At 50.2% G+C, this 115,343-nt stretch carries 102 protein-coding genes (2 of these 102 only partly in view); 56 read left to right on the top strand and 46 right to left on the bottom strand.

What is annotated here, in order from left to right:
- Positions 1-194, top strand: the 3' portion of a protein-coding gene (locus EJN92_RS11295) for a nitrous oxide reductase accessory protein NosL (RefSeq protein ID WP_126127918.1). 478 nt of this gene lie to the left of the window's left edge; the window shows 194 of its 672 coding nt (coding positions 479-672); its start codon lies beyond the left edge, outside the window; the stop codon is at positions 192-194.
- Between the two features lie 56 nt (positions 195-250).
- Here the strand turns inward: EJN92_RS11295 and glpT are convergent, their stop codons facing one another.
- Together glpT and glpD are read right to left on the bottom strand one after the other, a co-directional pair.
- On the bottom strand, positions 251-1,582 hold the full coding sequence (gene glpT / locus EJN92_RS11290) for a glycerol-3-phosphate transporter (RefSeq protein WP_126127917.1): 1,332 nt from the start codon (positions 1,580-1,582) through the stop codon (positions 251-253).
- Between the two features lie 106 nt (positions 1,583-1,688).
- Complete coding sequence (gene glpD, locus EJN92_RS11285) at positions 1,689-3,215, bottom strand: glycerol-3-phosphate dehydrogenase (RefSeq protein ID WP_126127916.1); 1,527 nt, start codon at positions 3,213-3,215, stop codon at positions 1,689-1,691.
- A gap of 261 nt (positions 3,216-3,476) precedes the next feature.
- Between glpD and EJN92_RS11280 the strand changes: the two genes are divergently transcribed.
- The 8 genes from EJN92_RS11280 (at position 3,477) to EJN92_RS11245 (ending at position 11,674) form a co-directional block, all read left to right on the top strand.
- Positions 3,477-4,238, top strand: a complete 762-nt coding sequence (locus EJN92_RS11280; RefSeq protein ID WP_194074931.1) for a DeoR/GlpR family DNA-binding transcription regulator — start codon at positions 3,477-3,479, stop codon at positions 4,236-4,238.
- A 337-nt stretch (positions 4,239-4,575) separates the two neighbouring features.
- Positions 4,576-5,550, top strand: a complete 975-nt coding sequence (locus tag EJN92_RS11275; protein WP_170174937.1) for a sulfate ABC transporter substrate-binding protein — start codon at positions 4,576-4,578, stop codon at positions 5,548-5,550.
- A gap of 216 nt (positions 5,551-5,766) precedes the next feature.
- Positions 5,767-6,786, top strand: coding sequence for a sulfate ABC transporter substrate-binding protein (locus tag EJN92_RS11270; protein WP_126127914.1), 1,020 nt, complete (start codon positions 5,767-5,769; stop codon positions 6,784-6,786).
- 6 nt (positions 6,787-6,792) lie between these two features.
- Complete coding sequence (locus EJN92_RS11265; protein WP_126127913.1) at positions 6,793-7,674, top strand: EAL domain-containing protein; 882 nt, start codon at positions 6,793-6,795, stop codon at positions 7,672-7,674.
- Positions 7,675-7,829: 155 nt separating this feature from the next.
- A complete protein-coding gene (cysT, locus tag EJN92_RS11260; RefSeq protein WP_126127912.1) occupies positions 7,830-8,696 on the top strand; it encodes a sulfate ABC transporter permease subunit CysT in 867 nt (288 codons plus the stop codon).
- Positions 8,696-9,619, top strand: a complete 924-nt coding sequence (cysW, locus tag EJN92_RS11255) for a sulfate ABC transporter permease subunit CysW (protein WP_126127911.1) — start codon at positions 8,696-8,698, stop codon at positions 9,617-9,619. Before cysT ends, cysW begins: the two co-directional genes overlap by 1 nt.
- Positions 9,616-10,680 carry a sulfate/molybdate ABC transporter ATP-binding protein gene (locus EJN92_RS11250; RefSeq protein WP_126127910.1) on the top strand — a complete coding sequence of 355 codons (1,065 nt, stop codon included), beginning with the start codon at positions 9,616-9,618 and terminating at the stop codon, positions 10,678-10,680. The genes cysW and EJN92_RS11250 overlap by 4 nt, the downstream gene beginning before the upstream one ends.
- 31 nt (positions 10,681-10,711) lie before the next feature.
- Positions 10,712-11,674, top strand: a complete 963-nt coding sequence (locus tag EJN92_RS11245) for a CysB family HTH-type transcriptional regulator (RefSeq protein ID WP_126127909.1) — start codon at positions 10,712-10,714, stop codon at positions 11,672-11,674.
- A 679-nt stretch (positions 11,675-12,353) separates the two neighbouring features.
- Here the strand turns inward: EJN92_RS11245 and EJN92_RS11240 are convergent.
- A complete protein-coding gene (locus tag EJN92_RS11240; protein WP_126127908.1) occupies positions 12,354-12,746 on the bottom strand; it encodes a hypothetical protein in 393 nt (130 codons plus the stop codon).
- A gap of 551 nt (positions 12,747-13,297) precedes the next feature.
- Here EJN92_RS11240 and EJN92_RS11235 point away from each other — a divergent pair.
- From EJN92_RS11235 to EJN92_RS11190, 10 genes are all read left to right on the top strand, one after another.
- Positions 13,298-13,699: a DUF2946 domain-containing protein gene (locus tag EJN92_RS11235; protein ID WP_126127907.1), complete on the top strand. Its 402-nt coding sequence runs from the start codon at positions 13,298-13,300 to the stop codon at positions 13,697-13,699.
- 158 nt (positions 13,700-13,857) lie between these two features.
- A complete protein-coding gene (locus tag EJN92_RS11230) occupies positions 13,858-14,538 on the top strand; it encodes an energy transducer TonB (RefSeq protein WP_126127906.1) in 681 nt (226 codons plus the stop codon).
- Positions 14,539-14,750: 212 nt separating this feature from the next.
- Positions 14,751-16,871 (top strand): TonB-dependent receptor family protein, encoded by a 2,121-nt coding sequence (locus EJN92_RS11225; RefSeq protein WP_227869516.1) that lies wholly within the window; start codon positions 14,751-14,753, stop codon positions 16,869-16,871.
- 35 nt (positions 16,872-16,906) lie between these two features.
- Entirely contained in the window at positions 16,907-18,154 is a 1,248-nt protein-coding gene (locus EJN92_RS11220; protein WP_126127905.1) for a hypothetical protein, read from the top strand.
- Entirely contained in the window at positions 18,138-18,626 is a 489-nt protein-coding gene (locus EJN92_RS11215; RefSeq protein ID WP_126127904.1) for a hypothetical protein, read from the top strand. Before EJN92_RS11220 ends, EJN92_RS11215 begins: the two co-directional genes overlap by 17 nt.
- Positions 18,627-18,814: 188 nt before the next feature.
- Positions 18,815-19,270, top strand: a complete 456-nt coding sequence (locus tag EJN92_RS11210; protein ID WP_126127903.1) for a copper chaperone PCu(A)C — start codon at positions 18,815-18,817, stop codon at positions 19,268-19,270.
- Between the two features lie 236 nt (positions 19,271-19,506).
- On the top strand, positions 19,507-21,993 hold the full coding sequence (locus EJN92_RS11205; protein WP_170174896.1) for a PAS domain S-box protein: 2,487 nt from the start codon (positions 19,507-19,509) through the stop codon (positions 21,991-21,993).
- Between the two features lie 27 nt (positions 21,994-22,020).
- The gene (locus EJN92_RS11200) at positions 22,021-24,402 is read left to right on the top strand and encodes a response regulator (RefSeq protein WP_126127901.1); all 2,382 of its coding nucleotides are present in this window, start codon (positions 22,021-22,023) and stop codon (positions 24,400-24,402) included.
- Positions 24,403-24,582: 180 nt separating this feature from the next.
- Complete coding sequence (locus EJN92_RS11195; RefSeq protein ID WP_126127900.1) at positions 24,583-25,074, top strand: cache domain-containing protein; 492 nt, start codon at positions 24,583-24,585, stop codon at positions 25,072-25,074.
- Positions 25,075-25,252: 178 nt separating this feature from the next.
- The gene (locus tag EJN92_RS11190) at positions 25,253-27,520 is read left to right on the top strand and encodes an ATP-binding protein (protein WP_126127899.1); all 2,268 of its coding nucleotides are present in this window, start codon (positions 25,253-25,255) and stop codon (positions 27,518-27,520) included.
- A gap of 160 nt (positions 27,521-27,680) precedes the next feature.
- On the opposite strand, the gene EJN92_RS11185 is transcribed toward EJN92_RS11190, so the two are convergent.
- Positions 27,681-28,406, bottom strand: a complete 726-nt coding sequence (locus tag EJN92_RS11185; RefSeq protein WP_126127898.1) for a YceH family protein — start codon at positions 28,404-28,406, stop codon at positions 27,681-27,683.
- Between the two features lie 316 nt (positions 28,407-28,722).
- Between EJN92_RS11185 and EJN92_RS11180 the strand changes: the two genes are divergently transcribed.
- From EJN92_RS11180 to EJN92_RS11160, 5 genes are all read left to right on the top strand, one after another.
- Positions 28,723-29,193, top strand: a complete 471-nt coding sequence (locus EJN92_RS11180; protein ID WP_126127897.1) for a RidA family protein — start codon at positions 28,723-28,725, stop codon at positions 29,191-29,193.
- A 56-nt stretch (positions 29,194-29,249) separates the two neighbouring features.
- Entirely contained in the window at positions 29,250-30,197 is a 948-nt protein-coding gene (locus EJN92_RS11175; protein ID WP_126127896.1) for an amino acid ABC transporter substrate-binding protein, read from the top strand.
- 294 nt (positions 30,198-30,491) lie between these two features.
- Positions 30,492-31,478, top strand: coding sequence for an L-histidine N(alpha)-methyltransferase (egtD, locus tag EJN92_RS11170; protein WP_126127895.1), 987 nt, complete (start codon positions 30,492-30,494; stop codon positions 31,476-31,478).
- Between the two features lie 41 nt (positions 31,479-31,519).
- Complete coding sequence (gene egtB, locus EJN92_RS11165; RefSeq protein ID WP_227869515.1) at positions 31,520-32,785, top strand: ergothioneine biosynthesis protein EgtB; 1,266 nt, start codon at positions 31,520-31,522, stop codon at positions 32,783-32,785.
- A 27-nt stretch (positions 32,786-32,812) separates the two neighbouring features.
- Positions 32,813-33,103, top strand: a complete 291-nt coding sequence (locus EJN92_RS11160; RefSeq protein ID WP_126127894.1) for a DUF427 domain-containing protein — start codon at positions 32,813-32,815, stop codon at positions 33,101-33,103.
- 131 nt (positions 33,104-33,234) lie between these two features.
- Here EJN92_RS11160 and EJN92_RS11155 read toward each other — a convergent pair whose 3' ends face one another.
- The 3 genes from EJN92_RS11155 to EJN92_RS11145 form a co-directional block, all read right to left on the bottom strand.
- Positions 33,235-34,407 (bottom strand): MFS transporter, encoded by a 1,173-nt coding sequence (locus EJN92_RS11155; RefSeq protein WP_126127893.1) that lies wholly within the window; start codon positions 34,405-34,407, stop codon positions 33,235-33,237.
- A 79-nt stretch (positions 34,408-34,486) separates the two neighbouring features.
- Positions 34,487-34,864, bottom strand: a complete 378-nt coding sequence (locus EJN92_RS11150) for a hypothetical protein (protein WP_126127892.1) — start codon at positions 34,862-34,864, stop codon at positions 34,487-34,489.
- Between the two features lie 7 nt (positions 34,865-34,871).
- Positions 34,872-36,170, bottom strand: coding sequence for a voltage-gated chloride channel family protein (locus tag EJN92_RS11145; protein ID WP_126127891.1), 1,299 nt, complete (start codon positions 36,168-36,170; stop codon positions 34,872-34,874).
- A 373-nt stretch (positions 36,171-36,543) separates the two neighbouring features.
- Here EJN92_RS11145 and EJN92_RS11140 point away from each other — a divergent pair, with 373 nt between their 5' ends.
- Positions 36,544-38,577 (top strand): PAS-domain containing protein, encoded by a 2,034-nt coding sequence (locus tag EJN92_RS11140; RefSeq protein ID WP_126127890.1) that lies wholly within the window; start codon positions 36,544-36,546, stop codon positions 38,575-38,577.
- On the opposite strand, the gene EJN92_RS11135 is transcribed toward EJN92_RS11140, so the two are convergent.
- Both EJN92_RS11135 and EJN92_RS11130 read right to left on the bottom strand, forming a co-directional pair.
- Positions 38,574-39,062, bottom strand: coding sequence for an acyl-CoA thioesterase (locus EJN92_RS11135; RefSeq protein WP_126127889.1), 489 nt, complete (start codon positions 39,060-39,062; stop codon positions 38,574-38,576). The genes EJN92_RS11140 and EJN92_RS11135 overlap by 4 nt on opposite strands.
- 21 nt (positions 39,063-39,083) lie before the next feature.
- Positions 39,084-39,788 carry a molybdopterin-dependent oxidoreductase gene (locus EJN92_RS11130; protein WP_126127888.1) on the bottom strand — a complete coding sequence of 235 codons (705 nt, stop codon included), beginning with the start codon at positions 39,786-39,788 and terminating at the stop codon, positions 39,084-39,086.
- A 162-nt stretch (positions 39,789-39,950) separates the two neighbouring features.
- On the opposite strand from EJN92_RS11130, the gene EJN92_RS11125 reads away from it, so the two are divergent.
- From EJN92_RS11125 to EJN92_RS11115, 3 genes are all read left to right on the top strand, one after another.
- On the top strand, positions 39,951-40,451 hold the full coding sequence (locus tag EJN92_RS11125) for a MarR family winged helix-turn-helix transcriptional regulator (protein WP_126127887.1): 501 nt from the start codon (positions 39,951-39,953) through the stop codon (positions 40,449-40,451).
- A gap of 89 nt (positions 40,452-40,540) precedes the next feature.
- Entirely contained in the window at positions 40,541-41,275 is a 735-nt protein-coding gene (locus EJN92_RS11120; RefSeq protein ID WP_126127886.1) for an AzlC family ABC transporter permease, read from the top strand.
- Positions 41,272-41,601, top strand: a complete 330-nt coding sequence (locus tag EJN92_RS11115; RefSeq protein ID WP_126127885.1) for a branched-chain amino acid transporter permease — start codon at positions 41,272-41,274, stop codon at positions 41,599-41,601. Before EJN92_RS11120 ends, EJN92_RS11115 begins: the two co-directional genes overlap by 4 nt.
- 80 nt (positions 41,602-41,681) lie before the next feature.
- On the opposite strand, the gene EJN92_RS11110 is transcribed toward EJN92_RS11115, so the two are convergent.
- Entirely contained in the window at positions 41,682-42,863 is a 1,182-nt protein-coding gene (locus tag EJN92_RS11110) for an acetyl-CoA C-acyltransferase family protein (protein ID WP_126127884.1), read from the bottom strand.
- Positions 42,864-43,154: 291 nt separating this feature from the next.
- Here EJN92_RS11110 and EJN92_RS11105 point away from each other — a divergent pair, with 291 nt between their 5' ends.
- Entirely contained in the window at positions 43,155-44,441 is a 1,287-nt protein-coding gene (locus EJN92_RS11105; RefSeq protein WP_126127883.1) for an HD-GYP domain-containing protein, read from the top strand.
- 124 nt (positions 44,442-44,565) lie between these two features.
- Here EJN92_RS11105 and EJN92_RS11100 read toward each other — a convergent pair whose 3' ends face one another.
- Positions 44,566-45,411 carry a chitosanase gene (locus tag EJN92_RS11100; RefSeq protein WP_126129885.1) on the bottom strand — a complete coding sequence of 282 codons (846 nt, stop codon included), beginning with the start codon at positions 45,409-45,411 and terminating at the stop codon, positions 44,566-44,568.
- Between the two features lie 245 nt (positions 45,412-45,656).
- The gene (locus EJN92_RS11095) at positions 45,657-46,607 is read right to left on the bottom strand and encodes an IS30 family transposase (RefSeq protein ID WP_126127584.1); all 951 of its coding nucleotides are present in this window, start codon (positions 46,605-46,607) and stop codon (positions 45,657-45,659) included.
- Between the two features lie 498 nt (positions 46,608-47,105).
- Here EJN92_RS11095 and EJN92_RS11090 point away from each other — a divergent pair, with 498 nt between their 5' ends.
- Entirely contained in the window at positions 47,106-48,260 is a 1,155-nt protein-coding gene (locus EJN92_RS11090) for an MFS transporter (RefSeq protein ID WP_126127882.1), read from the top strand.
- A 9-nt stretch (positions 48,261-48,269) separates the two neighbouring features.
- Here EJN92_RS11090 and EJN92_RS11085 read toward each other — a convergent pair whose 3' ends face one another.
- Both EJN92_RS11085 and EJN92_RS11080 read right to left on the bottom strand, forming a co-directional pair.
- Positions 48,270-49,484 carry a DUF5009 domain-containing protein gene (locus EJN92_RS11085; RefSeq protein WP_126127881.1) on the bottom strand — a complete coding sequence of 405 codons (1,215 nt, stop codon included), beginning with the start codon at positions 49,482-49,484 and terminating at the stop codon, positions 48,270-48,272.
- 121 nt (positions 49,485-49,605) lie between these two features.
- Positions 49,606-52,221, bottom strand: a complete 2,616-nt coding sequence (locus tag EJN92_RS11080; RefSeq protein WP_126127880.1) for a TonB-dependent receptor — start codon at positions 52,219-52,221, stop codon at positions 49,606-49,608.
- 569 nt (positions 52,222-52,790) lie between these two features.
- Between EJN92_RS11080 and EJN92_RS11075 the strand changes: the two genes are divergently transcribed.
- From EJN92_RS11075 to EJN92_RS11035, 9 genes are all read left to right on the top strand, one after another.
- The gene (locus EJN92_RS11075; RefSeq protein ID WP_126127879.1) at positions 52,791-54,146 is read left to right on the top strand and encodes a sugar ABC transporter substrate-binding protein; all 1,356 of its coding nucleotides are present in this window, start codon (positions 52,791-52,793) and stop codon (positions 54,144-54,146) included.
- Between the two features lie 126 nt (positions 54,147-54,272).
- Positions 54,273-55,190 carry a carbohydrate ABC transporter permease gene (locus tag EJN92_RS11070; protein ID WP_227869514.1) on the top strand — a complete coding sequence of 306 codons (918 nt, stop codon included), beginning with the start codon at positions 54,273-54,275 and terminating at the stop codon, positions 55,188-55,190.
- Positions 55,183-56,028, top strand: coding sequence for a carbohydrate ABC transporter permease (locus EJN92_RS11065; RefSeq protein ID WP_126127878.1), 846 nt, complete (start codon positions 55,183-55,185; stop codon positions 56,026-56,028). The genes EJN92_RS11070 and EJN92_RS11065 overlap by 8 nt, the downstream gene beginning before the upstream one ends.
- Before the next feature lie 45 nt (positions 56,029-56,073).
- Positions 56,074-57,186: an ABC transporter ATP-binding protein gene (locus EJN92_RS11060; protein ID WP_126129883.1), complete on the top strand. Its 1,113-nt coding sequence runs from the start codon at positions 56,074-56,076 to the stop codon at positions 57,184-57,186.
- A complete protein-coding gene (locus tag EJN92_RS11055; protein WP_126127877.1) occupies positions 57,183-58,889 on the top strand; it encodes a glycoside hydrolase family 9 protein in 1,707 nt (568 codons plus the stop codon). Before EJN92_RS11060 ends, EJN92_RS11055 begins: the two co-directional genes overlap by 4 nt.
- A complete protein-coding gene (locus EJN92_RS11050) occupies positions 58,889-59,731 on the top strand; it encodes an ROK family protein (RefSeq protein ID WP_126127876.1) in 843 nt (280 codons plus the stop codon). Before EJN92_RS11055 ends, EJN92_RS11050 begins: the two co-directional genes overlap by 1 nt.
- 43 nt (positions 59,732-59,774) lie before the next feature.
- Positions 59,775-61,829 (top strand): sensor histidine kinase, encoded by a 2,055-nt coding sequence (locus EJN92_RS11045; RefSeq protein ID WP_170174895.1) that lies wholly within the window; start codon positions 59,775-59,777, stop codon positions 61,827-61,829.
- A 104-nt stretch (positions 61,830-61,933) separates the two neighbouring features.
- The gene (locus EJN92_RS11040) at positions 61,934-62,590 is read left to right on the top strand and encodes a response regulator transcription factor (protein ID WP_126127874.1); all 657 of its coding nucleotides are present in this window, start codon (positions 61,934-61,936) and stop codon (positions 62,588-62,590) included.
- Positions 62,591-62,771: 181 nt separating this feature from the next.
- On the top strand, positions 62,772-63,395 hold the full coding sequence (locus EJN92_RS11035) for a glutathione S-transferase family protein (RefSeq protein ID WP_126127873.1): 624 nt from the start codon (positions 62,772-62,774) through the stop codon (positions 63,393-63,395).
- A gap of 78 nt (positions 63,396-63,473) precedes the next feature.
- Here the strand turns inward: EJN92_RS11035 and EJN92_RS11030 are convergent, their stop codons facing one another.
- The 8 genes from EJN92_RS11030 to EJN92_RS10995 all read right to left on the bottom strand — a co-directional run bounded on the left by EJN92_RS11030 (position 63,474) and on the right by EJN92_RS10995 (position 69,646).
- Positions 63,474-64,397, bottom strand: a complete 924-nt coding sequence (locus EJN92_RS11030; protein WP_126127872.1) for an MBL fold metallo-hydrolase — start codon at positions 64,395-64,397, stop codon at positions 63,474-63,476.
- 6 nt (positions 64,398-64,403) lie between these two features.
- Positions 64,404-64,625 carry a DUF1289 domain-containing protein gene (locus tag EJN92_RS11025; protein ID WP_194074930.1) on the bottom strand — a complete coding sequence of 74 codons (222 nt, stop codon included), beginning with the start codon at positions 64,623-64,625 and terminating at the stop codon, positions 64,404-64,406.
- Entirely contained in the window at positions 64,622-65,143 is a 522-nt protein-coding gene (locus EJN92_RS11020; RefSeq protein WP_126127871.1) for a YbaK/EbsC family protein, read from the bottom strand. Before EJN92_RS11020 ends, EJN92_RS11025 begins: the two co-directional genes overlap by 4 nt.
- A 74-nt stretch (positions 65,144-65,217) precedes the next feature.
- Positions 65,218-65,562: a PilZ domain-containing protein gene (locus tag EJN92_RS11015; protein WP_126127870.1), complete on the bottom strand. Its 345-nt coding sequence runs from the start codon at positions 65,560-65,562 to the stop codon at positions 65,218-65,220.
- A 77-nt stretch (positions 65,563-65,639) separates the two neighbouring features.
- Positions 65,640-66,890, bottom strand: coding sequence for a TIGR03862 family flavoprotein (locus EJN92_RS11010; RefSeq protein WP_126127869.1), 1,251 nt, complete (start codon positions 66,888-66,890; stop codon positions 65,640-65,642).
- A gap of 115 nt (positions 66,891-67,005) precedes the next feature.
- The gene (locus EJN92_RS11005; protein ID WP_126127868.1) at positions 67,006-68,415 is read right to left on the bottom strand and encodes a heavy metal sensor histidine kinase; all 1,410 of its coding nucleotides are present in this window, start codon (positions 68,413-68,415) and stop codon (positions 67,006-67,008) included.
- A gap of 52 nt (positions 68,416-68,467) precedes the next feature.
- Entirely contained in the window at positions 68,468-68,896 is a 429-nt protein-coding gene (locus tag EJN92_RS11000) for a YybH family protein (RefSeq protein WP_126127867.1), read from the bottom strand.
- 69 nt (positions 68,897-68,965) lie between these two features.
- On the bottom strand, positions 68,966-69,646 hold the full coding sequence (locus EJN92_RS10995) for a heavy metal response regulator transcription factor (RefSeq protein ID WP_126127866.1): 681 nt from the start codon (positions 69,644-69,646) through the stop codon (positions 68,966-68,968).
- A 145-nt stretch (positions 69,647-69,791) separates the two neighbouring features.
- On the opposite strand from EJN92_RS10995, the gene EJN92_RS10990 reads away from it, so the two are divergent.
- The 6 genes from EJN92_RS10990 to EJN92_RS10965 all read left to right on the top strand — a co-directional run bounded on the left by EJN92_RS10990 (position 69,792) and on the right by EJN92_RS10965 (position 77,067).
- Entirely contained in the window at positions 69,792-71,063 is a 1,272-nt protein-coding gene (locus tag EJN92_RS10990; RefSeq protein WP_126127865.1) for a TolC family protein, read from the top strand.
- Positions 71,060-71,575 (top strand): hypothetical protein, encoded by a 516-nt coding sequence (locus EJN92_RS10985; protein ID WP_126127864.1) that lies wholly within the window; start codon positions 71,060-71,062, stop codon positions 71,573-71,575. Before EJN92_RS10990 ends, EJN92_RS10985 begins: the two co-directional genes overlap by 4 nt.
- Before the next feature lie 2 nt (positions 71,576-71,577).
- Positions 71,578-72,738 carry an efflux RND transporter periplasmic adaptor subunit gene (locus EJN92_RS10980; RefSeq protein ID WP_126127863.1) on the top strand — a complete coding sequence of 387 codons (1,161 nt, stop codon included), beginning with the start codon at positions 71,578-71,580 and terminating at the stop codon, positions 72,736-72,738.
- A gap of 1 nt (position 72,739) precedes the next feature.
- Complete coding sequence (locus tag EJN92_RS10975; RefSeq protein ID WP_126127862.1) at positions 72,740-75,844, top strand: efflux RND transporter permease subunit; 3,105 nt, start codon at positions 72,740-72,742, stop codon at positions 75,842-75,844.
- A 59-nt stretch (positions 75,845-75,903) separates the two neighbouring features.
- The gene (locus EJN92_RS10970) at positions 75,904-76,371 is read left to right on the top strand and encodes a hypothetical protein (protein ID WP_227869513.1); all 468 of its coding nucleotides are present in this window, start codon (positions 75,904-75,906) and stop codon (positions 76,369-76,371) included.
- A gap of 195 nt (positions 76,372-76,566) precedes the next feature.
- Positions 76,567-77,067, top strand: a complete 501-nt coding sequence (locus tag EJN92_RS10965; protein ID WP_126127861.1) for a hypothetical protein — start codon at positions 76,567-76,569, stop codon at positions 77,065-77,067.
- Between the two features lie 67 nt (positions 77,068-77,134).
- On the opposite strand, the gene EJN92_RS10960 is transcribed toward EJN92_RS10965, so the two are convergent.
- The 11 genes from EJN92_RS10960 to EJN92_RS10910 form a co-directional block, all read right to left on the bottom strand.
- On the bottom strand, positions 77,135-78,241 hold the full coding sequence (locus EJN92_RS10960) for a substrate-binding domain-containing protein (RefSeq protein WP_126127860.1): 1,107 nt from the start codon (positions 78,239-78,241) through the stop codon (positions 77,135-77,137).
- Between the two features lie 269 nt (positions 78,242-78,510).
- Positions 78,511-79,308, bottom strand: coding sequence for a GIN domain-containing protein (locus EJN92_RS10955; RefSeq protein ID WP_126127859.1), 798 nt, complete (start codon positions 79,306-79,308; stop codon positions 78,511-78,513).
- A 35-nt stretch (positions 79,309-79,343) separates the two neighbouring features.
- Positions 79,344-80,123 (bottom strand): DUF1700 domain-containing protein, encoded by a 780-nt coding sequence (locus EJN92_RS10950; RefSeq protein ID WP_126127858.1) that lies wholly within the window; start codon positions 80,121-80,123, stop codon positions 79,344-79,346.
- Positions 80,124-80,285: 162 nt separating this feature from the next.
- Positions 80,286-82,544, bottom strand: coding sequence for an ATP-binding protein (locus tag EJN92_RS10945; protein ID WP_126127857.1), 2,259 nt, complete (start codon positions 82,542-82,544; stop codon positions 80,286-80,288).
- 294 nt (positions 82,545-82,838) lie between these two features.
- A complete protein-coding gene (locus EJN92_RS10940; protein WP_227869826.1) occupies positions 82,839-84,500 on the bottom strand; it encodes an ABC transporter substrate-binding protein in 1,662 nt (553 codons plus the stop codon).
- Positions 84,501-84,709: 209 nt separating this feature from the next.
- Entirely contained in the window at positions 84,710-86,314 is a 1,605-nt protein-coding gene (locus tag EJN92_RS10935; RefSeq protein WP_126127855.1) for a GGDEF domain-containing protein, read from the bottom strand.
- Between the two features lie 45 nt (positions 86,315-86,359).
- A complete protein-coding gene (locus EJN92_RS10930; RefSeq protein ID WP_227869512.1) occupies positions 86,360-86,866 on the bottom strand; it encodes a 3'-5' exonuclease in 507 nt (168 codons plus the stop codon).
- Positions 86,867-87,090: 224 nt separating this feature from the next.
- A complete protein-coding gene (locus EJN92_RS10925) occupies positions 87,091-87,603 on the bottom strand; it encodes a DUF1269 domain-containing protein (protein WP_227869511.1) in 513 nt (170 codons plus the stop codon).
- 222 nt (positions 87,604-87,825) lie between these two features.
- On the bottom strand, positions 87,826-88,941 hold the full coding sequence (gene ald, locus EJN92_RS10920; RefSeq protein WP_126127854.1) for an alanine dehydrogenase: 1,116 nt from the start codon (positions 88,939-88,941) through the stop codon (positions 87,826-87,828).
- A gap of 172 nt (positions 88,942-89,113) precedes the next feature.
- Positions 89,114-89,497 (bottom strand): VOC family protein, encoded by a 384-nt coding sequence (locus tag EJN92_RS10915; protein ID WP_126127853.1) that lies wholly within the window; start codon positions 89,495-89,497, stop codon positions 89,114-89,116.
- 14 nt (positions 89,498-89,511) lie between these two features.
- On the bottom strand, positions 89,512-89,961 hold the full coding sequence (locus tag EJN92_RS10910; RefSeq protein WP_126127852.1) for a hypothetical protein: 450 nt from the start codon (positions 89,959-89,961) through the stop codon (positions 89,512-89,514).
- Between the two features lie 182 nt (positions 89,962-90,143).
- Here EJN92_RS10910 and EJN92_RS10905 point away from each other — a divergent pair, with 182 nt between their 5' ends.
- The 3 genes from EJN92_RS10905 (at position 90,144) to EJN92_RS10895 (ending at position 93,565) form a co-directional block, all read left to right on the top strand.
- The gene (locus EJN92_RS10905; protein ID WP_126127851.1) at positions 90,144-90,605 is read left to right on the top strand and encodes a cache domain-containing protein; all 462 of its coding nucleotides are present in this window, start codon (positions 90,144-90,146) and stop codon (positions 90,603-90,605) included.
- A gap of 368 nt (positions 90,606-90,973) precedes the next feature.
- The gene (locus tag EJN92_RS22085; protein ID WP_126127850.1) at positions 90,974-92,644 is read left to right on the top strand and encodes a methyl-accepting chemotaxis protein; all 1,671 of its coding nucleotides are present in this window, start codon (positions 90,974-90,976) and stop codon (positions 92,642-92,644) included.
- Positions 92,645-92,710: 66 nt separating this feature from the next.
- Positions 92,711-93,565: an HDOD domain-containing protein gene (locus tag EJN92_RS10895; protein WP_126127849.1), complete on the top strand. Its 855-nt coding sequence runs from the start codon at positions 92,711-92,713 to the stop codon at positions 93,563-93,565.
- Positions 93,566-93,586: 21 nt separating this feature from the next.
- Here EJN92_RS10895 and EJN92_RS10890 read toward each other — a convergent pair whose 3' ends face one another.
- From EJN92_RS10890 to EJN92_RS10860, 7 genes are all read right to left on the bottom strand, one after another.
- Positions 93,587-93,799: a SlyX family protein gene (locus EJN92_RS10890; protein ID WP_126127848.1), complete on the bottom strand. Its 213-nt coding sequence runs from the start codon at positions 93,797-93,799 to the stop codon at positions 93,587-93,589.
- A gap of 108 nt (positions 93,800-93,907) precedes the next feature.
- Positions 93,908-94,720, bottom strand: coding sequence for a PEP-CTERM/exosortase system-associated acyltransferase (locus tag EJN92_RS10885; RefSeq protein WP_126127847.1), 813 nt, complete (start codon positions 94,718-94,720; stop codon positions 93,908-93,910).
- Between the two features lie 67 nt (positions 94,721-94,787).
- On the bottom strand, positions 94,788-95,684 hold the full coding sequence (locus EJN92_RS10880) for a lytic transglycosylase domain-containing protein (RefSeq protein WP_126127846.1): 897 nt from the start codon (positions 95,682-95,684) through the stop codon (positions 94,788-94,790).
- 45 nt (positions 95,685-95,729) lie between these two features.
- On the bottom strand, positions 95,730-96,848 hold the full coding sequence (locus EJN92_RS10875) for a nucleotidyltransferase domain-containing protein (RefSeq protein ID WP_126127845.1): 1,119 nt from the start codon (positions 96,846-96,848) through the stop codon (positions 95,730-95,732).
- Between the two features lie 3 nt (positions 96,849-96,851).
- Entirely contained in the window at positions 96,852-97,760 is a 909-nt protein-coding gene (locus EJN92_RS10870; protein WP_126127844.1) for an HprK-related kinase A, read from the bottom strand.
- On the bottom strand, positions 97,757-98,038 hold the full coding sequence (locus EJN92_RS22130; RefSeq protein ID WP_170174894.1) for an HPr-rel-A system PqqD family peptide chaperone: 282 nt from the start codon (positions 98,036-98,038) through the stop codon (positions 97,757-97,759). Before EJN92_RS22130 ends, EJN92_RS10870 begins: the two co-directional genes overlap by 4 nt.
- A gap of 42 nt (positions 98,039-98,080) precedes the next feature.
- Entirely contained in the window at positions 98,081-98,788 is a 708-nt protein-coding gene (locus tag EJN92_RS10860; RefSeq protein WP_126127842.1) for a hypothetical protein, read from the bottom strand.
- Positions 98,789-99,202: 414 nt separating this feature from the next.
- On the opposite strand from EJN92_RS10860, the gene EJN92_RS10855 reads away from it, so the two are divergent.
- The 5 genes from EJN92_RS10855 (at position 99,203) to gshA (ending at position 104,426) form a co-directional block, all read left to right on the top strand.
- Positions 99,203-99,451, top strand: coding sequence for an acyl carrier protein (locus EJN92_RS10855; RefSeq protein WP_126127841.1), 249 nt, complete (start codon positions 99,203-99,205; stop codon positions 99,449-99,451).
- Positions 99,451-100,290 carry a hydrolase 2, exosortase A system-associated gene (locus tag EJN92_RS10850; protein ID WP_126127840.1) on the top strand — a complete coding sequence of 280 codons (840 nt, stop codon included), beginning with the start codon at positions 99,451-99,453 and terminating at the stop codon, positions 100,288-100,290. Before EJN92_RS10855 ends, EJN92_RS10850 begins: the two co-directional genes overlap by 1 nt.
- Positions 100,291-101,154, top strand: a complete 864-nt coding sequence (locus tag EJN92_RS10845) for a hydrolase 1, exosortase A system-associated (RefSeq protein WP_126127839.1) — start codon at positions 100,291-100,293, stop codon at positions 101,152-101,154. It abuts the gene before it with no gap.
- 199 nt (positions 101,155-101,353) lie between these two features.
- Positions 101,354-102,610: a tetratricopeptide repeat protein gene (locus EJN92_RS10840; protein ID WP_126127838.1), complete on the top strand. Its 1,257-nt coding sequence runs from the start codon at positions 101,354-101,356 to the stop codon at positions 102,608-102,610.
- Positions 102,611-102,821: 211 nt separating this feature from the next.
- The gene (gene gshA, locus EJN92_RS10835; RefSeq protein ID WP_126127837.1) at positions 102,822-104,426 is read left to right on the top strand and encodes a glutamate--cysteine ligase; all 1,605 of its coding nucleotides are present in this window, start codon (positions 102,822-102,824) and stop codon (positions 104,424-104,426) included.
- Positions 104,427-104,491: 65 nt separating this feature from the next.
- On the opposite strand, the gene EJN92_RS10830 is transcribed toward gshA, so the two are convergent.
- Complete coding sequence (locus EJN92_RS10830; RefSeq protein ID WP_157984356.1) at positions 104,492-105,118, bottom strand: DUF4124 domain-containing protein; 627 nt, start codon at positions 105,116-105,118, stop codon at positions 104,492-104,494.
- Positions 105,119-105,451: 333 nt separating this feature from the next.
- Between EJN92_RS10830 and EJN92_RS10825 the strand changes: the two genes are divergently transcribed.
- Both EJN92_RS10825 and EJN92_RS10820 read left to right on the top strand, forming a co-directional pair.
- On the top strand, positions 105,452-106,996 hold the full coding sequence (locus tag EJN92_RS10825; protein ID WP_157984355.1) for a serine/threonine protein kinase: 1,545 nt from the start codon (positions 105,452-105,454) through the stop codon (positions 106,994-106,996).
- A complete protein-coding gene (locus EJN92_RS10820; protein WP_126127834.1) occupies positions 106,980-107,381 on the top strand; it encodes a TssQ family T6SS-associated lipoprotein in 402 nt (133 codons plus the stop codon). Before EJN92_RS10825 ends, EJN92_RS10820 begins: the two co-directional genes overlap by 17 nt.
- Before the next feature lie 2 nt (positions 107,382-107,383).
- Here EJN92_RS10820 and EJN92_RS10815 read toward each other — a convergent pair whose 3' ends face one another.
- The 5 genes from EJN92_RS10815 to EJN92_RS10795 form a co-directional block, all read right to left on the bottom strand.
- Positions 107,384-108,013, bottom strand: a complete 630-nt coding sequence (locus EJN92_RS10815; protein ID WP_126127833.1) for a class I SAM-dependent methyltransferase — start codon at positions 108,011-108,013, stop codon at positions 107,384-107,386.
- 87 nt (positions 108,014-108,100) lie between these two features.
- On the bottom strand, positions 108,101-108,430 hold the full coding sequence (locus tag EJN92_RS10810; protein WP_126127832.1) for a DMT family transporter: 330 nt from the start codon (positions 108,428-108,430) through the stop codon (positions 108,101-108,103).
- Between the two features lie 431 nt (positions 108,431-108,861).
- Positions 108,862-110,133 carry a formate dehydrogenase accessory sulfurtransferase FdhD gene (fdhD, locus tag EJN92_RS10805; protein WP_227869510.1) on the bottom strand — a complete coding sequence of 424 codons (1,272 nt, stop codon included), beginning with the start codon at positions 110,131-110,133 and terminating at the stop codon, positions 108,862-108,864.
- A 2-nt stretch (positions 110,134-110,135) separates the two neighbouring features.
- Positions 110,136-112,448, bottom strand: coding sequence for an FdhF/YdeP family oxidoreductase (locus tag EJN92_RS10800; RefSeq protein ID WP_126127831.1), 2,313 nt, complete (start codon positions 112,446-112,448; stop codon positions 110,136-110,138).
- Positions 112,449-112,602: 154 nt separating this feature from the next.
- Positions 112,603-114,267 (bottom strand): OFA family MFS transporter, encoded by a 1,665-nt coding sequence (locus EJN92_RS10795; protein ID WP_227869509.1) that lies wholly within the window; start codon positions 114,265-114,267, stop codon positions 112,603-112,605.
- A gap of 445 nt (positions 114,268-114,712) precedes the next feature.
- On the opposite strand from EJN92_RS10795, the gene EJN92_RS10790 reads away from it, so the two are divergent.
- On the top strand, positions 114,713-115,343 hold the 5' portion of the coding sequence (locus EJN92_RS10790) for a substrate-binding periplasmic protein (protein WP_126127829.1). 212 nt of this gene lie beyond the right edge of the window; 631 of the gene's 843 nt are visible here — the first part of the coding sequence; its start codon is at positions 114,713-114,715; its stop codon lies off the right edge, out of view.

Raw genomic sequence — 115,343 nt, 5'->3', positions numbered from 1 at the left:
TCTATGTCAGCGGCTCGACTGCCATGGGACCGATGCGTGCCGGTAATCTACCAGCGTTTTCCAACAAGGCGGCGGCACTGGCTTTTGTCGCGCAACGAGGCGGAGAAATAATCAGCGCCAAAGAGATCAGCCCGCAGCTACTGCAAAGCCTGAACGGTGCACGCCATACGCAAACGCATGCGCATGCCGGATAAAATAAAAAAGCCGCAGTGAGCATCGCTCTCTGCGGCTTGATCTTAAGTCTTAAAAGTTAAGCTTGTGCGGCGCGCTCGCCCTTAAGGGTAAACGCCATAAACAAAATCGCTAACACGCATGATGCGACCAGAATGATGAAGCCGCCATTCCAGCCAAAGCGCTCTACCGTCCAACCCAATAATGCACTAGCCGCTACCGAACCACCGATGTAGCCGAAAAAGCCGGTAAAGCCTGCCGCTGTCCCCGCCGCTTTTTTAGGCGCAAGCTCTAAGGCATGCAAACCGATCAGCATCACCGGACCATAGATTAGGAAACCTATACTGATCAGTGCCGCGATATCAACCACTGGATTGCCGGCAGGATTTAACCAGTAGACCAACAGTGCCACGCCAACTAAGAGCATAAACAAGATGCCGGCCGGTGCACGACGTCCTTGGAATACTTTATCGGACACCCAGCCGCATAATAAAGTCCCTGGGATACCTGCCCACTCATAGAAAAAGTAGGCCCATGAGCTTTTATTGAGGCTGAAACCTTTGACTTCTTTTAAGTAAGTCGGTGCCCAATCGAGTACGCCATAACGTATCAGATACACAAAGACGTTAGCAAAGGCGATGTACCACAGCAGCTTATTATTGAAGACGTATTTGAAGAAAATTTCCTTGCCGCTCAGCTCTTGTTCTTTGCTCTGGTCATAGCCGGCTGGATAATCATTTTTATATTCTTCTATGCTCGGCAAACCGACCGACTGCGGTGTATCACGCATAGTGAAAAAGGCGAAACCTGCTATCAACAATGCGAAGGCCGCCGGTACATAAAAGGCGCTATGCCAGTCATTAAAGAGTGTCATACCCAATAAGAATAAAGGCGCGACCAAACCGCCACCGACGTTGTGCGCGGTATTCCACAAGGCGACGACTTTACCGCGCTCCTTATGCGACCACCAATGCACCATGGTACGCCCGGCTGGCGGCCAACCCATACCTTGCACCCAACCATTAATAAACAATAAGGCGAACATTACGCCAACTGAAGACAGAGCCCAGGAGCTAGTGCCGATGAAAATAGTGAGCAAGGCCGACAACACTAAACCTAGCGCTAGAAACACTCTAGGATTGGAACGATCAGAGATGTTCCCCATCAAAAATTTAGACAGACCGTAGGCAATCGAGACACCCGATAAAGCAAAACCCAATTGAGTTTTGCTGTAACCCATTTCTATCAAGCCTGGCATGGCCAGAGTAAAATTTTTCCTTACCAGGTAATAACCGGCATAGCCGAAAAATATCCCCAGAAAAATCTGCAAACGCATACGTTTATAAGTTGCGTCTATTTTATCCTTCGGTAGTGCCGCTATATGCGGCGAAGGTTTTAACCAATCAAACATTGTTGTCTCCATTAAAAATCATGCCTTTAGCCCTAAAGCATAAGGTCGAAAGTTTTACTATTGTTATCAACTGAAGCACTAATACCAACTGTTAGTGCTTAGCCACTCAGGGATTTTCTGCGATCCAGATTGCGAGTTTTTTCTCTGTGCCCGGCGGTAGATGCAAGCCTAGCTTGCTACGCCGCCACAAAATATCGGTGGCCGTACGCGCCCATTCATATTGCATCAGATAGCGCACTTCGCGTACATACAAGCCGGGCGCGATAGCCTCGCCCATCTCATCGAGGCAAGTGCAAGCATCCAGTAACTGATGAATTTTTGTGCCATAGGCATGCGCATACCTTGCCACCAAGCTGGCTGGCAACCAGGCGTATTGCTGCTGCATGGCGCGTTCAAATTCACCAAATTCGAGCACCGCGCGATTGTCTGGTCCGGTGCCAAAAATATCGCCGCCCGGCAGGCAGGCGTTGGCAGTCCAGGACTTACTGTGATTACCCAGTAAAGGTGCCAGCATATCGACTGCCTCTTCCGCCAACTTGCGGAAGGTGGTGATTTTCCCACCAAACACCGTCAGCATAAGCGCTGCAGACTGATCCAACTCTAAACGATAATCGCGGGTAATTGCCTTGGCATCGGCGGCGCCATCATCGACTAACGGACGCACTCCGGAGTAAGACCAAACCACGTCAGCAGGCAAAATCGGCTGTTTGAAATACAGGCTAGTCAATTCACACAGGTAGTCGATTTCTTCCTGTTGTATCGCCACTTGGTTGATATCGCCGCGATAATCGAGGTCGGTGGTACCGATCAGCGTGAAGTCTTTTTCATACGGAATGGCAAACACGATACGGCCATCCGGATGTTGGAAAATATAGGCATTGTCGTGATCAAACAGACGCTTGACCACGATGTGACTGCCCTTGATCAGACGCAGGGTTTTGCCGGTGGCCTGCGGTACGCAATCTTGCTGGAACTGCGCCGACCAGGAGCCTGTCGCATTCACCAGACTACGCGCTTGGACAACCATCGTATCGCCTGCCGCATTGCGTAATTGGGCCTGCCACTTTCCGTCTTGCTGTATCACCGATACGCAGGTGGTCCGTGTCATTACCGTCGCGCCTTTTTCGACCGCATGCATGGCATTCAAGACCACCAGACGCGCATCATCGACCCAGCCGTCGGAATACATGAAGCCGCGCACCAGACTAGGTTTGAGCGCAACGCCCGCCACATGCTTGCGCAAATCGATGGCATTCGAACCAGGTAATAATTCACGTCTGGCCAGATGGTCATATAAAAACAGGCCGGCGCGCAACATCCAGACTGGTCGCAAGCCTTTCATATGCGGCATCACAAAGCGCAAAGGAGAAATGATGTGCGGTGCCGAGCGCATCAAGACCTCGCGCTCTATCAGGGCTTTTCTGACCAGATTAAATTCGTAATATTCCAAATAACGCAGGCCGCCATGTATCAGCTTGGAAGATGCAGATGAAGTATGCGAGGCCAAATCATCTTTTTCGCACAGAATCACGGACAAGCCGCGTCCGGCCGCATCACGTGCTATGCCAACGCCATTGATGCCGCCACCGACTACCAGCACATCGCATTCCTTTTTTTCTTGAGGAAAATTCATTTTGGCCTTTCTCGCTACTTTCTTATGAGCACTATCGTGTGGTAAATACGCTACTAAGTCTCTAGCTTAGTACAGAGATCCATCTCTGAATGTCGCTGAATACGGTTAAGATGACAGGCGTCTAAGATACGCCAAAAGTCGAAGCATAAGCAACAAATTTATGATTATTTCGATTCGAAAATGTTCGATAATGTTCTTTTTTATTCAAAACAATTCGAATTGCTAACAATTTCTGTGTAATTTCATCATGTTTGAACATTTATGATACTCAATCCCCGTCAACGACAATTACTCGATGTCATCCGTGTATCCGTCACCATTTCGGTCGAAGAACTGGCGCAACAACTGGCAGTCACGCCGCAAACGGTGCGCCGGGATGTCAAGCAAATGGAAGAAGCCAACTTGCTGACTCGCTACCACGGCGGGGTAGCGCTAGCTTCCTCAGTTGAAAATATCGATTACAGCCAGCGCCAGCTCTTGCACAACGAAGCCAAGCGTGGCATCGCGGCGACGGTGGCAGAGCAAGTTCCGGCGGGTTGTTCCTTGATGATTAATATCGGCACCACCACCGAAGAAGTAGCACGCGCGCTCTTGCACCATCAGGGCTTGCATGTGGTGACAAATAACCTGAATGTGGCAGCGATACTGGCCGACAATCCTCAGTGCGAAGTGATCGTGGCCGGTGGCGTGGTGCGCGGGCGTGATCGCGGCATCGTCGGCGAAGCCACGATCGACTTCATCCGTCAGTTCAAGGTCGATATCGGCATCATCGGCATTTCCAGCATCGATGAAGATGGCAGCCTGCGCGACTTTGATATCCGCGAAGTAAAAGTGGCGCAGACCATCATAGAACAATCACGCGAGGTCTGGCTGGTGGCAGATCAGGGAAAATTCGGCCGCAAGGCGCTGGTGCGCATGGCGCATTTATCGCAAATCGATATTTTATTTACCGATGCACCGCCCTCTGCGCTATTCGCCCAAGTACTGGAAGAGGCGCAGGTCAAGGTAGTGCTGACTTCATAGTTTAGCAATCCATACAAAGCACGCGCTGATCGCATAGTGCAAAAATAAAATACCATCCCCGCCAGCGCCCATATTCCATGCGGCTTAGCGGGCAGATGCCTTGTAAACCCGCATGGAATATGCGCACTGGCGCTGCCATTGGTGAGATTGTTTATCATCAAAACCACGCTACATGCGTTCTCCTTCTAAACTTAGAAGAAAATGATCCTTTGCTTTGCTGGCTTTCCTCTTCAAGATGGCGCACTCATTACTTTTCGGAAGAATTCTCATGTCTGATCATCTATCAAAGCAATCCCACTTCAGTAAGACGCCAGCCCGTCGTCGTATCTTGTGGACTATGCTGGTTGCGACTAGCTTGAGCCTGTGCGTATCAGCGCATGCGGCTGGTGATATTCTCAATGCTTCCTACGACGTGACGCGTGAATTATTCAAGGAAATCAATCCCGCTTTCGTGGCCGACTGGAAAAAGAAAAGCGGCGAAAGCATCAGCATCAACCAGTCGCACGGCGGCTCAAGCAAGCAAGCGCGCTCGGTGATCGACGGTATGGAAGCGTCGGTGGTAACCATGAACCAGGCCAATGACATCGATATTCTTGCCGAAAAAGGCCTGGTGCCGGCGGATTGGAATAAAGCGTTTCCTAACGGTGCGGCACCGTTTTATTCCACCATGGTGTTTTTGACGCGCAAGGGTAATCCCAAAAAGCTCACTAGCTGGGAAGACCTCGGCAAGCCCGGCTTAAAAGTCATCGTACCGAATCCCAAAACCTCAGGCAACGGACGCTACACCTATCTGGCAGCATGGGGATCGGTGATCAAGAGCGGCGGCACCGAGGCGCAAGCACGTCTGTTGGTGGATCGCTTGTTTAAAAATGTGCCGGTACTGGACGGCGGCGGGCGCGGTGCCACCACCACCTTTACCCAGCGCGAGATCGGCGACGTTTTGGTGACGTTTGAAAACGAAGTGCAATTGGTGCGTCAGGAATTTGGCGACAACTTTGAAGTGGTGTATCCAAAAATATCGATACTGGCCGAGTCGCCGGTAGCCGTGGTGGATCGCGTGGTGAATAAGCTGGGCAACCGCAAACAGGCGACTGCCTATCTGCAATTTTTGTATTCTGAAGCGGGACAAGAGATAGTCGCAAAACATTTTTTCCGCCCACGTTCGGAACTGGCAGCAAAAAAATATGCGGCTAACTTTAAACCGATTAGCCTGTTCACGGTAGAAGACGTATTCGGCGGCTGGAAGCAAGCGCAAAAACGGCACTTTGATGATGGCGGCGAGTTCGACAAAATCTATCAGAGTAAAAAATAAGGGCTAAATTCAGCGCTTACTTTGCTGCATCAATAGGCTAAGCCTCCGGATTTTTCCGGGGGCTTTTTTTTGCCTCAATCTTTCTTAAGGCTAGCGCGTATAGAAGAAAAACACATATCCAATCCTGAAATGATACCTTCTGTTTTTTTTGCCTGCGACTTATTCTGTCTTCCTGTTATTTAGCTTTTTTACTGAATTTTCACTCAAGGATTACAGATGGATCTCAAAAAATTTACCGCGGTAATTTCTGGTACGGTCGCCACCATAGCGCTGCTGAACCCTATCGCCTATGCCGCCGACATCAGCCTGCTCAATGTCTCGTATGACCCGACCCGCGAGCTGTATCAAGACGTGAATGAGGCTTTTGCCAAACAATGGAAAGCCAAATCCGGCGACACGCTCAAGATCCGGCAATCGCACGGCGGCTCTGGCAAACAGGCGCGAGCGGTGATTGACGGTCTCGATGCCGATGTGGTGACGCTGGCTCTGGCCTACGATACCGATGCAATCGCCGGCCATGGCTTGTTAGACAAGGGATGGCAAAAACGCTTGCCGCACAATGCCTCGCCGTATTCGTCCACCATCGTTTTTCTGGTGCGCAAAGGTAATCCTAAAGCGATCAAGGATTGGAACGACATCGTCAAACCTGGCCTGGCCGTGATTACCCCTAACCCGAAAACTTCAGGCGGTGCGCGCTGGAATCATCTGGCGGCCTGGGGTTATGCCTTAAAACAGCCAGGCGGCAGCGAAGCGAGTGCCAGAGAATTTCTCTCTAAACTGTATAAGAACGTGCCGGTACTCGATTCTGGTGCGCGCGGTGCCACCACCACCTTTGTCGAGCGCGGCATTGGTGATGTCTTGCTGGCCTGGGAGAACGAAGCGCAACTGGCGATCAAAGAGTTAGGCCCCGACAAGGTGGAAATCGTAGTGCCGTCGAGCAGCATTCTGGCCGAGCCTTCGATTGCGCTAGTCGACAAAGTCGTCGATAAGCGCGGCACCCGTAAAGTGGCCGAGGCCTATTTGAATTTCTTGTACACCGATGAGGGCCAGGAAATCATCGCGAAAAACTACTACCGCCCGACCACCGAAAAGGCATCCAAAAAGTACGCGACACAATTCCCCAAGCTCAAGCTATTTACCATAGACGATAGCTTTGGCGGCTGGACCAAGGCACAAAAAGATCACTTTGCCGATGGCGGCGTGTTTGACCAGATTTACCAACCAGGCAAGAGGTAAAACATCATGCAGCACCAAGCTCTGCAAACTTATTTAAATCAGCTGCAACATCATACTCAGACTGAGGGCGCCAGCAATTTTTGGCTCGATGAACAAGGGCGGGCTCGCGGCCGCTACGTCAATGCCTCGCTGACCAGCGCATTTCAAGCGATACGCAGTGGCGACGATAACCAGATCATTGCCTACGAAGCCTATGCCCGCAGCTACTCGGCCGACGAACTCGGCCTGAACGTCTGGAAGCTACTGGACTACGCTGCCAGCGATGATGAATCGGTGGCCCTCGATAGGCTGTGCCGCCTGCTGCATGCGATCAATTTTTTCCGCCAGCCCGAGTCGCAACAGCTAGATCTGTATCTCAGTGTGCATAGCCGTTTGCTGGCGGCTGTTACTGGCAACCATGGAATGGCGTTCCGGCGCGTGCTTGATGCACTGGAACTGCCGCATCAGTCTATAGTGTTGCAATTGCCCTTGATTACGCCTAGCCAGCGCTGGGTGCTAACGCACGTGGCAGAAAACTACAAACGCAACGGTTTTCGGGTTGGTGCCAATGCAGCCAATCTGGCGCAGGCGCTCGATGTGCTGGCGCGCATACGGCCCACCTCCATCAAGCTCGATATCGAGCAAGCCGGTACTGATACTCACCGCTTATCACAATTATTGGAGCAAGCCGAGGCGCAGGACTGCCGCATCATCTTTAAGCGCATAGCGACTGAGAGGGAATTTTCGCAACTACAAAATACCTTGTCGGGCAGTGCCAAACCCTATCAGGTACAGGGATTTCTATTTGATCGCCCCAAAGCCAGCCTGGGGCCGCAGCGCTACGCACGCGCCTATGCGTTTGCCCATGAACAGCTGCTAGCAACTAGCGAGGCACAGGTCGGCGGATAAAGCTTGAGCAATAAGCTCGAAATTCGAGAAAAAATGCGCGAATTGAAGGCTATAGACGAAATTCATCTATCACTATGCCAAAAAATTCGTTTTCCATATAAGCAAACCCTGCGATGATCCGCCATTCATAGTTACATACGTAATAAAGGCTGAGCATGGCATCATTTTTTAACCCGAGTTCGGGAAGCAGACGGCCAGTGCGGCGCGTGATCCCCGGCTTTCATCTGTCGCTGGGCTTCACCCTGTTTTATCTGGGGCTGATCGTCTTAATTCCCTTGTCGGCGGTGTTTCTGAAAACCTTCAGCATGACTTGGGAGGCGTTCTGGACTACCGTCACCTCGGAGCGGGTGATGGCATCGTACCGGCTGACCTTTGGCGCTTCGCTGTTAGCCGCGCTGATCAATGTGGTGTTTGGCGGCATCGTGGCCTGGGTACTGGTGCGCTATAAATTTCCCGGTAAGCGCGTGATTGATGCGCTGGTCGATTTGCCGTTCGCCCTACCCACCGCAGTGGCCGGTATTACGCTGGCGACACTGTATGCGCCGAACGGCTGGCTCGGGCAGTTACTGGCACCGCTGGGTATCAAGGTGGCCTACACCCCGCTAGGTATTTTGGTGGCGCTGATTTTTATCGGCTTGCCGTTTGTGGTGCGTACCGTGCAACCGGTGCTGGAAGAAGCCGAAAAAGAACTGGAAGAAGCGGCCGTTAGCTTAGGTGCCAGCCACTGGCAGACTTTTCGACGGGTCACCCTGCCGACGATACTGCCAGCCCTGATGACCGGTTTTGCACTAGCCTTCGCGCGCGCCACCGGTGAATACGGTTCGGTGATTTTTATCGCCGGCAATATGCCTATGGTGTCCGAGATCACCCCGCTATTCATGATTACCAAACTAGAACAATACGATTACGCCGGAGCGACCGCGATTGCGGTGGTTATGCTGCTGCTGTCGTTTTGCCTGCTTCTGAGCATCAACGCTCTGCAAGCCTGGACCCGCAGCAAGCAAAATGCAGGGAGAGAATAATGACGACGCAAAATTTACCTGCCAAGCCGGGCCGTATCGAGCCGCCCATCACGCCGGCGGCCACGCTAGAACCGCTCTGGGTCAGAGTAATTCTAGTGACGGCGGCACTGGCATTTTTGACGCTATTTTTGTTTGTGCCGCTGGTGGCAGTATTTGCCGAGGCTTTCAAGAAAGGCTGGCAGCTGTATCTGCAAGCCATCATCGAGCCTGACGCCTTGTCGGCGATACGCCTGACCCTGATTACGGCTGCCATTGCTGTGCCACTCAATCTGGTGTTTGGGGTAGCTGCGGCCTGGACCATTGCCAAGTTTGAGTTCCGTGGCAAGAGCATCTTGCTGACACTGATCGATTTGCCGTTTTCGGTTTCGCCAGTGATTTCAGGTTTGATCTATGTGCTGCTGTTTGGGGCGCAGGGCTGGTTTGGCGAATGGCTGCGTGAGCACGATATCAAGATCCTGTTTGCGGTACCCGGCATCGTTCTGGCCACGGTGTTTGTCACGTTCCCGTTTGTTGCCAGAGAACTGATACCGCTGATGCAGGCGCAGGGCAGCGAAGAGGAAGAAGCCGCGTTGGTGCTCGGTGCCAGCGGCTGGCAAACCTTCTGGCATGTGACCTTACCGAACATTAAATGGGGTCTGCTGTATGGCGTGATCTTGTGTAATGCGCGCGCCATGGGTGAGTTTGGTGCGGTCTCGGTGGTGTCCGGACATATCCGCGGCGAGACCAATACCATGCCTTTGCAGGTAGAAATTTTATATAACGAGTACAACTTCACTGCCGCCTTTGCGGTCGCCTCGCTGCTGACGCTCCTGGCCTTATTGACCCTGGTACTCAAATCCATCGTCGAATGGAAAACCAATGAATCACGTCATGAAGCTACGTCTAAGCAGCTTTCCCAAGACATCGCAGGAGAAAAATTATGAGCATCGCAGTCCATCAATTACACAAAAAATTTGGCAACTTTACCGCGCTCGACAATGTCTCGCTCGATTTTGCCGATGGCGAACTGACCGCCTTGCTGGGGCCATCCGGCTGCGGTAAAACTACACTGTTGCGCATCATCGCCGGGCTGGAATTTGCCGACAGCGGTCAGGTCTTGCTTGATGGCGAAGACGCCTCAGCTACCCATGTGCGCGAACGTCAGGTCGGTTTTGTGTTTCAGCACTACGCCTTATTCAAGCACATGACGATTTTTGAAAACATCGCCTTTGGCTTGCGCGTCAAGCCGCGCCATTTGCGCCCGTCCGAAGCACAGATCAAAGAGAAGGTCACACAATTACTCGAACTGGTACAGCTCGATTGGTTGGCTGACCGCTATCCTCCGCAGTTATCCGGCGGCCAGCGCCAGCGTATCGCACTAGCGCGGGCACTAGCGGTAGAGCCGCGCGTGTTGCTGCTGGACGAGCCCTTCGGCGCGCTCGATGCCAAGGTTCGCAAAGAGTTACGCCGCTGGTTACGCCGCTTGCATGACGAATTGCATGTGACCAGTATTTTTGTCACGCACGATCAGGAAGAAGCGCTGGAAGTGGCCGACAAGATCGTGGTCATGAATCATGGCAGGGTAGAGCAGATCGGTGCGCCGGATCAGGTGTACCAGCATCCTGCCACGCCTTTCGTGTACGGCTTTCTGGGCAACGTTAATTTATTCCATGGCCGCGTGCATGAAGGCGTGCTTGATGCCGGCGGCGTGGCGTTCGACGCACCCGGCCATCAAGACACCCGCGACGCCACTGGCACTGGCTATGTCAGACCGCATGAACTGGACGTGGCACGCTACACGCCCGGTGCCGACGGTTTGGCGGTACGTTTGGGACGGGTCCACAGCATCGGTCCGCTGGCGCAACTGGAACTGGTACGCGATGACAACGGTGCGCTGGTCGAAGCGCTGATCTCTAGCGAGCGTTTTGCCCAGCTCGGGCTAAAAGTGGGTGAGAACTTACTGGTCACGCCGAAACGCCTGCACGTATTTGTCGATCAACTTTAAATTCGTCCATCAGAAAACGATACGGAATGCTATGAACTTTCAACAATTACGCTCGATACGGGAAGCCACGCGCCGCCAGTTTAATCTGACCGAAGTAGCCAACGTACTGTTCACCTCGCAACCCGGAGTCAGCCGCCAGATCCGCGAAGTCGAGGAAGAATTGGGCGTCGATATCTTCGAGCGCAACGGTAAGCGTCTGACCGGTCTGACCGAGCCGGGCAAAGGCATCATGCACATCATAGAAAGACTATTGCTAGAAGCAGAAAATCTGAAGCAAGCTGGCGATGAATACTCTGACCAGAACCGGGGCACGCTGACCATCGCCACCACCCATACCCAGGCACGCTATGTGCTGCCCAAGGTGGTGCAACAGTTTCGTCTGGCCTTTCCCAATGTGCGTATCGCCTTGCAGCAAAGTGCGCCCGAACACATCGCCGAGTGGGTCTTGTCCGGCAAGGCCGATATAGGCATCGCGACCGAAGGTTTGTCGCAATTTAAGGATCTGGTGTCCTTTCCCTGCTATGAATGGCATCATGTGATCGTGGTACCCGAGGGCCATCCGCTGCTAGAAAAAGCAGGCCCGCTGAGCCTGCAGGATTTATCTGACTATCCTTTGATTACCTATGATGTCGGGTTTACCGGTCGCGGACATATTGACGACGCCTTCCGTCAGGCTGGCTTGAGCACCGACATCGTTCTCACCGCCATGGATTCTGACGTGATACAACAATATGTGGCCTTAGGTTTAGGGGTCGGCATCGTCGCCTCTATGGCGATAGAAAGCCAGCGCATGCAGGGTTTGGCCACGCTACAGGCCAGCCATTTATTCGCCGCCAATGTGACCAGGCTGGCAGTCAGGCGCGGCACCTATTTGCGCGCCTATAGCCGTGCATTCATCCAAAAATTCGCCCCTGCCCTGAGCACAGAACAAATCCGTCAGGCGCTGTCGGAACTGGAAACAAGCACTGAAAGCACAACTAAAACCGCAGGCTGAGATTGCTGTTCAAGATAAAGCGGTGTGTGCGATAAGCGAGCCGTTTGCGCGCTACCAGAGAATTTTAAGGCATGCCACCAGCGCGCATCGCTTTTACGTAACAGCGATGCGGCTTGCAGGCCATGCAGGCTGAAAATCCGCATGGAATATGCGCAACAGGACTATGTCATTTTAAATTTACGCGACTAAGGCCAAAAAAATTGATTTGGATTTATGCCTGGCGGTGTCATGAAGTGCATAGCCAAATAAAATGCCGCGCCCAGAAGAAGACCTGAAAAAAATATTCAAACCCGTAGGAGTATTTCTTAAAATTGGCTCATTGAATAACTCATATTTTTTGCGAATTCATAAAAGAACTAGCGCTGCTTTTTTATGCCGATCAGGCTAAAAAAATCGTTAGGATCTTTGTCTTGTATATAAAACCTGGCGCCTATTACCCCCACCAGCCACGATATACCAAACACCATGAGTGCAAAGTTACTCGGCGAAAAAATAGTATCGTCCGACCCCAAGGCGAAATCGTCGCGATTTATATAAGCGACTATTAATAGTGAGATTCCATAAGTAAAACTCGTAATTGCCCAGCCTATGTACTGTTGTCGATTCAATTTTTTTAAATGCATACTTTTCCAATTTTCAAACTGACGGCAAAAGAATCACTTGCTTGCGATGACATAGTTCAGTTAATTTTCGTTTGAAAAGTTTGGTATGCAATCGGTCCAAACCAAACGTATTGATCGACCACGCCCCCTTGCAAGAGTACGATTGCATTATTTTTTGCACAGTTTATAAAGATTTTCTGATGCATTCCATTTGGCAATAATCCAAGATCAATCACTTTGTCATGAGGCGGCTCAGAAAATACGTTTTCCGGCATACCGTACAACCATATATCGCGAGTCTCCCGATCAAGAATAGAAATACCATTGACTATAAGATATCCGCCGTCTTCGGTGATCTTGTTTAGAATTTTTCTCTCCAACATTTCACACGTGACTTGTTCGCTTGCTTTTGAAGGAAGAGCCAAAATATTGAAAAAAATAAAAACAAAATTTACTAAGATTTTTTGCATGTATACGCCAATTTTTTAAAAAAATCAGTAGCCGAAACTATAGAATGAGGAAGCGGGTATGTCGCACTTACACCAACATTATGCCCATCGGAAATTAATAACATATTTGGACGCCGTGTAAAAAATCGAAATGGACTGCTCATTATTTATTGAATCCGCCCATTATTAAAACATAAATAATTTTCATTATTGTTATTTGATATGAAAATTTATTAGTCAACATTCTCTAAAAGAAACATTGTGAAATCCCGCGGGAATTACTTCTGTGACAAGCGGGGTTCCACAATTAAGGTCGCGATCAACCAGCGCTTAGGAAATTTTTAGGCATGCCGCCAGCGCATCGCTATGACGTAACAGCGGTGCGGCTTGCAGGCCATGCAGGCTGGAAACCCGCATGGAATATGCGCCACAGGCCTATGTTATTTTGAGATTTTACGAAACGTCTGCGGGCGCAAAAATATTGCCATCACCTTGATAATTCTTGACCCCGCGCAAATCGCAGGCGCATTGCTGCTGGGCTTTAACGCCTGGCTCGCGCTATAATTCGCCTTATGAAACGTTTTTGGAAAAATAAGCTCATCACGATCTGGATCGCCTGTCTGGCGATCTTGGCGAATGCGCTTGTGCCTTCCATTGCCAGTGCCTTGGTAGCGCGGGACGGTAATGCGCCGTCCTGGGCCGAGATTTGCAGTACGCCGATTGCCGGGCTTGCTGCTAAAAAAGTAGGCACTAGTGTCGCATTAAAACTGCCTGGCAAGATCGATACGCATACTGCCAAGCACTGTCCGTTTTGTCTGCCGCACGCCGGCAACTTTGCCTTACCGCCTGCGGCCTTGCCTTGCTGCGCCGTGGCTGCCGGCCATGACGCCTTCCCGCCTCTGTATTATCAAGCGCCGTCCCTGCTGTATTCCTGGGTAACGGCCAATCCGCGTGGCCCGCCACAGTTTTCCTAAGACTCCCTGCAATACTGCCCATAGTTAAGGGCAGAGCGCTCTGCGTGCGATCTGCTCTAGCCTAAGTGCTGAGCTGATCTGCCAGGGGCTGTCGTCACAGGAAAAGTCTTGGCTCACGGCTCTGATGCCGCTACGCTAAGGCGACAAGGCGCAATCATATGGATAAGCTTTATCTCAGCATGCCCGAGCGGGACGATCTGTCCCTGCCTAAGTCCATGCTCAAATCTTCACTGGTAATCGGTGCTCATCTGGCTTTTTTGCTGTGGGCTTTACAGGCTGGTGGTGTGATCAGCCACCAGGCTATGCCCCTGCCGATGAGTGTTATGACGGTGCTGATTGCAGCCCCTAGCCAGGTAGTTGCGCCAGAAAACTTGCCAAAACCGACTGCTCCTGCCTTGCATCAAGCTGCCATCGCCCTGCCTTTGCAGCCTGCCAGCGAGCAGCAAGCGATGCCGGCAGCGCCAGCCTTGATCGCAGCAACCGCCTCTGGAACTACGCCAGCAAGCACGATACCAACCGCCACAGCGGCAGCAGCGGCACAGCCAGCGGAGCAACGTACTGAAGCCAGCTTTGATGCCGCTTACCTGAATAATCCGGCACCTGCCTATCCGCTGATTTCACGCCGTCAGGGTGAATTTGGCAAGGTCTTGTTGCTGGTGCAGGTGACGCCACACGGCACCGCTGCGCAGGTAGAGATCAAGCAAAGCTGCGGTTTTCCGCGACTCGATGAGGCGGCATTGGAAGCGGTACGCAAATGGCATTTTGTGCCAGCACGACTTGGCGACGTCGCCGTCGCGGCCAGCGTGGTGGTGCCGCTGAGCTTCAAGCTCAATAGCTGAATCAACTAAATCAACAAAAACCTTAACTATTCAGTGAATGTAAACACATCAAAACCTCTCAACACAGAGACACGGAGACACAGAGAAGGACTAGGAATTTTTCCGTTTTTCCTCTGTGTCTCTGTGCCTCCTGTGAGAGGTTTTTGGATTTTTTTGATGTTCACCGCCGCTGAGTAGTTCGCAAAATACATAGCCACAATAGGAATCAATTCATGAACTTTAAACACACTCCGCTAGCTTTCGCATTGCTTGCCGCTTTCACTCAAATGGCCTACGCCGCCGAACCGCAAGTCTTGGAAGAAATGGTGGTGTCGGGCTCGCGCAGCGCCACTAAACTATCGGAAACCCCGGTCGCGATTGGTGTGGTCAAGGAAGAAATTTTGAAGCGCGATAAGCCTAAAACTATGGGCGAGGTCATCAACAGGGTCGCCGGGGTGTACTGGAACGATCTCGGCAATGAGCAGCACAGCATGAGCATACGCCAGCCTATCAGCACCAACGCGGTGTATCAGTATCTGGAAGACGGCATTCCTATCCGCCCTTTGGGCGTGTTCAACCATAATTCTTTAAACGAGATGAATCTGGCTGGCAGCGAAAGCGTGGAAGTGGTCAAGGGTGCGGCCTCATCGCTGTACGGCAGCAATGCGGTCGGCGGCGCAGTCAATTTTATGACGGCGCGCCCTTCGGCCACGCCTTACGCCAGCATCAGTGCGCGCTATGACGACACTGCCGGATACAAGCGCGTCGACAGCATCGCCAGCAATACCTGGGGCGATCTTGGCCTGCGTTTTTCCCAATACAGCTCACGCCGCACTGCTGACAACTGGCAGCAATACAGCAAGGGCGATAAAGACTCAGTTTCGCTGCGCGGCGACTTTGCCTTGAGCGACTCGGCGATCTTGCGCGCCACCCTAGTGCATACCGATCTGGATGCGGCCATGACCGGCGGTCTGAATGAAACCGACTACCAAAATACACCGGGAAAAAGCATCAATAGTTTTACCTATCGCAAGGACAAAACTACGCGTGCCAATCTGGCCTGGGAAGCGGAAACCGTCAAGAACGGTCTGACTACCGTCACCCTGTTTTCGCGTAAAAATGACCATGGCCAGATCCCTAGCTACACCCTGGTCGGCTGCAGCGCCAAGGCCAAACTTTGCCAGGGTACAGAAAATAATAGCCATGTCGATTCGTTAGGCCTGGACGCCAAACATCAGCAAGAGTTTGACTGGCTCGCTTCGCGCCTGATCGCCGGTGTGTATCTGGACAAGAGCGACAATCCTTACTACAGCAATAATCTGAGCGTGCTGCGCGACCCCGTCACCGGCATGAATCTGAGCTATAGCAACGCCAATGCCAGTAACCCAAAGGGCGTGCGTAACTACCAGGCCGACATCAACAACACCGCTTTTTTTACTCAATGGGAATTTAGCCCGTTGCCAAAAGCCCGGGTAGTAGTCGGTGCCCGCGCCGACGCCATCAGTTACGATTACACGAATAATCTGTCACCGGCAGGCAGTGCCAATTTTGGCGCGGCGAATGAATCGCGCAGCTTTTCGCATGTCAGCCCTAAGCTAGGCGCCACCTATGCGCTAGGCAAAGACAGCAGCGTCTACAGCAATCTGAGCCAGGGTTTTACCCCGCCCGAAGTGAGCCAGCTGTACGGCAAGACCGGCGTTCCGGATCTGAGCCCTGCGACCTATAACAACTATGAGCTGGGCTTGCGCATGGCGTTTCTGGACGGTGCCTTAAAGCTCGATACAGCGGTTTACCGACTGGACGGACGCGACACCATCGTCAGCTACACCATCGCCCAGGGCAATAGCGAAAACCGCAATGCCGGCCGCACCCGCAGCCAGGGTTTAGAGCTGGGTCTGAACTACGATGCAGGCATGTTCGATGCGCGCCTGGCGACCACGCTGGCTAGCCATAAGTACGAAAAATATCAGGTCTCCGGCAGTATCGATTACAGCGGCAAGCAAATGCCGCAAGCGCCTAGCGATATCACGAGCGCAGAGCTAGGCTACAAACCTGTCAGCGGTGCGCGCATCGCGTTGGAAGTCGTGCATCAAGGTGAGTACTGGATGAACAACGCGAATACCGTGCGTTATGCCGGCCATACCTTGCTCAATTTGCGCGGTAGCTATCTGCTCGCCAAAGGCTGGGAAGTATGGCTGCAAGCGCGCAATCTGGCTGACACGCGCTACGCCGACTCGGCATCCAGCTCATACTCCGGCACCGGTGCTTATGTGCCCGATACGCAGAACTCCTACACGCCAGGCGCACCGCGTAGCGTGATGCTGGGCGTGACGTATGCGTATGGCGGTAAATAATTTTGAAGAAAAATATAAACACTAACGACTCGCTTATGAAAACTTATCTGAGCAACTTAGCACGCTTAACAGGCTGCATGGCAATCGCCGGCTTGATGTTAACGACACTGCCGGCGCTGGCCCATCACAACGCGCCGGCGGTTGCCGACAAAGCCGCCGCCCCCTACTCCGGCAGCGCTTTTGCCCCTGACGGCGCACTGTGGAGTGTGCAACTGAACGCACAGGGCCATCTGGCCCTGCACATCAGTGGGGACAACGGCCGCAGCTGGCTGCCGGAACGCGTACTCGACACTGGTGACGATCACATCAAGACCAGCGGCGAGAGTCCGCCTAAAATCGCCTTCGGTCCGAATGGCATCGTCATCATCATCTATGCGCAACCGCTGGCGAAAAAATTTACCGGCGAGATCCGCATGCTGCGCTCCACCGATGGTGGTGCCCACTTCGCCGCGCCGGTGACCTTGCATCAAGACCGACAGGTGATCAGCCACAGTTATGCCGTGATCGCCTTTGACGCCAAAGGTGCTTTGCATACGGTCTGGATAGATTCGCGCGACAAGGCAGCTGTCACAAACGCCAATGAAGCGGCAGAAAAAACCGGACTAGCCAAGACTGATTACCGCGGCGTATCGCTATATCGCAATGTCTCGTTCGATGGCGGTGCCAGCTTTGGCCCGGATACCAAGCTGTCCGACTATAGTTGCGAATGCTGCCGTATCGCCTTTGCACCGACTGCCAACGGCCAGATCGCGGCGCTGTGGCGGCATCTGACGCTACCGAATATCCGCGATCACGCCTTCACCATTCTGAGCACAGAAACGCCAGCGGCCACGGCTACGCCCTTAGCCGAACCGGTACGTGCCAGCTACGATAACTGGGCGATAGACGGCTGCCCGCACCATGGCCCGGCCCTGACGACTTCCGCTGCCGGTGGCTATCATGCGGTGTGGTTTGGCGACCGGGCTGGCGTGGCGCAGGTGCGCTACGGCAAGCTCGATCAGGCTGGCAATCCAGTCGGCGCTGTGCAGGTACTGCCCGACGCCAAGGCCGAACACGCCGATATTCTCAGTAGCGGCAGCAAGCTGGCCATCGTCTGGCGCAGCTACGATGGCACAAAGATGAACCTGAAAGCCTGGATCTCGGACGACGACGGCCAGCATTTTAAGCTCAGTGAAATCGCCAGCAGCAAACTCGAGAGCGATTATCCGCAACTACTCAGCAAGGGCGGAAAAATCTACGTGATCTGGAACACCACAGGGAAACGCCATGTTGAAATCCTTTAAGTTCTGCGCAGCCTTGCTGCTGCTCGCCAGCACAGTGATTAACGCTCCGGCGCTGGCTGCCGCCAAACAGATAGAAAATTTTGACGCGCACAGTTGGCACCGTTTTCAGAAAGACTTACCGCGCCCGGCGGCAGTAGTGTTTTCCACCACCGATTGCAGCCATTGCCCGGCCATCATCGCCGCGCTTGGCGAGCAACTCAAAAACCGAAAACCTCAGGTGCCTTTAGTGGTGGTGGTAATGGATGGCGAAGACCAGCCGGGCTTGCTGCAAGAACCGCACTACAGCCCGGCCAGCCGCCTGTTCGTGTTCAAAGGCCAGAGCGCAGCACTGCAATATTCTATCAACCCGAGCTGGCGCGGCATCACACCCTACGTCGCTCTGCTGCCGAAAAACGGCGAGACTAAATTAGTGTTGGGCAAGCCATCCGCAGCGGAGCTGGAAAGCTGGCTGAGCAGCGGCCAAAAACACTAAAGTGTAAGGTTTTAGAATGGCATAGCCCCAAGGCGCATATTCCATGCGGGCTGCAGGCCAGGCAGGCTGGAAACCCGCATGGAATATGTGCGAGCGGCCTGCTGTGTGGTAAATTTACCTGAAATTAGCTGACAAGCTAAACAACGAGCGCAGCACCCATCCGCATCAACAATGAAAACGAAAACATCATGAAAAAATTACTCGTCACACCGCTACTAGCCCTCTGTTTCAGCACTGCCGCGCAGGCACAGGTGAGCGTCAAAGACGCCTGGGTCAGAGCCACCGTACCGCAGCAAAAAGTCACAGGTGCCTTCTTGCAAATCACCTCTGTCAAAGAGATGCGCCTGGTAGCGATCAGTTCGCCAGTGGCCGCCAGCGCGGAATTGCACAAGATGGAAATGGACGGCGATGTCATGAAAATGCGCGCCATCGATGAGCTGGCTCTACCTGCCGGAAAAATGCAGGAACTTAAACCAGGCAGCTATCACATCATGCTGATGAATTTGAAAGCGCCAGTCAAAGAAGGCGAGCTGGTGCCACTCACTCTGGTGGTAGAAGGCAAGGACAGAAAACGTGAAAGCATACAAGTACAAGCCATCGCGAAATCCATCAATCAGGCTGCAGCACCAGCCATGCATCACTGATCGCGGGTATTGAGCTTAGTCACTCAGACCTAGCGCTGCTGCTAAAAGCCATGGCTGATGGCCTGGTTCGGCGATCGGCAGCGCACTATTTTTAGTGCGGCAGTCGGCCTTTGTTGAGTTAGAATTACCGCTCGAAGCGGCAAAAAATGTGCTTTTCGCCCCTTCTGCCGCGGCGGCTTTTGTCAGCTCAGCTGAGTCAGCTTAGTTTCGCAAACCAAGTAAAGGGAGTAGGCGAGATGGCGAGATCACTAGTCTCAGACTCCATTCGAACCCGCATTGTGCTCTTGGTTCTGGCGATCGCATTGCCGATTTTAACCATGCTGATTTGGTTTTTTATTTTAGATCTCAGGCACACCCGGGAGCATGCGGATGCAAAAGTCAAACTACTAGCCGACAACACTGCGCAAATTCTGAATGACTATCTGCTAGAACGCGAACGGGTTTTGCTCAGTTTGGCTGCGCGCCCTATGCTCAGAAGTATGGATGCTAAACACTGTGACCCCATCATCTCGGATTACCTCGCACTCAACCCAAGCTACTCCACTTTAGTCGTGCTCGATCTGAACGCACATCCCATCTGTTCGGTCTCGCAGTATCAGCCCAAGACCGACAGCTTAGCGCTTAGCCAGTTTTTTTCGGCTGCGCTGCGCCAGGAAGTTTTCTCCGCCTCAGCTGCGATTTTTGAGCGCGGCAGCGGACGTTGGATAAGCGCCCTGGCGCAACCTATACGCAATCAATCTGGCAGCAAGATAGGCTTACTCAGGCTGGCGCTCGACTTACAAAAACTCAGTGATGATGTGTTCAGATCGGTTCCAAACGAGGCCCTAGTAACGGTCACCGATCAAGACAGACTGATTTTACTGCGTTCGCAGCAAGCCAGCTCCTTCATAGGCAAACCATCAGCAACGTCCGCTGGGCTATCAGTCGATATGCGTGAGGGTTTTGTGTCGATTAAAGGTCTCGATGGTATCAATCGCAGAACGGCATTTGTGACGCTCGCCGGGCTCAACTGGCGGGTCAGCGCGGGGCTGCCAGAACATGAATTATTGGCCGATTTTCGCCGCACTCTTTGGCGCAGCCTTGCGGTCGGCATTGCCACTCTAGGAGTGGCGATCGCTTTGGCCTGGCGTATCGGGATTGCCATCATTCGCCCAATTAGCGAACTGGCCACGACCGTCAACCGAATCAGCAATGGCGACCGCAGCGCGCGCACCAAGCTAGCGGGATCGAGCGAGGTTGCCATGGTCGGACGAGAATTTAATCGCATGTTAGATATCTTTGAACAACAGGCAGTCGCTCTCAAGAGTGGCGAACAAAATCTGGCGATCACTCTGCAATCTATCGGTGACGCCGTGATTGCCACCGACGCCGCGGGCCAGATCACGCGCATGAATCCAACCGCAGAGCGCTTGACCGGCTGGCCGCTGAGTGAAGCGCTAGGACTACCCTTGTCGGAAGTATTTCAAATCATTGATGCGCATACTCGTTTGCCTGGTTTGCCTCCGGTAACTAGAGTCATGCATAGCGGTGCCACCATAGAAATGCCGGAGGATACCGTACTGCTGGCGCGCGATGGGCGGGAATATCACATCGCAGACAGTGCCGCACCGATACGAGACCGCAGCGAGCAAATTGTCGGCGTGGTCTTGGTATTTAGCGATATAACCGAAAGGCATAGGATAGCCGCCGAAAAAATGCTGAGTGTCGCGCAAATGGAACAAGCTTTTGATGCTTCGCCTATAGGCATGGCACTGATCTCATTAGATGGCCATTTCCTTAGAGTCAATCCCGAGCTATGCCAGATGCTGGGCTGGACTGTGGCTGATTTACTGCACTGCAGCATCCAGAGCATCGCCAGTCCGGCAGACCTGGCCACCGACCTGCAATTCATGGCTGACATGGTCGAGGGAAAACGTTCTTCTTTCCAGTTGGAAAAACGCTATTTGCACAAGGACGGGCATGAGGTCTGGGCGCAATTGAATGTCTCCCTGGTGCGAGAGATAAACAGAACGCCTATCCATTTCGTCGCGCAGATACAAAACATCAGCGAACGCAAACAGACCCAGGACGCGCTGCAGGCTTCTTTGGCGGAAAAAGTTGGCTTACTCCATGAAGTGCATCACAGAGTTAAAAATAATTTACAAGTCATCACTAGCCTGTTGCGTCTTGAAAGGGCACGTTGCACTGAAGCTGAAACCCAGACCGTACTCAATGACATCATAGGACGGGTGCGCGCGATGTCCTTGCTGCATGAGTCCCTGTATCGTTCTGGAATTTTCGCCTCGGTCGATCTACGAAATTACCTCAAAGAGTTGTGTAATCAGGCGTTTCGTGCGCTGGCGCCAAAAAATGCAGTAATTCACCTTGAATTAGACTTAGACAGTGTCAAAGTAAGCATGGATCAGGCTAGTCCCTGTGGTTTGCTGGTGAATGAATTACTCTCAAATAGTCTGAAACATGGCTTTCCAGATGGGCGCAATGGTCTAATCAGGATCCGATTGCAGCATCTATCAGGCAGCCAAGAAATTTTGTTGCAAGTGAGCGACAACGGCGTCGGGCTGCCAGCCGATTTCGATATCAAAATGAACTCATCGTTGGGCTTGCAACTGGTAAGTGATTTAACCCGGCAAATTAAAGGCCGTTTAGAGATAGGTCATTCCCAAGAAAACAGGCAAACTGCCTTATTTAGTATAAGCTTTACTGCAGATCTGCCCAATTCTTGAGTTTCCCTTTTTTTCTAAAAACAGACCATGTTGACTGCGGCCATTAAACCCAAAATACTAGTCGTGGAGGACGAAAATATTGTTGCGCGTGACATTGCGCAGCAATTATCAGAACTAGGCTACGATCCCGTAGGCATCACGGATCTCGGTGAACAGGCAATCATATTAACAAAACAACTGCGTCCGGATCTGATCTTAATGGACATACAGTTAGCCGGAGAAATAGACGGCATCAGTGCCGCCCAGGTGATCCGTACTCAATATGGCACGCCCGTGGTGTTTTTAACCGCATTCTCGGCCGATGACACGCTGGCGCGCGCCAAGCTCGTAGAACCATTTGGCTATATCCTCAAGCCCTTTTCTGAGCGTGAACTGCGCACGGTTCTGGAAATGGCGCTGTATCGGTATCAGGCAGAACATCAATTACGCATCAGTACCGCGCTTAACCGCAGTATCCTCGATTCGGTAAAAGCAGAAATTGCAGTGCTCGACAGCGAAGGCGTGATCATCGATGTCAATCAGGCATGGCGCCGATTTAGTCTGAAGAATCGCCCCCCTCATAGTGAACATCTGCAAGACATAGGCTGTCGTTACGAATGCCTAAGCTCGGCCGACTCGAATATGCGCTTTGCAGAAGAAACTGTAAGCCAGGCGCGGGCGGGCATACAGGCGGTATTGGATGGGCGCTTGCCTAGCTTTGAGCTGGAATACGCGGGTGTAGCGGAGCATAGACAATCGTGGTTTAGCCTGAGTGTCACGCCACTAGGCGGACATCGACAAGGCGCCGTCGTTTCACATACCGATGTCAGTGAACGCGTGCTCGCCGAGCTAGAGTTGCGCAAGCTTTCGCAAGTCGTTGAGCAAAGCCCGGAAGCCATCATTATCACCGACATCGAGGGGAAGATCGAATACGTCAACTCTACATTTTTACGCAATTCAGGATATAGTCGCGCCGAAACCCTAGGTAAAAAACCCTGGATGCAAGCACAGCTGTATGCCAGTATGCAGGCCGCAATAGCACGTGGTGCCTCGTGGACCGGCGAATTGCACAACCGCCGTAAGGACGGTAGCAAGTATATCGAACATGCCATAGTAACGCCCTTGCGCCAAGCCGATGGCAGCATCACACATCTGGTTTCCCTACAAGAGGATATTACCTCCAAAAAAAGGTTGGCCGATGAGCTTGAACGACATCGTTTTCATCTGGAAGAACTGGTAGAAAGTCGCACCCGTGAATTGGCAATCGCGCGCCAGCAAGCCGATAGTGCGAATCGCGCCAAGAGCCGCTTTCTAGCAAATATGAGCCACGAAATCCGTACCCCTATGAATGCCATCATAGGCATGAATTTTTTACTCAGGCAGAGTACGCTCACCCCGGATCAAGCTGCCAGACTGGACAAGATCAGTTCGGCCAGTGAGCATTTGATGGCGATCATCGACGACATACTCGATTTGTCCAAAATCGAGGCTGGCCAACTGCAACTTGAGCACACCGATTTTGATCTGCTGGCTGTTATCGATAACGTCCACAGCATCATAGGACAAGCAGCGCGCAACAAGGGCGTCACTATCGTCATAGAAAGCGACATGGTTCCGCGTTTCCTCAAGGGTGACCCGACTCGCCTGCGTCAGTGTCTACTCAACTATGCGAGTAATGCAGTGAAATTTACTGAGCGCGGATCGATTTGCATACAGACCGCATTACTACAAGAAAACGACGACGATCTATTGCTGCGTTTTAGCGTCAAAGATGGCGGTATTGGTATTGCGCCAGACAAAATAGCTAAACTATTTCAACCTTTCGAGCAGGCCGATGCATCGACCACGCGCAAATACGGTGGTACCGGCTTAGGGCTCGCTATCACTAGCCGTCTGGCACAATTGATGGGGGGCTCGGTAGGGGTAGAGAGTAGCCCTGATATCGGCAGCCATTTTTGGTTTACGGCACGTCTGCAACGTAGCCAAAACATCGTTGCGCAAAACTATGTGAATGATCATCTGACCGATGCGCAAACATTGATAACGCAGTTGTATAGCGGACGTCCCATTTTGCTCGTCGAAGACGATATGTTTAACCGCGAAATTGCATTGGAGCTTTTATCCGATACCGGTTTGCTAGTCACCAGCGCCGAAAATGGCTTGGAAGCATTGCAAACCGCGCAGGCGGCTCAGTATGCATTGATTTTGATGGATATGCAGATGCCGGTGATGGATGGTTTGGATGCGACCCGCGCCATTCGTCAACTAGCGGGCTACGCCAATACCCCCATCATCGCGATGACCGCCAATGCATTCAACGAAGATAAAATCGCCTGCACAGAGGCCGGCATGAACGATTTCCTATCCAAACCGGTAGACCCGCCACTCTTGTATTCGGTCATACTAAAATGGCTAAAGCTTAAAAACTAAGCCTATAAAAAAACCAGATACACGCTAGTCTGTGGCAGCACTATTAGTCTATTTTTTCTGCATAAATCGGGCTACACTAACAGTGTAATTTTGGTATTTAAAAATGCGTGCAGAGTACTTTCCCAAATTAGCCGCTATTCGCCACGATGAAATGCAAAACATCCAATTCTAGGAGTCGCCATGAAACCTATAATTCCCCGTTTTCTGATTACTCTCATCTCCGCAAGCATGTTTAATTATGCCTATGCGCTAGAAAAAAGCACAGAAGCCGAAGCCATCGCTTTGATCCAAAAAGCCCAGGAATATCTGAAAAAAAATGGCATGGAAAAATCCATACAAGAATTTAATCGTCTCGACAGTCCGTTTAATAGCCTCAGTGAGATGAACAAAAAAGGCGACCTGTATCTGTTTTCGGTGGACTCCAAAGGCTATCAGGCTATCCATGGAAAAAACCCTAAAATTCCAGGCAAGGTGATGCTCGATATGCGCGACAGCGACGGTGTTTACATCATCAAAGATTTAATCAAAGCCTGCATGGAAAGCAAGGATGGCAAAGGCTGGACCCAGTATCGCTGGCCTAATCCTGTGAGCAAAGAAGTAGAAGTAAAACGCGGCTACATAGAGAAAGTAGCAGGCGTGGATATGTGTCTGGGTACTGGGATTTATAAATAGTTGCTTAAGCACACACCGCATTAGTCAGCAATTTTAAGCACATTAGTTTAGGATTTACACAAAATTGTTCCAGCCAGGCGTAGCGCCGAAGACAGTACTTTTGTATGGCAAGGCGGATACAAGGACGCTGGGGCGGTTTTGCGTAAGTCCTAATTAGAGAAAATCGAAAGATCCCTGCATGCAGCCAGCGGCCACACCTATCCGACCTCGCCTAGTCGGCCAGACTTTTTTACTGCTGGCCAGCATCGCGATTGCCGCCATCATCGCCCAAGCCTGGTGGGCCATCCAGCAAGACCGCCGCATCACGCTAGAATCAGAACACGAAAACGCTTTGATTGCAGTGCGCTTATTAGAAGAGCACGCCACCCTTACCTTGCACGAGGCAGAGCGTAGCCTCGATATACTACTCAATGCCATCCATGAAGAAGCTAGACAAAAACCCATAGACGACGCCCTGATACGTACGGTATTGACCAAGGCTCAGCCGTTTAATCAAGTCATGAAGGCACTGCAATACGTTAACCCGCAAGGAATAGCCTCGGTCAGCACTATCGATTACCCGGCCTATCAGACAGATGCCGATGACAGAACCTATATCCCGTATTTGCTGGCACATCGAGAGGACAGAAAGATCATGCTAGGCCGACCATTTCAGCGTTTTTATGACGCTGAAATGGTGGTGCCTATCGCCCGTAACATTTTCGCGCAAGACGGGCGCTATCTGGGCATCATCAGCACCGACATCAGTGTTGCCTATTTTAGTAGCGTATATGCCAGAGTCGCGAAAGATAGCAAGGCGATGGTGGCCTTGTTTTCTGAGCAGGGTAATGTGATCGTGCGCTTCCCTTTCGAGCTCAAAGCAGCTGGAAAAAACCTCGCTGCCGCTGCAAGCATCAAACCATTCCAACCGCAAGCGCTAGAAGGGCATTTCGAAGATAAGCACTTTCTGGGCGAGGAAAGCGACGCGACTAGGTTCTACACCTTTAGAAAAATTGCTGATTACGGCATCGTCGCTGTGTTCGCACGTGAACGCGACCTGAGCTTGGCCGCATGGCGTCAGCGCAGCGCGGAACGCATGGTGTTTTCGGTGGTCGCAATCTTATTTCTCAGTTTAAGCTTGTTTTTCCTGTGGAAGCATATACGCCGACTCAATCACACCGAAGAATCGCTACGCCTGTCCGAGGCATCCTTACGCGCCAGCGAAAAAAAATTCGTCGATTTATTTGAACAGTCGCCGGTACCTTTGGCCTTAGTCAAATTAAGTGACGGCATCATCGTAGAAATGAACGATAGCTTACTCACTCAATGGGGTTTTAGCAGGCAAGAAGTGATAGGAAAAACCGCCCTGCAATTGAAGGTCTGGGAAACCCCGTCCGAACGCATAGGCTATATCAATAGCTTGCACGCACAAGGTCATGTGCATGAATTAGAAGTGCGTCTCTGCAATAAACGGGGCGAAGTGGCGACTTGTCTTTTGTCCTCCCGAGTGTTTAACTCCGATGGCGTAGCGATGATCATTTTCACGCCGATAGACATCTCGCGCATGCGTGCCATCGAAGATCAAATCCGCCATCTCAATGCCGATCTGGAGGCGAGGGTCAGTGAAAGAACCGAAAGTTTGGAACACGCCAACCAAGATTTAGAGATCGCCCTAAAATCCATGAAGAACATGCAAGCCGAGATGTTTCGCTCAGAAAAAATGGCGGCGCTCGGTTATCTGGTAGCTGGTATCTCGCACGAACTCAATACCCCTATCGGCAATAGCCTGATGGTGGCTAGTACTCTTAAAGAGCATGCCGAAAATCTGGCCAGCGAATTGGGCAGTGGCAAACCGCGTCGCACGATCTTAAATGAGCTGATCGCAGAAACAAAAAAGGGCGCCGATATTTTAGTGCGTAGTCTGGAGCGCGCCGCACAACTGATCATCAGTTTCAAACAAGTCTCAGTCGACCAGTCCAGCAACCACCGACGCGGTTTTGACTTAGGCAAATCATTGGAAGAAGTTTTGCTGACCTTAGAACCTATGTACCGTCGCAGCGCGCACAAGCTCACACGCGATCTGCAAGCGGGCATACAGATGGAAAGCTACCCAGGCGCGCTGGCACAAATTGTGACCAATGCCATCAGCAATGCGCTTAACCATGCCTTTGAAAACCAAGAGCAAGGGCTGATGCAACTGAGTACTTGCCTCATCGATCAGGGTCAAGTCGAAATCATCTTCAGCGATAACGGCTGTGGCATCTCTCCAGAAAATCTGAAGCGCGTCTTCGATCCCTTCTTCACCACCAAACTAGGACAAGGCGGATCGGGACTAGGGATGAACATCGTCTACAACCTGATCACCGAAGTGTTAGGCGGAACAGTTGAATTACACAGCGAACCTGGTAAGGGCACCAGTCTGATCATGCGCCTACCTTTGATTGCCCCGCAACACGAGGACGAATAAGCATCTCTGGTCAGAGTTGCCGGTTTTTTAAAGACCAGCCTGCCAAGGCCCATATTCCATGCGCCTTAGCGAGCAACATGGCCTGTAGCCCGCATGGAATATGCGTCCTGGGCTAGGCACTATTTGAAATCACGCGCTGCGCTTGTTCTGCGCCAGAAGCTTACTCGAACTGTTTTTGAAACTGCTCGAATTGCAGTGTCAGACTGTCTAACTGGCTGCGCAGGCTTTGTACTTCCTGCTCTAAAGCACCGATTCTGTCGCGCTGCGGCGTTGCTCCCGCGCTGGCATTAAAGCTGGCGGCACTCTCGGCTTGCTCTAAGGCTTCTGCTCCGGACAGCAGATGGGCGTAGCGTGCTTCTTTATTGCCAGGCGCGCGCGCCAGTCGGGCGACGAAAGGCGGATACTTATCCATCAAAAAATCCAGACTCGCTTCCAGTGCTTGCACTGTCGCAAATTCGTGCAGGCGACCGGCGCGGCTGCGGATCTCGCCAGCCGTTTGCGGGCCGCGCAGCATCAAGATGGTGAGTGCGGCCAAGCGGTCTTGTTCCAACATCCATTTGATACGCATGCGATGTTCATACTTGACCACACGCGCACCGGCCTGGTTGATGACGCCAACCAGTTTTTTTTGTGCCAGACGATCGAGCACTTCTAGCACTGCGCTTTCTGACAGCGACATCACAGGATCGCGGCTAGTTAGCTGATTACAGCCATTCACCAAGGCATTGAGTGACATAGGATAATTGTCGGGCGTGGTGGCTTCTTTCTCTGCCAGCACAGCCAACACTCTAATTTCGAAGGCATCGAGCAAATTGGCCTGATCACTAGCGCTGAGTGCAACAGCTGTATTTTCCAGTGCTTTTTCAGCGGTATTTTCTGTGTTCATATTGATTCCATAGGAGACGAATGCTGACGGTGACGGCGAGAGCCGGGCGCAGCATAACAGTGAACATAGTGGCATTCTACCCATTTTAGCCCTTGCCCATGCGAATTCCTCAGCGCCGCACACTGGTAGCGCTGCCAAGAATTTATACAGACATATTGGTTCACGACCAGACTAAGCTGATCAATTACTCAAATAAACATAATGTCATAAAATGACAGCTTGTCACAACAAGGATTTTGCGGATACAATTGCAGCAGCCTGTAGCGCTACAAATTTCGCTGAGGTGTATTTTTAAAATTAGACTAGAGAATCAGTTATGACAGCCGACAAAAGATACCAGGAAGCCGCGCTTGCGCTTGCTTACAACCTGGATGATGCAATCAAAATCGGTGGTAATTACACGCCCTTGCTACAAGATGGAAATCACCTGTATGTCAGTGGCCAAGTCCCTAGAGTGGGTGAGGTGGTTTTGATCACAGGCGCAGTGGGCGCTGGCACCTCTTTGGCGCAAGCGCAATTGGGCGCCAAGATTTGTACCCTGCGTGCTTTAACGCTATTGCAACGTACGCTGGGAAGCCTGGAGCGTATCAAGACCATTCCACGCATCACCGTGTATGTGCAGTCGGCAGCAGATTTCACCCAGCAAAGTGAAGTGGCCGATGCGGCTTCTGAGCTCTTGCATTCGATCTTGGGAACGGCAGGCAGGCATAGCCGCAGCGCGGTCGGGGTTTTGCAATTGCCCAAAAATGCCTCGGTTGAAATCGATCTTATCGCCAGTATCGCCTAGTGTTTTAGCTTTTAGCCCTAAGCAAAAAAACCATCAAACTACATCTTGGAGTCAACATGAAATCATTAAAATTCGTATCCGTTCTCGTCAGCCTCGCCCTCATGGCAACCACAGTGCAGGCGCAAGAGAGCGGGACACTGAAGAAGATCAAGGACACAGGAACGATCACCTTGGGAGTCAGGGATTCATCCATCCCCTTTTCATTTCTCGATGACAAGCAAAACTACCAGGGATATTCCATCGATTTATGCCTCAAAGCAGTCACTTCGATACAAAAGCATCTGGGACTAACAAGCTTAAACGTTAAATTAAATCCAGTCACATCGGCCACCCGTATCCCGCTGATGGCGAACGGCACCATCGATTTAGAATGTGGTTCCACCAGCAATAATATGGAGCGGCAAAAGCAGGTGTCCTTTGCACCGACCACCTTCGTCACCGCGACCCGTATCGTGTCGAAAAAAACCTCCCACATCAAGGGCTTGGCAGATTTAAAGGGCAAGACCGTGGTGTGCACTGCGGGCGGCGCAGCGCACAAACAATTAAGCAGCCTAAATCTGGAGCAAGGCTTGGGTATCACGATAGTGGCGGGCAAAGATATTTCTGAGTCCTTCCTGATGGTGGAGACCGGTCGCGCGGTTGCTTTTTTAATGGATGATATTTTATTAGCCTCACTGGTAGCCAATACCAAGTCTCCCGCCGATTATGAGATCAGCAAAGAGGCCTTGTCAGTAGAGCCTTACGGCATCATGATGCGCAAAGACGATCCTGCATTCAAAGCGGTCGTAGATAAAGCCATCAGTACAGTTCTAAGCTCGGGTGATATCAATCGCATTTATAACAAATGGTTCTTGCAAGCGATTCCGCCTAAAGGTATTTCTCTCAATTGGCCTATGTCAGAGCAATTTAAGGCGGTGCTGGCCAAACCCACAGATTCTGGCGAACCTTCGACTTACGCGGCGGTACCAGAAGCGCAAAAAATACTTTTAAAGAAGAAAATATAGACGACATTTTTCGTAAAAAGAATGACTCCACAAAAGGAGTAAAGCAGATTCTCTGGCGGACCTAACTGCACAGCAGGTCCGCCAGCCAGTAGCGCTCACCAGTAGCACTCACAGCTCGGTACTGGCAATTACCTTTATGCGCTTTTTTACAAAGTGCAACATCCCCCCTTAGTCTTAGCGCTTCAGCATTTTATTCGCTGTTTCAAGCAATAATCTCCGGCGCATGCGACACTCTGGTTTGTGAACAAAAAATCATCAGCGCCGTTTGTGTATTGTCTTTTCGAGGATAAACTAATGACCAGCTTTTCAGGGACTTCAGCTCTCAGTATTTTTCCGCCGTCTAATCCTGTTGCACTAGCGTCTATCACAGCCGCGCAAGACGAAATAGCGACCGGTTTACAGGCGCGCAATGCGAGTATTTCACCCAAATATTTTTATGATGGCATAGGCTCACTGCTGTTTGAGGCCATTTGCGAACTGCCTGAGTACTATCCTAGCCGCACTGAAGCCGGTATATTTTCGCGACATATCTCGGAAATGGCGCAGGTTATAGGCAGCGCTAGCACTTTGATCGACCTGGGTGCCGGCAATTGCGCCAAAGCTGCCCGCCTATTTTCTCAACTGCATCCACAACAGTATGTGCCTGTGGATATTTCCGCCGGGCATTTAGAGGATGCGGTGCTGCGCTTGCAACAGCGCTTTCCCCACATAGAAATGACCGCCGTCGCTTTGGATTTTTCTGTACCCTGGCAATTGCCAGATGAGGTACGCGCCGATAAGCGCCTGTTTTTCTATCCTGGTTCATCGATAGGCAATTTTGATACCGAACATGCGCTACATTTTTTACGCCAGTTGCGTGCTGCTTGCAATGCGGATGGCGGCATCTTGATTGGCGTCGATCTGATCAAAGACAGTGCCTTGCTCGATGCGGCCTACGATGATGCACTGGGTGTCACCGCTGCATTTAATCTCAATGCCTTACGCCATATCAATCGGCTACTTGGCAGTGATTTTGAGGTGCGCGATTGGCAGCATCTAGGCTTTTTTAATCCCCAGTTATCACGCGTAGAAATGCACTTGCAGGCCAGACAGGATATCTGCGTGCGCTGGCCCGGCGGCGAGCGCCAGTTTGCCAAGGGCGAGCGAATACACACCGAAAATAGCTACAAATACACAGTCCCAAGCTTTCTGGCATTACTAGAACAGGCCGGTTTTGGCCAAGCCCGTCATTGGTCTGATCCTGCCAACTGGTTTTCTGTGATCCATGCGCGCGCACTCTAAGCGAACGCCTCATTTACCGGTTTAACTCGGAGGAATTTAAATTGGAAATCGCACGCGACATTGAAGTAAGCAAGATACCCGCAGAGACTAGTTTAATTGAGCGCTGGCGGCAGGTAAGAGCGCATTCCATCGCCATTGCCCAGACCTTGTCGGCCGAAGACTGCATGGCGCAATCTATGCCCGATGCCAGCCCGATTAAATGGCATCTGGCGCACACTAGCTGGTTTTTTGAAACCTTTGTGTTAGAAAAGTTAGAAGAATTCGAAAGCGAATTCATCGCTTTTGATCCTGCGTTTCGGGTCTTGTTTAACTCTTACTATAACGGCGTTGGAGAAAAACATCCGAGGCCACAACGCGGTTTACTAACGCGCCCGACTTTGGAGCAAGTACTCGCTTACCGAAAAAACGTCGATCAGCGTATCGCCAGACTATGGCAACAAGTTGTCGCGGCAAACGATACGGCGCAATTACAGCAACTCCAAACGCTGTTAGAACTCGGGCTGCAGCACGAGCAGCAGCACCAGGAATTGATGCTAACTGACATAAAACATTTATTCTGGTGCAATCCGCTGGCACCGGCGATGTTCAGTACGCCGATAGACGAGGCATACAGCAATCCGTCCCTCAGCTCTCACAGCAAGGCACTGCAATGGCAAACTTTCGATGCCCGCTTACTGGAAATTGGTCATCAAGGCGCTGGGTTTTTCTTCGATAATGAAGCCCCACGCCATCGTCAGTTTATCGAGGCTTTTGAGTTAGGCGACAGGCTAGTCAGTAATGGCGAGTACCTGGCCTTTATCGAAGCCGGTGGCTATCAAAATCCGGCACTATGGTTGTCCGAGGGCTGGGATTGGCGACAAAATCAGGCTTTGCAGCACCCACTCTACTGGCAGTTGCAGCAGCAACATTGGCGCGTGTTTACGCTACACGGTTGGCAAGCTTTAGATCTGGCGCAGCCGGTTTGTCATCTATCTTACTTCGAAGCCAGCGCCTTTGCCGTATGGGCGGGGGCGCGCCTTCCCACAGAATTTGAATGGGAATATGCGGCACAGCAGAGACCAGATATTGCAGACTGGTTTGCCCATTGCTGGCAATGGACCAGTAGCAGTTACGCTGCCTATCCTGGCTTTGCGATAGCACCCGGTGCGATAGGCGAATACAACGGCAAGTTCATGGCGAACCAGTACGTACTACGCGGCTCGTCTTGCTTTACGCCCGCAGGGCATAGCCGTCTGACTTACCGCAATTTTTTTCCCGCCACAGCACGCTGGCAAATGAGCGGACTACGTTTGGCCCGTTCGCTTTAATGACACAATTAATTTAGGAGAAAGCACATGCCGACAGCCACTTGGATGGGCAAGCTGATTGCAACAGCTCATGAAAATGAAGTGCAGATAGTGGAAAACAATGTGTATTTCCCTGCGCATTGCGTTAATTTTGAATATCTGCAAGCGAGCCCAACCCATAGCGACTGCGCCTGGAAAGGTCGGGCCAGTTATTACAGTTTGCTGGTGGATGGCCAGCGCAATGAAGATGCCGCCTGGTTTTATCCGGCCCCCAAGGAGGCAGCGAAACAAATCACGGGTTTCATCGCGTTTTGGCGCGGGGTAAAGATCGCACCCTAATTTTAGCCAAAATACAGCGTATCCCTCTGGAGAAATTTTGGGGCTAGGCCTAACAAGAATGCGCCTCACAGCCCGATATTGGTCTGCGAGGCGCATGGAATATGCGCAGACGGTTTTTAGAAGTTCCCTTTTTACGTTTGTGCCAAATCCACCCAGCGCCACATTAACAGCGCAGCAAGCGCGGCACAGCACGCCGAAAAACTAAAAGCAGCGAACGGCGAGACCGTCTGATACAGGTGACCAAACAGGATAGATGCAGGCAGCAGCATGATGCCTGTCGTCATATTGAACCAGCCAAACGCCGCACCTTGCAATCCCTCCGGCGCTAAGTCCGCGACCAGGGCTTTTTCCACGCCCTCGGTAGCGGCTAAAAATAGGCCATAAAAACCAAACAAGGCGTACAGCATGATCCCATGCGAACTCAATGAGCCCATCGCCAAATAAAACAGTGCGTACGCCAGGTAGCCAGCCAACAATAAGCGCAAGCGTCCGTAACGATCTGAGAGCGCCGACAAAGGCGCGGAAAACAGCATGGCGACCAAAGACACCGCGGCCCACAGCAAAGGAATCTGCGCCTGCGCAAGCCCGAGTTCTCTGGCACGCAAGAGCAAGAACATATTCGAGGAATTCCCCAGCGTAAACAGCGCCACCACGATCAGGTAGCGTTTAAACCGCGGCGGCATATTTTTTAGACGGCTATCAAATTTTTTCACCGTGATAGGTTTTTTTTCGGCAGGCTCATCTATCAACAGCGCAAATACCACGCAGAGTAAGGCCGGAACCAGGGTCCACAAAAAAATATCCCGGATTGCCATACCAGCCCCCAACAACAGGGCGGCCAGCAAAGGGCCGATCACCGCGCCGGCATTATCCATGGCGCGGTGCACGCCAAACGCCAGACCTCGACGTTCTGCCGCGACACTATTTGCCAGCAAGGCGTCCCGTGGAGAACTGCGCAAGCCCTTGCCCACCCTATCGGCAAAGCGGATCAGGAGTAAGCCATGCCAGCTCGTCACCAGCACCATCATCGGTCGGGCAAAGGCCGCCAGACTATAACCAAAAAGTATCCATGGTTTAGCGCGCCGGGTCTGGTCCACCACAATGCCCGAGAACAGTTTCAACAAACTGGCAGTGGCCTCGGCGATCCCCTCGATAATCCCCAGCGCGCGCGGGCCCGCCATCAAGACCGAGCTCAGATACAGGGGAATCAATGGATAGACCATTTCCGAAGCGGAGTCATTGACCAGACTAATCAGGCCGATGAGCCAGACCGTGCGCGGTAATTTTTTAAGGGCTGCCAGCATCCGAGTTCCCATTGTTGTAGAACCTACCGCCGAAATGACTGGCCCGTAGCGTCCGCGTCGATTGTCGAGTTAAATTTCATCAGAAGACGTGCAGAATTAATAGATATGAAACGAAAATTGTGACTGGAATGAGTACGCGATATTTTTCGGCAGCGTCACGTAAAACACGGTCATTCGTTTCACCTGTTCGCCAAATCAGGTTAAAAATATCTAGGACACCAAAAAAACCATACCGAAACCCCGCAGATAAAGCGTATATAACGACTATAAGTATCCATACATAAAACATGGGCATTACAAGCACACTCGTAAGTGGAAAAAATATGAAGAATTTAATTGGATATTTCCACGCTAATATCCAAGGAGCTGCTATCGCAGTACCCCCGGCGAATGCAGAAGCCATTACGGCTCCAAATATTCGTTCAATCGTTGATGGTGTTTCGTCGATACGCTTCATTTGAAATTTACCGCAAGGTATTTTGTGGCGGCTCTTTACGATAGGCGTCAAGCTCGCTCAGTTTAACGCCCTCGGGCGCATCGCTGTGCTTGGCATGGCCGATGCGTTGTGATCGGTAGATGCCGGTATGCCCGGAAAACAGGTAGCTCACGATGCAGGCTATCGCTGCAAACATGCCGACCTCCGCACCGAATAATTCCATCGCCATCAGCGTCGAGGCGATAGGCGTATTCGCTGCGCCGGAGAAAACCGCGACGAAGCCTATGCCCGCAAGTAAAGGGAATGGCAGATGGAGTAAAGGTGCCAACACATTGCCCAGAGTCGCACCGATGAAGAACAAGGGTGTTACCTCACCCCCTTTGAAGCCCGAGCCTAAGGACAGCACGGTAAACACTAGCTTGCCCAGAAAATCATAGCCCGCCAGTGGTTGCTGAAAGGCCTCGACGATAGTCGGAATCCCGAGACCAATATAGCGATCCGCACCCAGCAGCCATACCGCGCCGGCGATCACTATACCGCCCAGACAAGGGCGTAGCGGCGCGTAACTGATACGTTTTTTCATCCAGGCGCTGAGCGCATGGGTCGCCTCGGCAAATACCCTGCCAGTAAGACCAAAGATGGCGCCGGCGATCAGCGTGGCGGTCATTGCCCACGCCGTTAGATGGGGCACCAGCGGTATCGCATAATGGGTGTGCTGCACCCCCAGCAACTGGCCAATTTGTTCAGCGACGATGGCCGCCACCATACACGGCAGCAAGGCATCGTAGCGCATGCGTCCTATCGCCAACACTTCCAGCCCAAATATCGCGCCAGCCAAGGGGGTGCCAAATACCGAGGCAAATCCGGCACTGATCCCTGCCATCAAAATAATCCGTCTATCTTCATGTTTTAATTTGAAGATATGGGTAAGTTGGTCGGCCAGCGCCGCCCCCATTTGTACCGCAGTGCCTTCACGCCCGACCGACGCGCCAAATAAATGAGAAATAACGGTACCACCCAATACCAGCGGTGCCATACGTAGTGGGATCACTTTTTTGGGATCATGAATTTCGTCTATGAGCAGATTATTCCCTGCTTCTACTTGCGTGCCAAAACGCAGATAGAGCCAACCCACCACAAAACCAGCTATCGGTAGCAGCCAGATCAATTGTCTATGCGCAGTTCTGGTATTGGTCGCCCAATCCAGGCTAAACAGGAAAAAAGCCGAGGCAGAGCCGGCCAGAACGGCAATCAGGCTCGCCAGAAAAAGCCATCGCGCCAAGTAAAAAAATAAATTGAATAACTCAGTGCGAGTAGAATTTTTCATGCTTCTGTAAGGGAGATATGAACACAAAGCCAGAGGGACATAGTCGGAATCTACAGCCTAGCGCCTGCATAGAACGCAGGCATCATCAAACCAGAAGGCTGTAAAAAAGAAGTGTCTTATTTCTATGAAATTGTAACAGAGAACATTGCATATAAATACAGGACAATAAGCCTTAGCGAGTGCGCCTAACTTCTGAGGACTTAGCACAAACCGCTGCTTCTTCCCCCCGCAATCCAAGCTCATCAATGAGGAAGTTTCGCGCGTGAACTGCTGCTTCTGGCCAACAAACGGTGTAAGATTCAAATAAGCTTTGCGCGCATCTAGTCTTTTTTCATCCTTTTAATATCCACCTGGCTTTGATTTAGGAGTGAGCATGCTCGGCAATACCGACGTCTCTAAAGAAGCACTGTATCGCGCCATGGTGGAGTTGGCGCTCGATGCGCTGCTGGTATTGGAAGGCGCGGTCTTTGTGGACTGTAATTCTAGTGCTGAAAAATTATTTGGCGTCAGCCGCACGCAATTACTGGCCAGTACGCCTCTCGATTTTTCTGCCCCCCAACAGATAGATGGGCGAGACTCAAAAATTGCGGCAAATGAATACATCGCACTGGCGATGCAAGGCCAGACACAGCGGTTTGAATGGCTATCCCGCAAAGCCGACGGCAGTCTATTTATCTCTGAGGTCGGCATCAGTCGCCTCAATGATGATGGCACCGCGGAAACCCGCCGAGTGATACTGGTGGTGCGCGACATCTCCGAGCGTAAACGCATAGAAAACACAACTCGCATACAGAGTGAGCAATTGCAAATTTTGCTGGATAATTTTCCTGGCGGAGTGTCTTTGCTGGATGATAATTTGCGTATCGTCGCCTGGAATAATGCCTTACTCCACATGTTAGATTTACCGGCTGAATTGTTTAGCGCCGGACCGCCGCTAATTCAAGACGTCTTCATAGCCAACATCGCGCGCGGAGAATATACCGAATTCGGCGGCCAAACAGAAGCAGAAACTCTGGCGATTTTGATGGCAGTGGTACAGCGCATGCAGCCCTATCTTTACGAAAGGACCCGCCAGGATGGCACAGTTATCGAGGTACGCGGTGCGCCAATTGCCGGCGGCGGCTTTGTCACTATCTGTACCGATGTCACAGCCAAACGAAAAATAGAAAAAGAATATCAGCGACAATCGGTTTTTTTAAAGGCGGTATTGGCCAATATGCCGCAAGGCTTAAGCGTGTTCGACGAAGAGTTGCGGCTGCAAGTGTGGAACCAGGGCTTTCTCGATGTCTTGAATTATGAATCCTCAGCTATCTATCGCGGCGTTCCCTTCCGTGATCTGCTCGCCATTATGGCGCAACGCGGTGAATACGGCGAAGGAGACATGCAGCAGCAAGTAGAGAGCCGTCTGGCCTTAGCGATGCAGTTTCAAGCACATCAGTTCGAACGTACGCGCCCCAATGGACATACTCATTTAGTGCAGGGAAAACCTATTGATGAAGATGGCAAGATCAAGGGCTTCGTCACCACTTATACCGATATTACCAATCAAAAACAGGTAGAAATGGCGCTCTCTGCGGCGAATCTACAATTAGAAAAAAATGTCGCTGATAAGACCACCGAGTTACGCCATATTCAAGATGATTTAATCAAGAGTGAAAAGCTAGCGGCACTCGGCTCTTTAGTGGCAGGGGTGGCGCATGAACTCAATACACCGATAGGCAATAGCCTGCTAACTTCATCAACATTAAAGGAAAAAAGCCTGACCTTCGGCCGTTTAGTGAACGATGGCCTGGTCCGCAAATCAGATCTGGTCAACTTCGTTGACGACGCCGAGCAGGCAAGCATATTGATAGAGCGTGGCCTGCGCAGCGCCGCTGAGTTGATCAGTAGTTTCAAACAGGTAGCGGTAGATCAGGCCAGTTCTAAGCGGCGCGTATTTCAATTGGAAAAGGTATGCAAGGATGTGATCGCGACCATGGGATCGAAAATCCGCCAGGCCGGTATTCGGGTAGAACTCAACATTCCCATGCAGATAGAACTCGATAGCTACCCGGGGAGCATCGATCAAATCATTTGCAATTTAGTCGACAATGCCCTATTGCACGGACTGCATGGACAAGCCAACGGCAAGATCAGCATTGCGGCGAATATGACTGAGGCAGGCTTGGTGGCTATCAGTGTCAGCGACAATGGAGCAGGTATAGCAGCGGAAAATCTGCTACGTATTTTCGACCCATTTTTTACTACCAAACTAGGTCGTGGCGGCACCGGCTTGGGTCTGAACATCGTCTACAACATCGTCACCAAGCTACTAGGTGGGAAAATTACTGTGCACAGCGAAGCTGGCAAAGGAGTAAATTTTACTTTCACCTTACCAGTCATAGCCCCTGCTACAGACGCTACTTAGCTTGACTGGCCCTCAGCCATTTCAGCCGCACGTGAAGCGAGTACTGCTGCGATCACTTCCTGCGGCGCGATCACACCGTTTTTCCCTCTGAGTACGCCTTTGGAAGTGCCCTCGGCGATCAGTTTGTCGCCGATAGAAAAACGATGTGTCATGAAGAAAAATTTTTCATCCCAATGGGTTAATTCCATGGTCGCCTGAAAGCGTGTGAAGGCAGCTAAAGGCTTGCGGTAAGTCATCGTATGTTCACTCACCATAGGCATCCAGCCGCGCTGCCACATGACCTTGGCCAAACCGCTACGGATAAACATGTCGACCCGGCTTAAGTCGCATAGCGTCAGGTAACGCCCATTATTCACATGCATATTCAAATCAAGATCATTCGGAAAGGTCAATAGTGCCAGCGTACTGGTGGAGGGACCGATCGCCAATCTTGGACGAAAAAATGATGCGATCAATACGTATAAGAGTCTAAAGATAAGATTCATAAAAGTTCCTGGTTTTAGTGATTATTTGTCGATGTTTTGTTGTTGCAGTTGCAGAGTACTGGCCTGCGCAAACCGGCCAATCACAAAGCCAATAAAGGGGCGGTACAGCCATCTAAATACTCTGCCCGGCAAACCCACGCCACGCTCTTCGGCGTGTACCCTGGCTCTGGGATGCGCCATAAAACGATAGCCTACTGGCCGAAACGCCAGCGCGCTATCGAGAAACTCTAAGCCTTGAATATGCTTCACGCTTTTGTAGCCATAATGCGCAGGTGCGACTAGCCTTAACGGCGCACCATGCTCTATCCCTAAGGGTTCACCTTGCAAACGATCTGCCAGTAAAACATCGGCGGCCAGTAGATCCGCCAAAGGCAAGATAGAGCGATAGCCATCCGCGCCATGCATCACCACAAATTGAGTCTGGCGCTGTGAGTCCAATTTAGGCAACACCAGCTTTTGGTAAAACTCAGAGAGGCGCCAACCACTCCATGCCAAATCGGTTTGCGACCAGCTGGTCACACAGTGGAAATCCGAACACTGCTCTACCCGCACTAAGGCGTTTAAGTCATCCTCCAGTAAGAAGGGCGACAGACCATCACCGTACACGCGTATGGCAGCGATCTGTGTCAAGCGCGGCCAGCGTTTAGCGTAAGCTAGTAAACCAAAACGCGGAAAAGATCCCAATACAAATTGGCCGGGTGGTAAAGGCTTTGCGGCTGACTTCATTTAGTATTCCCGAATAACTATAGTGTGGGCAGAGTTCTAACCAAGACATCAAGCAATGCCGCATGCAACTGGTATCGCGCAGAGAATATTTTTCGCCCGGCTTGCCATTTTTTGCAGTATAGTTCAAATATGAACGTTATTGTTCAAATTTGAACTAAATAAATGAAAAAATCAAATCCCCCCAAAACGCTGTCATCACCGCATGGCACACAAGCCTGGCTGTCCACCATCCGCGCCTATAATTTATGTGAAGCCAGTCTCAGTGCACGCTTGGCACTACAAGGCTTGCGGGTAGGCGATCTGGAAGTGCTGGCAACGCTGGCGACCACACCGGGCATCAGTCAGATGGAACTCGCGGCACGCTGCTTTATCACTAAGAGTGCGGTTTCTATGTTGCTCGCGCAGATGGAGGCCGAAGGTCTGGTCAGCCGCGCGATCGACGATGTAGACACCAGGACTAAGCGACTGCTACTCACAGCCTCAGGTAAACAACTAGCGGCGCTCGCAATGCAAACGCAAGCCGAAGTGGTGGAGGTGATGGTGGAGGGGGTGTCCGACAGCGAGATCGCCATCATAGACAGAGTCATGCGTCAGGTCAGTGAACGTCTGGAAAATCTGATCGCCGCAGATAAAAAAATCGCCCTCTTGAAAGCTAAAATTTAAATTTCCAGCACTGAAGGATAGATTCTCCTTCCAATAATCAGCTGCCCCGGCTCTGTTAAAATGCTTAACCACTTTCTTTGAAACTCAGTATGAATCCGCATCCGCTTTCTACTTCCGCGCAGGGCCAGAACAATTTCTCGGTATTGACGCTGACCACACCGGTGGCGATGGGTTATATTCCGCTCGGCATGGTGTTTGGATTTTTATTTGTGCAGGCCGGTGCCGCCTGGTGGCTGGCCGTGCTGACTAGCCTATTCGTGTATGCCGGGGCCGCCCAGTACATGATGATACCTATGCTGGCGGCAGGCTTGCCACTGGCGACCATCGCGCTGGCGACCCTGATCGTGAATCTGAGACATATGTTTTATGGTCTGTCTTTACTGAATAAATTGCCGCAGAAAAAACTCTTGCGCTGGTATATGATTTTTGCCCTGACTGATGAAACCTATTCAGTCCTGACCACTTTACCGGTCGGCACCAGCGACAGGCAGATGGCGCTGCTGGCACTGCTGAATCAATCCTGGTGGGTCTTGGGTACGCTATTAGGCGCGCTCATAGGTGCGCAGGCGCAGATCACTTTGGCGGGTCTCGATTTTGTATTGGCGGCTTTGTTTGCGGTACTCACGGTAGAACAATGGCGCAGCAAGCAGAGCCCGGCGCCCTTGTGGGTGGCGCTGGCGGCCTACGCCGTGGCATATCTGCTGGCGCCCAAACATGCGCTGGTTATTTCCATCGCATTGAGCATCGTAGCTGGCCTATTCTGGCGCGCACCCCGGCCTGCCGCAGCTGCCGCAGCCACCAACGTGCAGGAGCCTAAGCAATGAACGATGCAAACTATGTTTTGGGCGTGATTGCCGCCATGGGATTAGTCACCTTCGCGCTACGTGCCCTACCTTTTGTGGCGGCGCGCTGGTTGAATAAACATCCTGTGGTGCAGCGTTTGGGGCAGTTTTTGCCGCTTGCCATCATGACGCTGTTGCTGGTCCATTCAGCCACCGGATCGGCACTCGAGCACGCGGGTCTGCCTTGGCCGGAACTACTTGCCATTAGCGTGACAGCACTGCTGCAATGGCGTAGTAAGAATGCGCTCTTGAGCATCCTGGTCGGCACCTGCCTGTATGTGCTGATCCGAAATCTAGGGCTACTCTGATATCAAGGGACTCAATACCGACATAAAAAAACCCAAGCGGACTTGGGTTTTTTTATTTTCGATAAATATCGAAGCAGATTTTACAGACGTTCAAAAATAACCGCGATACCCTGACCACCACCTATGCACATAGTCGCTAAGGCATACTTGCCGCCGGTGCGATGCAATTCATAGATCGCCTTAGTCGCAATGAAAGCGCCAGAACAGCCGACTGGATGGCCCAAGGCAATCGCGCCACCATTTGGATTGGTCTTGGCCGGATCTAAGCCCAGCGCCTTGTTCACTGCAATCGCTTGCGCGGCAAAGGCTTCATTGGCTTCGATCACGTCGATCTGATCGAGGCTCAGGCCCGCTTTTTTGAGTGCCAGTTTGGTGGCTGGAATCGGGCCTTCACCCATGATCTCATTCGGTACACCAGAGACCGCGTAGGAAACGATTCTCGCCATCGGTTTTTGGCCAGCCTTAGCTGCCACATCGGCTGCTGCCAACACAAAGAAAGCCGCGCCATCGTTAATGCCTGAGGCATTCCCGGCGGTGACGGTACCGTCCTTTTTAAAGGCCGGTTTCATCTTGGCCAAAGACTCCATCGTGGTATTGGCTTTGCCATGTTCATCGACTTCAAACACCACTTCACCTTTGCGGGTCTGCTGCACGATAGGCACGATTTGCGACTTGAAGCGTCCTTCGGCAATCGCCACTGCAGCACGGCGTTGTGATTCAACTGCGAAAGCATCTTGCTCTTCGCGTGAGATGTCCCACTTGGTAGCCAGGTTTTCTGCCGTGATACCCATGTGGCCAACGCCAAACGGATCGGTCAAGACCGCCACCATCATATCGATCGCCTTGGCGTCGCCCATGCGTGCGCCTGAACGCAAGGCTGGCATCATGTAAGAGCCGCGCGACATCACTTCAACGCCGCCACCGATACCATAATCAAAATCACCGAGCATGATGTTTTGCGCCGCAGTCACGATACCCTGCAGGCCAGAAGAACACAGACGGCTCACTTGCATCGCCACCGAATCCATAGGCAAACCAGCCTGAATAGAGGCCACGCGCGAGACATAGGCATAGCGCGCATCGGTAGGAATGCAGGTACCGACGATGGCGTTACCGATCAAGGCGGCATCCACACCTGAGCGTGCAATCGCTTCTTTCATCACGATACCGGCCAACTCGGCTGGCTCCATCGTCGACAGCGATCCACCGAAAGCACCAATAGCGGAGCGCACTGCGCTCAGAACGACGACATCTTTACTCATGAGACATTCCTTCAAAATGGGATTTACGCAAAATTGCTCTAGTCAGGCTTAAGGCCGCAGCGCGTATTTTAAACCGATAATGCGATATGGCGCGCAGCTATCCCGCTACCGGGCGCGTTTCCTGGTCTGGCCATGCACCTGCCCGCTCACGCATATTCCATGCGCCTCTCAGGGCATGCAGGCTGGAAAGGCGCATGGAATATGCGCAGTGGCGCGGGTGTTTTTAATTTTTCCAGACTTTTTGCGCGGACACACTGCTAAAATAGTCTATCCCCTTAGCCGCACTTAAAAATGACCACAGTCCCGATTACTACTAGCATAGATCTCGATCAACTCTGCATCGGTCTGTACGTGCATCTCGATTTAGCTTGGCTAGAACATTCGTTCGCCCGCAATAGTTTTAAAATTAAGAATCAGGCACAAATCGCGGCACTCCAACAATTAGGGCTGAGCAGCATACGAATTGAAGCGGCGCGTAGCGATTGCCCGCCCCTGGCAAAAAGCATTACTAGCGAGCTCGCGCCACCCAGCACAGAGCTCAGCCCTAGCGCTGAAGAGATCGCTTTAATCGAAAGCAAAAAAAACCGGGTAGAAAAGCTCAATGAAGAACGCGCGGCGATCGCCCGCTGTGAAAAAGAGTTCATCAAGACCGCCGCCGCCTTCAAAAATATCGCCAGCAAACTATTTTCCAGGCCGCAAGATGCCTGCCAGGATGCCGACCATTTAATCGGGCAAATGCAGGCTGCGCTGGTGGACGATATGAGCGTCGCGATCCATGTCATGAATGACAAAGTGGCGGGCGAAGACGCCTACTATCATTCACTCAATGTCTCGGTGTTGGCGATGATTTTGGGTAAAGAATTAGCCCTGCCAGCAGAAGACATTAAAGCCCTGGGCATAGGTTGCCTGTTCCACGACATAGGCAAGATAGAAATCCCGGATCGCATCGTCAATAAGCACAGCGAGCTCAGCCGCGCCGAACAAAACCTGCTGCAACAGCATTGTCAGTATGGCGTGACGATCGCCGAAAAAATGGGGCTCTCGAAAGCCGCCCGCGAGATCATTCTGCAACACCATGAATACGCCGACGGCAGCGGTTATCCGCAGCAACTACGGCTGGAGCGGATCGCGCGTTTGGCACGCATCGCCTGCATCATCAACGCCTACGATAAATTATGCAATCACCCAAATCCAGCCGAGAGTCTGACACCGTATGAAGCGCTGGCGTATATGTTTAAGCAGCAGCGCAAACTATACGACCCCGCCATACTGAATATGTTCATCCGTTGCATGGGCGTGTATCCGCCCGGCACGCTGGTGGAACTAAGCGATGGCACGCCCGGCATGGTAGTCTCGAATAGCGCCGGCATGCCTTTGCGCCCCAGCGTCTTGATCTACGACCCCAGCGTCCCCAAAGACGAAGCCATCATACTCAATCTCAGCGAAGAACCGGAACTGAGCATACGCGCCAGCCTGAAAGCCAAACAATTGCAGCCAGAAGTCTACGCCTACCTCAGCCCGCGCCAGCGCATGAGCTATTTTTTCGAGAGCAGTAAAAGCACTAGCCGCAAAAACTAAACTAGCCGCCCTGCCAACGCGCATATCCCATGCGGCTCGCAGGCCTATGTGCTTGAAGAAGCGCATGGGATATGCGTGTTGGCAGAGGTGCTTAAATTGATGACGATTTGAGGGTTTAGGGGGACTAAGGAATACTGAAATCTTGCGCGTTGACACGCCAATTGAGCGGTGTATTCAAATCCAGATTACCCGCTGCCAGCCATTTACGCGGCCCGTCTTGCACTCGGTCTATATTTCCCTTGTGTGCCTCCTCACTTTCCATAAACGCGACACGTTCGTCCATGAAGGCGGACAGATAGCTAACTTCATTCCCGCCCTGTGCTGGGGTGGGGGATTTTAAGATTGCTCTGGCACGAAATTTTTCCACTTCGTCCATCCCGTGCATAACTGCAGCGTCGTAATAAATGAATTGCCCAAGTGCGCGTAGGCCATCTTTTTTCCCCTCGCTTACCGATGGATTGAAATAGCTGTCATCGCGTTCCTTTATTTGTGCAGCTTGAAAAGCAGGCAGCGCGGCTTCACGTTTCCAGTCCGCCGGAAAATCAGGATCCAGCCTCTCATGTGACTCACTACCATTGACCAGCTCCAGCGCCGGTAAATAAGATGCGAGACCATTACCAGGATATTGGGCTGTGTATTTTTTCACGATAGCTAGCATGTCACCTGTACCAGAACAAAAGCCAATTATCCCGGCAGTGTAGCCACGCTCATCTTTGATGTCTTCTATGTATTCGAACCTGGTACGCCAGAGTAAAGTACTGTTTTCTGCCGCAGCTACAATTTGTTGAGCATGCTCTTTTTTAGTCGCCTCGTTGAGATCGACAGAGTTAGTCCTAAGTTTCCCCGCAAGTGCCTGCGCTTGTTGCGTGCCCTGTTCCGATACCGCCCCGCCGCCACAGGCAAGCAAAGCGCTCGCACTCAATAAGCTTAGGCTCAGGTTAAGAGCGACTTTCCTTAATTTTGTATTCATCAAACTATTCTCCTCTGGATAAATTTTCATCTTTGATTTATAAGATTTTTGATGGGAAATTTATCCCATCAAAATCTATCCTACCTATCCCATACTTGCCAGTCGATCCGGATATCTACTGATGTCTTTAGGTAAATCCACTTGTGAAAATTGAGCGATCGACTTGCACACACTAAGTGAAACAATTCTAGATTACCCATGCCAGCGCGCATATCCCATGCGGCTCGCAGGCCTATGTTGCGAATTCAAGTTCGAAATGCGACGGAATTAGGTGTTAAATTAAATAGTACTTCATGTGGCGTTTTGTAGCCTAAAGTTTTTCTGGGGCGATGATTCAGGCGGTCTTCAATGTGTTGAATGCGCGCCCTGGAAAGTGTCTTCAGACGCATTCTTTTTGGTATGTATTGACGGATCAAACCATTGGTATTTTCATTGCGGGAGCGCTGCCGAGGGCGACCAGGATCGGCAAAGAAGACCGGTAAGCCCATGTCTTTGAAGTGCGCAAATTCACAGCCATTATCTAAGGTCAGTGAAAGGCCGGGTAATCCATTGAGTTCCTTACCAACCGCAGCGGCAACAGTGATGGCCGTCTTTTGCAAGACGGGCGAGATTTTGGTGTACAAGCTTTTGCGTTCGACCAAGGTGAGTAGGCAGTGATGATGTGACTGTCCGCGGATGGTGTCGCCCTCCCAGTGACCGGCAATCTCTCTTGCCAGCGCGTCTTTGGGACGCTGTCGAATACTCTTGCGACCGGCCGGATAGCTAGATTTGGCGGGCTTCCAGACCTTGGCAAGCTGATAGCGACGTAATTTTTTATTCAAAGCACTCTTGGTACGCCGTATCCAGTTGTAGATCGTTTGATGACTGATAGACCAGTTCTCTTCGCTGCCAGCAATGCGCAAACGTGCGCTGATTTCGTCTGGAGACCATTCCTGATTTAATAAATGTCGCACCAGCGGCCAGATTTCTTTCGGTTTGGTTGGATGATTGGCCGCGCTTTTGGCAATACGTTTAAGCGTTCTTTCATTGGACGCGAGGGCGTTGTATTTTTGATTTACTTTGCCTCGCTTGATCTCGCGATAAATGGTTGAACGATCTACTCCAACTACTGTGGCAATCTTGCTTACGCTGGTTTTTGACGCTAGCAGGCGTTCAATTTGCGAGCGCTGTTTAGCTCTGAGGTGAGTAAATTCCATTGCGATTTCCTTGGGTTAAGAACAATACAAAGGTACTCCTGTAACGAGTAAAATCTTTGTATTTCTATCCTTATGCCGTCGCAATTCGAACTTTAATTCGCATATGTGCTTGGAGAGGCGCATGGAATATACGTGAGCGGGCAGGCCACCTTTGGATTTCTAACGTGGATCTGCGTTTCCGATCTTCGCTGTGGCTCTGCTGCTGAGGCACAATCACCGGCATCTTTACCTGCACGCCCTCGCTTATCGGTAAAACTACTTGGCGCACCGGGTAGAAATCTGGATTGCTGATTTTTTTCAAAACTTATACACTGCCTGGCAATCGCGCGTAGGCAGCTGTTAGCGCTCTGTTCCAAGTTCCCCGCGCTCCCCAAGACGCGGGTTTTTTTGTTGGCGCTACTTGGCTGCCGCAGGCATTTCCCGCAAGCGCGGGTTTAGGCTTATCATGCCTTGCTCTGCCCTACTCTGCCTGTTCCGTTTTGAAATTAAGGATATTTAGTGATCAGCCCTTCCCTTGCTTTACGCCGCAGCCAGTTAGCGGTGGCCACGCTGTTTTTGGTTCTGGGTTTTAATTTCAGTAGCTGGGCTTCACGCATCCCCGCTTTAAAAAACCAATTGGCTTTGAGCGCCGCCGAGGTCGGCGTGCTGCTGCTCGCGTGTGGCTTGGGTGCGGTATTTTCTTTTCCTGTCACGACCGTTTTGCTGCAGCGTCTGGGCTCACGCCGCCTGTGTATGCTGACTGGCGCTTTGCTGCCGCTACTACTGCTCAGCCTGGGCTTAGTCCAGAATTTGCAGATTGCGATGCTGGTGATGGCGCTAGAAGGGCTGGTGGTGAGTTGCTTGAATGTGGCAATGAATGCGCAAGGCGTCGCGGTGGAAACGCTGGGGCAGCGCGCCATCATGTCGCGCCTGCATGCGGTATTTAGTCTGGGCGGTTTGCTAGGCGCCTTGTTTGCCTCGGCGATCACTAGTTTTAGCGCTAGCCTGTTGCTGCATTTTGCGCTGTGCGCGGCTTTATTGTGGGCTGCGGTAATACTGGCGCTACCGTATTTGGTCGCAGATACCTTGCGTGCGCCTAACAAAGCGGTTTCTGAGACCAAAAGCGGCTGGCGCATCGCCTGGCCGAACACGCTGGCCTTGTGGTTGGGCGCTATCGTCATGTGCGGCACGGTAGTCGAAAATTCTATGTCAGATTGGTCGGCGCTGTATTTGAAAGAGGTGGTCAGGGTGGCCCCAGAATTAGCCCCCTTGGGCATCGCCTGCGTCTCTGGGGCGATGTTACTGGCACGCTGGTTTGGTGACGGCTGGCGCATGCGCTGGGGCGCGCAGCGCATGCTCACTATCGGTGGCGCATTAGCTGGTAGCGGGCTAGCCATGGCCTTGTTACTCGGCGGCCTGATCCCGGCCTTGCTCGGCTTTGCCCTGGTTGGTTTAGGGATAGCGGCAGTGTCGCCCTGTGTGTACACAGCGGCGGCCAAAAATGGCCCGGTGGCATTGGCATCGGTGACCACCATGGGTTCTATCGGCGGTCTGATGGGACCGCCGATGATCGGCTTTATCGCCCACGCCAGCAGTTTTTCCTGGGGCATGGCAGTGATTGCGCTGGCGGCATGGCTAGTCGCCGCCGGCACCTGCAAAGTACGCTGGGATTAAACCACCGGTTTATATGCGCAAACGGATGCCGGCTTTGGCAATTTTTTTCACCAGCAAAGCCAATACCAATGCAAAACCTAGCGCATACAGCACACCTGGCACGGGCTTATTGAGTATCGCTGGCAAGTTCAACTCCGCTAGCTGCAGCGCAGCACCGAGGATAAATGGGATCAGGTAAGCGATCAAAGGATTCGCGGCCACCGGCGCTAATAAGCGCGGCAAGACGGCGTGCCCAGCTACATCGATCCAGCGATACAGCGCGCAAAAAATCAAGACGCAGATCGCGGCACTGTATAAGACCCAACTCGGTGTCGCATAAATTTTAGAAATCTTATATTCAGGCCGCATCAGGGTAGCGAGCACAGCCAAACCTATGGCAAACACAATGGCAGCGGTAAAGCGTTGCCGATTATTTTTCTGTGCCGCCTGATTAAAAAATATTAACGCAGTAATGCAGCCGCACAAGACCAACGCCGTATGAGAAAAATGGCCAGGTTGGCTAAACAGGGCTGCTAACACAGGCTGCGCTGCGATCTCTGGCACAGCATGCGCAACAAAATAGGCGAGACACAGCGCAAGGCAAACAAACAGTAAAGGCAGGCGGCCACGGCATAGTTGAAAACAAATACAGGCGATCAGATACGCCCAACCGATCAAACCCAGAATACCCCACCATTGCGCAGTCATACCATCTTGCCCTTCAGCGCCGCCGTGATACAGCAGCGCCAGCACCAGCAATATGCCCATGCCCGCCACGCGCCACGGCATACTCAGTGCAGGCCCACCGCTGACACTGCCCCAGATCAAAAACGCTGCCAGATAACTAAGCAAGGCCCAGGCTGCGATTGGTAGCAACATGCTGGCACTGTGATAGCCATCCTCGGCATTGACCATAAACACGCCTATCACGACCAAACCCAAGGCACGTTGCAACACATGGCTTAGCCGCTGCCACCAACTGTCGCCTAAAGTCAGTCTTTGTTGCAAGGCGAAGGGAATCGACATACCGACAATAAATAAGAAAGCCGGGAAAACCGCATCGACAAAACTCATCGCATCGGCGTCGGCTGGCATGTGTTTCATCCAGCTCGGCAAGCCCTGCACGCCGCCCCACTGATTGACGATAATCATGACCAGTACCGTCAAGGCCCGAAACACGTCGATAGAACTGATACGCCCGCTGCGCAGTTGCAGCTTGGCGTGGTTGGATGATGCAACACTCATCGATATATCCTTCAATTTTGATAGCCAGCGCCTCGCGCTGGAAGTGCAAAAGCGCGCTCCTGATAAGGGCGCGCTTTTTAGAGATTTTTTAGCTTACGCCAAAAAAATAATGATAACCCGTTTAGTAATCGACACCAACTCTCACCCCATACACGCGTGGATCATTCCAGGTCGCTTTGACAAAACCGCCGCCGTCAGTTGCGGAATTTTTAGTCATGCTATTGGTCAGATTCAAGACATAGGCTTCCACATGCCAATTCTTAGGCGCGATCAGCTTGATTGAGGCATCGACCTTGGTGAAGGCCGCTTGCGCATCCGAGATATGTGAGTTATCCAGATTACGCAAAGTGAAGTACATCTTGTCTTGCCACTTCATAGAGATCCAGGGAACGATCACATAATTATTCTCAAGCACAAAGTTTTGCGAAAAATTCAAACCGAGAGTGTACTTAGGTGCCAACGGCAAGTGATTGCCAGTGATGTCATAAATCTGACGGCCAGCCAGATTGGCATTGGCGCCAGTGTAAGCCTCGGGACAAGGCGCGGCACCGGTCTCGGCACGTACACCGCAATTCCAGGTATCGCTATACGATGGATAGTCTTTGATCTTACTGTTAATGTAAGAGAAAGATCCGCCCAGGCGTGCGCCCTTCCATGGTTTGTAATCCATCTCCAACTCCAGACCTGGGATATCGACTACGCCTACGTTGGTGGTCTGCCATTTTTCGACGATGGCACAACCAGGCTTATCTGCAGGACAGGGTCCATCAGTAATGATACGACTGGCAAAATAATTGCCCGTCACTTGCATGTCCTTGTATTTGCTATAGAACAGGGTTGCCGCCAGACTCAGGCGATTTTCCAGAAATTTCCCTTTGTAACCTAGCTCTAAGTTGGTGACGGTCTCAGGCTTATACGGAAAGAAGCTGTACTGCGGGCCAACCGGACCGCTGACGCAAGTGTGTTCGCCACAGATATCATCCCTGTCGCCAAATCCTCCCGATTTATAACCGGTCGACAGCGAGATATAGACCATATCGTTAGGAGTAATCTGCGCCATCAGGCCAAGACGATAGGTGAAGTGCTTCCAACTTTCCGAGTGATCGTTTTGCGCCGGTGTTCCATAATTGGCATAAGCGCCGGTTCCTGCCAGCGGCCCCATACCTGTCGTCAAATCAGCAGCGTTATGGGCGCGGAAATTGGCATCGCCTGGCGTGCCAGGCTGATACAGATTATTGTAATACGCAGGATTGGAACCGTCCCAACCGCCGTACACGGTGCCACCTTTGTCAGCTTTGCTATCCCAGCTATAACGGCCCCCGATCGTTGCGGTCCATTTAGGAGCGAACTTCCAATCGGCCTGCGCATATAGAGCCTTGGCATCGATCTGGCGATCAGGCTGCTGATAGTACTGACTGGTAGGGAAGCCAAACGGCGCAGTGACCAATTGCTCTTGCGCGTAATTGATCTGATTTTTTTCGTGCATCCAGAATGCACCTGCCACGTACTGCAGCGTATCAAAATTTTGCTTGAATTGTAGTTCATGCACATCCGACACATACTTAGAATCTAAAGTGCGCGAGGTATTGTCGATGACTGGCCAGATCGCCTGATCACTGGCATCTGCAGCCACCGGCAATTGCGCGGTGACCTGACTGGCCAGCGGGTGATAACCGGCATCATCATCGCTTTGTTGTTTGCGTTGCTGTATCGCATGCGCAAAACCGTACTCTATCTTGCTATTTTTGTTGAGATTCCAGATCACATTGGAACGCAGGGTATCGATAGACATGTCTATCATGCCTGGCACATTGACTTTGGCATCCCATTTGCCACCAGTGCAGGCAAACCGTGTACCTGCGGCTTGATCACAGTCTTTTAAGCTGATGTCACCGGCACCCGAATTTTGAAATTTTTCGTAAGACAGTGTCCACTCCAGATCCTTGCTGACGGCCCAGCGTGCCGACAGGCGGCCAGCCCACTCATCCTTATTATTATAGAAATTGGCCTTATCGACTTTTCTGTTCTGGCGTTGATCTACATCCGGGATGCCATCGGCATGGAAACCGTGATCGGGATTATCCACATCAGTAAAATCCTGAGTTTGATTAATCCAGCCATCGCGTTTCACTTTCATAAAGGTGGCACGTAGCGCCAAACTGTCGTTGACGCCAATATTTTGAACTACATTAATCTGACGTTGATTATAGCTACCGATATCGAGTTCGGTACTGCCATAGCTGCTGCCAAACTCCGGTTTGGCAGGGATAATATTCACGCTGCCGGCAGTCGAATTACGACCAAACAAAGTACCTTGAGGGCCGCGCAAGACTTCGACCTGCTCCAGATCAAACATCAGCGCCATCGCGCCTTGTGGCCTTGGTGAATACAGGCCGCCTACATGTAAGCCAACGGCAGGATCACCGATCTCGGTAAAGTTATTTGAACTCACACCGCGGATTGCCATCTGCACACCTGAATCGGCACCAGTGGAGATTTGTAAATTCGGCACAGATCCCGAGAGTCCACGCACATCGGTAATGCCAGAACGCGTCAGGCTTTCTTGTGTGATAGCGGTCACGGCTACCGGGGTTTGCAACAGAGATGTCGAATGGCGGGTAGCACTCACCTGCACTTCGGCAATTTGTTCTTTATTCGCATCGCTGTTCTTGGCAGCTTCTTGCGTCCAGGCTGGCATGGCAAGCAAGCCACAGGCACTCGCGACAGCGACACTCATCAGTGTTTTTTTTGTCCTCAGATGTAACATTGTCTCTCCTAAACTCTCATTAATTATGCTGGACCTTGGCGCTGTCTTGCAAAATACAGCGCACGCCATTTTTAAATTGCAGCTTTTTTTGATATTCAACTTTTGATACTGATTTTGAAAACTAGTGATGCATCGTTTGCTCAGCTTTAGTGCTAGCAATTTGCCTCAACTCGCAATTTATCTATTGCAGCCCGCAGCGACAATCCAGACTTCTACCCTGATCTATGAGTAAATCTACTTACTTAACACTTATTTTGATGCTTTCGCGAAATTTTTATGCCATAAATTTCGCGCCTGTGGCCGCAAACTCAGAGGGAAATGAGTAAATCTACTTAGACACTAAGGTAGATCTCTGGATTGTCACTAAGCGCGCTGCACTTTAGACTCAGTACCAGCCTCATTGTGGTGTGCACGCATCAAATCAAGCGAGATGCCTGCTACAGACATTACGCAGACATTGCGCAGACATTAATGAGTGCCCTAAAAATAGAATAGACTAGCCACCAAAATGGGCTAAAAAAAACCAGCCAGGAGACAGCATGATTTGCAGCCCTAAGAACATCAAAAAATTAAGTAAACCCGGCAAGCTGAAACTATTTCTGCTTAGCTTAACACTCGCGTTGACAGCGCCAGCGCTGCAAGCAAGCGAACTCAATATCTGGGTCATGGCAACGACCGAACAACAACAGAGCGACATGAAAGAGTTGCTGCGTCCCTACCTGGCGAAAAACCCCAGCCTGCGTGTCAATGTCACGGTTTTGCAATGGGAATCAGCATGGACCAAGATAACGGCAGCGGCAGCTTCTGGCCAGGGGCCGGACTTATTAGAGCTAGGCACCACCTGGGTCGCCGCGATTTCATCCATGGGTGCACTAGAACAAATCAGTGATGCACAACAAGCCAGCGTCGGCGGCGCCAAAGCCTTTTTCCCGGCGGTGTGGAGTTCCACTCACCGTTACGACGAGCAAAAAATCTACGCTATCCCTTGGTATGCAGAGGCGCGCGCTGCGTTTTATCGCACCGATGTGTTTAAAGCTGCCGGCATTAATCCCAGAGATGCCTTTGCTAACTGGGGCAGTTTTAAACAAGCCATGCAAAAAATCAATGGCCAGGTGATCAATGGGAAAAAAATCGCGGCACTCGGCTACCCTGGCAAAAATGATATGAGCGTAGTGCACAATCTGGCGCCATGGATCTGGAATGCTGGTGGTGATTTACTCAGCGCTGACAAGAAAAAATCCACCATCAATTCGCCAGAAGCCTTGCAAGCGATCAATTACTACACCAGCTTTGCGGTCGAAGGTCTGGTACCTATGGCGTCTTTAGAAAAAGATTCGGCACAGATAGATACCGGTTTTTTTAATGGTCAATACGCGGTTATTTTTACCGGGCCGTGGATACTCAAGCCTTTAAGCACGCCAAAATCCAAAGGCGGGCAATTAGAAAGTGTCACCGCAAATAATTTTTCGGTAGCACCCTATCCTGCCGGACTAAAAGGACAGCAAACCTTTTTTGCAGGCTCTGATCTGGCCATCATGAAATCATCCAAGAACAAAGAAGAATCATGGAAGTTACTGAGCTATCTGGTCAGCCGTGAAGCGCAAGTCAATTACACCAAAATGTCATGGATGCTGCCTACCCGCATCGATGCGGCCTATGACCCCTCGTTGATGGCGAACCTACACTACGCCGAATTCGTTGGTCAGATTAAGAATGGTCGCCACTACCCGTCAATCTCGGCCTGGGGCCCGCTGGAGTCTGTCTATCTAAAAAATATAGGCAGCATGTTTGATATCGTGGCCGGTGTCAAAGGCAAATACTCCAATCTCGCCATCAAACAAGCCCTAGATGCGACTGCCAAAGAAGCCAACGAAGTGCTGGCGGAATTGCAGTAGTCACAGCGTCGCAAGCCTAACAAATAAATAGCGCGGCTGCCGTGACTATAGAGTCGCGCACTCGATTTGCCGCAGTGACGCTGCACGACTCACTATCTACCTATTATTTACACTCAAGAGCTACTCGTGCGTAAAAAACCCTTTCATGCCTTTCCGTATCTATTGCTATTGCCCGCAATACTGATGATGCTCGCCGTCAATTTGACGCCTATCTTGCAGGGATTGTATATGTCCCTGTTAAAACTGAATCAATACACCTTGAATCAATTTCTCGACGCCCCCTTCATAGGCCTGGATAACTATCGCCGCATTCTGTTTGAAGGACATAGTCCGATTCGCGCTGGCCTGGGTTTTGCGTTGCGCAATACACTCTTGTACACGCTGGTAGTGTCGATCGCCGCAATCGTGATAGGACTAGCCGTGGCGGTGCTACTCAACCGCGATTTTCCCGCTAAAGGAGTGGCGCGCACCTTGCTGTTATTGCCCTGGATCGTACCGTCTTACGTGGTCGGCAGCTTATGGGGTTTTATGTGGCAGCGCGATGTCGGTATCGTCAATGTGGTGTTAGTCGATTATTTGCATTTATTAGACGAAAAACCATTTTGGCTATTGGGTGCGAATAGTTTTTGGGCCATAGTCATCCCTACCGTATGGCGTGCCTGGCCTGTCATGATGCTGCTATTTTTAGCTGCTTTACAAGCCGTACCGGAAGATCAGTACGAGGCCGCAACGCTTGATGGTGTCAGCAAATGGGGGCAGTTTTGGCACATCACCTTACCGATACTAAAACCGGTGATCGTGATTCAATTCATGTTCCAGTTTATCGACAATGTGTATTCCTACAATATCGTTTCCATGATGTTTGGTGGCGGCTATCCCGGCGAATGGGCCGACCTCTTAATGCCTTTACTAACCCGCCAATCCTTTAGTTATTGGATGTTTGGTCAGGGTGCGGCAGTCTCTTTCATCATGATGACGCTGATGCTGATCTTTGTCGCTGTGTGGATGCGCAGTTTTAAACGGAGTCTGGCCAACGATGAATAAGCGTAAACAAAATTTGTTATTAAATGCCCTCACCTGGGCGGTGGTGTTGCTCAGCCTGCTGCCGATTTTCTGGATGGTGCTGTCCTCTTTGCGCAGTTTTGGCGAAATCACCGAAGGTGCACAACTAAGTTCAGAACAAGCCCTGCATTGGGAGAATTATCGCGACATGTGGCTCAACGTCGATTTTCTGAATTATTTCCTAAACAGTCTGATCGTGTGTGGCTGGACCACTTTGTTTGCCACCATGTTCGCCACCTTTGCCGCCTATGCACTGGCTCGTTTTCGTTTTCGGGGTTCGGATACCGCCAGCATTGCCATTACCGTGACCCAGGTGATACCGGGCATGCTGTTTTTCTTGCCGCTGTATATGTTGTATAAAAATATGGGCGAATCCTGGGGTATTCCCATGCTCAATACTTATCACGGCCAGATATTTTTATATGTTTCCTTGTTTACACCGGCCAGTATCTGGATCATGCGTGGGTTTTTTATGTCCATCCCGCGCGAACTGGAAGACGCAGCCATCATCGATGGTTGCTCACGCTTCGGTGCCTTCGTCAGGATAGTGCTGCCTATCAGCGCCCCTGGCATCATTGCTACCGCCACCTTCATTTTTTTGCTGGCATGGGATGAATTATTTTTTGCCTGGATGCTGACTAGCTCGGCGGAGGTGCAAACCATACCGGTGGGTATCCGTCTGTTTAATGGCCAATTTCAACATCGCTATGACCTCATGATGGCGGCCGCAACGGTTTCTACCTTACCCGTGCTTTTGGCTTTTTTCGCCTGTCAGCGTTTCTTTATCAAAGGGTTGGCGGCCGGTGCAGTCAAGGGTTAGTCCCCGCCACGTCTAAAAATTCACCTATTTTTGTTTGGGAAAATGATGGCTTCAGTCACACTTAAAAACATCAGCAAAAGCTACAACAGCGATGTGCAAGTTATCCAGTCGGTTGATTTAGCGATCGCCGATGGAGAATTTGTGGTCTTTGTCGGCCCCTCAGGTTGCGGCAAATCGACACTATTACGCATGATCGCCGGGCTAGAAGATATCTCTGGCGGTGATATACATATAGGCGAAGTCCTGGCCAATGAGGTACATGCCTCAGAACGCGGAATTGCCATGGTGTTTCAATCGTATGCCCTGTATCCGCATATGAGCGTAGAAAAAAATATGGGCTTTGCCTTAAAAATGGCGGGCATACCTAAGGCAGAAGTGGCGCATAAGGTGAAGCAGGCCGCCGAGATTTTGCAAATGACACATCTGCTGGAGCGTAAACCGAAAGAACTCTCCGGTGGCCAGCGCCAGCGGGTTGCCATAGGCCGCGCCATCGTGCGCGAGCCAAAAGTATTCTTGTTCGACGAGCCACTCTCGAATCTGGACGCTTCTTTGCGCCAGAATATGCGCATAGAACTCTCTAAACTGCATAAAAAACTTGGCACCACCATGATCTACGTGACCCATGATCAGGTCGAGGCGATGACCTTGGCTGATCGTATCGTCTTGTTTAATGCTGGCGTGGTACAACAAGTCGGTAGCCCTTTGGCGCTGTACGACCATCCAGCCAATCTATTTGTCGCCGGTTTTCTGGGTGCCCCAAAAATGAATTTTTTGGACGCGAGTCTAGTCACCGCCAGTGATACGGTGGCGCATCTAAGTCTGGACAACGGCAGTACCGTGATGGCCTTGGTTAATGCCAGTCATGCCGCCGTTGGATCGCAAGTAAAATTAGGAATTCGCCCAGAATACCTGAGACTAGCGGCCGCCGGTGAAAGCGCTGCCATCAAGGCCAACGTCAGCCTGATAGAGCATTTAGGCGATCAAATTTTGGTTTATCTGGAAGTGGCTGGCATCCAAGAAACTCTGTGCATGAAACTATCCGATCGCAATACCACTTTAGCTTATGGCGTTAGCGTAGGCATACATCTAGCGCCCGAACATTGTCTGGTATTTGATCATGCCGGCAACGCTTATCCACGTCTGATACAAAGCACATGAAAATTCTCCACAATCATCTAGGCTATCAAAGTCTAGCGAAAAAAAAGGCCCTGCTGCTTTGCAGTGAAAAAGATCTCAATACACTGTCAGCAATGCAGTTTTCTGTGATCGATGCGGATCTTAGACAGATCGTGTTTCAGGGGCCGTTAACAGCGCTGGGTGCGGTTGCGCAATGGCGTGATTGGCTATTTTTTGAAGCAGACTTTAGCGCCTTACAGCAAAGCGGTAAATTTTCCCTCCTGGTTGACGGAATCAGCCCGCCCCTGATGTCGCAACCATTTGCTATTGCTGAGGCGATTTATGATGGCCAACATATTTCGGATCTGGTGCATTATTTAAAATCACAACGTTGCGGTGGCATGTTCGAGGCGGCCGATTATGCGCGTCCAAAGCTCGGCAGCGCACAACGTGTGGACGTGCACGGTGGTTGGTATGATGCTTCCGGCGACGCCTCTAAATATTTGTCGCATCTGTCCTATGCCAACTTCATGAATCCACAACAAACCCCGCAAGTGGTGTGGAATCTCTTGGATGGCTATGCCCGTATGCCCAGGCAATCAGTCTGGTTAGAAGACCGCATGCTGGATGAAGCACTGCATGGAGCTGATTTTTTGATGCGCATGTTAGACCCCGCTGGCTATTTTTACATGACCGTATTTGATCGCTGGAGCAAAGACGTAGAACAGCGCGACATTTGCAGTTACACCACGCAGCAAGGGCATAAGTTTGACAGCTATCAATCCGGCTATCGTCAAGGTGCCGGCAGCGCGATCGCCGCATTGGCACGTGCCAGCCAGTTACAGCGTGATGGCAGCTATACGCGCGGCGCCTATCTGACTGCAGCCGAACGCGCCTTTGCCCATCTTGAAGTGCATAACACTAGCTATTTGGATGACGGCACAGAAAACATCATTGACGATTATTGCGCGCTGCTGGCAGCCTGTGAATTATTCGCCGCCACCGCAAAATCGGTATACGCCTCGGCAGCCGAGCGGCGTGCGCAGAATTTGCTGAGTCGTCAGAGTGAGGCTGGCTGGTTTTGGGCGAATGATGAAAAAACCCGTAGTTATTTCCATGCGGCCGAAGCTGGTTTACCTTACCTCGCCTTAATGCGCTGGATGGAAGTCGCGCCAGAGTCGGCCATGTTCACGGCCTGCATACACGGCTTGCAAATTGGCCTGCGCCACGAAATTGCGATTAGCCTGCATGCAAGCTCCAACCCCTTCCGTTATCCACGCCAGCATGTGGCGATGCCGGGTCAGGAAGGGCGCAATCAATTCTTTATTCCGCATCAAAATGAAAGCGGCTATTGGTGGCAAGGCGAAAACGCCAGACTGGGCTCGCTGGCATCAGCGTCGAAATTGGCTAGCAAACATCTGGTCGCAGATAAGCAACTGTGCGCAGAACTGGAAGAATATGCCAGCTCTTGTTTGGATTGGATTTTTGGTTTTAACCCTTTCGATGCCTGCATGATGCAAGGTCTCGGGCATAATAATCCTCAGTATGCCAAGGGCTTTTGGAACGCTCCTGGTGGCGTTTGCAATGGCATCACCTCTGGTCAAGACAATGAGGAAGATATCGATTTCCGTATGCCTGAGCAGAGCGAACCTATGCATTCATGGCGTTGGAGTGAGCAATGGATACCGCATGGTGCCTGGTTATTTCACGCACTGGCGCAGCAATTACCGAGTGAGGAGCCGTGATGAATCAGGTAATTGCCTTTGATATCGGCGGCACAAATAGCCGGATCGCCTTATTTGAAGACGGAAAAATAGCCTGGCGTGACGAGGCGCCAACTCCAGCCCAGCTAGGGCCGAATGCGATGTTAGAAACTATGCTGGGTTTGTATGCGCCCATCAGCACGATAGAGGCACCGATAGGCATAGCCTTTGCTGCGCTCATCGTGGGTGAGTGCATACACACCGAGAATGAAAATATTTTGCGTGGATGTAAAAATTTCCCTCTGGCTAGCGCCTTATCAGAAAAAACCACGCATACAGTGTCCCTGATCAACGACGCCCGTGCCGCAGCCTGGGGTGAATATGTTTTTGGCGCAGGGCGCGGCTGCCAACAGTTTCTTTTTGTGACAGTCTCGACCGCAGTTGGTGCTGGCCTAGTGTTAAATGGGCGCCTGCATTTGGCAAGCAATGGCTATGAGGCCGAACTAGGCGAAACCCTCACGGAGAACGGTCAGATGCTGGAAGATCTGGCCTCAGGCAGCGCCTTAGCTAAACTGGCCCTAAAAAATGGCTATGCGAATGCGCAATTATTATGCGATGCTGCCGATGCTGGCGATAGCAAGGCCGAGGCTTTGTATCGTAGCGGCATCCGGGAATTAGCAAAAAAAATAGCCGATTTGGTGGTCATGCTAGGCATACAAAAAGTAGCCGTAGGCGGTGGCCTTGGTTTGCGTGTCGGTTATCTGCAACGCTTAGAAGACGAGATAAAAAAATTCCCGCCCATCTATCAGTGTCAACTAGTCGCAGCTAGCTTGGGGCATGATGCTGGACTATACGGAGCGGCGGCTTACGCTAGCAAGCGCTGACATCGTTTTGGTGCTAGCTAAAATCGACAAGGGAATGTGGCTCATGCCTAAGGCAACAGACTATTTTTTGCGCAATCGCTGGCCGTGGTTAAGCGCCTCGATACTGTTGACCGGATTGCTGTTTGTCTCAACCACCTTGGGCTGGTACTGGTACACCGAACAACGCGCCGCTGCCGCCCGCCAATTATCTCTCGACCTGTTATGGCTGGAACAAAGCATCGCTGAGTCGCTGCAAGGAAATAAAAATATTCTGGCAAACTGGGCCAATGACTTACCGGCGAGCGCCGCTAGCAAGCCAGCATCTACAGCCAAGGCTTTAGAGGAATTTTCTTCGCGTATCGCCGGCATGATGAAAGAAAATCCAGCGCTGCTGTCTATCGACTATCTGGATAAAGACGGCGCCCGTCTAGCTGGTTTCCCCGCTTATACCGAGCGCCCGGAGCGGCTGCCCCCCTTGAGTGACCCCTTGATAGGCAACGCGATACGGCATAGCCGCGATTTGGACCTGAGCGTGTATAGCCAGGTAATCGAACAATATGCGCCACTCTGGGTACTGGTGGTGCCCGTGAAAAACGAGGACGAGCGCACTGGCAGTTTATTGGCAACTTACGATCTGGATCAATTGCTTTCGCAAAAGGTGCCTTGGTGGTTTGTGCAGCGCTACGATCTTAGCCTATTGGATCGCGACAATAAGCAATTATCACCACGTGATGGTAGCCAAGACGGCGGCAACAGCGATACGTATACCGATATTTACAAACTCGCTTTCGGCCCAATGAATAGCGGCCTGTCTTTACGCGCCAGCCCGCATCATCGCGGCCAATCGAAAACGCTGCTGGCCTGGCTGGCAGTGGCGGTAGTATTGCTGGGACTACTGGTGATTTTTTTACTCAGGATTTTACAGCGCTGGTTAAGAGAAAGACAGGCGGTACAACATGCATTAGCCAAGGAGCTTCGATTTCGTGAAGCGATGGAGCATTCCTTAGCCACCGGCCTGCTGGCATTTGATGCCAAGGCTAGCATCATTTACGCCAATCCGGCACTGTGCAAACTGCTGGGATTAGCGCAGCAAAGCTTGTTAGGCTGTAGCGCGCCTTACCCGTTTTGGCCGAGTCTGCAAACAGATAGTGGCGTGCAATGTGAACAGGCGCATCTTGCCATGCTAAATGGCGACAACCCAGCGAATGGGCGCAATCTTCATTTTCTGCACGCCAACGGCAGCTTGCTTTCAGTCAGACTGTTTGCCTCGCCCCTGGTGGATGGCGACGGTCATCCTAGCGGCTGGATGGCATCCCTGTATGACATCACGGCCGAACAGTTGGCCGCGAATATGGCGCGCGAACGAGATGAATTATTACAGCGCAGTTCACGCCTGGCCAGCCTGGCCGAGTTCGCTTCAGGCATAGCACATGAACTAAATCAGCCGCTGGCAGCAATCGCCAATTACTCGGCTGCCGCCGATTGTTTTCTCGATAGCGAGCCGCCCGCCAAGCATAAAGTGCAGGAAGCGGTGCGCCGCATTGGCGAAGAATCGCGCCGCGCCGGGCAAATCGTACATAGCATGCGCAGCTTCATACAAAGACGCAGCAACAGCCATACCCGCCATAATCTATGCGACTTGCTGAGCGAACCTATGGCCTTGCTCGAGCCTCTGTTACAAAGAAACCAGAGTAAAATTTCTATACAACTCAGTGAGACCAGCATCTTGATCGAGTGTGATGCCGTAATGCTAGAACAAGTGCTGTTTAATCTACTGCGCAATGCGATAGAAGCCGTAGCGGTACAAGCCTTAGCCACACTGCCCCCAGCGCAACCTGCGCAGCCAATCTTGCTGCGTATCGAGCGCGAACTAGGCAATGTGATCGTGAGTGTCATCGATCATGGCCCCGGTATAGCCGACGCGGACAAATTGTTTCAAGCCTTCTACACCACCAAGACTGAGGGTATGGGTTTGGGCCTGGCGATTTGCCGCACTGTGATAGAGAGCCACGGTGGGCGCTTGTGGGCGGAACCTACTCCAGGTGGCGGTGCCAGTTTTAAGTTCAGGCTAGCTATCAGTACGGCTGATTTTGATGAAAAATGTGAGCAAGAAAATTAAAAGCATCAAATTGTCATTAAAATTGGGCTAAATTCTAGCCTGTTCTAAACTAAGGCTGTCGCGCTAAAGCGCTAAATTGCTATCAACCATAAGCTTGCAAGACTATGAATTCAGCTTCTATCATCACCACGCCACACATCGCCATCATTGATGATGACATGAGTGTGCGTAGCTCCACCGCCATGCTCTTGGAGACACGCGCATGGCGTTTTAGCGAATTTGAACGAGCCAGCGATTTTCTAGAACTCGCCTGTCCGGCAGAGTTTAATTGCTTACTAGTCGATATCCGCATTCCCGGCATGAGTGGCCTAGAATTATTTGAAGAGCTGAACCGACGCAATCGCACCCAGCCCGAATATTTGCCACCCGTGTTATTTCTCAGCGGCCATGGCGATATCCCGCTAGTGGTACGCGCCTTAAAGCAAGGAGCCGCCGATTTTTTAGAAAAACCGGTGGACCATCGCACTTTACTCGACGCCATCGCCAAGGCCATCGCTACGGATCAACTGGCACGCGCCAGCTATCAGGCGCAAGCCGGATTAAGTACACAGATCGCCGAGCTGACAGTGCGCGAGCGCGAGGTCTTAAGTGAAATCGTGCAAGGTTATCTCAGCAAACAAATCGCCGCGCATTTAAATATCAGCACCAAAACGGTAGAAACCCACCGACTGCATATCTGCCAAAAATTTAAGGTACACACCAGCATGGAACTAGTCGCCAAATTACGCGACATCCCGCCCAGCCTGTGGCAGTCAATTTGAGTATCCTATGCAAACATAAGCGAAAATGGCATAGGCCCACTGCGCATATTCCATGCGGCCTACAGGCAAGATAGGCTGGGAAGCCGCATAGAATATGCGCCTCAGGCTAGGTGCCCGATTTTCCCTAAGGCCAGCTTGTTGTATAGTGGCAAACACCACACAATTAAATGACGTAATTATCATGTTAAAAATTCTCGGTAAATCATCCTCTATCAATGTGCGCAAAGTTCTGTGGACTTGTGCTGAGATCGGCATTCCTTATCAGCTTGAACAATGGGGATCCGGCGCGCAAGCGACCGATACGGCATATTTTCTAGGGCTTAATCCAAATGGCATGGTTCCGGTAATACAGGACGAGGGCGCGACTCTATGGGAATCCAATACCATTTGCCGCTATCTGGCGAGCAAACATCAGCGCACCGATTTGCTGCCTACCAAGCCAATTGACAGAGCGCAAGTGGAGAAGTGGATGGATTGGCAGGCCACTGAGCTGAATAACTCGTGGCGCTATGCCTTCATGGCGTTAGTGCGGCTTAGCCCTACGCACGCAGACCCAGTGGCCTTAAGCGCTGGTATCGCGCAATGGACGCATCATATGAGATTACTCGATGCGCAGTTGGCCAGCACTGCTGCCTATGTCAATGGTGCTGAGTTTACACTGGCCGATATCGTACTGGGCTTATCGGTACACCGTTGGATGGCAGCGCCACTAGAGCACCCGGTCTTGCCCGCCGTGCAGGCCTACTATGAACTGCTGAGCCAGCGTGAGGCTTATCTGCTGCATGGTAGAAATGGTCTAGCTTAGCAAGCTTAGCGAACTTAGACTGGCACTCACTAGACTGCGTTTTGAATGAGGCTTAATCTAATCAGGTCGAACATAAATTCACCGCGCATTTTTCAGAATTTCGCCTTCTAAGCTGGCAGCTCCGCTGCTTACTAACTCGTTGGCCAGTTGCTCAATAAGTAGTTCGATAGGTATCGCTAGCTGCGCTGCCGCGGCTGCCATTAATCGACTGGCGCGTAGTTGCTGCTGTATCTCTTGCAAGGAAAATTGCTGTCGATCCAGTAGTAAAAAAGCGATCAAAACCTTCAGGGCATTGCGCGCATTTCTGCAGCTATCGGCCGATAAATAAGCGAGCCTGCTGTGTGCCCGGTCTAGAGCTGCGGTGACATCAGTGAAGGGCGCACCGTGCCCGGGTATGACTAGGCGTAGATCTAATTCTGAAATCAATTGCAATACCGCTGCCTGCTCGGCAAAACCAGATTCGCCTTCCAGCTCAGGAAAAATCACACCGAAGCCATGCTCCCACAAGGCATCTGCAGAAATCAAGATCCCCTCAAATTCACAATACAACATCATAGAGTGCGGGTCATGCCCAGGCGCAGCCAGTACCTGCCAGTCTAAATTTGCCAGCCTGAAGGTATCGCCGGGTGAGATGCAGCCATCCTGACGGAAGCGCTCACAGCGCTGCCCGGTGGCCGCAAAACTGAGCAATTGCTGATCCCACTCTTTAACGGCCGCTAGCTCAGCGATCGGGACTAGGGTGCGACATGCATAAACGCTTTGCAGCAAAGCATTGCCGCCGCAGTGGTCCGAATGCAGATGGGTGTTAATCAGGGTCGATAGTTCTCGTCCCTTTAGCGCGGCTTGCAGCAGCGCCAAGGTTTGTTCCGCATGAGTCTGATAACCGCTATCGACCAGTGTCGCGCTAGCCTCGTCGATCAACAGGATGTTGTTGGACGACAGCCAGCCACGTTCAAACACATGCATGCCAGCTGGTAGGCTGATCGACGGACTATTGCTCATGGCTGTTTAAGCGCTGACAAACATGCGCTGCTTGATCTCTCGCCATACTGCACGCTTACTGTCGGCGCTGGCGGTGCTCCAGGCGGTAAGTTCAGGAATCGAGCGAAAACAACCAGAGCACCACTTGCGCTCTTCGTCCATTTTGCAAATTCCTATGCAGGGCGATGGTACTTCGCTAGCACTCATCGCTAGCGGGCTATCGGGATCGTATTCGTACAAGATACTCATGCTAAAACTTTCACGTCTTGCTGTGGTTCAAAATTTTGTGCAATATCGGCCAGTGTTGCACCTGTCATAGCCAGCAATTGATCTGGACTTAGCTGAAAAACTGCATGTGGATGTCCTGCCGCCGCCCACAAGCTGGCGTATTGCATGAGATCTCTATCGATCAGCATCACGGTTTTTTCTACATGCCCGATAGGACAAACACCACCAATGGCATAACCTATCTTTTGCTTTACAAATTTGGCATCCGCCTTAGCCAGTGGCCCAACGATGGCAGCTACTTTTTGTTCATCGACGCGATTAATCCCGCTCGCCATCACCATCACGGCAGCATTGTCGGACAGACGGCGAAACACAATAGCTTTGGCGATTTCGGCAACGCGACAACCCAAGCCTGCGGCTGCCTCCGCCGAGGTCTTGCCAGTTTCCGGCAATAGGACGATAGGGTGAGGATGCTGCATGGAGTGCAACAAGTCAGCGACACGCTGGGCACTCTCGGGAAGAAGTTGATGATTAGTCATAATAGGCATGGGAAATGATCGCCATTTATAACACAGCGGCTTATCCCTTGCTGAGAGGGGGCATAGCTCAGGGATTAAGCGGCCAGTGCAACTTTACCGCCCCAGCTTTCTAATAAGGCTCTATGCTGAGCCGGAACATCAAAATATTTCATTCCTGAACGGTATTCGTCGCCACTCAATAAGGCATACAAGCAAGTTGCCTTACACACGACCTGGGTGCGTAGTGAGGCATCTCTTTGATCAGGAACTTCCATCATCATTTGATAAGTCTGACCATCTTTCAATAAGCGTGGAGACTGTAGTTGTATCCCGCCGCCAGAAAAATTGATTACTTTTGCCGCAACAATATTGCCTTCCGAAACCAAAATTGCTGCGCGCCATGAGACATTTGAACGGGGTTTAGAACGGTAATCACTCATAGACAAAATACAATCGCAAAATTATTTATAGAAACCATGCGATTGTATCAATTTTTCCTTGTTTCAACTTAACTAGATCAACTTTTTGTGCGTGCCAACCACTCCAGCACACCAGAACCCGCTAGTTTTCCCGTAGCGAAACAGGCGTTGAGCAGATAACCACCGGTAGGCGCTTCCCAATCCATCATTTCTCCCGCCACAAATACACCAGGTACAGCCTTGAGCATGAGGTTTTGATCCAAACTGGTAAAACGTACACCGCCGGCAGTACTGATCGCTTCGGCAATCGGGCGAGTGGCGTGCACTGTGATCGGTAAGGCCTTAATCATCGCTGCCAGCGTGTTGGGATCGGGCATTTGTTGCTTCGTCAAACACTCGTGTAGCAATGCGGCCTTAACGCCAGAAATACCTACGCGGCTTTGCAAATGGCTAGACAGTGAACGCGATCCGCGTGGATGACTCACTTCCGCCAAGATGCGTTCGGCATCACGTCCAGGCGCCAGATCGAGTGTAAAAGTGGCGCTGCCATGTAGATTAATCGTTTCGCGCAAGCGTCGTGAAAAAGCGTATATCAAACTACCTTCCACGCCATGGGCGCTGAGCACCATCTCGCCTTGACGTGTCTCGCTCAGTCCCTCTGGATCGGTGAAACTTAGCGCCACCGATTTGATGTGAGCACCAGAAAATTTGTCTTTCAAATGTGCACTCCAAGTGGCCTCGAAGCCGCAATTTGCACTCTGCAAAGTCGCGATATCAAGCGTTTTTTCCTGTAGGTATGTTACCCAGGCCGCATCCGATCCTAATTGTGGCCAACTGGCACCGCCCAAGGCCAGCACTGTGGCTTGCGGATAAAGCGTAATTTCACCCTCGCGGTTAGCCAGGCGTAATCCGCCATCTTCGCTCCATCCCAACCAGCGATGACGAACATGCAAGCGCACGCCGTCGCTGCGCAGTCTATGCAGCCAGGCACGCAACAAAGGCGCAGCCTTCATCTCGGTAGGAAAAACACGACCCGAACTACCGACAAAGGTATCGATGCCCAAGCCATGCACCCAAGCGCGCAGCGCCGTTGGTGGTAATTGTTCTAGCGCCGCCTGCAATTGAGCCTGCGCCTGAGGTGGGCCATACCGAGTACAAAATGTGTCAAACGCTTCGCTATGGGTAATATTCATACCGCCGACCCCAGCCTGTAAAAATTTCCGTCCCAAGGAAGGCATGGCATCGTAAACATCGACCTGCACACCCGCACTACTGAGTACCTCGGCGGCCATTAGCCCAGCGGGGCCGCCACCAATGATAGCAACTTGCGGTGTGAAAGAGTCTGACATAGAAAGGAAATTTAATTTATGAAGGCGCTCATTTTAAGCCCTATGCTTGGTTTCTACCTAAGCAAGGCAGACTATCAACATGCTGAAATTTTTACTGCGCTACGCGCTTGCTCACTTATTTCAGATGGATTTCAAAGCAAACACCTGTCAGTCCTGATTCCACAAAAATCTCACCCCCGTGAGCCAGAATAATTGAACGTGTGATCGATAAGCCCAGGCCGGCGCCTTCACCATTACTGTGGCGCGAAGGATCGGCACGGTAAAAACGATCAAAAATATGGCTGATGTGCTCAGCAGGAATAGCTTCTCCCTGGTTGCGAATTCGAATAATGGTCTGTTGCTCTTTCTGATCGATAGAAAATTGTATATCGCCAGCAATGGGGGAATGGCGGATCGCATTCGATAAAAGATTAGCCAGAGCCCTGCGCAACATCAGTTTGTCGCCATGATAGTGACCCGTCCCCACCAATGAGAGCCGCAATTGTCGTTCCTCCGCCAGAGCATCGAAAAAATCGAATAATTTTTCTATCTCTTTGGCCAGATCAACCGCTTCTCGATTCAGCACGATCAAGCCATTTTCGGCCTGTGCCAAGAACAACATATCAGCGATCATGCGCGCCAGACGCTCATATTCTTCTACATTTGAAGCCAATACTTCACGGTATTCTTCCTCGCTGCGGGTACGCGACAACGCGACCTGGGTTTGCGTCATCAAATTGCTGATAGGGGTACGTAACTCATGCGCCAAATCGGTAGAGAAATCTTTTAACCGTTGAAACGAGTCCTCTAAGCGCGCCAGCATATTGTTCAGGCTTTCTGCCAAGTCCGCCAGTTCTACGGGTATCGCCTCCAAGCCTAGCCGGTAATTGAGACTATCCGCAGTCACCCCGGCAGCCCCCTGACGGATTGCCTGTAGTGGAGCCAAACCATGTTTTACTATCGCCCAGCCAAGTATACTCACCACTAAGGCGGCGATACCGACAGCCAGCCAAAGCGTCTTTCTGAAGGAAGCCATGAAATGTTCATGGTGGCTAATATCCACGGCGAGCGCGACCAGCAAGGGAGTGCTACCTGCGATGCCGGAAGGCAGCAAGGCCGAAATGCCGCGCATAGGAATACGCTCAGAGGAAACTGTTTGCTGCCAAGTTACCGGCATGGGATGTTTTTTGACTAGTCGTCTATCCAATAAACTCGCGGGAAATTGCGCATCATGGCTAGCAAAGAGAGTACTGCCGTCCGGCTGCAAAATCACCACCGACAAGCCATGGTGACCAACCAGGGAATCGTTGAGCAGGCCCGCCAAGTTATCCAGACCTGAGCTATCCTGGGTTTTATCCAGTAGATGCGCGACCAAGTCTAATTTTCCGCTCATCAACTCCATATCTTGCTCTATAAAATGCTCTTCCTCTGAGGCTCCAACCAATACACCTAGCATCAGTAACACGGTGGTAGAGAGGCAAGCGAAGAGTATAGTCAGGCGTAGAGTAAGGGAAATTTTGCGAAATTTTTGTACGTTTTTAATCATTATTTGGTGAGCGTCTGGATACTTGGTGGCTTAATAAATAAACGTATAGGACTTACTTAGGTTTCCGTGATGACCAATGCAGATGCACGATGCGCCACTGCTCATCAATTTTTTGCAAGACGGTGGTTTCTGTGCCTAGAATGGTGACATTCTTGCCTTTTATTTTGACCTTGGTTTCAGTCTCCTCCAAGATAAAGCTGAAATTCCCATCTTTTCTCTCAGTGTGTTGCCTAACCTTGCGGCTTGAGGCTTTGGCGAAGGCTATATCTTCAGGCAAATGATGTGCTGCATACTCAGCGCGAGATCGTTCTACATAACCTGACTCATAGATAGTGATCTCTGGTGATAATAATTCGTTTACTTTGGCAAGATCACCGCTAGGCATTGCGCGATAAAATTCGCTGACTACTTCGCTAGCTTCATTGGCGCTAGCGAGGCCGCTGAAGAGCCAAAAAACTAAGCATAAATAAGGCTTATACATCTTTTTTCACCCTCAATAAAAAATTTCTAGACTAAGCGAATGCCGTTTTTACACTAGCCTTAGTCCAGCTCATTCATCGTTTTCGTCGAAAACATAACCCATGCCTCTGACGGTACGTATCAATTTGCGTTCGAAGTCGTCATCGACTTTTGCGCGTAAGCGGCGCACCGCTACTTCTATGACATTGCTATCGCTATCAAAATTCATGTCCCAAATCTGCGAAGCAATCAAGGAGCGTGGCAAAACTTCGCCCCGTCGTCGCAAGAGTAATTCAAGCAAGGCGAATTCTTTGGCGGTGAGGTCTATGCGTTTTCCAGCCCGAGTGACACGGCGTTTGAGCAAATCTAACTCCAGATCGGCCACGCGTATTTGCTCCAGTTCCAGAGTACGGTTGCCACGCCGCAAGACGGTTTTTACTCGTGCCAATAGTTCTGAAAAAGCAAAGGGTTTCACCAGATAATCGTCGGCTCCTAGTTCCAGGCCCTTTACCCTATCCTCAACCTGATCGCGCGCAGTCAGGAATAGAACTGGCGTTTCGCAAGCGGCTGCGCGCATCCCCGCCAACACCTGCCAGCCATTTAATTTAGGCAGCATGACATCTAAAATCGCCAAAGCATAGTCGCCACTCTTAGCTAAATGGAGGCCGTCCACCCCATCGCGCGCTAAATCGACAACAAAGCCGGCCTCAAGTAGTCCTTGTTTCAGGTATTCGCCGGTTTTAAGCTCATCTTCAACCACCAGAATTTTCATAGATTTTCCAAAAAATCGATGGGCTCGATTATGCGCCCGACACGAGCAAGCTAGCACAAGATTACAAGAATGTAATCTTGGTGTCATCTTGTCGTTTGTACGCCCTCTTCATAATGAGCAGCATCGTCGCCCAATCAAGTTTGTCATGAAACCACTCAGTCTTTTACTATTTTTTTATAAGCACAAACCCAGTCTGGCAAGTATTTCGCTCAGCCTAGGTCTCAGCTTCTCCGCCATGAATGTGTATGCGGCGACAGTCGCGCCGGATCTGCGTGGCGCCAGCGAGCTGGCATGGAAACTACATCCTGAAGCGGCTGCATTGGACGCCCGCGATACACAAGCGCGGGCCGCACAAGAACTTGCCGACAATTGGACACCGGAGCCAGCTGCGATCAGCGTCAGTAGTCGTAACGACCGACTGAACAGCAATCTAGGTCAGCAAGAATATGAAGTTGAATTGGCCACGCCCTTATGGTTGCCGGGGCAAAGAGCCGCCCGCAGCGCGGAAGCGAGTGCCAGGATCGATGAAGCCAAGAATAAACGTGCGGCATTGCGCTGGGAAGTTGCTGGCAATGTACGTGAAGTCTGGTGGACTTTGGCAACAGCGCGCAATCTGCATCAACTTGCCACGCGTCGCCTGGAGACTGCCAGCGCACTCGATATCGACATACAAAGACGCTATCAACTTGGTGATGTTTCGCGCATAGACAGTAATTTGGCGCGCACAGAAGTGCATGTGGCACAGGCTGAGCTGATAGAAACAGAAATGACTTTATCGCAGAGCGAACAAGCATTCACGCTACTGACCGGTGCCACCGCACCAGTCATTATGAGTCAAGAGCAACTGACAAACTTATCGAATCAGCGTAGTTTAGCCGACACACCTTTGTCGCACCCCTTGCTGGCCAGAGCGGCCAGCGCTGTCAGCAGCGCGTTGGCGCGTGCCAAAGTGGCAGAGCAAGCGCAGCGAGCAGCCCCTGAGTTGGCCCTAAGAATGCAACGCGAACGCGCTGGCGCCGAGCAGCCTTACGCCAATAGTGTAGGAATACGCTTAAAAATCCCATTTTCATCCGGTGCGCAAACGCGCGAACTGAGTGCTGCCGCCCGTGCTGAAAGCCTACAAGCGGAAGCCGAAATGTGGCAAGTCAAAACCAAAGTACAACTCGATCTTGAGCAACTGTACAGGCTTGAGCGTTCACAACAGCGCCAACTTGAGATTGCACAACAAAGCCATGAACTGTCGATAGACAATTTAAAGCTGGCAGAAAAGGCTTTTAAACTCGGCGAAACCGACTTGAGCAGCTTATTACGTCTACGCAGCACTGCCTTTGGTGCTGAAGCTTTACTTGAGCGTCAGCGCCTGGCAAATGCCGCGCTCATATCACGCCTGAATCAGGCATTAGGAGTTTTACCTTGAGACATTTTTTTGCGATTTATTTGATGAGCGTGTCGCTGTCGGTGTATGCGCACGGCGGTGAAGATCATAGCATTGCCGCGCCCGCATTAAGCCTTAGTGTGGCGCCCAAGGCAGTTGCTGCCACCGAAGAATTTGAAATAGTAGCGGTCCTCAACGCAAAAAAACTGTCTATCTACCTGGACAATTTCAGTAGCAATGAACCGGTACTCAAGGCAAAAGTAGAAATCGAAGGTGCTGGGCTTAAAGCGTATGCGAAAGAAGCCAGCCCAGGCGTGTATGTGGTGGATATGCCTATGCCGGCACCCGGTAAGTATCCACTCACGATGACGCTAGAGTCTGGCGAGATCAGCGACTTGGTATCGCTCAGTCTGGAGATTGCAGCGCCAGCCAAGAGTGTCGGCCACGATAGCGACTGGCAAACCAACGCGGCGTGGCTCAGCAGCGCTTTACTGCCATTGGCGGGCTTAGGCATTTTTGTCGCTCGTCGCCGTAAAAAAATTCAGGAAATATAAACATGCCAAAGATTCGACTCACATCACTGCTAGCCTTCATTGCTGTCATCAGCATGTCGCTGGCAACAGAAAAACTCTACGCACACGGAGACGATGATCATAGTAAAGATCAGAAAAAAACTGAGACTAAGGCGACTACTGCGGCCGCGAACGGTGTAAGTGCCAGCTTTACCGCCCCACAAAGACTGACCGACGGCAGTCTATTTATCCCGAAAGCTTTGCAACACCAACTAGGTCTACGCACGCAAGTAGTCAGCCTCGCGACACTAGCAGCCAGCATAGAACTCAATGGCAAGGTGATCGCCGATCCGGATAGCGGTGGGCGGGTGCAGGCGACGTTTTCTGGCAGCATAATGCCGACCGCAAAAGGAATGCCGGTCTTAGGAAGAAAAGTCGTCAAAGGTGAGCTACTTGCGTATCTGCAGCCTGTGGGCAGCGCGATCGAGCGCGGCAATCAACAAGCCCAACAAGCTGAGTTGGAAGCGCAACTGAGCATAGCCAATCGCAAACTATTGCGCTATGAACAGCTAGAAGGTGCAGTGCCGCAAAAAGAAATCGAAGCGGCTCGCATAGAACGCGATGCTTACAAAAAGCGCCGCGACTTTATCGCCGCCAGTATCAACGGCAAAGTAGAGTTGTTGGCGCCCGCCAGCGGTGTCATCAGTGCCAGCAATGTAGTGGCAGGCCAAATCGTCGATGCCAGGGAAATACTATTTGAAATCGTCGATACCAAACGGCTGGCGGTGGAGGCGCTCGCCTACGACATGCGGATTGCGCAAAGCTTGATCTCGGCCACTGGGCTGGCGGAATCAACCGCTTTAAACTTGAAATTTATCGGTAGCGGCGCCCAGCTAAAGGAACAAGCCCTAGCCTTGTTGTTTCGCATCAGCGATACCAATGCCATGGTGGCGGTTGGTCAGCCAGTCAAAGTCATCGTGGCAACCTCCCAAGCTGTCAAAGGTATAGCCCTGCCACGTGCGGCGCTGATGAAAAATGCTTCAGGCGAAAGCATAGTCTGGGTGCATAGTGAGGCCGAGCGCTTTGTCGCGCGGCGGGTACGCCAACAATCGCTGGATGCCAGCCGCATCACGGTTATCGATGGTGTACACGAAGGAGATCGCGTCGTGATCGCCGCTGCCAGTCTGCTATCCGAGGTGCGTTGAAATGTTTGATTTCATTATTTATAGCAGTCTCAGGCAACGCCTATTGGTCTTGGGCATTGCGCTTTTCCTGATCATCTATGGCGTATTTACAGTACGCCAAATGCCTGTGGACGTGTTTCCTGATCTGAATAAACCGACCGTGACACTGATGACAGAAACCGGTGGCATGGCGCCGGAAGAAGTCGAGCAATTGGTCACGTTTCCGATAGAGGCGAGCATGAACGGTATGCCGGGTGTCAGCCGCGTGCGCTCGGTATCCGGGGTTGGATTGTCCATCGTCTACGTAGAATTTGAATGGAATTCGGATATCTATCGCAACCGCCAGCAAATCTCCGAACGTCTCAATTTGCTACGCGAAGCACTGCCACCGGGTATCGTGCCACAGCTAGGTCCGATTTCTTCCATCATGGGCGAGATACTGTTGATCGCCTTGCCCGCTGATCCAGACAAAGTCAGTCCTATGGCGGTTCGTGAATATGCCGACTGGGTGGTACGACCAAGACTGTTGAACATCCCTGGCGTGGCACAAGTGATCGCGATCGGCGGCGAGGTGCGCCAGTATCGGGTCGAACTGCGCCCAGAACAATTGCAAAGGCTTGGGGTAGAACGGGAGAAACTGGACGCGGCATTACGTGATTTTGGCGCCAACACCAGTGGTGGTTTCCTAGAGGCTCAGGGACGTGAATATCTGATACGTCAGATAGGTCGCAGTTCACGCATAGAAGATTTACAAAATCTGGTGGTGACGGTGAAAAACGGCCAGCCTATACTCTTAAAGCAGCTGGCAAACATACGGATCGCCGCCGCCATCAAGCGTGGTGACGCCAGTTATAACGGCAAGCCTGCAGTCGTTTTGTCAGTGCAAAAACAACCTACAGGCGACAGCATCAAAATTACGCGTGAGGTCGAAAAAGCCATCGCCGAGTTGGATAAGGGACGCCCAAAGGACATGGAGAAACCAGCCTTTCTATTTAAACAGGCCGATTTCATTGAGCATTCAGTCAATAACGTGGCCGAGGCCTTGCGTGACGGCGGCATCTTGGTCGCGGTGATCTTATTTTTGTTCTTGCTCAATGTACGCACCACCCTCATTTCCCTGATGGCGATACCTTTATCATTGCTGGCTACCGCCTTGGTCTTTCGTTATTTTGGCTTATCCATCAATACCATGACACTGGGAGGATTGGCGATTGCCATTGGTGAACTGGTGGATGATGCCGTGGTTGGCGTAGAAAACGTCTTGCGTAGACTAACGCTGAATCGTCAGCTTGAACAACCTCGTCCGGTGCTTGAAGTGATCGCCAAAGCCACGCTGGAAGTGCGCTCGGCCATATTGTACGCCACCGTCATCATCGTGTTGGTGTTTGTGCCACTGTTTGTCTTGCCCGGTATTGAGGGCCGCTTGTTCACACCGCTGGGCTTGGCTTACATAGTCTCTATCCTGGCCAGTATGATCGTTTCGGTGACGGTGACGCCAGTGATGGCATATTACCTGCTGCCGCAGATGAAGCAATTACACAGCGGCGATAGCCCGCTGGTGGTGTGGCTGAAACGTTGGGACAGCCGCTTGCTGCAGTGGTCATTTCCGCACGCACGGCGCTTATTTACCGCTGCGGTACTGCTGGTGGTGCTGGTTGGCGCCAGCGTGCCTTTCTTTCCTCGTGCATTTTTACCGCCTTTCAATGAGGGCACGCTGACGATAGGTATCTTACTTAATCCTGGCACCTCGCTAACGGAATCTAATCGTATCGGCACGCTGGCGGAACAATTGGTGGCGCAAGTACCCGAGGTGATTCATCTAGGTCGGCGCACAGGACGTGCCGAACTCGATGAACATGCCGAAGGTGTACATTCGACCGAAATGGATGTGGACCTGAGAGCCTCACAGCGTAGCCGTGAAGAAATCATCAGCGACATCCGTCAACGCCTGGCAAGCTTACCGGCGGTATCCAATGTGGGGCAACCCATCTCGCATAGACTCGACCATTTGCTATCCGGCGTCCGAGCACAGATTGCCCTCAAAGTTTATGGCGACGATCTTGATACCCTGCGCGGTCTGGCGACTGATTTGCGCGACCGTCTGGCAAAAATACCCGGTGTGACCGACCTGCAAATTGAGAAGCAGGTATTGATACCGCAAGTAAAAATTCGCCTGGACTATGAACAGGCTGCGCTATATGGCGTTGCGCCCGGAAATCTGCTGCGCAGTTTAGAGCAAATGATAGAGGGCGAGCGCATCACCCAGATCATCGAAGGCAATCGACGCTTTGATCTGCTGCTACGCTTACCTGAACAAGCGCGCAGTGCGCAAGCCTTGGCCGATTTACTGATAGAAACTCCGAACGGCTACGTGCCGCTTTCCAAGGTGGCAAAAATTGAGGAAGGCGAGGGGCCAAATCAAGTCAGTCGTGAGAATTCGCGTCGCCGTATCGTGTTATCAGCCAATACTGACGGACGCGATATGTCGAAAGTGATCACCGATATCCGTGCCGAATTGGCCGCCAAGCCTTTGCCGCAAGGCTATTTCAGCGCGCTGGAAGGACAATTTCAAGCACAGGAACAATCTGCTCGTTTGATCGCCTTGCTGACACTGATTTCCTTAGTCATGATTTTTATGGTCTTGTACAGCCGTTATCGCTCCATGGCACTGAGCTTCATCATCATGGGCAATATTCCGCTGGCACTGGTCGGTAGCGTCATCGCGCTGTGGATCTCGGGGCAAGCACTATCGGTTGCCGCACTGGTAGGTTTTATCACCTTGACCGGTATTGCAACCCGTAACGGCATACTCAAGATCAGCCATTACATCAATCTATGTGCCTTCGAAGGCGAGACATTCGGACAAAAAATGATAGTGCGTGGCTCATTGGAGCGCTTGACGCCAGTGTTAATGACCGCCCTGGTTGCCGCGTTTGCCTTGCTGCCGCTACTGATGGCGGCCGATGCTCCGGGTAAAGAAGTACTGCATCCGGTAGCCGTCGTGATTTTTGGCGGCTTGATCAGCTCTACCTTGTTAGATACTTTAATCACACCATTGATGTTCTGGCTCTGGGGTGAAAAACCTCTGCGACAATTATTAGCCAGCCGTAGTAACGAGAGTTTTTAATTTTGTATATATTTCACAAATCGACACGAATAATTAAAATTTTATTAAAAGGATAGGACATGACTTCATTTACAAAATCAATGCTCAAATTAATTCGCAATTCTGCTATCGCGATGACGCTGGCAACTGGCGTTTCCCCCGCACTAGCGCACGACGATGCTTATCTCGATACACTTAAATCTGAAAATGGCGGCCAGCTCAGGATGGCCGGAATTTATCACTTTGAATTGGTTATGGTCAAAGATAGTAAAAACACGAAAGACAATCAACTTATGGTTTACGTGACCGATCATGCAGGCACAAAAATTCCTAGCGCAGGGGCGAGCGCGACTGCCACTATCTTGAATGGCAAAGTCAAAACCACGGCCACCCTGGTCGCCGATGGCGACAATCGATTGAAAGGGATGGCAAAATATGCGTCTGACGCCAATATCAAAGTAGTGCTAGCAGTCAGCATGCCAGGCAAGAGTGTAGAGCAGGCGCGCTTTACCCCATTTGCTGCGGCTAAGGACGAACACAAACATTGAGCGCTTGTTTTTCTTGTTTAAATGTAGACGTGAAAATTTTTGATACTTAGAGATGAGTAGAAGATTGCATTCGCTATTTCCTACTCTAAAATGAAGTAAGGATCCCGAATTGTAGAGCGCATCATGAACGCTTTCCGGCTTCAATTTTTTACTTGTTTTCTCTTACTGCTCAGCTGCACTGGATGCAGTTCGCTGTTGCCGCACTCCACACAAACCAGTGAACTTCCCTGGAGTAGCTACCAACAAGCACAACAAGTCTTTGACAGCATTACCCCAGAAAAAACGACTTTGGACGAATTGCATCGTTTAGGAATACATCCGGAACACACCCCAAATGTATCTTTGCTCAATCACACCGATGTCATGCGCAGATTGGCGATCACCGCCAATCTAGATTTACAGTTCTTACCGCCACAAGTGCAAAAATGCATAGCCTCGCATCACAGTTGCCATGCCTATGAGATCGAGCAAAAGCATCTCGATCATCAGAGACATGGCAATTTCTGGATGGATTTTTTAAACTTCCGGCGTCAGACCAATACGCTAGGCTGGCAATTTGATGCTTTGATCATTATGCAAGATGACTTGGTGGTCTACAAACTATGGAGTGGAAAACCAAATATCCTGCTGCAAGAAGAAGAGCGTAGCCCTTTAGGCCCCTTACAAGGTATAGGAACGACACAATGGCGGCGGTAATGCTGTAGCTTGAAAAAAAAGCGCACCATGTGAACGGTGCGCTTTTTTTATTCGTAACTAGAAAAACCTATTTCATCCAAATTTTTTGATACTGCCCGCGGAAATCATTGGCCGGATCAAATACATTTTTTGGCCCGCCATCATAGGCGATATTTTGATTCGTCACTAAATGGACTGGCGTCACATAACCACTAGGCTGGGTGCCGGAGAGCGCCCGGTTCATTTCATCGACCAATTGCCAGCCGTGCATAAACAGCGGCTCTGGTACTGTACCGATTTGCAGGGAGTTGCTACGTATCCGTTTATAGGCAGTATTTGAACCATCGCCAGCAGATAGACCTTGCACCTTATTCGTCGTGATCAGGGCTGCGATTTCTGGTTTTTCCATCAAATCAAAATAGATGTCATTGATGCCGATCGCATGCGTCCACTTGGCGCCATGGCGTTTCGCTAAAGACTCAACGACTTGATGCATTTTCTTGTAGGCTTCTGCAACAGGTACGTCTTCTACACTCAACAAACGGCAACTCTCGCATTGTTTAATGACTTCGACGATCGCATTTGATTTGGCGGTTGAATAAGGATTGGAGGAATCGGTAAACACCACAATGCCGGCCTTGCTATTGGACTCGATCACACCGTACAGTGCCGCGATTTGTGCCGCTTCTTTTGGATTACTCGTGATATTCGTGAATAGGCCATCGACTGCACCTGGCTTAATACTGGCATGCCAGCCTATGACAGGTACTTTCGCGGCTGCAGCAGCAGCTAAACCCTTAGCTTGGCTAACCGCATCAACGCCTGCCAGAATAATGCCATTAGGCTTCATCTCCAAAGCCTGGCTGACTATCGCCGCACCCTGATTGCATCGGCCACGACAATCGATAAATAAGACTTCCCATCCAGCACCAGCAGTTGCCTCCTTGATGCCGTTAAAAATTCCGTAAATGCCTGCATCGCTCATGTCGGAGGCGATATACACCAATTTCTTATTTTTCTGTAATTTGGGACCCTCGACTGGACCTTCCCAGCGCGTCTTGACTGCTGCTGCCTTGGCCACTTTGGCATTGGCACGACTGAGGAATTGCATAGAATTCTCTTGAGCAATCGCGCTACCGACTAAACTAGACAAAAATACCAACACTGATATGCACTTACCTGTAATAGCAGTCATGATTCCGGTTCTTCAGAGTGAAAATTTAGCGTATTGCACAAAAATGCTGCAGATACCCCCTAAGAATATGTAACTTTTTTTACATATTCGAAATGATTATCACCGAAAATTGCCATATGAAAATTAAAGTTTCACACTCCACCTCTAATCAAAGAATATAATTCGATATACAGAGCAAGCAATCGAGTAAAAAATAGTTTATTTAATAAAAAACCATGGAATATTCTGTTTTAAGTGGCAAACTTGCGACAGGACCGTATTTTATTTGACTATTGCCAACTCAGCTCACCACTACCGTGCTGTTCTATGCTGCGCTTAGCAGGCTTGCCGTAAATAGTGGTATTTCCGCTGCCCATCGCTTTTACTTTAATCTCTTGTTCGGCGAACACCTGGACATTCGATGAGCCGTAAGAAAAAATACCCACTTGCTGCGCCTTTAGCCCCTTAGCATCCAGATCACCAGAACCGGATAATTTAGCGTTGAAGGTTTTAACCTGCCCTTGTATGCGCGCATCGCCTGAGCCTTGCTGATTAAGATCCAGAGTATTTCCCTTATTCAGCACTAAGATCAAATCACCACTGCCGCTAGAACGCGCCCATAGTTGCTGGTATTCGCCATCAAAACTCAGATTTCCAGAAGCATTGCTAGAGAGTTCCAGGCGAGTGCCGCGAAACCCCTTGACCATGGCGTCACCGCTGCCCTGCATCTGCAGTTTTTCCAAAGCTGGCAAGCTCAGCTCTAGCAGCAAGGGTTGGCGAATCGAGATCACGATACCGCGGGTGCCCAAATACAGGGTATTTCCTTCGACTTTAGAGGTGACATGCGCCAGCATAGCGGCATCGCCCTTGACCGTCATTTGTGGCGTTGCAGCCTGATTGAGCTGCAGATTGATGGCTCCGCTAACGATCACATTCACCACTTCTGCCGTGATGGGGCGGCTTTCGCTACTCACCACGACATTGGTATTGGGCGCTGCCGCATGAGCGCGCATGAACAGTGCACTTGCGGCGATCAATATAATCGCCAAAACCAGCATGGCCAGACCGCAACGAATGATGTTTTTCATATCTGTCTCCTAAAAATGAGGGAAGGTCCTTGTCACTAAGCCGTTTTCGGCAACTGTAATAAGGAGAGATTCCAGCGTAGATAATTTTTGAACCCTATCAGGCTGATCCTGGTCATGAGTAAGCACAGCATCCATAAACTGATGCCCGCCAACAGCCAAGCTATGCCATGCAGTAATTGCGCCTGATTGAGGTGGTTACCAACGCTGACATGCAGCACTGAATTTTCCTGATTTTCTTGCTCATTTTTGCTCGTGTCTTCCGTGAAATTGGCTGCATCAGGTTCAAGATTGAGCTCATCAACAATAATTCCTGCCGATGAGATATCCACTTTGACGCTGTTTCTGCGGTGAATATCGAGCTCAGCCAACTCTTCAAATTGAGCTATATTCCGGGGTGTGGCAAGCTCAAAATTAATTTGCGGCGTGCCGGCTAGACTAGCCGCCGTAATGACAATCCCAGCCACATACATGGCGAATGCGCTTAGATAAGCAGAAAACAAGATCACGCTATACAAGATGGCCGGTATCAACATCAAAAAATTGAACAGCAGTACGCCCATCAATGCCACCAAAAGACCGGCAAGATTAGTCGGGTGGATATTCTCTTTAAGACCTTGATAGCGCAGTGCCGCGCGTTTTTGCGCTGCCACCAGATGTGCTGGCGGCAAACTCGCTGCGATCTCATGCTCATCACGCCCAGCTACCATGGCATCGACGAATTTAGCTTCATATGACCACAGCGTATCTTCGATCACCGCGGCCGGCAGACCGTTCAACTCTTGTTTGAGCGTATTCATATATTCAGTTTTAGTCATCTTGTTCCCCGATTGCCTCGCTGCGATGCCCTATGTATCGCATGCAGACACTGTAATTTTTTACTCAGCAGGAAACCAGCGCCACGAGACAATACGTAATTTAATGGGGATGGATGGCAAAAACGAGGGATGAACGAGCGCCTGGCGCTGCAGGCTAAATCCTTAATTGGTCAACGCTGAGTTGATGCTGGGTGCTGCCTGCGGTGCCATCAGCGGCAAGACTATATGGATGCGGGTTCCGTGCTCTAATTCGCTCGATATATCGATACTGCCACCGAGCACCTCAGTGACCAGGTTATACACAATATTCATCCCCAAGCCAGATCCGCCCTGACCCAGTTTGGTGGTGAAGAAGGGATCGAAGACTTTTTTCAGATTGGCTTCTGAGATTCCCACGCCATTGTCTGCAAAATCGAGAGTGACCATGTCGCCTAAAGTGCGCGCCGCAGTCAGACGCATGCTGCCATGGCTAAGTCCCTCAAAGCCATGGGTGATGGCATTGGCGATCAAGTTTGTCATTACCTGGCCCAGCGCCCCCGGAAAACTATCCATCATAATCCCTGGCTCCAGAGTAGTTTCCATCTGAAACGGGGTTTTTTGATACAGCGGTGCGTTGGCTAAAATGACCTCGCTCAGCATCAGCTGTAAATCGAAGGTACGCCGCATGTCGCTAGACTGATCTACCGCCACATGCTTGAAACTAAGGATTAACTCAGCGGCACGGCTCAGGGAGCGCAATAAAATATCGGTGCCAAACGCCATTTGCTCAAGAAAATGATCGAAAGAGCCGCGTCTTAATTTTCCATTCGAAACCTCACCTTGTAATCTTTGCGTCTCATATTGCATGGTACTAGCGAGCGTCACACTATTACCTATCGGGGTATTGAGTTCGTGCGCAATACCCGCCACCAGTGAACCTAGAGAAGCCAGTTTTTCCGAGCGGATTAACTCCGACTGCATTTTTTTGAGTGATGCCAAAGCATCTTCCAACTCGGTATTCGACTGCGCCAGACTGAGCGTGCGCGCAGCCACTCTTTGCTCCAGTTGTGCATTGAGCTCTTGCATTTGCTGCTCAATTTCACGTTGATGGCTGATATCTTGTATCGACATAATAAACATCTGCTCGGCCCCATGACCAGCGTCGTAGATGCGTGCCGACAACAAGCAAACCATTCTAAGGCCATCAATGCGCCTTAACTCTGCCTCAAACAGATCGACCGATCCGTGCAGACTAAGCTGAGTACGAAACAATTTTCTTTGCTCTGCATCCACCCATAAAGCCGCATCAATTTGCATTGAAGAAGTGCTCCCTGAATGCCGCGGATAGCCAAATAAATCAAGGCAGGCATCATTGCGTGCGTCGATACGTCGGTGCTGCAGACTGACGAGTGACAAGGCCACCGGGGAGCGTTGAAAAACTTCAGAAAACTTCAGTTGCGTATTGCGTAATGAGGCTTCGGAAATGCGCAATTTGCGTATCTGACTGCGTAAGATCCAACTCATCAGACAAAATAACAGCAGTACCGAAGCGGTAAACAAGGCGCGCCGCTCTAGACGTAAATGGTAGTAGACCAAGATACTGTCAAAATCCCTGCCATACAGCATGGTCAAAGGGAAACCCTGCACTTTGTGGTAAGTGTAGAGGCGGGAAAACTCATCGTCCAACAAGGAGTCATCCTCAAAATCACCTTCTTCCGGCATCTGCCCCAAGCGCTGCATCACTGGATAAGCAGAAATATCTCTATCGACGTAGCGCGCTTCAAACGGTGAGCGCACGATCACATAGCCCTCATCGGCGATCAGCGAGAGCATGGCATTGCTTTGTTTGGCGACCTTGGCGTATACGTTGGCAAAATACGCGAGCCGGATATCGGTACTGATGATGCCTATCTGGGTATGCTCAGCATCATACATATTGCGCGCCAGGGGCAGCACTAACTGGCTATCGTAACTGCTTTGATACGGCCGCCCTAACACGGCCTGGGTATGCTCGGGATGACTGAGAAGAAACTGCACATGCTTGCGCTCTTTAACCAGCACTTGATGGGTGGGATAATCGACCGAGGAGATATAGCTACTCCCAGACAAATCGATGTATTGCAGCGCCTTGATGAAACGACTGTCTTGCTGTGTATAAGCTTGCAAGACCTGGCGTATGCCGGCGTCGTCCAAGGCCTTGCTAGACATGGCATTGGCCACAGTATCGAGCATCTGCACACCGTCTTGCATGGTTTGAGCCGCGTGCTCTTCGAGAATACGGGCTGCCACCAAACCATTGGCGCGCTCAGAGGCCAGGGTCTGCTGTTTGTCTTGGGAGACATTCCACCAGAACTGCGCCAGGATGACGATAACGATCAGGCAAAAAAAGCCCAAGAGTATATGGCCGGCATCCAAGCGACGGACGGTGCGGCTGTCAGGCATGCGATAAGCTCCCTTCGGTACACTTAGCTAAACATTTCGTAAAAATCACACAAAGCCCGCCTAGCGAGGGCCAGCCTAAGCAATTGCGTGCCCGTCTTATGTCTCTGCTCTAGGGATGGTAAGCATCTCTAAAGAACGATTTAAATATATACCCCCACCCAGTACTTTTACACTGCGCAATAGATATGTGGGCAAACGGCTGTAAATATTAAAAATAAAGTGGAGTATAGGTAAAAATCGCCGCAATCGTCACAGCCGCCAAATCCGAATGTACGGAAGCTCTGGGCCACTTCATCACTTGACCCGCCCTTCTCGCCATGCCTGCAGTAGCTTCTCATAAGCAATGGTCTCACCTTTAGGTTTTTCATTGGCGATTTTCTTCCAGGGCGCACCTTTATCCGATAAATACTTGGCCGGGTTAGCCAGCGGATTGAGTTTAGGCGCGCATAGGCGCATGCCTGAGGCTTGCAGATCGAGCATAATTTGATCCATTTGTAATGCCAAATTATCCATCGCCGCTTGGGGTGTTTTTTCTCCAGCCAATGCCAGCGCGACATTTTTCCACCACAGCGCCGCCATGCGCGGGTAATGCGGTACATTGGTACCGGTCGGTGTCCACGCCACCCTTGCCGGGCTACGGTAAAACTCGATCAAGCCGCCGAATTCATCCGCATGTTCGGTGAAATAAGGGTGACGAATATCCGAGTTACGGATGAAGGTCAGGCCGACGATGGATTTTTTGAGTGACACGGTTTTTGAAGTGAGGAATTGCCCGTACAACCAGGCCGCCGCCATTTGTGTCGGTGGGGTACTCTTTAGATAAGTCCACGCGCCCACGTCTTGATAGCCGTTTTGCATACCCTCTTTCCAGTAAGGCCCATGCGGTGACGGTGCCATACGCCATTTGGGCTTGCCATTGCTGTCCACTGCCGCCAGACCAGCTTTGGTTGCGCTGGCCGTAAAGGCGCTATACCAAAAAATTTGCTGCGCAATCTGACCTTGCGCCGGCACCGGGCCTGCCTCACTAAAGTTCATTTGTAAGGCACTCGGAGGTGCGTATAACTTCATCCAGTCTAAATATTTACTCAGTGCGAACACCGCGGCCGGAGAATTGGTAGCCCCGCCGCGCGCCACCGAAGCACCGACCGGTGTGCATTTATCGGCGGCAATACGGATGCCCCATTCATCGACCGGCAAGCCATTCGGTATCCCCTTGTCGGCCGCGCCCGCCATCGACAACCAGGCATCGGTAAAACGCCAGCCTAAAGAGGGGTCTTTTTTGCCGTAATCCATGTGTCCATAGACTTTTTTTCCATCGATCTGTTTGACATCATTGGTAAAAAAATCGGCAATATCTTCGTAGGCAGACCAGTTTTGCGGCACTCCCAGCGGGTAGCCATATTTGGCCAAAAAACGCGCCTTAAAATCGGCACGCTCAAACCAATCGGCGCGGAACCAATATAAATTGGCGAATTGCTGATCGGGTAATTGATACAATTTCCCATCAGGTGCGGTGGTAAAACTGAGACCGATAAAATCCTTCAAATCTAGGCCGGGATTGGTAAACTCTTTGCCTACACCTTGCATGTAGTCGCTCAAAATCACCGTTTGTCCGTAGCGATAATGGGTACCGATCAAATCGGAATCACTGATCCAGCCATCATAGGGCGATTTACCGGTTTGCAGTGCGTTCTGCAATTGCTCGACCAGATCACCTTCCTGTATCAGATCATGCTTGACTTTAATCCCGGTAATTTCTTCGAAGGCCAGTGCCAGCACACGGGATTCGTAGTCATGCGTATCGAGAGTCTCGGATACCACATGTATCTGTTTAACTCCCTGCTTGCGTAATTTATCTGCGGCGCTGATAAACCACTTCAGTTCTTCGATCTGCTGTTTTTTATTCAGCGATGAAGCTTGGAATTCGGTATTCACCCAACGCTCAGCCGCAGGCATATCAGCCCACGCCGCATTGGTGCATAGGGTAAAAATTAAGCTCAAACCTAAGTTCAAACCTAAGCTCAGATTCAAGCAGACGCATACAGTGCTGCGTCGCGTGAGCCGAGCGAGAAAAAAACTCGCGTTCAGTCTTATTTTCATTTTATTGTGATCTAAAAATTCTAGCAAGCTTGGCAAAACTTGCGGCCCGCTTCGACCTGGATTTTTCAGGCTTTTTCTATGCGGTTACGTCCATTTTGTTTGGCTCGATAAAGCGCACCATCTGCCCGCGTCATCATGCTTTTCAGATCGTCACTGGCTTGCACATGGGTAATCCCAAAACTCGCTGTGACATGTAAATTCGGTGCCAGCACATTCCAGTCGTAGCTTTGTATGGCTTTGCGTAGGCGTTCGCACACATCGATAGAACGGCTACCGCGCGCACGATCAAGTACCAAGGCAAATTCTTCGCCACCGATACGTGCAGCCATATCGCCAGAGCGCAGACAAGATCGAAACAACTTACCAAAATGGCGCAGCACTTCATCGCCTATCAGATGCGAAAATGTATCATTAACACGTTTAAAGTAATCAATATCGATCAGGGCGAAAGTAATAATACCAATATGCGTGACCGCCAATTTTTCCAGATGCTCATCCAGCGCGCGGCGATTGGGTAAGCCGGTCAGGCTATCCTCTCTGACTTGCACATTTAAGCTGCGGTTATAGTTTTCTAATTGATTGACTCGGGACTTATGACTTTCACTCTCCCTTTGCAGTTTTTCTAAATCGAGCTTGGCCGCAAAAATTTGCGCGCTAATTTGCGCGCGTTGATCACGCGACTTTAAAGTCACCAAGTGAAACTCTTTATGAACGCCTAAGGCAGCAGCGAAATCCCCGACCGCTTCGTGTGCGGTCGATAGTATCCTTAAGAGATCTGCCAGATGCGGGTAATTCCCCAGTTGCAGCGCCAATTCATAAGCCTTGCTAAGTCGGCTTATAGCTGGGATGGATAGCTTAAGCTGCAATTCCAGGGCGCCCAAACGTACCTGTATATCCAATTCTTCTTTAATAAAACCATGCCCCGCCAACTTGCTCATGCCTAGTTCTAGCTCTTCCAATGCCACCGCAAACATACCGCGCACTTCCATGGCATGCGCTAGCGTTTCTATGGCAAGTAACTGGAAGCGGAATAATTTGCACTCTTCAGCCAAGGCCAAGGCTTGACGACCATAGGAAACCGCCAGATCTAGACTTTGGATCTCGGGCTCCAGCCCATTATCTCTAGAAAATTCATAGAAAATCGTGAGCGCATCTGACCAATTATTGAGCGCACGTGCTAAACCAATTTGGTCGGCATTATTTCTACACAGCGTGGCGGCTTCGGCATAAATCGTTAGACTACGTTCAAATTGTTGGGTGGCGGCAAAGATCAGGCCCAAGGTCATCAGGACTTGGGCGAACATGCATTTATCATCCAGACTGCGCCCTAGTTCGATAGCCATTTCACAATATTGCAAGGCCGTGTGGGTGTCGCCAAAAGTAATGAAGCTGCGTGCTAAGCCATGCAGTACGTTTACCTTCAAATATAGGTCGCCAGATTCTTCGGCATAAGCTAATGCGGTTTCAAAATCGCGTATGCCAATAGGATCGTGTAGGGCGATCCTACAATTTCCCAATTTACAGTAAAGATCCCCCAAGACGGCCGCATCGTTTATCAGTTTTGCGCGCTTGATCAATGCTAGCAAACGCTCGCTAGCCTCCAAAGGTTGGCTATCGATTAAGGTATCCACTTGCGTGATTGAGTGAGTCCAGTCGATTTCGCTGCTCATAGTAGAAAGAGGTATTTAAGGATGCGGGCGGCCGCTGAAGTCAATTTATGAGTCCAATTGGCGCCCGGCATCATAGGTTCGCAACCAGGTTAGTTGCAAGACTCTGGCGTCGCTACTGGCTCTATGCCTGGCAATGCCCAATTCTTTCAAGACGTTTTCTTTGGTCACATGCCAATTGGATTTTTGTTGTTCGGTGATAATTTCGCGCAGATCCGCTAATTTAAAACGTGGCACCATATTGGCAGCGTCAAATAAGCGCGCCATCCAGACGTAATCCTGACCCCAGCCGTCGGTGTACACGGTGTAGCCCTTAAGTAAAAAATTGAGTTGCTCGGCCACGTAGACGGCAGATTTGCCACGTTCGACTAATATTTCGCGGGGAATATGATGGATTCTGGCGGCCTCATGATCCCAGTGATGCCAATCATCTTGCGGCCGTATCAATGCGCACCAGCCCTCACCGTGACGCCCTGAAAATCCGACTTCTATGGGATAACTACCTTTGCCAAAGCCTGAGGCTTCGAAATCAATAATGATAGGCACAGTCATCATCACAAACCTCAAGGCGTTGGATTAGGGGGAAGGCTCTCGAGTTTCCATTGTGCCTTATTTCCCCAACAATGCAAGTTGTAATCAGTTCGTTGTGGGGGTAAGGCCAAGCGATAGTCTGGAAAGCAAACAGAGCGTTGCAAATTCGTGAAAAACGCCTGGTGAGCGGATACAAAAAAGAAGGGCGCCAAATTTGGGCGCCCTATCCGAATACCTCTTCTTCATTTTCACGGAAACACAGGTATGTGAGGCTCCATTCCACCAAAATTAACTTCAGGGTGCCGTTGCAAGATCAATTCTTCGATCTCAGCAACGCGACGCAAGGGTAAATCAATAATTAATAAAACCTGACCGGCTTTGATCGCATCTCGAAATGGTGCCAGTCTGGAACTAGGAATTGCTGCAGCTGCCATACCCGACGCCCAAGATCCAAAAATCGCCCCGCATAAAGCAGCAACTAATAATGCGGCGACCCGTAACTCCATGCCTTCGGGCGGGAACATCATTAATAGGGCACCAGCGATCATTCCAGAAACTGCCCCGATGATAGAGCCGATTCCTATCCCATGAATAATATCGGTTTGCTGAAGAAAATTTGCCTCCGGCATATCGGCTGGCAGTGTTCCTTCTTTGGCACAAAAATGCATGTGTCGCTCTTCTACACGTGCCAGCAATAACTCATCCAACATCGCTCTGGCGTGGGGAATATCCGGCAGCATGAAATACAATCTCCGTCTCATGATGAACTCCATGGTTAATCACGTACCCGAGAGGCCGTGCAATTAACCATGGTGACCGGTACGAAGTCAGAAGATAGACTACGGATATCATTATTCTAGACTTGAAATAACGATAAAGTATGCAAAACCTAGTCTTTAAATTGTAGTGAATTTCCACAAAAAATCAATGTCAGCTAGCGCTAGTGAACAGTAAATTTTTAAAGAAAATACGCTAGCGTAAAACTAGTTCAGTAAGGCATCGGGGCTCACATACGCATAACCTAGCGCTTCCGCCACCGCTTGGTAGGTAAGCTTACCCTGGCAAACATTGAGACCATTTTTGAGGTGCGCATCTTCACGCATGGCAGCTTGCCAACCTTTATCGGCAAGCGCCACCGCATGTCCTATGGTGGCATTATTGAGCGCAAAGGTCGAAGTACGCGCGACTGCTCCAGGCATATTGGCGACGCAGTAATGCACTACGCCATCGAGGATAAAAGTGGGTTCAGCGTGAGTTGTGGCATGGGAGGTTGCAAAACATCCACCTTGGTCAATCGCAACATCAACCACCACGGCTCCCTTTTTCATTCTTGAAATTAAATCCCGGCTCACCAATTTTGGCGCTGCAGCACCAGGTACCAAAACACCGCCTATCACCAAATCAGCCGACAATACCGATTCCTCTATCGATTGTACGTTTGAGTACAAGGTGCTGATACGATTGCCATAAATGAGATCAAGTTGCCGCAACCTATCGACACTTTTATCGAGTATGGTTACTCTTGCTCCAGCACCGATCGCCATTTGCATGGCATTACTTCCCACCACCCCGGCACCGATAATCACCACGTGACCTGGAGCAACCCCTGGCACGCCGCCCAATAGCAAGCCCATACCACCTTTGGATTTTTCTAAATGCGCAGCGCCAGCCTGAATAGCCATGCGTCCCGCGACTTCACTCATAGGTGCCAACAGGGGCAAGCCACCGTTACTGCCAGTAATAGTTTCGTAAGCGATACAAACTGCTCCCGATTTGACTAAAGCAGCGGTTTGTTCAGGATCCGGTGCCAGATGTAAGTAAGTGTAGAGAATTTGCCCGTCCCTAAGCATGGCGCACTCAGCCGGTTGCGGCTCTTTGACTTTTACGATCATTTCTGAGCGGGCAAAAATTTCTTGCGCAGTGTCGAGCAAAATTGCACCAGCTGCCACATATTGAGCATCAGATAAACCGATTTCGGCACCAGCATTTTTCTGCACCAATACCTGATGTCCGCGTGTGCTCAATTCGCGCACACTAGAAGGGGTTAATCCAACACGATATTCATGGTTTTTCACTTCCTTTGGCAGGCCAACTATCATTTCAATCTCCTTTTTTGCCAAGAAAAATGCACTCGGCTTATTGTTCAATTCAAAATAAATGCAACTTTCACTACACCAAGGATGAAACCCATTTCAATTTGCCACGATTTCGTCCCAAAAATCTATGAAATTACTCTCAAAATTACAAACAAGAAAAGTTAAAATTATGCGCTCATGGGGTACATAATTCGACCAGACTGCCATCCGGGCAACGCAGGTAAGAGACTATTTGCCCCCAAGGTTTTTCGACTGGCGGCGCAAGTTCAACGGCCCCGGCATGTAAGGCCTGGGCATGCGCAAACCTTACATCATCGGTAACAAAAGCAACTTCCATCCCTAATGGTTTGCTCGTTTCATGGGCGGCAAGGTGGCCAGCAGGAAAATTCATTTCGCCCATGGCGTGTGCCGCAAACGCGAGGGTAGTCGCACCTGTTTCTAGCTCCCCATACATCCCCGATTCGTGCAGAAAGCGAGGAGAAAAACCAAAAGCATTCTCAAAAAATGCGAGTGAAGCGGCGACGTCCGGCACATAGATAATGGTGTAGGCAAATTTCATAAAAATTCTATTCCTTACTTTTGTATTTTTTCAATCAAAACAGTGGCCCTAACCTGATCCAGACTAATTGCCCCCTTGACCGTAGGTGATGGCTCCAGTGCTTGCAAACTAAATCGAAAGCCGTTAAAGCTAGCGCCACCTGGTAAATCTTTAGGTGCCGGGGTAGCAATCACTAATGTCACTGATGGCTCGCCAGTTTGCGTCAACAAAATCGTCACCGTTGCCTGCCCAGCCCACATGCATTGCACACCAGGTGGACAGCGTGAATCTTTAAAATCTAATAGACGTAAACTTAAGGACTCTTGAGCTAGTCGCAGAGTGCTCGCTGCCTGAAGTGTTAGTACATATGAGGACGCGACAGCATCTGGCAATGCGAGCGAGTTCTGTGCATGGGCGTCCCCGCCTCCGCCGGTATCCTGGGCGATCATTGCTGCACATAATAGAAATGACTGTATTCGGAACATAGAAAATTCCTCTTAAAAATATCTGCTTATCGCACGCATTTTACATGTAAAAAAATATACTAAATTAATATTTATCGAGCGAGCATTAAGGAAAAACATATATTTATTCTGGTAAAAATCGATGTCTCTACTATGCTAAGGTAAGACAAACATTGTGTTTGTGAAATAAAAAAGGGGGCACCATGTTCACACAACAAACTAGTTGGCAGGCTATTACTTTTTCTGTGTTGCTTTGTGTTTCTGTAGCAACTGCAGCAGAAGATCACGGTAGTGCGGCAGAGGCCAAGGCGATGGTACAAAAAACCATTGCTGCAATGAAAAAAAATGGCATTGAAAATACTATCACTGAAATCAATAAGCGCGATGGACAATACAAGGAGAAAGATCTATATACAGTGGTGTATAGCATCACGGGCCAGAATCTAGCGCATATCAACCCCAAGATGGTCGGCAAGGACATGATGGAATTGACCGACGTTGATGGAAAGCACTTTATCAAAGAACGCATAGAACTAGCGAAAAAAAGTGGCAACGCCTGGCAAGATTACAAGTTCCTCAATCCTGTCTCGAAACAGATAGAACAAAAGTCCATGTATATAGAAAAATATGAAAACGTGATCGTCGGCTGCGGCATCTATAAGTGATTTTTTGTCGGGAATCGTACGATACTGCTCCAGATAACATGTGCCAGCACGCGGTGAGAACCTGGCAAATCATTGATACTAGTTAGACGACAGTTGAAATACGCCAAGAACAGCGGGCGCAGGCCAAGCAACGAGCAATGTCTTTTTCTGTTCTGTGCACACGGGCAATTTTGTCATATTATGGTTGAATATTTTTTCTAGTATGGATAGACATTCACAGTTCCAAAGTATCTTTTTAATTAAGCACTAGATTCCAGATTTTATCCTGCTCAATTTCTGCTACTGTTATTATCAAAATGCATCATTTGTTGCTATTTTCTTGCCTTTAGCCACATCTGATTATGATCAATTTTTGTCGGAGAATCTGTATGAACTTACGTAATCTGCGTATAGGAACGCGCCTCGCGGTAGGCTTTGGCGTCATTCTCACGATGCTCATTGTGTTGCTAGCAGCAGATAGTTTTTTTAGCGCTAACAATCGCCGTCAGATGATTGCAGGACTCGAACTCTCAAATACTAAATCTGCGCTCGCGGCCAACATGAAAAGCAGTCTACTCGAAGGTGGCATTGCCTTGCGTAATATTGGCCTACAAAGCGACGTAGGTGAAATCGATAAGCTCAAACTGATCTCCAAAACTCATCGCGCCCGCTTTGTTGAAGCACGCGACAAACTAATCGCTAGCGGTGTCTCAGAACAAGAAAAAACTCTGATCGCGAGCATTAACCAACTTGACGCTGAAACTGAGGCCCCGAATAAAGAGGCCTATAAAATGATATTGGAATTTAATAGCGAGGAAGCCGTCAAAGTTATCGCCACAAAAATTGACCCATTGCAGCAAAAAGCCGTACTAGAAATTAATAAGCTAGTTGAACTACAAGCGAAATCAGCGCAGGATTTAGCCGCAGACACCGAGCTACGCGGCAAACATTTAACTATGATCTTGTTTTCAATTTGTGCGGTTATGTTGCTCATAGGAGCAGCGTTTTCAGTCTTCATGACACGCAGCATCACGACGCCTCTACGCGATGCGCTGGGGATCGCACAACGCGTGGCGGCAGGTGAGTTGGCATTTCACGAAGGCGCCAATGGCTCAGATGAAATCAGCGAATTAATCAATGCTCTAAAAGAGATGAACGATAACTTGCATCGCATCGTCAGTGAGGTCAGAGTTGGAACAGACGCGATCGCCACAGCTTCAGGCGAAATTTCTGCGGGCAACTCAGATTTATCCTCGCGCACCGAGACTCAGGCGGGTGCTCTGGAAGAAACCGCTAGTTCCATGGAAGAAATTACCGCCACTGTTAAACACAATGCCGACAATGCCAGACAAGCCAATACTTTGGTCATATCTGCCTCTGATTTTGCCGTGAAAGGAGGTCGCGAAGTTGGTCAGGTAGTACATACCATGAATTCAATCAAGGATAGTTCACGAAAAATTGTCGATATTATTTCGGTGATTGATGGGATTGCTTTTCAAACGAATATTCTGGCCTTGAATGCAGCGGTTGAGGCGGCTCGAGCTGGAGAACAAGGCCGCGGCTTTGCGGTGGTCGCCTCCGAGGTGCGTAATTTAGCTCAACGTAGCGCCAGCGCAGCGAAAGAAATCAAGACCTTGATCGGCGACTCGGTAGAAAAAGTCGATGCGGGCGCAAAAATGGTGGATGCTGCCGGTAAGACCATGGAAGATATTGTCAGTTCGGTCAAACATGTAGCCGACATCATGAGTGAAATCACTGCGGCTGGGCAAGAGCAAAGCGCCGGAATAGAAGAGGTTAATCGGGCGATCACCCAAATGGATGAAATGACCCAGCAAAATGCGGCATTGGTCGAGCAAGCCGCCGCCGCCGCCGAAAGCATGGAGGAGCAAGCCGCGGCTTTGGCTAGAACAGTTTCCGCCTTTAAACTTGAGCAGAACGCTGGCGTAGCCAGACTTGTGCGTCCAGCTAAATCCATCGCCGCTAGCGAAATGGCCAAAGATGATTCTTCACTGATTGCGCGAGCTGGTCGTTTAATGCATATAATGAAATCAGATAACTGAATATCGGGCTGGTGATGTTGTTGCAAAGGTTCAATTAGGTCTTTAAGCTAGAAAGAGGACGTCAACATGAATCGCGGTCAGGCACTCAAGCACATCATAGAACAAATCAGGCAGGGCGAACTCGTCTTCCCGACCAACGTCAACGCCTCAATTAAAATTCAAGAAGCTTTAGATGACCCTGATTGCGGCATAGAAACCGCAGCAAATTTGGTGATCACAGAACCCTTACTGGCGGCGAGATTGGTGGCGATCGCCAATTCTGTTGCATATTCCCGATTTGGTGGTGGTGTGACCAATGTGAAAACAGCAGTCACTATCCTGGGTTTTACGACCCTGCGTTCTATCGTTATTTCCGTGGTGATTCGACAGCTAAGTCTGGCCATCACAGACCCTCAACTACGTATCAAAGCCAATCAATTATGGGAACACTCGGCAAACGTAGCAGCATTGGCGCATGTCATTGCAAAAAAAATCAGCCATGTCGATTATGAAACCGCTATGTTTGCAGGCATCGTCCATGAAGTGGCAGGCTTCTATTTACTATCTCGAGCGCACGAGTTCCCCACGCTACTCGACACAGCGAATAACGGATCAGATAATACTGAGGAAATTGAAGAGTCATCTGAGGCGATCATAGGTCGAGCCGTACTTAAAAAATTGATGGTGCCAGCAGTCGTTATCAAAGCAGTAGAAAATTTATGGAATGGTTTGCTAGTACTACCAGCAGAGTCACTTGGCGATATCTTGATGGTCGCTAATGACCTTGCCAGCGTAGTTTCTCCTTTGGACACGAGAACACAAGCAGTGATAGACCAAAGCACATCTGAAATTGATTTTTTCGTTGGCGATACTACTTTAAATGAGATTACGGCGGAGTCAAACGAAGAGGTACGTTCACTCACCGCCGCATTGCTCATGTAACACGGACTGTATACGGCTAGGCTAATAGTGGGGAGGTCGCTCATCAAGCGTTACGCCCCTTTGATTGGCGGACACCGCTAATTCACGCATACGCGTTGCTAGAGCCAAACACAGGGCTTCGAGTTCCGAAATTTTTTCCTGCTGTCTATACACCAAGGTGTTAAGCGTATCCAATAAATCGTCTTGCCGCGTAATTTTAATTTCCAGGTCTATCAAACGTTCTTCTGTAGTCATATATTTATTTTCTGCCGATATCGGCCAAAACTAACATCTCTGTATTTGCATTATTGCCGGAATATTAGGCCAGGAATTTTAACTCAAGTAAGCGAATTCCCTAGATGCTCATTTCTTACTTCTAAACCGACGTAAAAACTGATCGACCCAACTTCCTATCAATACGGGAAAAGGTATGCGTTCATCGTTGAACCAAGCGGCTAAAAGTTTATTCTCTAACTGTAGTCGGTGGTGAACTTCGTCGACGTTCACAACATAGGGTGTGACCGGTCCATAGTAGTCAGTTTGTGGCCCAATCGGCAGGAACTCAAATCCGATTTTCCCTAGCGAGCGGGCAACCGAATTTTCCATCGCTGCATACCACCAACGTATTCCATGTTCTTTACTGTAACGATACATTTCTCTATACAAACCTAGCAAAAGCATAGGGCTATCACCATCGCGTTTACGTCCTCCGTGATGCGGTTTTATCGCCGATACTTTTCCTTTCTCACGAAATTCACGAGTTACACCTTGCATGGAATCACCTTGCCTACGTCGATGGCTTTTCTTTACGATCAATCGCGACACTTCACCTGTCATATCTCTGGGGGGCATAAGATAGGTATCAAACACTGCACAGTGATTTTCAAACGGATAGTTTTGCTCGGAGCTCGGTTGCACCAACCGAACAGTAGCAATGATAGTGTCATCTAAAGTGAAAGCTGCGAAATGCGTAGAGCAATCATCATACTCATCGCTTTCCTGTTCATTTTTAAAATCATCGATCGCAAGAAATTGACACTCCAGACAGTACACTTCATATCGAAGCCGGAATATATTCTCTAACAACACTGACGTCAGATTTCCGCGCAACTCCTTTTTAAACTTAAAATAAGGAGTAAGTAAATCTCGCTTTCCTAGCAACACGTTTATCCACATAAGACCACCTTACTAAAAGTGTGATTAGACCATTCCAGCTATGATTTTTGAATGGGGAATTGCGGGGTTACAATTTTTTACTAGTGAGAAAAAACGGAGGGGAAACGATATTTCGTAAAAACGGATGTGTGGTTTTTTGATAGAGGTTGATCACTTTTTGAACGTAATCTATAGTTTCTTGATAAGGCGGGACACCATGATATTTTTCAACCGTGCGCTCTCCCGAATTATAGGCGGCAGCAACCAGCGATACGTTACCGCGAAAAAAAGCTAACAACCACCGCAAATAGGCCAAACCGCCTTTAATATTTTGTTCTGGATTAAATGCGTCTTTAACACCGAAACGCTCAGCGGTATCGGGCATCAGTTGCATTAGACCTTGGGCATTTTTTGAGGAGACTGCGCGCTCATTAAAATGCGATTCAACAGAAATTATCGCCATTGCCAGAGCAGGATCTATCGCATAACGCGGAGCCAATCTACTGACCAATTCACTTACTTTACCTTGAGGGTATTCATATTTTGAAATTGCCTTGTGGTTGGTAGTTGGAACTATCTCTTCGAAAAAAAGACAGGAGGGGAGTGCATTGACGTCATTTCGCTCAATACCTCGAATCAACTCCATAGATTGGCGATGACCCTGCTCGGCAGCAAGTTGAAATAATTGCTGCGCTGCTTGATCGTTACGAGCGAGTCCGCGGGCATTTGCATACATCCACGCCAAAGCATATTGCGCTTCGGGCCAGCCTGCTTTCGCGGCCTGACAATACAAATCGAATGCCCTTTGATAGTCTCTGGAAACGCCTTCTGCATTTTCGTATCGGCGTGCTAATTCAGTTAACTCTTCAGATGAATTCTGTACATTAGACTCTTGGAACGCCCAAACTTCTAACAGAAAAAACTGTTGCGCGACAAAAAACCATATCCACGAATTGCGCTTTATGCAGTGAAAAAAAATATCCATTTTATATATCCCATTACATAAAACAGCTAATTCGCACCGACTCAATTACATTTTAAGTTCTAGTCCTGTGCTTGGTTTTTCTTCTTCTTTAACAGACGCTCGCTTAAAAACTTTACGCCCCAAATGATATGCCAATAATTGAAATGGCATACGTATCCAATGTGAGCGCACATACAATACAAATCTTGCTACCCAAATTTTCAAGGTGAAAGTGCTTTGGTGTACTGGCTCTAAGGCTCGTTGGTAGCAATTATCCATTAACAAAAGCGTCAGAAAAGCTGGCGAGCCTATTTTAGCGGCAGCTTGAACCTCTGATGGGATAGGTGTTTCCAATATCATCTCAGAATATCGCAGCGCATAAAATAATGGTCGCGTCAAACCCAACTCTATCGCCCTCGGTACTAATTGCGGCCAAAAGCAAGGATCACCAGAAAATTGTCGGAATAGACTGTCCAAATCGAATAAATCTCTCAGGCCTTTTTCAAAATCACCTTCATGAAATAAATGCGTAGCACTGTGCAGCAACATGTCAGTGGCTTGAAAAACATATAAATTTGTCTGTCCTGGCAATATCGTTTTTGATTCAAAGAGCGCATCGGTCTTGATCTTTACACGCGCTGTTTCAGGCAAAATGGTGTGATGAACATCGATAGTCGTGCCACGTATGATATGACGCATTGGGGGTAATTCATGCATCCACTGACGATAATAACGTTGATCATACTCATCGTGATGCCCTCCTTGCCATCCGTGTATCATCAACTCGCTTTCTACATGACCTAATTTACTTTTAGGAACCAAAATATCGACATCTGAAAAAGTACGACCACATGCGACATTTAGCCCAGCCATGACATAAGCAGCGCCCTTTAATAATATGATTTTAGTTTCTGTTTCAATTAATGCAAGTCGAATACACTCAACTTCCCAACGCAGGGCTATTTCCTGTCGATTCGCCATCTGCAATGCCGAGGATAAATGAAAACGCACAGCTTCAGGAACGCGCTCGAGCAAGCCATCTTGCTCCAGTCTATGCGCTAAACGGCCCAAAAGATTTGCACTTCTACCTTGACGTATTAACAGATCCCAATCGAGCATAGTTAAGTCGTGCAACATCTGAGGATGCAATAAGACAGACGTAATCAAATTTCGCTGGCGCTCCATTTTCTATCTCTCAAGCAAATCTGAAAACAAGCGGTTCGCATCGTCCAAATTGCTATAGGAAAATCGATAGCATTGCGACCGTTCCACTAAATCGCCAATTGCATCAAAACCTCGTCGCCCCTGAATATCGTAATTGAACGATTGCTCAGCTATCAACATAAAGGTATGTGCACGACTACAGGATGTTAACTCGGCATCTGCACCATCTAAATACTTGGGCAGAATGATCCACCCTGGCATAACTGCTTCTGCTGCACGAGTAACACTATTGGCGGGCGGGCGGACTAGAGCAACGGTCCCTTTGGTGGTATCTGACATGGACGTCGTGAGTACGGCATCTGGTGCGTACTGCTGAATGATCTCGATAGAGCGATTTTTTAAATTAATTGGCCGCGCCATACCGTAAATTTTACCTGAGCTCATATCGTAGAGCGCTAGCTCATCAGAAAGCAAACGCCAACCGCGCATTACTAGACCGGCGCATAAGGTGCTTTTTCCTGATCCTGGTGGCGCGGGCAAGACTATGGCCTTCCCGGCTTTCTCAATCACTGCCGCATGAATGATAAGAAATTGATGACTATGCGCCGCAATACACCAGTTAAGTCCCCACTCCAACATTGCAGGTGCTTGCTCAACCGGTAACGCTGTGAAAGATGGGCGTCCGTCAAAAAAGAATCGAGCTTGGGGTTTTACCCAGCGTCGAAATCCAGCTTCAAATTTTATTTCGACGTGAAAATCAGCAAATGCATCCTTCGAAACCAGCTCAAAGTCAGCATACATTAGGGCGATATTTTCAATAAGTGCTGGCACATTTGTTTTAATGCGGGTGACAAATGGACCCAAGGGCAACAACAGTTCGCCGCGTTTTAATAAAACTGCGAGCTCTGGATGAGTAAGAGTAGATACTTTCAAGCGGGGATCTCGACAATAAGCCCGACATCATGCATATCTCGCAAAACTGTAGGGATGAGATCAAAGATTGATACGTGATCCTCCGGTGCATACAAGGAGGTAAGTTGTAAGTTTATGGATGCAATGTTGTGCGGCTCGTCTCTCAATAAAGACAAGATTGCGAGACCAAGCGGCTCGATCAAATGAGTATCGCCTGATCTAGCATCATACACAACAGCGGTCTCATCGTCCTCCCATACTCGAATACAAAGCTGAGCTGGAGAAGCGAGTGACCACAAAGGGGAAAGTGGTGGATTTTTTTTTATAATATGCGACAAGAACTAACGTGCCATATAGTTATCATATAGAAATTTTTTGATTTTTGCAGCATCCCATGTCTGACCGGATCCTGCAGGGCTATAACTGCCCGTAGCCATTTGTTGCAACGCACTAGAAGGCAGACACTTTTCCATTTGATTTTTGAGCAAAGGAGAAAGTATCAAATAATTGAGCTGCGCAACTATCGTTGATTTTTGCAGATCTGACCCGGACGTTAGCACCGATTTAACGGTCGCAGAAGGACTCGCTCCGGCCACTTTTAAACCAGCCACAGCAGCTTGCAATTCAGCAATAGTACATAAAGTGTAATCGAAAGAAGTTTTCGTAGTCTTATTGCTAGGCGCGTTGTTTTTCAGCGTCGTGTATTTTGTTCTCAAGGCAGTCCAAGGAGGACTCGCATTCCCAGTTGAGCTTCTTGCGGTGTTATTGCACCAATTTGAAATATACCATGTCTCATCTGGGTAAGACTGATGGCCTGCATTGGTAGCCAAACTAGTTTTTGGATTCAAAATTTCTGAACCCCATGCCGAAGGGCTTTTGCAATGCCAGGCAAGCGCAGGTTTACTGACCAAGGTGGCGACTATAGGGGCGGCAGTCGTACCCAACTTGATTAATCTGCGTCTGGAGCTTGAGGCAACAGCCATGGCAGGAGCAACCAGCGTATCCGCTGCATTATTGCTTGCCTCTGTTTGTTTTTCAATTTCACTCATGAACTCACCTCAAATATATATGCAGACCAGTAAAACGCAAAATAGTCCTTTATTGCAGCATTGGAGTAAACTGTATCATGAATTTCTGCCAATATTATGCAGAGATTATTTTGATATCAGAAAAATATTCCGGCCTTTACAAATATAAATAAAAGCAATATTTATGCCAAACTCATAAGTCTTTGATTTATATATAATTTAATTATTTTCAATAGAAATAATTTGGCTAATGTAAAAAATATCGACACGCTATTTTAAAAAAAATGCTTTTTTTTATCCTACAAAATAAAAAAAACACCGTTCCACGTCAAAATACGTACATTATTAACCCAAGTTTATTATGTCACTAATATCAAGTAACTGGCTTACCTTAGATTAGACCCAAAACACGCCCCCATCAAACCTAACGAATCTATGAATTCTATTGATACAGTAAAACGCATCCTTATCGATGTACTTAATCTTGGTATAACTGGGCAGGCTATGAACGCAGAATCCCATTTATTAGGTGCCTACGCAGAGCTAGACTCAATCGCAGTAATCAGTCTCATTAGCCGACTTGAAGAGCACTTTGGATTTGATGTTGAGGATGATGAAATCAATGGGCAGGTGTTTGAAACACTAGGTACGCTCAGCACTTTTGTTGATAGTAAGCTCATTTAATGGCTATTGTGTTGATCGAATCATTTTTCCTAGAGACCAATTTAGGCAAACGATTTTGTGTCTACCATAGTATGGAAAATGCGAAAACAGCGCGCAGGGCAATTCTATTGGTGCCGCCGTTTGCAGAAGAGATGAATAAGTCTAGGCACATGCTAAGCACCTTGGCGCGCACTTTGGCATCACATGGATACGCTGTATTGCTAGTCGATTTGGATGGTTGTGGCGATAGTCATGGCGAGTTGCGAGACAGCAGTTGGGAAAGTTGGCGGCAAGACTTGGCTGCTGCCTATATGTACCTGAGCCAACGTACACAGTTACCCATCAGTTTATTAGGTCTGCGTTTAGGCGCATTACTTGCCTTAGATTTTTTAAAAATCGATAAATATCCGATTGACCAGCTCGTCCTATGGCAACCCGCAATTAACGGTCGCCAATTACTTAATCAATTTTTAAGGCTACGTTTAGCCAGTGATATGCTGAGCGGAAAACAGGACATGACTAGCGGCACTCAGGCGATCCGCAACGCGCTTTTGGCTGGCGAAGTGATAGAAATTGGCGGATATGAACTCCCCCCCCAATTGGCTGCAGCTATTGATGCGCAAAAAATTGCTGACTATTTACCTTTGGAATTTCGTGTAGATTGGCTAGAGCTTCAGCCCACTGCTGGAGTGGAAATTTCACCAGCAAAGAAACAAGTCATCGATTCATGGGCTCAGCAAAAAGTTGAAGTACGTCTAATACAAATTCCTGGCGCTGAATTTTGGGCAAGCCAAGAGATAGAAAACAATCCGGAACTTATCGCGAGTACGGTGCAAGTGTTCTTGCAAGGGGACCGATAAATGCAATACGAGGATATTGCACTTACTTTTTATTGTCAGGGCGCAAGACTCACTGGCATACTCAGCAAGCCACAACAAGCCATCAGACGTGGCGTACTATTCGTCGTCGGTGGACCACAATATAGAATTGGCAGCCATAGGCAATTTACCTTGTTGGCAAGGCAATTGGCTGGACAAGGTATTCCCGTCCTGCGCTTTGATTATCGGGGTATGGGCGATAGTGAGGGGATGCAGCGAGACTTTACCCAAATCGATGAAGATATACGCGCTGCACTTGATTGTTTTTTTCAGCAAGAACAACAATTGCAGGAGGTCGTGTTATGGGGCTTATGCGATGCTGCTACCGCTTCGCTGCATTATTCTCATCAAGATCCGCGCGTTAGTGGTGTGGTCTTAGTCAATCCCTGGGTTAGAACCGAGCAAGGAATGGCCAAAGCCTACCTCAAACATTACTACCTGCAACGTTTACTTGAATTCTCATTTTGGAAGAAAATGGTAACTGGCCAATTTAATCCAATTTCAGCATTGGGCTCTCTAGGACATCAAGTGCTAAAGCTAGTGGCCAATCGGAAAAATGTGGAAATCGATACGCCAAGCAAACAAGAATCAGGCGCCCCCCTCCCAAATAAATTGCTACAAGATTTACGGCAATTTAAGGGAAGAGTGTTGTGTATTCTCTGCACCAATGATCTCACTGCACAAGAATTTTCTGATTTAAGTAGTTCCTCCCCCGAATGGAAGAAACTGATGTCGGCGGCACGCGTAACTTGCCTAACATTGGAAGCTGCCAACCATACGTTTTCGCAACGCAATTGGCGCGAGAAAATTGGCGCATGGACTATCGCTTGGTGCAAATCTGAGTAGATTCAGATTCCGCTCTAGCAACTGGTGAGTTTAGTAGAATTCAATGGACATAAAGCGCGACACCGATTTTCTAAGCAGGCTCGGCTATAATAGCCGGCTTAAAAAAGGGGAAGAATTACCGTTTGAGTAATTGATCAAAAATCTAAAGCTCCTGGTAGATTCATCCATTTCAGTAACGGTTCACTCATTTATTATTACCATGATAAAAAAAACACCTATCGCCTTAGCATTACTGCTTGCTATTGGTACTGCTACGCTTGCCCTAACGTCGAGTTTAGCCATGGCAGAAACCCCGCCAGCCGCGACCGCCAAGCAGGAATCAGTACGTGCAGAAATGGGAAAGCCATTTGCTGAAATTCAAACCTTAATCACGAACAAAGACTACCCTCAAGCATTAAGTAAACTCGAAGCAATTGAGGCCTTTGAAAAGAAAACGCCTTACGAGCTATTCGCGATTGCCCGCATGCGTGCCGTAATCGCTTCTAGCATGGGCGACAATGAGATGCTGGCCAAGGCTTTTGACAGCATGATTAATAGTGATTTTATTACTGCCGCTGATAAAATTAAGTATACCGAAGGCATGGCTGGCACGTTTTACAACGAAAAAAAGTATGAGCAATCCAAGCAATGGACTATGCGTGCCTTAGCCTTGAATAAGGACAGTGTCGCGATGCGTGACCTGTTGGCGCGCACCATGTACTTACAGAATGATTTTGCAGCTGCGATTTCAGAACTGAATAAACAATTGCAGGAAGACGCGCTGGCCAATCGCGTGCCAACTCACGAAAAACTGCATTTGCTAATCAGCTGCTATTTAAAACTGAAAGATAATGTGGGCTATGCCTCGGTACTTGAGCGCATGGTTGAATATTATCCGAAGAAAGAATATTGGGGCGATCTGCTGTATAGACTGCCAAACAAGCCAGGATTTTCTGATCGCCTGCGTCTAGATTGGTATCGTCTGATGCTGACAACCGATAATATGGAAGAAGCTGCACAATACGTAGAAATGACAGAACTGGCGTTGCTAGCGGGCTTACCAACTGAAGCAAAGAAAATCACCGATGCTGGCTACGCGGCGAATATGCTGGGTGTGGGTAAAGATGCTGCAAAACATAAGCAAATGCGCGACAAAGTGAACAAGCAAGCAACGGACGATGCTAAAACGCTGGATGCAGGTGAAACCGCGGCTAAGGCGGCGAAAAATGGTATCGGCATGGTGAATATGGGCTACAACTATGTGACACTAGGGCAAGCAGAAAAAGGCATAGAGTTGATTGAGCAAGGAATAGCAAAAGGTGGCTTGAAGGCGCCAGAAGAAGCCAAACTTCACTTAGGTATGGCGTATCTGCAAGCAGGAAACAGAGCGAAGGCCACTGAAGTGATGAAGAGTCTTAAAGCGACTGATGGCAGCGCCGATTTAGGAAAATTATGGCTATTCGTCCGTAAAGAGTAAGTCATATTTGATCTATACAATGAAGGGGCGCTACATGCGCTCCTTTTTTCTTGATGCTAGCGTAAAAAAGACGACAAGTTTTACCTAGAATGCCAAGCTGTGCCATTGACGACTTTGGCCGTTGCCAATCCGATTTTCATTTTTCGGCTATCCTTGCGTGAAATTGTCCACACTCTTCGTGGCAAAAATCGCAAACCACTGAGGATTCCCCTTGAACAAACCAGTAAGCGACCTATTAAAACGCCGACTCGCACTACTAGCCAGCCCAGCCCATCGTCCGTTGCTATCTAAAGGCCTGCGCGGCATAGAACGCGAGACCTTGCGTGTGAATGGTGACGGGAGATTGAATACTACGGCGCATCCACGTGCGCTCGGTTCTGCGCTAACCAATCCATTGATCACCACGGATTACTCAGAATCCTTGCTAGAATTTATAACGCCCGCCGAGCCAGATATCGCGATAGCGCTGGAAAAATTGGATGCAATTCATCGATTTGCCTATACGGAATTGGGCGAGCAGATGCTATGGAGCCAATCCATGCCTTGTCGTTTGCCGCCAGAAGCGGAGATACCTATCGCCTGGTATGGCACTTCGCACATAGGCATGATCAAACATGTGTACCGACGTGGGCTGGCGCTACGTTATGGCAAGAGCATGCAATGTATCGCCGGCATCCATTACAACTACTCATTATCCGAAGATCTGTGGAAGTTATTACAAATAGAAGAGAAAATTTCTGGTGAAGCGCAAGATTTTCAGTCAGAGAGTTATGTCGCTCTGATCCGTAATTTTCATCGTTATAGCTGGCTATTGATGTATTTGTTTGGTGCCTCACCTGCCTTATCGACAGAATTTCTGCGTGGCCGCCCGCACCAACTCGATAGCATGTCTGACGACACCCTGTATCTGCCCTACGCGACCAGTCTGCGTATGAGTGACTTGGGCTATCAAAATAATGCTCAAGATGGTTTGGTGCCGCCGTATAACACCTTACTCGAGTACATGAGTAGCTTGTCACGCGCAGTGCGCCAGGCCTACCCGCCTTACGAAGCGCTGGGAACTAAAAAAAATGGCGATTGGGTGCAAATTAATACGAATGTGCTGCAAATAGAAAACGAATTTTATGCCACGATACGACCAAAACGCGTAATACGTAGCGGTGAACGCCCGGTAGAAGCACTTTGTAGTCGTGGTGTGCAATACATAGAAGTGCGTTGCATGGATGTCGATCCCTTCGAGCCCTTAGGCATTAGCCTGGAAACCTCTCGTTTTCTTGATGTCTTCCTGTTGTTTTGTGCGTTGAATGATAGCCCTTTAACGAGTAATGCTGAAGGCCATGAAAACACCGAAAATTTTGCGTTAACGGTCAAACAGGGGCGGCGTCCTGGATTAGCATTACGACGGGGCGGAGACGAAATTAGTCTGCAAGCCTGGGGTTTAGAATTACTAGAACAACTCGCACCGGTTGCCACCTTATTGGACCAGCAGCGCGGCGACAGCGTGCATGCGAATAGCATGCAAAGACAAATTGAAAAATTGCGTGATCCTGAACAAACGCCATCCGCACATGTAGTGGAAGCGATACGCGCTGAAGGAGGCTCGTACGCAAATTTTGCACTCAAACAAAGCAAGCAGCTGGCGGATCAATTCAGAGCGCGCCCCCCAAGTGCACAAGAAGCGGATTACTTCCACACTTTGGCGCAAACTTCTCTGCTAGAACAAGAGAATATGGAGGCCTCACAAATCGGTGATTTCGATCAATTCATCAGCGATTATCGCTCCCGCACTTCCAGTCAAATCTGTTGCGACAAATAAAATGCTAAATTTTATTTAGTCTTGAATGACAGGCGCTAAAAAATAAAAGGTCCTGCGTGGACCTTTTATCTTTTTTTATTCATTATTTCTCGGTAGCGTTTTAAAGTTTCATCATATTGCGCATTAATACGCACTAACTCCGCTTCATACGCATCATTGATGCCTTTAGTCTTTTTGATCGAACGCTCCATTTCGCTGGCCCTATGTTGAAGAGCTGAAACTTCAGTTGCGGATCTTTTTGTATTATTTTGCTGCTCTGCTTGCAGTTGCGCCAAAATTTGAGTCACCATGCTCATCTGTTCTTTACCTAAACGTATGCGTTCGCGTAACTCATCCAGCGAGCGATTACGCATCAACTCTATATCTTTTTCGCTGCTGTAATGGGCTTGTAAATAACGTTCTTCTTTTTGCTTAAGCTCTTCCAAACGCGCATCATTTTTTTGTTTTTCTTGTTCTATTTGCGCCTTGCGTTTTTCCTCTTCTGTCGGCGGAGCAGGAATTTCTCTTTGAAACTGGCCGTTATTCCTCATCACTTTGACTGCACGTTCTGCACATTCTGGAATCGGCCGATCCGAAGTAATAAGGCGGCCGCTCGCATCTTTGCAGCTATACAATTCTGCGTGTACAAAAGAGGGATTTAAGGCAAAAAACGCGCCGAAAATTGATACGATACTTGCTACTGTTAGCTTCATTTTTTTGTTTACCCTCCTCATCGATAAGGAACTCTGATTGAAAAATAATATCTGCCTATGCGTTATTGAGAAAAAGGCATAAAGGAAATTTTACTACGCAGAATGTTTCATATTACCCGATCGTTACTCTCAATAATAGTGTAATTAACACCAAGGAATCGCCAGGCTATAGAGATACGCAATCGCAGCGAGAGCATACTCTTTAAATATATTAAACGGTCAGCTTCATTTTTGTTTCAAATAGCGGCAATTTGCAATTATTTATGTATTTTTTTTCCTTAAATATGCTTTCCTATTTGGAAATTTGTGTGTTTCAGGGTTATGCTAACGCCCATGAAATCTGACCTGCATCTTGCCTCATTATCCAATCCCGTGCTGATCCCTAAAGGTCGTATTGGCAGGTTTGTCTATGAATCAGAAATCGGACATGGCTCAGTTGGTATCGTGTACCTGTTTCGTGACCCGCTGATAGGACGCCAGGTAGCAATTAAAGTTCTTAATCCTCAACTGTCGATAGATCAACGGCAGTTATTTGAAAAACACTTTATTCAAGAAGCCAGAGCCGCCGGCCGTCTCAATCATCCAAACATTGTGACGGTGTATGACGCTGACAAAACTGAGGATTTATTGTTTATCGTCATGGAGCGTTTGGAGGGAAAAGAATTAAGTGACATGCTCAAAAGCGGGCATCAGTTCAGTTATCGACATATTGCCGATCTGGTTGGCCGTATCGCCAATGCCCTCGATTACGCACATGAGCATGGCGTGATCCATCGTGATATCAAACCTGCTAATATTTTCATTACCGAGAAGGGTGCTCCCAAAGTACTCGATTTCGGGATTGCCAGTGCCTCTCGTCAATTGGCCGATGCCGATTCCACGCTTGATTACGATGATATGCTGGAGCGGCGCCTGCTAGGCACGCCTAACTACATGTCACCGGAGCAGGCCAAAAGCATAGAGGTAGACGCGCGTACCGATATTTTTTCGCTGGGTGTGGTGCTCTACCAACTGCTGTGCGGCCAGTTGCCATTCAAAGGCAAAGATATCCCAGAATTGCTGCGTGCGATTATTCATGAGCCAGCTATTCCACCGCAAGAAATCAAGCCCGACGTACCTTTGCGGCTGGCACGCATCGCCGCCAAGGCTTTGGCAAAAAAACCGGAAGACCGTTATCAGAGTGCTGCGGAAATGGCGCGTGATCTTAACCGTTATCTGGAAAAAGAAAGAACCGAGCGCATCATTGCGCGCATACAACAATCCGATCTTATTAGACCCGGCTCAGAAAATGCGGGATTGGCGCAAGAACGACATGCCAAATCGCCAAACAAGCTGAGCCAACGTCAAATCTCCTATCTAGGCGCCGCAGCGCTAGTGCTGGGATCTGTGCTCTGGGTCGCACTGAAAGCCCCTAAACAGCCGGCTGAAATAATCCAAGCCGCAGTGCCGGTCATAGAGCAAACGGCGAGTGCCGTGAACGTAAGCGAGCCACCGCCAGAATTGGCAAAATTACCTGAGCCGGTCGCGCCTGAAGCTGCCAGTATCCCCGTCGCTCAAGAGCTGCCGGAAAACAAAACAAGTGCCGCGCAAGCCAAAACCGCTGCCGCCTTGCTGGCCAAGCAAAACAAAGCCAAGTTGGCTGCCACGGTGAGCAAACCCGAGGCAATAGTGGCCAGTATTGGGACGGTCTCGATTGCAGTCTCGCCTTGGGGTGAAGTCTATGTAGACGGACAAAATAAGGGCGTAGCACCACCACTGAATAAATTGAGTCTGCCAGTAGGCAAACACAAAATTGAAATAAAGAATGGAGACGATAATTATGCGGTCACTATCGACGTCAACACTGAAAAAGAAATCAAAGTTGTCCATCATTTCTAAAACATGCACGGCTGTTCTGCTTAGCTCGCTATCGATATTACTCACTGGCTGTGTCGCGCCAGAAGCACAAATCGGTCTGAGCGACTTATCCGCCCGTCCAGCAGAAAAAGCATTATTAGCCGGAATTCGCTCATATGAAGAGGCGCAATATGCCGAAGCTGAAAAGTCTTTGAGTGCATCCTTGGCAGCTGGTTTTACCGTCCCCAAAGACGCGGCGCTGGCGCACAAATACCTAGCCTTTATTTACTGTACCAGTTCGCGTTTAGAAGAATGCAAACGCGCCTTTACTGCAGCGCGCGCAGTCGATCCCAGTTTTGTCTTAAGTAAAAAAGAAGTCGGCCATCCGCAATGGGGTCCGGTGTATAAACAGACGCTGGGAAACTAGCTTCAGCCTTGTTTACGCCAGACACTTGCCAGCCAAGGCTGCTGCTCTAGCGGCAGGCCAGGCGGACGGTAGTAATGCGCTAGCTCAATAAAACCAGCGGCCTGCATATACTCACGCCAGGTTGCCAAATCATAATAGACGCCATAGCGCTCACGATTCCAGCCTTCCTGATTATTCCCGCGTGGATTTGAGCTAAATAGCACACCATCTGGCTTGAGACTGGCGTGTAATTGCCCTAATACTTTCGGCAATGATAGGCTGGGAATGTGAAACAAAGACGCATTGGCAAACATCCCATCAAAGTAAGTATCCGGCAGCTTCAAGTTTAAAAAATCCTGTTGCCAGACTTCGCAGCCGCTATACGCGCGTGCCATTTCCACAAAGCGCGCACTGCCTTCCAAACCTATCGCAACATGCCCCAACTCTGTGAAGGTTTTCAGATCACGCCCTGGGCCGCAACCAACATCGAGGATGCGCAATGGCGCTGCGCTTTGTATCTGCTCTAACAAGGCAGTTATATTCTGCCGCACGTCATGCTCACGCGTACCAATAAAAAAATCTTCGGCATTCTGATCGTAGTGCGCCAGAGTGCGCTCGCTCAATTGACTTAACTCTTGTTCGTTCAATTTCATGCTCTAAGGCTTTCGTGTTGAGTGCGACCGCAATTTTTTTGAAATGAGGTCAAACCAAGCAGGGTCAATGTTTGATCAGCGAAAAATTTAGTGCACGCTCATCTTGCCAAAAAGATTCAATACCATCACCCCGCAGACGATCAGCGCAATGCCGATGACCGAGGCCAAATCCAAAGCTTGCCCGTACAGATACCAGCCCGCCAGCGAGACCAGTACCACACCGACTCCAGACCAAATCGCGTAAGTGACGCCTACCGGTATCACCTTAAGCGTGAGCGACAAGCAGTAAAAAGAAATCGAATAGCCCACTGCCACCAATAAGGAGGGCAGTAAGCGCGTGAAGCCCTCGGAGGCTTTGAGCGCCGAAGTAGCAATGACTTCGGCAATGATAGCGATAGAAAGTATTAACCAGTTCATACCCATCCTTTTTGTTGGTCTGACATAGATTCTACCCGCGAACCGCGTGCGGGGAGTCGCTGCCAGCGAATTAACACCCAGCAGCGAGCGCAGGCAGTGCGCGCTAGAAAAATTTCGTGATTATTCAGGTCGCTATATAAGCCCTTCTCCTGTTTGCGGGTTGGGATGAGGGTGGTTCAAATTGAGCGCAATGTTTGATTTTTCATACTGTTAGCGCATCAGCTATTTGAAAGCAAACGTTGCGCAACCACCCTCACCCCGACCCTCTCCCGCTAGCGGGAGAGGGCGTTTTCCTAGCGACCTGAACAGTTACAAAATTTCAGAAAAATTTTATCCCCCTGCCGGACACGCATATTCCATGCGGGTCTGCAGCCATGCCGGCCTGCAGAGCGCATGGAATATGCGCGTTGGCGGCATGCCATTTTAAATATTTAATCCTGAAGTGCGAGGATACGCGCAGTATGGGTATAGCTGACGAAACTGGCGTCGCGTACGAAGCCGATCAGGGTGATGCCGGCATCGGCGGCGATCTTGATCGCCAGACTGGTCGGCGCCGAGATCGTCGCCAACACCGGCATACCGGCGCGCGCGGCTTTTTGTACCAGTTCATAACTGGCGCGGCTGCTCATCATGACAAAGCCCGCTGGCCGCGCTTGCCCAGATTGCTGTTCGGTGATGGCCATGGCACCAATCAGCTTATCCATGGCGTTGTGCCGCCCGACATCTTCACGCAGCATCAGAATATTGCCGTCGAGATCAGCCCAGGCGGCAGCATGCATGGCACCGGTCAGGGCATTAATGGTCTGGAATTGCGGCATTGCGGCGAAGGCCTTGAGCAAAGCCGTCGCACTCAAGCGTGTCGACAGATCGAGCGCGGCAGGTGCCGGCAGAGCCGCTTCGAAGGCCTTCAGACTTTCTATGCCGCAGATACCGCAGCCGCTGGAGCCGGCCAGCAAGCGCCGTTTTTCTTTTAAGCGGACAAAACATACTGCGGCGATCGTCAGGCGCAATTCCACGCCTTGCCCAGCCGCAGCCGCGGCATTGCCGATGATTTCTATGTCGTAGATTTGCCGACAGCTATCGACGATTGCTTCCGACAAACTAAAACCGATGGCAAAGTCTTCCAGCGCCAGCGGACTGGCCATCATCACGGCATGCGAAATGCCGTTATACACCAAGGCCACCGGCACTTCTTCAGCGACCGTGTCAATCACCGCTGGGCCTGCGCCACTCACAGTATGCCTGCGTACCTGAACCGGCTGAGTTGCGCCAACTGCGGACTCAAATTCAGACTCAACTTCAGGCTCAACCCGAGCTAGACTGGCTCGCCCCTTATCGGTCAATTGTAGTAGCTCGCGCTCGCCCAGCTGCAGCCTTTGCAGCAAACCCAGACCAGCGACGCCCGCGATGATATCCTCACTTAAAGCCGCCACGCAGCGCAATAGGCTGCTCATGCGCACACCGAGACGTTTGCACAAACGTGCCATAGAAACCGGCTCGCTGTGGGCAGCCAATTCGTTTAACAAGGCTTGCATCAGCAGTTGCGGGCTGCGCTCTGCTTTGGACGATGAACCGGCCAGGCTGAACGAATCGGCAGACGAGGAATCAACTACCGGAATGCTTACCGTGCCAGCTAGTTTCACTGGCTGCTTCGCTTCTTGATTCGCTTCTTGATTCGCTTCTTGCTTCACTTCTTGATTCACGTTCAAACTCCCGAACCTGCTGCGACATGTGGCGTGATCAGCACCGGTATCGACTTGGAACTGGGAGTACGGGCAAAATCTGCAAAGCTCGACAAAGGCACCAGATTATTCGTCTCCGGGAAATAGGCCGCCAGACAGGCGCGCGGTATATTGTAGGCGACCAGCATGAAACGTTTCGCAATGCGTTCTACGCCATCGTCACTTAGACTTTGTAAATCGACCCAGTCTCCAGCCTGCATACCGAGTTGCGCAATGTCATCGGCATGGATGAACAGCACGCGGCGCTCACCAAACACGCCACGATAACGGTCGTTCATGCCGTAGATGGTGGTGTTGTACTGATCGTGCGAACGCATCGTCGCCAGGTTAAATACTGGCTGTTGCTGGCTCAGTCTGGCGCGGTGTATCGGCAGATCGACAGGTACTGCATGCGCGAAAAAATTCGCTTTCTTGCTGCCCGTTTCCCATACGCGCTCGGCCGCACGATTGCGTAAATGAAAACCGCCCGGCACTTTCACGCGTTGATTAAAATCGGCGAAGTCTTCAAACACGGCGGCGATTTTATCGCGGATGCGATCATAGTCGGCCAGTAGCCACAGCCACGGTGTCTTGCTGCGCTGCTGCAAGGTCGCCACGGCCAGGCGCGCCACGATGGCGGGCTCTGATAATAGATCATCAGAAGCGGGCGCGTTGATGCCGGATGACAGATGCACCATGCTCATAGAATCTTCGACACTGACTGCCTGCGGCCCACTTTCCTGCATATCGATCTCGGTGCGGCCCAGGCAAGGCAAAATCAAGGCTTCGCGTCCATGCACCAAATGACTGCGATTAAATTTGGTAGCGACATGCACAGTCAAGGCGCAATTGCGCAAGGCACGATGGGTGACCTCGGTGTCCGGCGTGGCGGTGGCAAAATTGCCGCCCATCGCAAAAAACACTTTATCCTTATGTGCCAGCATCGCCTCGATCGCTGCGATGGTGTCGTAACCAGGTTCACGCGGTGGGCTGAAATCGAACACTGCGCCCAGTTTATCCAAAAACGCTGGCCGCGGTTTTTCATAAATCCCCATGGTGCGGTCACCCTGCACATTGCTATGTCCGCGTACCGGACAAGGCCCGGCTCCGGGGCGCCCAATATTGCCACGCAACAGCAAGAGATTGATGATCATCTGTATGGTCGCGACCGAATGCTTGTGCTGGGTAATGCCCATACCCCAGCAGGCAATCACGCTCTTGGCGTTCAAATAGATCTGCGCCGCGCGTATAATCTGGGCGCGGCTCAGGCCAGATTCGATTTCGATCACGGCCCAGGATTCGCTCAGCACATTAATCATAAAGGCATCAAAATTAGCCGTGTGATCCGCAATAAACTCAAGATCGATCAGACGCGGTTTAGCCTCCGCCTGCGCCTGCGAGTCAGCCTCCAACACATATTTGATCATGCCTTTGACGGCGGCCAGATCGCCGCCTATCTTGAGCTGAAAATAGTCGGACGAGATAGGGGTAGAGCCACCGCTAAGCATTTCGATAGGGCTTTGCGGATTCTGAAATTTTTCCAGACCGCGTTCACGCAGCGGATTAAACGACACGATGGCAGCGCCGCGCTTGGAGGCCGAGCGTAATTCGCCCAACATACGCGGATGATTGGTGCCCGGATTTTGGCCGAAAATAAAGATCGCATCGGTCACATGAAAATCGGCTAATTGCACCGTACCCTTGCCCACGCCGACTGCCTCGCGCATGCCAAAACCGGAAGGTTCGTGGCACATATTCGAGCAATCCGGAAAATTGTTCGTGCCGAACTCGCGCACAAATAATTGGTACAAGAAAGCCGCTTCGTTACTGGTACGGCCCGAGGTATAAAAGATCGCGTCGTTAGGCGAGGCCAGTGCATTGAGGCGACTGGCAATCAAAGTAAAAGCGGCATCCCAAGAGACTGCCTGATAGCTGTCACTAGCGGCGTCGTATTGCATAGGCTGAGTCAGCCGCCCCATGCCTTCAAGTTCCTGATCGCTGCGCAGAGTGAGCTGCGCCAGGGTCTGTGCCGAAATCAGGGCCGGCGTAGCGCGCCTGGCGGTTGATTCAGCAGCCACCGCCTTGGCACCGTTTTCGCAAAATTCAAAGGTCGAAGTATGATCCTGATCCGGCCAGGCACAGCCGGGACAATCGAAACCATCTGGCTGATTCGCCGACAACAGGGTGCGTGCGCCTTTGGCCGGTATGCCCTGCTCAAAAATATGCTGCGCAACGCTCTTCAAACCACCCCAACCACCAGCCGGACGCTGATATAACTTTACAGTTTTTTTTGTCATGTTTGTCTAGTAAATCGTCTCGCAATATGCACGAATAAGCCAAGGAAAAAACTCAAATGCATGGCGCAGAAAAAAAGATCGTCTCAAAATGCAGACGATCTTTTTAAAGCGTCATACCGTTTAACTAATGTACTTCACGTTGCCGTGAATAATACTACTTAAACAAAACTACCGCTTTTTGCAGCGTGATCCAGATCCCCAGAGCCATAGGAATACCAACCGCCAGCCAGGCCAGATACACGGTAGCCGGATTGCCGGCAAGCGCGCCAACCACCGGTGCATCGGCACTGGTATTGAGCGAATTAGTGAGCGAACTAGCGACCACTTTATCGTGCGCCAGTTGACGTTCAGCAGCCAATTCTTCATCCGTCATAAACACCGATGGAGCGACTGGGCGTATCAAGAGATTGCAGATAAAACCGAGCAAGAGTAAGCCTGCCAGGATGTACATGGTGACGTCGTAGGCCTGGGCTTTTGGTACGCCATTGGCAATCTGGTATTCGCGGATATAGCCGATCAAGACGGGTCCCAGGACACCGGCAGTAGCCCATGCGGTCAACAGACGACCGTGGATGGCACCGACCATTTGCGAACCAAACATATCGGCCAGGTAAGCTGGCACCGTAGCAAAACCGCCGCCGTACATAGACAAGATGATGCAGAAAGCCAGTACAAACAAGGCCAGATTATTCGCGTGAGCAGCACCAGGAATCGATGCGTACAACACAAAACCCAACACAAAAAACACCGCGTAAGTCGCTTTGCGACCTATGTAATCAGAGCAGGATGCCCAGAAGAAGCGACCACCGATATTAAACAGCGACAGCAAACCGGTAAAACCAGCGGCGATGGTAGCGATCTGTTTCTTTTGATCCGAGTTCAAATCATTAAACGAGATATCCAGACCGATCAGTTTGCCGGCAAACACTTCCTGCAGCAAAGGCGAGGCCATCCCGAGGATGCCGATACCGGCCGAGACATTCAGACACAAGACCGCCCAGATCAGCCAGAACTGCTTGGTTTTCCAGGCCTTGTTCACATGCACGTGCTTAGAGGTAATCATGGCGTTACTAGTTTGTGCAGCTGGCGGGGTCCAACCCTTAGGTGTCCAGCCAGTGGCTGGCACACGGTAACCAAAGGCACCGGCCATCATGAAGACGAAATAGATCGCCGCCATAGTCAGGAATGTCTCCCAGACACCAACCGAGGTCGGCGTTGCAAAATGGCGCATCAGCCAATCGGCCATAGGCGCACCTATCATCGCGCCGCCGCCAAAACCCATGATCGCCATACCGGTCGCCATACCGCGCTTATCCGGAAACCATTTAATCAGGGTCGAGACTGGCGAAATATAGCCCAGCCCAAGCCCGATACCACCGATTACTCCGGCTGACAGCCAGAGTATCCAAGCCTGATGGGTATACACGCCAAAGGCCGACAACACCAAGCCACCGCACCAGCACAGCGCCGATACCACACCGGCTTTGCGCGGACCGGCATGCTCTAGCCAGCTACCGAATAAGGCAGCCGAACCACCCAGAAAAATGAAAAACAAGGTGTACATCCACTGCAGGGTAGAGATTTTCCAGTCGCAATTACTGGCAAACAGCTCGGCAAAGATACTCATCTCTTTGGCGCATGCGACAGGCTTATCTATGCCTATGGCTTTCGATAAAGGCAACCAGAATACCGAGAAGCCGTAAGCCATCCCTATACATAAGTGGATGGCGAGTGCGGCTGGTGGTACCAGCCATCGATTAAATCCTTCGCCAGCGACTGTGCGCTCTTTGGCGAGTAGTGAAAACTGCGTTTGTGACATGGGCATAGACCTTGTTATGTTTGATAAGGAAGCGCTGGTTTGAGTGAACATTCCATCCATCTATTTTTTCAATGACTTGGTATTCCTGGCTCAGGAATTAAGGCTTGATTTAAATCAATTGAAAAATAGCAATCACATTGTGTTATATAAAATACTTTGAGACAACAAAAATTAATAAATATTTGTTTCCCTCTAACAAATGTTCTCTCATCTCAGTCTTGATAGGATCGGCAATGAACTAAGCACATGCCAGACTTGATTTCGCCTATTTTTTTACTAAATTAAGCGCATGCAGGCATTGCAGAAGCACAGTCAGTTTAGGAGCAAATAGTGTTAAAGAGTGCTAGTCAAACGGCAAAAAAACAGCGCATACTCGAACTGAGCGGGTATTTTTTCAGGTATATGGTTTCCCTACGATGTCTATTTACGGCAATAGAGGTAAGCAATGCGAAGAATCAAAACCGTAGATTTCACTCACCTTGCGACGCTGTTGACATTGCTGATATGCCTGTCTGGCAACAGCATTGCTGGCTGTACCCGCGTGATCAATGTCCCGGTGGCGGCCACAGGCTTAAGCGTGACAACTGGTGAAGATGGCGTCAGTGGTGTCTACCCTGAGTTACTCCGTAGCATGTCGGAAAAAAATGGCTGCAGCTTTAATTTCTCTGTAGTACCAAGAGCCCGGCTAGAGCTGATGTTCGAGAACGGCACTGCCGATCTGATGTTTCCGGCCAAAAAAACCGTGCAACGCGATCAGCATGGCATCTTCATTCCCTTAATTATCAACCGTGCCAAGCTGATGTCGATAGATTCAAAATGGCCAGAGCTACGCAGCGCGCAAGATCTGATCGATAGAAAATCTTTACGACTGGTGGTGGTACGTGGCTACGATTATGGTCCTGGCTATATGGCTTTAATCAACGAATTAAGTAAGCAAAAACGTTTGCTCACTGAGGCCGACCCGACCTCGGTGGCGCGCATACTCAAAGCCGGCGGTGCCGATCTGACCATTATGACGCCGTATATTTTAGTCGGCGCCATGAGCGGCGATGCACGCATCGAGGACCTGATTCCTA

The sequence above is a fragment of the Undibacterium parvum genome (genome assembly GCF_003955735.1).
In the GTDB taxonomy this organism is placed as follows: Bacteria; Pseudomonadota; Gammaproteobacteria; order Burkholderiales; family Burkholderiaceae_D; genus Undibacterium; species Undibacterium parvum.
The sequence above is the reverse complement of the archived record's forward strand: the minus strand, read 5'-3'. Positions and strand labels throughout refer to the sequence as shown.

Bases quoted from the DNA above. Each gene is read 5' to 3' on its own strand.
- glpT (WP_126127917.1), bottom strand. From the start codon at position 1,582: ATGTTTGATTGGTTAAAACCTTCGCCGCATATAGCGGCACTACCGAAG.
- glpD (WP_126127916.1), bottom strand. From the start codon at position 3,215: ATGAATTTTCCTCAAGAAAAAAAGGAATGCGATGTGCTGGTAGTCGGT.
- EJN92_RS11280 (WP_194074931.1), top strand. From the start codon at position 3,477: ATGATACTCAATCCCCGTCAACGACAATTACTCGATGTCATCCGTGTA.
- EJN92_RS11275 (WP_170174937.1), top strand. From the start codon at position 4,576: ATGCTGGTTGCGACTAGCTTGAGCCTGTGCGTATCAGCGCATGCGGCT.
- EJN92_RS11270 (WP_126127914.1), top strand. From the start codon at position 5,767: ATGGATCTCAAAAAATTTACCGCGGTAATTTCTGGTACGGTCGCCACC.
- EJN92_RS11265 (WP_126127913.1), top strand. From the start codon at position 6,793: ATGCAGCACCAAGCTCTGCAAACTTATTTAAATCAGCTGCAACATCAT.
- cysT (WP_126127912.1), top strand. From the start codon at position 7,830: ATGGCATCATTTTTTAACCCGAGTTCGGGAAGCAGACGGCCAGTGCGG.
- cysW (WP_126127911.1), top strand. From the start codon at position 8,696: ATGACGACGCAAAATTTACCTGCCAAGCCGGGCCGTATCGAGCCGCCC.
- EJN92_RS11250 (WP_126127910.1), top strand. From the start codon at position 9,616: ATGAGCATCGCAGTCCATCAATTACACAAAAAATTTGGCAACTTTACC.
- EJN92_RS11245 (WP_126127909.1), top strand. From the start codon at position 10,712: ATGAACTTTCAACAATTACGCTCGATACGGGAAGCCACGCGCCGCCAG.
- EJN92_RS11240 (WP_126127908.1), bottom strand. From the start codon at position 12,746: ATGCAAAAAATCTTAGTAAATTTTGTTTTTATTTTTTTCAATATTTTG.
- EJN92_RS11235 (WP_126127907.1), top strand. From the start codon at position 13,298: ATGAAACGTTTTTGGAAAAATAAGCTCATCACGATCTGGATCGCCTGT.
- EJN92_RS11230 (WP_126127906.1), top strand. From the start codon at position 13,858: ATGGATAAGCTTTATCTCAGCATGCCCGAGCGGGACGATCTGTCCCTG.
- EJN92_RS11225 (WP_227869516.1), top strand. From the start codon at position 14,751: ATGAACTTTAAACACACTCCGCTAGCTTTCGCATTGCTTGCCGCTTTC.
- EJN92_RS11220 (WP_126127905.1), top strand. From the start codon at position 16,907: ATGAAAACTTATCTGAGCAACTTAGCACGCTTAACAGGCTGCATGGCA.
- EJN92_RS11215 (WP_126127904.1), top strand. From the start codon at position 18,138: ATGTTGAAATCCTTTAAGTTCTGCGCAGCCTTGCTGCTGCTCGCCAGC.
- EJN92_RS11210 (WP_126127903.1), top strand. From the start codon at position 18,815: ATGAAAAAATTACTCGTCACACCGCTACTAGCCCTCTGTTTCAGCACT.
- EJN92_RS11205 (WP_170174896.1), top strand. From the start codon at position 19,507: ATGGCGAGATCACTAGTCTCAGACTCCATTCGAACCCGCATTGTGCTC.
- EJN92_RS11200 (WP_126127901.1), top strand. From the start codon at position 22,021: ATGTTGACTGCGGCCATTAAACCCAAAATACTAGTCGTGGAGGACGAA.
- EJN92_RS11195 (WP_126127900.1), top strand. From the start codon at position 24,583: ATGAAACCTATAATTCCCCGTTTTCTGATTACTCTCATCTCCGCAAGC.
- EJN92_RS11190 (WP_126127899.1), top strand. From the start codon at position 25,253: ATGCAGCCAGCGGCCACACCTATCCGACCTCGCCTAGTCGGCCAGACT.
- EJN92_RS11185 (WP_126127898.1), bottom strand. From the start codon at position 28,406: ATGAACACAGAAAATACCGCTGAAAAAGCACTGGAAAATACAGCTGTT.
- EJN92_RS11180 (WP_126127897.1), top strand. From the start codon at position 28,723: ATGACAGCCGACAAAAGATACCAGGAAGCCGCGCTTGCGCTTGCTTAC.
- EJN92_RS11175 (WP_126127896.1), top strand. From the start codon at position 29,250: ATGAAATCATTAAAATTCGTATCCGTTCTCGTCAGCCTCGCCCTCATG.
- egtD (WP_126127895.1), top strand. From the start codon at position 30,492: ATGACCAGCTTTTCAGGGACTTCAGCTCTCAGTATTTTTCCGCCGTCT.
- EJN92_RS11160 (WP_126127894.1), top strand. From the start codon at position 32,813: ATGCCGACAGCCACTTGGATGGGCAAGCTGATTGCAACAGCTCATGAA.
- EJN92_RS11155 (WP_126127893.1), bottom strand. From the start codon at position 34,407: ATGCTGGCAGCCCTTAAAAAATTACCGCGCACGGTCTGGCTCATCGGC.
- EJN92_RS11150 (WP_126127892.1), bottom strand. From the start codon at position 34,864: ATGAAGCGTATCGACGAAACACCATCAACGATTGAACGAATATTTGGA.
- EJN92_RS11145 (WP_126127891.1), bottom strand. From the start codon at position 36,170: ATGAAAAATTCTACTCGCACTGAGTTATTCAATTTATTTTTTTACTTG.
- EJN92_RS11140 (WP_126127890.1), top strand. From the start codon at position 36,544: ATGCTCGGCAATACCGACGTCTCTAAAGAAGCACTGTATCGCGCCATG.
- EJN92_RS11135 (WP_126127889.1), bottom strand. From the start codon at position 39,062: ATGAATCTTATCTTTAGACTCTTATACGTATTGATCGCATCATTTTTT.
- EJN92_RS11130 (WP_126127888.1), bottom strand. From the start codon at position 39,788: ATGAAGTCAGCCGCAAAGCCTTTACCACCCGGCCAATTTGTATTGGGA.
- EJN92_RS11125 (WP_126127887.1), top strand. From the start codon at position 39,951: ATGAAAAAATCAAATCCCCCCAAAACGCTGTCATCACCGCATGGCACA.
- EJN92_RS11120 (WP_126127886.1), top strand. From the start codon at position 40,541: ATGAATCCGCATCCGCTTTCTACTTCCGCGCAGGGCCAGAACAATTTC.
- EJN92_RS11115 (WP_126127885.1), top strand. From the start codon at position 41,272: ATGAACGATGCAAACTATGTTTTGGGCGTGATTGCCGCCATGGGATTA.
- EJN92_RS11110 (WP_126127884.1), bottom strand. From the start codon at position 42,863: ATGAGTAAAGATGTCGTCGTTCTGAGCGCAGTGCGCTCCGCTATTGGT.
- EJN92_RS11105 (WP_126127883.1), top strand. From the start codon at position 43,155: ATGACCACAGTCCCGATTACTACTAGCATAGATCTCGATCAACTCTGC.
- EJN92_RS11100 (WP_126129885.1), bottom strand. From the start codon at position 45,411: ATGAATACAAAATTAAGGAAAGTCGCTCTTAACCTGAGCCTAAGCTTA.
- EJN92_RS11095 (WP_126127584.1), bottom strand. From the start codon at position 46,607: ATGGAATTTACTCACCTCAGAGCTAAACAGCGCTCGCAAATTGAACGC.
- EJN92_RS11085 (WP_126127881.1), bottom strand. From the start codon at position 49,484: ATGAGTGTTGCATCATCCAACCACGCCAAGCTGCAACTGCGCAGCGGG.
- EJN92_RS11080 (WP_126127880.1), bottom strand. From the start codon at position 52,221: ATGAGTGTCGCTGTCGCGAGTGCCTGTGGCTTGCTTGCCATGCCAGCC.
- EJN92_RS11075 (WP_126127879.1), top strand. From the start codon at position 52,791: ATGATTTGCAGCCCTAAGAACATCAAAAAATTAAGTAAACCCGGCAAG.
- EJN92_RS11065 (WP_126127878.1), top strand. From the start codon at position 55,183: ATGAATAAGCGTAAACAAAATTTGTTATTAAATGCCCTCACCTGGGCG.
- EJN92_RS11060 (WP_126129883.1), top strand. From the start codon at position 56,074: ATGGCTTCAGTCACACTTAAAAACATCAGCAAAAGCTACAACAGCGAT.
- EJN92_RS11055 (WP_126127877.1), top strand. From the start codon at position 57,183: ATGAAAATTCTCCACAATCATCTAGGCTATCAAAGTCTAGCGAAAAAA.
- EJN92_RS11050 (WP_126127876.1), top strand. From the start codon at position 58,889: ATGAATCAGGTAATTGCCTTTGATATCGGCGGCACAAATAGCCGGATC.
- EJN92_RS11045 (WP_170174895.1), top strand. From the start codon at position 59,775: ATGCCTAAGGCAACAGACTATTTTTTGCGCAATCGCTGGCCGTGGTTA.
- EJN92_RS11040 (WP_126127874.1), top strand. From the start codon at position 61,934: ATGAATTCAGCTTCTATCATCACCACGCCACACATCGCCATCATTGAT.
- EJN92_RS11035 (WP_126127873.1), top strand. From the start codon at position 62,772: ATGTTAAAAATTCTCGGTAAATCATCCTCTATCAATGTGCGCAAAGTT.
- EJN92_RS11030 (WP_126127872.1), bottom strand. From the start codon at position 64,397: ATGAGCAATAGTCCGTCGATCAGCCTACCAGCTGGCATGCATGTGTTT.
- EJN92_RS11025 (WP_194074930.1), bottom strand. From the start codon at position 64,625: ATGAGTATCTTGTACGAATACGATCCCGATAGCCCGCTAGCGATGAGT.
- EJN92_RS11020 (WP_126127871.1), bottom strand. From the start codon at position 65,143: ATGACTAATCATCAACTTCTTCCCGAGAGTGCCCAGCGTGTCGCTGAC.
- EJN92_RS11015 (WP_126127870.1), bottom strand. From the start codon at position 65,562: ATGAGTGATTACCGTTCTAAACCCCGTTCAAATGTCTCATGGCGCGCA.
- EJN92_RS11010 (WP_126127869.1), bottom strand. From the start codon at position 66,890: ATGTCAGACTCTTTCACACCGCAAGTTGCTATCATTGGTGGCGGCCCC.
- EJN92_RS11005 (WP_126127868.1), bottom strand. From the start codon at position 68,415: ATGATTAAAAACGTACAAAAATTTCGCAAAATTTCCCTTACTCTACGC.
- EJN92_RS11000 (WP_126127867.1), bottom strand. From the start codon at position 68,896: ATGTATAAGCCTTATTTATGCTTAGTTTTTTGGCTCTTCAGCGGCCTC.
- EJN92_RS10995 (WP_126127866.1), bottom strand. From the start codon at position 69,646: ATGAAAATTCTGGTGGTTGAAGATGAGCTTAAAACCGGCGAATACCTG.
- EJN92_RS10990 (WP_126127865.1), top strand. From the start codon at position 69,792: ATGAAACCACTCAGTCTTTTACTATTTTTTTATAAGCACAAACCCAGT.
- EJN92_RS10980 (WP_126127863.1), top strand. From the start codon at position 71,578: ATGCCAAAGATTCGACTCACATCACTGCTAGCCTTCATTGCTGTCATC.
- EJN92_RS10975 (WP_126127862.1), top strand. From the start codon at position 72,740: ATGTTTGATTTCATTATTTATAGCAGTCTCAGGCAACGCCTATTGGTC.
- EJN92_RS10970 (WP_227869513.1), top strand. From the start codon at position 75,904: ATGACTTCATTTACAAAATCAATGCTCAAATTAATTCGCAATTCTGCT.
- EJN92_RS10960 (WP_126127860.1), bottom strand. From the start codon at position 78,241: ATGACTGCTATTACAGGTAAGTGCATATCAGTGTTGGTATTTTTGTCT.
- EJN92_RS10955 (WP_126127859.1), bottom strand. From the start codon at position 79,308: ATGAAAAACATCATTCGTTGCGGTCTGGCCATGCTGGTTTTGGCGATT.
- EJN92_RS10950 (WP_126127858.1), bottom strand. From the start codon at position 80,123: ATGACTAAAACTGAATATATGAATACGCTCAAACAAGAGTTGAACGGT.
- EJN92_RS10945 (WP_126127857.1), bottom strand. From the start codon at position 82,544: ATGCCTGACAGCCGCACCGTCCGTCGCTTGGATGCCGGCCATATACTC.
- EJN92_RS10940 (WP_227869826.1), bottom strand. From the start codon at position 84,500: ATGCCTGCGGCTGAGCGTTGGGTGAATACCGAATTCCAAGCTTCATCG.
- EJN92_RS10935 (WP_126127855.1), bottom strand. From the start codon at position 86,314: ATGAGCAGCGAAATCGACTGGACTCACTCAATCACGCAAGTGGATACC.
- EJN92_RS10930 (WP_227869512.1), bottom strand. From the start codon at position 86,866: ATGATGACTGTGCCTATCATTATTGATTTCGAAGCCTCAGGCTTTGGC.
- EJN92_RS10925 (WP_227869511.1), bottom strand. From the start codon at position 87,603: ATGAGACGGAGATTGTATTTCATGCTGCCGGATATTCCCCACGCCAGA.
- ald (WP_126127854.1), bottom strand. From the start codon at position 88,941: ATGATAGTTGGCCTGCCAAAGGAAGTGAAAAACCATGAATATCGTGTT.
- EJN92_RS10915 (WP_126127853.1), bottom strand. From the start codon at position 89,497: ATGAAATTTGCCTACACCATTATCTATGTGCCGGACGTCGCCGCTTCA.
- EJN92_RS10910 (WP_126127852.1), bottom strand. From the start codon at position 89,961: ATGTTCCGAATACAGTCATTTCTATTATGTGCAGCAATGATCGCCCAG.
- EJN92_RS10905 (WP_126127851.1), top strand. From the start codon at position 90,144: ATGTTCACACAACAAACTAGTTGGCAGGCTATTACTTTTTCTGTGTTG.
- EJN92_RS22085 (WP_126127850.1), top strand. From the start codon at position 90,974: ATGAACTTACGTAATCTGCGTATAGGAACGCGCCTCGCGGTAGGCTTT.
- EJN92_RS10895 (WP_126127849.1), top strand. From the start codon at position 92,711: ATGAATCGCGGTCAGGCACTCAAGCACATCATAGAACAAATCAGGCAG.
- EJN92_RS10890 (WP_126127848.1), bottom strand. From the start codon at position 93,799: ATGACTACAGAAGAACGTTTGATAGACCTGGAAATTAAAATTACGCGG.
- EJN92_RS10885 (WP_126127847.1), bottom strand. From the start codon at position 94,720: ATGTGGATAAACGTGTTGCTAGGAAAGCGAGATTTACTTACTCCTTAT.
- EJN92_RS10880 (WP_126127846.1), bottom strand. From the start codon at position 95,684: ATGGATATTTTTTTTCACTGCATAAAGCGCAATTCGTGGATATGGTTT.
- EJN92_RS10875 (WP_126127845.1), bottom strand. From the start codon at position 96,848: ATGGAGCGCCAGCGAAATTTGATTACGTCTGTCTTATTGCATCCTCAG.
- EJN92_RS10860 (WP_126127842.1), bottom strand. From the start codon at position 98,788: ATGAGTGAAATTGAAAAACAAACAGAGGCAAGCAATAATGCAGCGGAT.
- EJN92_RS10855 (WP_126127841.1), top strand. From the start codon at position 99,203: ATGAATTCTATTGATACAGTAAAACGCATCCTTATCGATGTACTTAAT.
- EJN92_RS10850 (WP_126127840.1), top strand. From the start codon at position 99,451: ATGGCTATTGTGTTGATCGAATCATTTTTCCTAGAGACCAATTTAGGC.
- EJN92_RS10845 (WP_126127839.1), top strand. From the start codon at position 100,291: ATGCAATACGAGGATATTGCACTTACTTTTTATTGTCAGGGCGCAAGA.
- EJN92_RS10840 (WP_126127838.1), top strand. From the start codon at position 101,354: ATGATAAAAAAAACACCTATCGCCTTAGCATTACTGCTTGCTATTGGT.
- EJN92_RS10830 (WP_157984356.1), bottom strand. From the start codon at position 105,118: ATGAAGCTAACAGTAGCAAGTATCGTATCAATTTTCGGCGCGTTTTTT.
- EJN92_RS10825 (WP_157984355.1), top strand. From the start codon at position 105,452: ATGAAATCTGACCTGCATCTTGCCTCATTATCCAATCCCGTGCTGATC.
- EJN92_RS10815 (WP_126127833.1), bottom strand. From the start codon at position 108,013: ATGAAATTGAACGAACAAGAGTTAAGTCAATTGAGCGAGCGCACTCTG.
- EJN92_RS10810 (WP_126127832.1), bottom strand. From the start codon at position 108,430: ATGAACTGGTTAATACTTTCTATCGCTATCATTGCCGAAGTCATTGCT.
- EJN92_RS10800 (WP_126127831.1), bottom strand. From the start codon at position 112,448: ATGACAAAAAAAACTGTAAAGTTATATCAGCGTCCGGCTGGTGGTTGG.
- EJN92_RS10795 (WP_227869509.1), bottom strand. From the start codon at position 114,267: ATGTCACAAACGCAGTTTTCACTACTCGCCAAAGAGCGCACAGTCGCT.